This window comes from Salipaludibacillus sp. HK11, assembly GCF_047795645.1.
Taxonomy (GTDB): Bacteria; Bacillota; Bacilli; order Bacillales; family Salisediminibacteriaceae; genus Salipaludibacillus.
This window is the reverse complement of the sequence record NZ_CP181045.1, coordinates 2,710,560-2,825,902: the sequence shown is the minus strand read 5'-3', so window position 1 is coordinate 2,825,902 and position 115,343 is coordinate 2,710,560. Positions and strand designations below refer to the sequence as shown.

Genomic DNA, 115,343 nt, shown 5'->3' with positions numbered 1-115,343 from the left:
TTTATTTGGCCAGTCGGTAGTGAAGAAGATTATGAAATGTTCCAATCTGCACAAAGACGAGCAAAAGATGCAGAACTTGGCATATGGGATCCAGAGAATTTGTTACTGGAACAGCCATTTGTTTTCCGAGCTAGAGATCGTGGAGATACTGATTTAGCAAGATATGTAGGCCATTCAGATACGAAGAAATATGTTAATCCGAATGATTGGGAAGAAATTCCTGTTGATAAGCGGATATTCTTTGCAAGTGCGGAGGAAGCAGAAGAAAATGGATACACCGCTGTAGGGGAAGAAACAGATACAGACAAGGATGACTTGGTATCTGTTCAATTACTAAGTATGAATGACTTACACGGAAAAATTGATCAGACGTATGATTTAAGTGACGATTATGGTATTGCTGCTGCAGGACGTATGGATTATGTCTCAGCTTATTTAAAAGCACAATCTGCGTTAAATCCTAATACTTTTATTGTTCATGCAGGGGATATGATTGGCGGAAGTTCGCCAGTTGCAGCTTTATTCCAAGATGAACCAATTGTAGAAATTATGAATGAAATTGGCTTTGATTTTGGGACGGTTGGTAATCATGAATTTGATGAAGGAACAGAAGAATTAATGCGCATGATAAATGGGGGCGACCATCCTGAAGGTCTTGGAACAGAAAATTACACAGGGATGGACTTTCCAATTGTTTGTGCGAACTGCGTGGATAAGGCTTCTGGTGAAAATTTCTTGCCCCCTTATGAAATCGTAGAAGTCGAAGGAGAACAAATCGCCTTTATTGGGGTAAATACAGTACAAACATTAAACATGGTTATGCCAGAAGGTATTGAAGATATTACTTTCACAAATGAAGTAGACGCAGTAAATGATGCAGTTGAAGAGATTACAGATCAAGGTGTTGAATCGATTATTGTTCTGGCGCATATGCCAGCATCTCAATCAGGGACTTCTGCAACAGGACCTGCGGCAAATCTTGCAGAAAATGTTGATGAAGCAGTAGATATTATCTATGCAGGACATAATCATGAAATTGTCGATGCTGTAGTAAATGATATTTTAATTGTACAGGCTTTAGATTACGGAAAAGCTTTTTCAGCAGTAGATATTTACATTGATCCAGAAACTGGCGATATTGTTGATAAAGAGGCAGAAATTATTTTTGTGGATCAGAGTAAGATAGATCCAGATCCAGCGGTAACATCTATTCTAACGAAATACGAAGATTTAGTAGCGCCTATATTAAATGAAGTCGTAGGAGAAGCAGCGGTTGATATGATCGGTGACTACTCAAACGATGGGGATACACCGCTTGGCAACCTGATTGCTGATGGCATGATGTGGTCAATGGGCAGTGATTTTGCTTTAATGAATGGAGGCGGGATTCGAGATAACCTTTCTGCTGGATCAATTACTTACAATAACCTCTTCAATATCATGCCGTTTAATAATGTATTGGTAAAACTAGAGGTTACTGGTTCGGACTTAAAGGAGATAATGAATGCACAAATCTCTCCTAGTTATGGTCCAGATTATAGCATTGCAGGCTTTCACTATACGTGGAACCCTGGAACAGGAAAAGTAGTTGAAATGACACTTCCAGATGGTACGGAAATAGACGAAAACGAGACATACACACTTACGACAAATAATTTTATGGCTACGGCAACAGGTGCTAAATATTTGCCAATAAGTCAATTGGGAAAAAATATGGTAACAGGTTCTGAAGATTTAGAGGCGTTTGTAGCGTTTGTTAAAACGTTTGACGAACCTATCAACTATGTTTCAGAAGGACGAATTCTTGAAACAGATGCAGATACGCCTCCAGATGATGATGAATCAGAAGAATTATCAATTGAAGAAGTACGTTCTTCCACTATCGGTTCCGAAGTCATCGTTCGCGGTATTGTAACTTCTAATCCGGGAGCGTGGGGAAGTAAAGGTTTCTATATTCAAGATGAAACGGGAGGAACTTACGTTTACCAAGGTTCTGTAGATGTAGAACTTGGAAATGAGGTAGTTATTACAGCGACAACAGGAGAATTTAATGGTGAATTCCAGTTAACTAATCCAACAAGTATTGAAATTGTCGGTGAAGAGGAAGTTCCCGAGGCAAAAGTCGTGTCACCTTCTGAGATAAACAAAGCAAACGAAGGGCAATTAGTAGCACTTGAAGGAGTTACTATTTCTGAGTTAACGAGTGTTAACAACTTCGGGACTTTTGAATTTACAGCAACAAAAGATGGGGAGTCTGTTCTGATCCGAGTAGATAATCGCACAGGTTTAGATTATGATGGCTTCGCATTTGATAATGAAGATGTAGTTGACATTGTAGGCCTTTCTGGACAATTCAACGGTTCATTCCAATTGAAACCAAGAATGTCTGAAGATATCGCAGCAGCTAAAGTGATTATTACCAAGCCGGAAGTAACAGATCAGAAAGTGTCAGTATCAGATGAGATTGTAGGAAAAATAATAGCAGGTGGAACGTTAAAAGTAGATTTAATAGAATCTGAAGAAGCCACTGAGTTATTACTCACGAAAGAACAGATTCAATTATTAAAAGAGAAACAAGCAAACGTAGTAATTGAAAAATCGAACGTATCACTAAATATTCCGATTGCTAGTTTTGATGGTGACGAAGATTTCACGGTTGAATTCATTGAGCTTGATGCAAATGAGATTAGCGCAGAATACGAATTTAACATATACTCTGGTGAACATAAAATATCAACATTTAGTGAAGTTATCACGCTAACTTTTACAGTATCATTGGATAATGTCACTAATCCAGATGACTTGAGAGTCGTATACTACAATGAAGAAACAGAAGAATGGGAAGTAATTGGTGGTACTTATGAAGATGGTAAAGTGTCGGCTGAGACGACACACTTCAGTATCTTTACTGTCCAAGAAGTAACCACTGAAGAAGACGAAGAGCCAACAACACCAGGTGAACCAGGAGACGAAGGAACAGGAGATGGAACAGGAGATGGATCAGGAGATGGAGGAACAGGAGATGGATTAGGAGACGAAGGAACAGGAGATGGGTCTGGAGACGGAGGAACAGGAAACGGATCAGGAGACGGAGGAACAGGAGATGGGTCTGGAGACGGAGGAACAGGAGATGGGTCTGGAGACGGAGGAACAGGAGATGGGTCTGGAGACGGAGGAACAGGAGATGGATCTGAAGACGGAGGAACAGGAGATGGATCTGATAAATTGCCAGAGACAGCAACAAATATAATGACTTGGCTTTTGGTAGGTTTATTGATGACTGTATTTGCGGCATTTGTTTTAATCATTAGAAGAAAACAAAACAGATTACAACAATTGTAGCGATCAATAATTGACCGTGTTAGATCTAGTGAAACAAGTCTCTTAATTTAGTTAAATAGAGTGTTTATATTAAAAGGTCATCGTCTTTTTATACAAGAGGCGGTGACTTTTTTTACAATTTATATAGAAGACAAAGTAGCATTAAACGAGTCGATCGAAGTAACAGATATTTCGTTATAGATTCTAACGATATTATATTTTACCTTCATTCGCACTAAAAAAGACTCATTTATAATGGAAAGTGTTGATTTATAATTTCGTTTCGGTATATACTATGACTATAGTTCTAATTTTAAAGTTCTAATTTACATAATAAAGGCAATAGTTCTGAATAAATCACTAAAAATGGGTCTTATTAATTAATTTGTGCTAGTATAAAATAAATAACTGATTACAAAAAGTGTAAAGACTATTAAATACCTAATTAGCAAATGATGATATGTTATGACAGTGATAATTAATCTGACATTAAATTTTTTAAAGGCATCTGAAGAACTACTAAAAAGGAGAGTTTGTCGTATGAAGCTATGGAAAAATGGAAGCATTCGAATAAAATTATTGTCAACTTTCGGAATTGTTTTAGTTCTATTTATAGTAGGATTCGCAATAAGTTATAACCAATTACAAACAGTTGAAGAAGAAGTGAACACTTTGGAAAGGCGAGGGGAACGTGCTGCTGATGTGACTAATATTGCAGCTTTGTTTCGCGGGAAATTCATTCCAATAAGTGAATATGCTCGAACAGGTCAATTTGATGAAGAACTATTTTCTGAACAAGAGGGAAGAATGGTAGAAACGTTAAATAACTTGGAAAATAGGATGAACTCGGAACAACAGCAAGCACTCTATACTCAAATCGTAACTAATAATGACAGAGTGGATGAAATTAAAGACGAAATATTATCTACATCTACAACAAATGAGATTCTTATGAATGAATTAAATACGATTAGGGATGAATCAACTGCAGCGTCACTTGAATTATCTGAATTAGTACTTGACGACATGTATTTTGCTGGGGATCAAGCAAAAGGAGCTGTAGTTACAACAAGCTATATTTTTGTGATTTCTTTAGTTGTTGCTCTAGTTATAGGTTCAGCTTTATTTGTTTTATTCAGTAACTACCTCACTCGTGCTTTAAATCGTGTGATGGGCATGGCTGAAAATATTAGTAATGGGAATTTAAAAGTTGATAAATTAAAAGCTGACTCTACGGATGAAGTAGGTAAATTAAGTGGCTATATGAATGATATGTTAGAGAGTTTACGAGAGCTCTTATATAAAATATCGGATACGTCAGAGCAAGTTGCGGCATCTGCTGAACAGCTAACAGCAAGTGCAGAGGAAACAAGTAAAGCAACAGAAAGTATTTCCATGTCTGTGCAAGAAGTTGCCTCGGGTTCTGAACAACAAGTGGAAAGTTCAAAATACGCAACAAATACAGTCAATGAAATTTCGACTGGAATGACTGAAATTGCTAATAGTATGGAACAGGTAAATAATTCTGCTGTTACGACAAGCGGTAAGTCAGAAGAAGGTTCAAACGTGATAAATCAACTGATTACTCAAATGCAGCAAATAAATCAGAAGACAGCTTCGACTTCGAAAAGTATGGAAAAGCTAGGAGATAAGTCAAACGAGATTGGTAATATTATTTCACTTATTACAGATGTTGCAGAGCAAACAAATCTCCTTGCATTAAACGCAGCAATTGAAGCTGCAAGAGCCGGAGAACACGGCAAGGGATTTGCGGTTGTAGCCGATGAAGTTCGTAAACTAGCGGAACAATCTAGTCAATCCGCTGGGAAAATTGGTACACTCGTTGCAGATATTCAAACGGGAGTAAAGGAATCTGTTGCTTCTATGGATGATGGGAGAAAGTCGGTTGAAGAAGGACTTTCATATGGAGATAATGCTGGAGAAACATTCGCAGATATTTCCAAAGCTATTTACGAAGTAACAACGCAAGTACAAGAAGTTTCAGCGGCAGTGGAGCAAATTACTTCAAGTACAGAGTCGATGCTACATTCCGTGGAGGAGTCTGGTAAACTAGCTGAAAGTGCAGCAAGCAATACACAAACAGTTGCCGCTTCAGCTGAAGAACAAAATGCCTCAATGGAAGAAATATCAGCATCAGCAACAACGCTAAGTCAAATGGCAGAAGATCTACAAGAATCAGTCAAAAAATTTAAATTATAGAAAGTAGGAAGCTGAGGGACGGTTCTCCTGCTTCCTAATTCAGGGCGGAATTATCAGAAATAGAAGTATCATAAAAAAGTTATCGCATCGTTTTGCGGTAGCTTTATTTGGTTTTTAAAGAATGGATATGGATGTTGAAGTGTAAAGATGATTTTCAATCTTATTATTTATCTGTGTTTGCTATATATACCCAGACTGGTAGATATATACGGAATCTTCCCTTGTTAAATTAGATATATAGTGGTTTTTATAAATATACAGGTAATAGTAGAGTTATCTGTAGACTAACGTGACTTTTGTATCTGATTGCCTAAATTTATATTACAATATTGAATTTTTTGTGAACATTGTTTAATATGATATTAATTACCTAATTAGAAAGGACTATAGTTTGGTGATTACGTGGAATTTAATTTTTGAAAATTTGTAATTTTTAAACTATTTATACAGCCGACTTTTGTCCATAATTAATTGATATTTCTTTTTTATACATAATTGAATGATAGTGTATTTTGATGTTTCACTAGTCGCACATAAAATCATTTTAATATTACATAAAAGATAAATTCCTCAATCCTATAAGTGAAATGAGGAGAACTACATGAAAAATTATATTAATCGTTGGAAGTTTGGAACAAAAGTAAACTTATTAGTCATTGGAATCATACTTGGTTTTTCGATAATTATAGGATTTGTAGTACATAATGAAATTACGTCTGGAATAAAGGAAACGGCAGTCGATAAGGCACAATCAGACCTTTTATTAGGTTACCAATACGTTGATGAACGCTATCCTGGATCTTGGAATGTTCAAAACGGCTCTTTGTTTAAAGGTGATATTCAAATAAATGAGAATTATGAGATTGTTGATGACATTGGAGACATGACTGGCGGAACAGTCACAATCTTTTTAGATGATACACGTGTTACGACAAATGTTCTCATTGATGGGGAAAGAGCAATTGGAACACAAGTATCAGATGAAGTCGTTCAAAAGGTGCTAGAAAACGAAGAAGTATTTTTGGGTGAAGCAGATGTAGCAGGATCTATGTATCAAACGGCGTATCAACCGATTTATGACGATAATGGAGAAGTTATAGGTATGTGGTATGTGGGGGCTTCACAAGAGTTTATTGATTCTACGATTAGTCAGACGATGCAAAGTTTTCTCATTGTACTTGTCGTAGTACTTGTCATTTCTATTGGTATTGTTATGGTTTTCACGAATAGTGTGAAAAAAAGGCTAAATTCTGTTACAAATGCACTGGCACTTGCAGGTAAAGGGGATTTTACATCCACATTAAGTGATGCTTCTAAAGATGAAATTGGCCAATTATCTAATAGTTATAATGACATGAAAGATAACCTCGGATCGTTAATTCAAAAAGTAGCAGAAACGTCGGAGCATGTTGCGGCATCTTCTGAACAGTTATCCGCAAGTGCAGAGGAAACGAGTAAAGCGACAGAAAGCATAGCGTCGGCTATTCAAGAAGTGGCTTCTGGATCGGACAAACAAGTTGACAGTATAAATCAAGCGACTAATACGGTAAATGACATTTCTAGTGGAATGGAACAAATTGCAGGTAATATGGAGCAGGTAAACAGGTCTGCTGTTACGACAAGTGAAAAATCTTCCGAAGGTTCACTTGTCATTAATCAAGTTGCGAATCAAATGCAACTGATAAACGATAAGACAAATTCAACCGCGATAAGTGTGGAACAGCTAGGTGAAAAATCAAATGAGATTGGTAAAATTATTGGCCTAATTACAGATGTTGCAGAACAAACGAATCTCTTAGCTTTAAATGCTGCAATTGAAGCAGCTAGAGCAGGTGAATATGGTAAAGGATTTGCGGTTGTAGCGGATGAAGTAAGGAAATTAGCTGAACAATCTAGTCAGTCGGCAAGTCAAATTGGTTCACTTTTAGAGGATGTTCAAAAAAGTATTAAAGACTCTGTTTCCTTAATGGGTGAAGGTAGTAAGTCAGTAAAAGAAGGTATAATCTTTGTTGACAATGCGGGAAAAACATTTGAAGATATATCACAATCTGTTACTGGCGTGACAACACAAGTGCAAGAAGTGGCAGCGGCTGTTGAGGAAATCACTTCAAGTACAGAATCAATGTTAACCTCTGTTAAAGAATCTGAAAAAATAGCAGAAAGTGCTGCAAGTAATACACAAACCGTCGCCGCTTCTACGGAAGAGCAAAATGCATCAATGGAAGAAATATCATCTGCATCAGAAACGCTGAGTCAGATGGCAGAAGATCTGCAAAAATCAGTAGGGAAATTCAAAATATAGAAAATTTATAGCCGTTTTTTCAAAGGATTCAATCAAAATTTCCACCGAATTAAAATGACCTGAATATGAGCTATCGCTCACGTTCAGGTCGTTTTGTAGTATCAAGTGTTGTTCAGGAGTATAGGTCAACAAAGAAGGGATACTGCACTTTATAGTATATGGCCCTTATCGTATTTATGGAGTCTTGTGATAGATCGTTGACAACTCCTCGGTTTAGTAATGGAATTTTCATAACCCCCACTTTCCAAATCTCGGCAATGCATATGATATAATATAGAAAGAATATTGAATGGAGTGTTGCCGAATGATAAAGCGCACGAGGCTTAGGCACGCCAACCGCTTCCGGCAAATTATCAACGCATTGATTCGAAATGGCTTCGGTTTTTTCGTGCAAAAAATAGGGCTGATGAATGAAGTGCCTGGTCTACGTAAGTGGTGGGTGAGAGATAAGGAACGGATAAAGTCGACGGAGGAACGAATTCGTATTTTACTTGAAGAACTTGGTCCGACGTTCGTCAAACTCGGACAGATCGCAAGTACCCGTAACGATGTGTTTCCACAGTTGCTTATCGATGAATTAGAGAAATTGCAAGATCACGTGACTCCTTTTTCGTATGAAGAAGTTGAAAATGTTTTTGAAACAGAGATGGGTGAAACAATTTCGACGTATTTCGCAGAATTCGACGAAACCCCACTTGCTGCTGCCTCGATCGGACAAGTACATAAAGCAAAAACAAAAGATGGACGTGACGTCGCAGTGAAAGTGCAACGTCCTGGTATCCATCAAAAGATCGAAGCAGACCTTGACATTCTGCATGAGATTGCTGGTCTGGCCGATCGTCATATTGATGGTGTTGCCCGTTATCGGTTGCCGAAAATCGTTAAAGAATTTTCTAAACTAGTCCGTCGCGAGCTCGATTACACAATCGAAGGTCGAAACGCTGATCGTGTTAGGAAGCAAACCGCCGATAATCCATCTATTTATATTCCCGAAGTAGATTGGAGCTGCACGAGTCGTAAGGTCATGACAATGGAACTGATTGATGGAAAAAATGTCAATCAGATCGATACCACTTCGATGAGCAAAAAACGACGTCAGTACATATCAGAAACAATTGCTCATACGATTTGTCGACAAATCTTCATTGATGGATTCTACCATGCGGATCCACACCCGGGAAATGTCTATGTAATGGATGATGATGTCATTGGGCTACTCGACTTTGGAATGGTAGGGCGTCTTTCTCCTGAACTGCGTGAGAACCTTGCTTCTTTTGTGATTGGGATATTGCGGCAAAACACTGATGATATTGTCAAGGCAGTCGGGAAAATCGGGAAAGTCCCGATTGATTTGGAAGTGCAAGATTTAAAAAAAGATGTCGATGAGTTTCAAGACTTGTACCTTAGCGTACCACTTCAAGAGATACAATTCGGAGAGGTTGTAAATGATTTACTTGGTTTGATCGGTAGCTATGATATTGAAGTTCCGCACGATGTCACTCTCGTTGCGAAAGCACTTGTTACGATCGAATCTGTTGTCAGTGACCTTGATCCAGAACTTAGTATTATTGAAGTAGTTGAACCTCTTGGCGATGAATTGATGCACGAATTCATCAGTATGAGTCAAATTAAGCGGCGCATTAAAGGACAGGCGATCGAATACTTTGATATTTTCAGAGAAATGCCTGACACAATTAAAAAATCAATGACACTGATTGAACGTGGACGGCTTCGCCACGACATGCGTATGCCTGATATAGATTTGATGAGCTCGCGATTTGCACGAATTGGAAATCAGCTGACACTCAGCATCTTACTACTCGCAGTCAGTCTCGTTCTAGGATCACTCATTCTAGGTATCACATTAGGCGATCTCGACAACGCCGCAGGGTGGTTTAGGTTGCCAGTCTTAGAAGTTGGATTTCTCGTCTTTTTCTTCCTCTTCGCCTGGCTAACAATCTCAATCCTACGAACTAGAAAAAAATAAAAAAGGAAGCGCAGGGACGGTTCTTGCGCTTCCTTTTTTGTTGTAATGGAAGTGAGTCTCAATCTAGTGCTCGATTAATAAACTAGATCGTTCGTTAATATGCTGTATACTCACGGAAATCCCAGACAGCTTGTTGTAGTGGCGTTGCATAAATAGATTCTCCGCTAGAGTTATCGCTACTCTCACCTTGTTTTTCTTGCTCAAGTATCTCTTTCGTTTGCGTGCCATAGATACCATCATCCTCTGATAGTGAGTATTCAGATTGAAAGCTTTGTACAGCCTCTTGCATTTTTGGTCCATAAATCCCATCAACCGTTAAGCTGAAACCAACTAGATTTAATGCAGACTGAACTTGTTCAACAGCAGTTCCAGTCGATCCAACGGTCAATATCTCATCTGGTAAACTGTTTTCTTTTTCTACGAGGTTTCTTTGTGACGTAGACGTTTGAGTTTGAGAACTTCCATAAAATGACCATTGATTGTGAAAATTGTGAGCAGGTGTATCATTGTCTATCACACGTAACTCGTAATTTTTTTCTTGCAAATAATCAAGAATTTCTGGAAGAGCATCAACTGCTTGAGGCAAAACATCGTGAAATAAAACGACAGATGCTATATTGTTTCTCTCGTTTTCCACCAAACCATTCATCACATTCTCAACAATTTGTTCAGGGCTACTTTTATGTAACCAATCTCTACTGTCTACGTTCCAATCCCAAATTTTAAGTCCTTTATTTGTTAGAGCTTTTTTTGTAGAAGGCGTTAAATGGGGGACAGTTCCATATGGCACACGAATAAATTCAGAATAAAATCCAGTTATTTCTTGAATCGCTTTTTGTGCGGCTATCATTTCGGAAACTGCGTTATCTGATGATGCATAGAATTTCTCTCTCGAATGGGTAACGCCATGTGAGCCTAACGTATGACCTTGATCAATGATTTGCTGAGCGATTTTAGGATGATTACGGACATACGGCTCGAGAACAAAGAAAGTAGCTTGTTCATTATAGTTTTCCAAGATTGAGAGAATATCTGTTGTGTGATCACCAGGCCCGTCATCAAACGTTAAATAGACGACGTTCGGGTGATTATAATCTGCATCTTCTGCCTGGACACTTAACGGTAAAACGAAACTGATAAGTAATATCGTGCAAAGTGACAAAAAGCGATATTTCTCCATAGTACCCCTCCATAGACTTTATCGCAGACTCGTATTCCTATTTTATGAGATTCATTGAATTTCACCTTTATAATTACTGTAGGGAAAACAGTTTTATTCTAAGTAAATGATACTGAGTAAATTGGTACCTCGAGAGATGAGGGGACACAGGTGAATAAATTATTATAATAGATGGCAAGAATCTTGATAAACTTTGAAAAAAAGCTACCGCACTGCTATGCAAAAATTGAATTTTGAATTTCTATTTCTGACAATGAAGCTCTGAATTAGGAAGCAGGAGAACCGTCCCTGCGCTTCCTTTCGCTCTTCCGTCCTTGCTTCCTCGATTTAACTCCTAATTAATGTTAATATGAGTACATTATGTATATTGGAGGCTGGTGTGTGTGAAAAAATTGTTTAGTGGACCTAAAGGATTTGGTGAAATTCTCGATTTAACGTTTCAATTAAGTAAAAGTAGATTCAAAGATTTTGCTAAAATCTTCTTAATTATCATGGGACCAATTATTCTTCTTGAGGCGCTCGTTCAGTTTGCTTACGGGATGAGTTTCTTTAGAGAAACAGGTCCAGGCTCAAATTGGTTTGAACAAATTGTATCTAGTTTTGAGGGAAATGAAGCGGAGTTTTCGACCAATTTGGCGGCTGATTTAATGATTCTTTTCTTAGCTTTCATAAACATGCTTTTATTTCCGATAGCTATGGCTGCTGTCCTAATTGTTGTGAATCATCTGAGAAAAGGAGAAGAATACACGGTAGGTTCCGTAATAAAACAAGCATTCTCTCGTTTCTGGGCAATTCTAGGGAGTAACATTTTATTATTTCTGATTATTATGGGGTTGATTTTTGTTCCAGTCATGATGATTATTGTCGGGGCGTTTGTTGTTGATGGCTTTATTGCTGTAATAATCATAGGCTTATTAGCAGGATTAGCTTACGCGCTCGGTTTCAGTTTGTTCTTCACACGAATTAGTTTTTATTTTGGCTCTGTTGTTATTGATAAAGTTACACCAGGATTTATAAAAAGCTGGAAGTTATCACGAAGTCGCACATGGGTTTTATTTGGTTTGTACGTTGTTCTTTATTTAATCATCGGTTTAATCAATGTTGCCTCAGAAGCAACTTTCGGCATATTTTTAGGAAATAGTGTCTTGATGCTATTAATTAATAATTTCGTTTGGCTATTTACATCGATTATTTTATCAGTCGGTTATGCTGTGATGTTCTTTGACCTGAAAACAAGAAATCATGGAGACGATGTGAAAGATTTACTAGCTGATTATAATGAAGATAACCGATAAGAAAGTCTAGCAAGAAAGGGAGTAACTTCAACAAGAGTTACGGCTAAATGAACTAAACGAAGTTGCGAAAGTAGGTGATAAAACGATGGCCGATGATGCAAAAAAGAAGTTAGAAGAAATTATTAGCGAGCAAGAATATCAAGTTTATCAAGACGATTCAGAAGGGTTTCTCCAGTCGATCATAAACGATGTGCTTACATGGCTTGCCGACAGATTATCATTTTCTTTCGGTGGTTCAGAAGGGTTTACTGGAATTGTCTCGGTGATTGTCGTACTCCTGATCGTTATTCTACTGGGGTTTATCCTTATCAAAGTCGGACGAGTGGTGACTCGTAAAAAGATGAACCGTACCACGAAACCACTTGATCAGATGCTAGAAATAGATTGGTCATATCATGATCATTTAAAAGCCGCAGATGAACAAGAAAACGCAGGCGAATACACGATAGCTACACGGCATATGTTCCTAGCTTTGCTTCTTTATTTTCATGATCTTCGCTGGTTAGAAGCAAAGGTTTGGAAAACGAATTGGGAGTACTATGAAGAGTTACGTGGTGTCAATGCAAAAGCGGCTGATTTCTTTTATCACTTTGTGCTTTTCTTTGATCAAATCACATACGGCAAACGAATTGTAACGAAAGCAGAATTTACAGATTACCGAAGTGAAACAATGAAATGGCTAGCTTCGCGAGATCAGGATAAAGACACATCAGGGAAGGGGTGAGATCGTCTTGGCAACACAATTTTTTAAAAAACGGACGTGGCTTTGGGTCCTAGTGTTGTTGATATTTATCGGCATTAGCTATGTAAATGTCTCGCAACAACCGCAAGAATACCCACCTTATCTATCTGAATCACCATCGCCAACTGGTGTCAAGGCGATCTATACATATCTCGCTGATGAATATGCCTCGGTTAGCGAATGGACACATGAACCGTCATTTTTAGCAAAAAATGATGAACAACAACTATTAATTATGGTTGAACCGCAATATGTTCCTCCAGAACGAGAAATGGTGGAATATCGAGAATTTGTTGAGGCAGGAAATACGATTCTATTATTTAGCGAAAGTTCGGTGGAGATGTTCGGAGTCACGAGGGAAGAACAATTCTTTTTTGAAAACGAAGAAGGGACTATTCAATCGGAAGTTGGCGAAGAATATACGGGAATGATCTCGTCTGCGATTCGATTCCAGCCTGAAAACGAAGAAGATGTTTTACTTTCGGACGATCTAGGAGCTAAAGCAGTGAAACGGTCTTTGGGAGAAGGCGAAATTATCATAGCCAATTCGCCACAATGGCTTACGAACGGTGTCATTTTAGACAACGATCATGCAGCGCTTGTCTTATCGCTGATAGACGAAGGTTGGCAAGGTCAAGAAATTCTGTTTGATAATTATATCCATGGCGGAGAACCACCAACGGTTGCAACACTTTACCCACAATGGTTTTTAATCATTATATTACAAGGGGGACTGCTGACCCTCGTTTGGCTTTGGTTCAAAGGCAAACGGTTTGGTCCGATTGTCGTCCCGCGTGAGGAATCAGTTCGGTTCAGTGATGAAGGGATCAAGGCATTGGCAGCTTGGTATTTAAGAGCAAAGCACAGCCGATTTCACGAATCACTAGAGATCCAAATCGACTATGTTAAGTTGCTCATGCAAGAGCAATGGCGTATTCCTTACGATAAAAATTGGCATGAGATTGCTGAGCAAATTGAAAAAAAATCAACGATGTCGAAAACAGACATTGACGCTTTTTCAACAGGATTGACCAACGTGTTGCATCAAAAAATAATTACTAAAAAAGAGTATGTAGATTGGTCAAAAAGGATAGACCGACTGCGGAAAGAGGTGGAAGAGAGATGAATTCGGAATTAACGAGATTACTAGAAAAATATGAACAACGGATACTTGGTCAAAATACAAACCTTAGATTACTGCTAGCTGCTGTGTTGTCAGGAGGGCATGTATTGTTAGAGGGGGTGCCTGGAACGGGAAAAACACAAATGGTAAGAACGTTAGCCAACCTATTGGGTGGCACATTCCAACGGATTCAGTTTACACCAGACTTACTTCCTAGTGATATTACCGGAAGCGCAATTTTTAATATGAAAGAAAATACGTTTCAGACAGTGAAAGGCCCTATTTTTACAAATATTTTGTTGGCAGATGAAATTAACCGAACTCCTGCTAAAACGCAAGCGGCCTTATTAGAAGCGATGGAAGAAAAGCAAGTGACGATCCAAGGAAGTACGTTCCCATTAGAGGACGTTTTCTTTGTTGTAGCGACACAAAATTCGATCGAGTTTGAAGGGACGTATCCATTACCAGAAGCGCAACAAGATCGATTTCTGTTCAAGCTTTATATTGAATTCCCGTCGTTCGAAGAAGAACAACATATTTTAAAGGAAATGCTCGAAAATACGTTTTCGGTAGGTGAAGCTGATTCTGTTCTCGATATGGCATCATTTTTATCGATTCAAAAAGAGATCGAAGCAGTTACCGTTAGTGAGGATATACTAAACTATACGATGCAAATTGTTCGAAAAACGAGAGAAAGCGATGCGATTCGTTTTGGCGCAAGCACGAGAGCTGCGATCTCAATCGGAAAAGCGGCGAAAGCATGGGCGTATTTGGCCGAACGGAATTATGTGACACCAGATGATATCAAGATGGTGGCTCGACCAGCGTTAAGGCATCGTATCCAATTATCACCGCATGCAGAACTGGAGGGGGCTACCGTTGACCAAATTATCAATGAACTGGTGGGAGCGGTTACTGTTCCGCGATAGAGGAATCATTCCGACGAAACGATTGCTATTTTTTATGCTTCTTTTGTCAATTGCTTTATTCATAACGACGCTTTGGGGAGTTTCTTGGACATTTATTTTTGTGATGAATAGCGTAATGTTTCTTTTGAGTTTCATAGACTTATTGTTTTTGCCTAAAAGAAAGCAGTTAAGCTTCACCCGCACAATGCCGGTGAAGTTCGAAAGAGGGCTAACGTATCAAGTGGAAATTGAGGTTGAAAACAATTCACCGTACGCAGTTCACTGTCGAACAATTGATGGATTGCCACAATCGTTTGACCGACCGTTCCCTTTGAAAAATGCCATTTCTGAAAACTCAAAAACGGTCATTTCTTATCACACTCGCGCTCCGGTAAGAGGGAAATATACGATCGAGAAGTTGTATGTCCGCTACACGGGACGGTTCGGTTTATGGGAAAAGCAAACAAGCATCAGCAATGAGGATACAGTGAAAGTTATTCCTGATTTAACATCAACGAAGGATTATTTAGAAAATGCACAAAGGTATTTACTGTATGAAGGAGTTCAAATTCGTAAACAACAAAGTGCGGTTGGGGAATTCTCTAAAATCCGCAATTACGTCACTGGAGATGATCCACGGAAAATTAACTGGCGACAAACGGCAAAATTACAAGAAGTTATGACGAACGAATATGAACCAGAACACGGTAAGTATATGACGATATTAGTGGATTGCGGAAGAATGATGGGGGCTGAGCTTAGACAAGGGAATCGTCTGGAGCGGAGTCTAGAAGCGGCGCTAACGGTTACAGCTGCGGCTCTACAAAAGGGGGATTACGTATCACTGATTGCTTTTTCCAAGAATGTACAGGTCTATGTTCCGCCTGCTAAAGGGATGGCTCATTTGCAAACAATTATTAACGGTGTTTACGATCTACAGGCAGATGAATCAGAATCGAATTATGCCGAAGTATTGAATTATTTACAAACGGTGCAAAAAAAGCGAAGTTTCATTTTACTATTTAGTGATGTTCGCACCTTTCTTCATGAAGAAAGCGCGCTCGTTTATTTGAAACGTCTCCGGCAACGTCATTTGTTTTTTATGGTTGGCATCGAAGACGAAACGTTATTAAAGAAAGTGATCGATGCACCAGTGGATGCGCAATCCGCAATGGTGAAAAGTATGGCTCAAAACCAGCTTCTTACGAAAAAACGCGAAAAAAACAAATGGGAAAAGCAAGGCTTACAGATGGTAGAGGCGAAAGAAGAGAAACTAGCAAGTACCGCGGTCTCACACTATATTCAAATGATGAACCGCGGTTTGCTCTAATTTGAGGTGGTCTCGCTCTTTTTCAGCAAGGCGTGACCGATTGCGACGTAAAGGATCAATCCAACAACAGTGATGATCGCGACGGCATACTTAGCCTCTAGCGAGATCGCAGCAGGTGTGATGAACCCTTCAATAGCAGCTGCAATGACAAATAATGGGATCGTGCCGATCAAAAGCTGCACTGACCGTTTCGCCTGTGTTTTTAATTGGTACATGCGCGTGAATTCACCGGGAACAAACAGTTTATAACCCATCAGTAAGCCTGCTCCACCGGCAATGAAAATTGCAACTAATTCAATCATCCCATGGGGAACAATGTATGCCCAAAATTCATAGGTCATTCCATAATGCCAAAATAGTCCAGCAAGTGCACCGACAATGATGCCATTGTAAACCAATAAGTAAACTGTCAATATTCCGAAGGTCAACCCACCGGCGAAAGCTAGAATCGCTACTTGAATATTGTTTGTCATTATACTTGCCGACATGAGGGAAGCATCGATCATCCCGTCGGCTTCTCCAAGTTGCTCAGGGTCTACTGCTTGAGAGATTTCAGAGGGTAGAATAGAATACATGTGAAGCGGGTCGTTAAAGACGGAAATGAAGCTACCGATGACACCAATCATAAATAGGATCATAGCAGCAGCGACAAACCGCCATTGATTAACCAATAAACCGATAAAAGCGGTTGTAAAAAAATAGCGAAATTGTTTCATACTAGATAGTTGATCTTTATATAAAAGATTATGAGATTTCGCAACAAGGCCATTTAAGTAGGGAGTAACTTCTTCCTCTTTAAAGTAAGTTTGACTGTAAGACAAGTGTTGCGCTGTTTTTTGATAAAGTTTATGAAACAGTTCAATATCATTCCCAGTCAGTTTTTTCTTTTTTTTATGCATCATTGTCGTTAATTGTTCTAATTGTTTCCAATCATCACGATGCTGTTTAACAAATTGCGTAACTTTCATATGAACACCCTTTTCATAAATACATTTATTTCTAAGTTGAATCGATGGTATAAGTGTTGAGAAGCCATCCATCTACTCTTGAGATTACTAGATCTGAACTTTTATGCTAACTTTTATGATAAGTTCAACAACACGTCTATTCTATCGTACCATCTAAGTAAAAATTATCCAATAATAAATGAGGTGAACAAATGAGTATGAGTGGCGAAAAAATCAGCGTAAAAACCCCTGAATACGTCTCGTTGCAATTCGAATCAGCTGGTTTAGGTAGTCGATCCGTTGCATTTATCATTGATCAAGCGATCTTAATGGTAGTGAACATCCTTATAGTAGTGATGATATTTTTTAGTATGGAGCAAATGGAAGCTTTTTTTATGATGTTTGATTCGCCAATGGTGCCAATTGCGATTGCAATCGTCCTAATCTTTGTTATTAACAACGGCTATTTCTTCGTTCTTGAATATTTCACAGGCGGGAGAACGATTGGAAAAAAAGTAATAGGCATCCGCGTGATTCAAGAAAATGGCCACAGTATCACGCTTCTTTCAAGCTTTATCCGTAACTTCTTGCGGATTGTAGATTCGTTACCTGCAAGTCATTTATTAGGAATTATCATGATTTTTGCCTATCCTAAACATAAACGGCTAGGAGATCTCGCTGCGGGTTCGATCGTTGTCCATGAAAAAGGACGGTTAAAAGGTAAGAAACTATCAAAGCTTGAAAAGGAAATAGCAAACCGAAACATCACGAAGGATAATCTTTCGCTAGATGAATGGTCATTAAACGCACTTGGTAGCAAAGAATGGCAACTACTCAAAGCTTACAGTGAACGATTTACCCAATTGCCGATGGCTGAAAGCGAATCGTTAACAAGCGAAGTCGCCTCTGTCTTGCTTGTGAAAGTAGGAATCGAGCTAGAAGGAAGTACAGTCACTGATAAAGAAAACATGTTGCTAGCACTATATCTGCACATGAAAGACGAATGGGACTACCAATTATAAACCGAAGCGCAGGGACGGTTCTTTTGCTTCCGAAAAACGAGAACACTGATTCCGCTCTAAACGTTCTTAGTGTTATGTCGATAAAATAGATATATCGTTCGATCGCTGATTTAAGCGTAAAACGATAAGACTCTGTAAAGCATGTCGTTTCTGATTTTATTTTGAAGGAGGTGATACGATGGAAATTCCTTCCCTTTCCGTGGCGATTAGTCAAGCAGGTGTGAACCAACAGGGGTCTGTTTCAATGATGCAAAAATCGCTGGAACAAGCTGGTCAACAAGGTCAAGCACTAGACAAGCTGATGGAATCAGCGGAAGTTCAAAGAACGGAACATGCCTTGCAACCACATCTTGGTGGAAGCGTTGATGTGAAGGTTTAAGAAAGCAGTAGAACCGTCCCAAAAAAGCCCGGCACTTAATTTATAAGTGCTGGGCTTTTCCTGTTTATCTGTAGTTATTGAATTGAAAATCAATTGGGAATTTGGCTTCTTTGACTGCTACCATAATCGCTTGCAAGTCGTCGCGATTTTTGCCTGTTACACGGACTTGATCATCTTGAATTTGGCTTTTCACTTTAAGACCACTATTCTTTATAATTTTTGTGATCTCTTTTGCATGTTTTTGTTCAATACCTTGAATGAGCTTTGCACGTTGGCGAACCGTTCCACCGGACGCCGCTTCGATTTTGCCATAGTCGAAGTTCTTTGTTGGAATACCTCGCTTAACGAATTTGTTAGATAAGACATCTTTTAGCTGCTCCAACTTGTACTCGTCATCAGAAACGAGCACAATCTCTTCGTTTTCAAGCGAGACACTACTTTTACTCCCTTTAAAATCATAACGATTCTTAATTTCTTTTGTTGCGAGCGTAATTGCGTTTGTTACTTCAGGTAAATCAATTTCTGAAACAATATCAAATGAACTTTCTTTTGCCATGATAAACCTCCTCAGTTAATACTAGTATCATTCTAGTATAACAAAGAACCTAAATGTTTTTCATATTTTAGAACGTAAATTTATTTCTTCTCGTTTATGTCCTAGCGTTTTCTAGAATTAACGGTTTATCTGAAAAAATTTTTACAAAAGTATATCGAAAAAATTATAAGAATTGTAGAAAGTCATCATCAGAAGAAGCGGTTATTTCTCAACCGAATGGGAAGAATAACGAAAAAGTTTTTTACGAAGGGGTTGATTTGGACGATGAGAAAATCGTTGATAGGTGGCATGGCAATTGTTTTGTTAACTAGTCTTACCGCTTGTGAAACAGGTGGAGAAGAAACTAAAGAAAATAAGGGAGACGCCTCAGAAAATACGGAGTGGTATGAGGAATTAAACTTTGGGACGCTTAAACTCGCTGCTGAGTATGAAGATGGGGAATATGAAGTGGAGTACGAATATAATGAAGGTGAACCTGAAGCGGAGATTGAGGATACTCGTGATGATGAACAAGTAATAAATGAAGGGGAAGAAGCCTTAACAGAGCTTGAAGAGATATTACCAGAGCTTGAATTAACGAATGAGAGCACGGACGAGGAAATCATTACCGAAGTGGTCAATGTATTCGAATTAGAAGAAGATTATGAAGAACTTAAAGTAGAAATTGAATTTCTAGAAAAACAAGTAGAAGTTGAAGATGAGTAATATATTACTTTTCTATATTATCACCATATTTATCGAGGGCATGAATCGCTTTTGTTCCAACTCCTACGAATGTTTCGATAATTGACTGGGCTCCTGCGATAGCAAAAATGAAAATGGCAGGGAAAGCAATTGTGGGAAACCAAAGGTAGCCTATTCCAAAAAGGACCGAACTCCAAATACCTGCACACCAATAACAATTAAGCAAATAGCCAAAGTTATTTGCAGGTACCTTTTTCATTTTCGAACGCCCACCCTCATCGATAGTCGTTTCTTCTTTCATAAATGGATTTCGAACAAACTCCATTATTTTGTCAAAAACAATCAGATGTGTAAAACGGTAGCTAGCTAAAACAATCATAAGAAAAATAAGCCAAGGATGATCGGAAATAAAGATGACTATCACTCCAATTTGATCTGTAGGATGTACGATCATTATGTGTATAAATGCGAGAAAGTATTCTAAATGCGGATGCTATGCACAAAAGTGAGAGTAGTATGCTAAACTGCGGAAGCGGTATGCACAAAAGTGAGGATGGTATGCTGAAATGCGGGAGCGGTATGCACAAATATGAGCAAGGTATGCTGAAATCGTGTGTGGGCTATACACAAAAAAAGACTGTCACCAAAAGTTCATTTTTGGGACAGTCTCTCTAATGATTTATTTAGCCAGATGGTAAATTGCTAATACATCATCTTTCTTTAACTTAACAAAGTTACCAAGAGGTCCTCTTTCAGTCGCTTTTTCCGCCATTTCTGCAAAATATTCAACATCAATATCTACTTCATTTAGCGTAATTGGCATACCGATAGAATGGAAAAATTCCTCTGTTTTTTTAATGCCCGCTAACGCTGTTTTTTCCAAATCATTTAAGTCAATTTCTACATCCCAGACGCGATTTGCATATTGAACAAAACGATTAATATCATGCTTATACACATATTTCATCCATGCAGGGAAGATAATTGCAAGGCCTGCACCATGAGCAATATCATAAATTCCACTTACTTCATGTTCAATATCATGACTTGCCCAATCGCCGGTTCTGCCTGTATTCAAAGAATCATTATGCGCAATTGTTCCTGCCCACATGATCTCTGATCTTGCTGCATAGTCCGTAGGCTCATTGATGACTGTGTGCGCATTATTAATAATTGTTTTTAGTGTCGCCTCACATAATCGATCAGTTAGTTCAACATTTTTATCATTCGTAAAATACCGCTCCAAGATATGAGACATCATATCTGTCACTCCACAGGCCGTTTGATAGGAGGGCAGTGTATAGCTTAGCACAGGATTTAAAATCGCAAACGCAGGTCTCATATTACCGTGTCCAACAGCTCGTTTATAAGATCCTTCTTCGTTTGTAATGACAGTGCCACCACTCGTTTCACTACCTGCAGCAGGAATCGTTAACACAACACCAAGAGGTAAACAATCAGTTACTTGAGTTTTGCCCTCAAAGAAATCCCATACATCTCCGTCATAATGAGCTCCTATTGCAATTGCTTTTGCAGAATCAATCACACTTCCGCCACCAACAGCTAGAATCGAGTCAATGTTATGTTGCTTACATAGCTTGACACCTTCTCGAACAAGACTCACTCTAGGATTTGGCTGAACGCCACCAAGCTCGATAATTTCTATATTTTGCTCTTTTAACGATTTGATAACGTTATCATAGAGCCCGCTCTTTTTAATACTTCCTCCACCATAATGCAGCAGAAGTTTCTTACCGTATAAAGACGCCTCTTTACCTACTCTATGCTCTTCATCTTTACCAAAAATAATTTTAGTTTGATTTTGAAAAATAAAATTTTCCACTCTATCGCCTCCGTGAATTGATACTCTCATTACCCATATTAAACGAAAGCCTCTAATAGATAAAGCGTAGCCACCTAACAGTTTCTATTTTATTTTTTTGACACGAAGTATTCTCAAATTTGCATAGGCTGCTTTCATCGGAGACATTTGCCTGAAGCCTATCTTGCCACCTTCAAAAACAGGGCCATACGATTCCCCGTCATCTTCCCATTCTAAAACAGGCAAATCATTAATAGATAATTGAACAATTTTATCGTATTTAACAACTTTCATCGAATAAGGAGGCATCGCATCTGACACAGGAGGAAGAGGGTCAGCACCATGAGAAACGAGATGAAAGCCATAACTCTTTCGCAAATTACACGTTCGAAAGGCACGTTCCTCGGCATGTTTATGTCTGAAGTAAGACAAATGCAACGCGTTGATTGCACCAGAATGATATTGTGGATACCTCCCCGTTCGTTTCGGTAATGATGAGTCAAATAGATCTTGTCCACCTTTTCCTTGTGCAGCGAAGAAAATCATGCAAAGTCCAGGTTCTTCAATAGGATAGAAATCCCACTCAATCATGATTCGATCGGGAAAGTCAATCGGACACCACAAAACCCAATGCGAGTCATCGCCATGAATTGCTGGGTCTAATTCACTCTCTAAAACAAGACGTTTGTCATCAACTGTCATCCGTGCTTGACCTTCAAGCTTCCAATCATTAATATGTTCGACAGTCGACAAGTTATTTTCATAAATACACTCGACCGCTTCAAACGTATGATTGTTCATTGTATCCCATCCTCCCATAATAAATCCGGTCCGTTCCCCTGGATAACGCCATCCAGTAGCAAGGTCGATTGCAACTTAGAGCGACAATTTCTAGTCTTACTCAGGCAAATCATTACCAATAAACTCCAACGCCGTCATCGTATTCAAGCACCACTGTGAAACTGTATTAGTCGTAACCCACGGAATCTCTTGAAGTTTAGTCCAACTCTTTATTTCTTGAGACTTAATCGGTAATGGCGTATGGCTATATTCCTTATTTAATAGAAGCTCCCACGTTTTTCGAGCCAATTCCCGATCGTTATTTTTTGCCGCAGCATAGGCAGACATTCCTGCCGCAAACATCGGCCAATGAAATAAATTATCGTGAAGAATCCCATCGCTTCGCTTTCTTTTTTCAGCGTCAGATAACAAATAGAAAGCACCAAACTCCGCAAGCATATTTGACCAATCTTTATCCTGCATGACACGGTCCATTTCCATCCACACTTGCGGCGCACCAAACGCAATCACCATATGATACCCACCAGGATTGCCATCGCCTAAGTGATGAAGATGAGAAGTAGCGGGATCAAAGCCAAACGTCGGCCCAGACAAAAGCCGATGAGGTAACTTCTTCAAATCATTCATCCCAGTCACTAACTTGTCGCGGTATTCTCGATTCTCCGTTCGTTCCCATTCCGAAAACCAATTAGAACAAAAGGCTGACCAATCAGGACCGACCCTCGAATGCGTAGGAAATTCGTCTTTCTCATAAAACTCTCTCATCGGATCCAATGACAATGTTGCTTGCTCAGCGTCGCGAACACCAGTCAATAAATCCCGAGTTCGTTCATCAGTCGTTAAGAAATAATAATATTTATGAAGACCAGCCATGCTAATTCGCGCTTCCTTACACCCACAGCCCCAATGACTAACATTGTGCCGTGAACCTAATCCAGCATACTCACCAAGGTGGTATTGATCGACTTCACTAGTGTGTCGTGTCATCGCTTCCGCCATCCTAAAGACATCCTTATCACCCGTTCGGAAAAACGAGTACCATAACCAAAGATTGGGAACGAGTTCGGTATTTTGCCAAGCATACCCACCTAAGTCATAACACCATTGATGACGAACAGGATCATATGTATGCATCACATCGCCATAGTCCCAATAGCCATACCAGTTGCGTTGCTCAATTTCTTGTTTATAAAACGTAAAAGCAGCCGAAAGCTGTTTTTCTAAATTAGCCTTACGAGGATCTTTCATATCTGGCAAACTCCAAATCCCAGCCGCTTCACTTTGATAAAATTGCTCTGGTTCACACACAAGCAAAGGAGGAGCTTGCCAATCTTTCATTAAATGCTCGATCTCCCCATGAGACGGTGATTCCGCAAAATATTTAACATATGCTTCGCTTGTATTGGCAACTCCTTCAGGAGAAGCACGCAGGACGTCAAAGCCCTCATATGCACTCGTTACGTGCGTATTATTACTATAATGACGGAAATCCATCGCATCATGATCCGGAGACCAGAACCAAAGCATCATTGTCGACTGATCTGCCGATAATTGCTCTACTTCCAATGCCGTAGGATGCTTTTGCCAAAAATCTTTGATTCCAGCTGCAATCCCACCGTTTTCTCCGCCAGTATAAACAACCCCTTGTGACCTCATCCCATGGAGAGAATCCACCCACGAACAGCCTTTTTCCGTGCGTTTACTAATTTTATAGTGTGATGCAGAGTCTTGCACAAGTTTAAAATCATTCCAAACCGCATTGTCAACCACATTCGATTTCAATGTTTCATCTAACTTTTCCGAAGGTAGCATTTCACCAGCAATTTGCTGTTCATACAATCCATTTGCCTCTCTAAATTTCCGAGTATACAACAATTGACTAGGTTCAGAATAAACACCCGTATCCCCAGCAAAACGAACGTGGCGATTCCAAGCCTCGCCAGTAACCGGTGTTTTCAGAGAAATTCCCAATCCCTTGATGAAATGACTTTCACCATCACCGTCATAGATAAACGTATGAACGATTCGTACCGTATCTGTTTTCTTGTAAAAATACAATCGGACGATGAAAGGCAATTTCGCCGACATCAGATCAGACGTAATGTGCACACCTTCAATTTTTACTACCGTTCGCACAGAACCAACTTGTTCCACCTCAACATGATCAATAACTCCTTCATGCCGATCTGTGAATACACTCGTTTGATTGCCATCCTCCGAATGAGAACGAGTCTCTGTCACCGCAACTAACTTGCCATCCGTTCCTATTGCCTTCCCATTTGCAGCAAGTAGTTTAAAAAGCGTATCGCCCTTTTTAAAAATCACACACCGCAAACTTCCAGTATCCACTTCAAGCGTATCACTCGTTTCAGTGACGCTCATTTTCTCATCATCCAGCTTATAATCAGCGATATTTAAGCGATATGTCTCTTCAGCATCCCTATCTAACAAAGCGGCATGTCCTGTCCACTTGATGCTGCCATCAGGCCAAAAAGCCGTTGGCCACGATTGCACCTGCTTCTCAGCACCAGACTCTGTTTGCAACACAAGTCCGTCCTCACGCGTTAATGATCCTTTTTCCCAAGGCACCCCCCATGCAACACCACTGGGTTGTGCCGGCTTTTGATCTAACCAATGTAATAACATCCTATTCCTCCTCTATTCGTCTGTATTTCATGTTGAAGTTTCACGATTGATTTAAATCTGATACATAAGGGAATTTTGCATAACTCACAATATTTAAAGCGCTCTCAATAACTATCTTAGATTAAGTTTAAACGAATCGATTTTTCCATCAATGATACTTTTTTGCACAAAGACACGCCTAACTAGCAATAAAGTAACAACTAGCAAGGCGTGTCTTGTTTTAATTCAATCTCATTTTCTGTAACTTTTCGATCAACTTAATAAGAGATTGTTGCACACTATTCATTTCTTGCTGGTATTTCGAAGGGTGAACTCCTGACTGTGTCACTTTAGTTAAAGCCGTTTCGTATGCTTCCGTGAAAGGCAAAGTTACGATATCGTGCTCTTTAAAACGGACAAGTTCACGTTTTTTATTCTCTAAATAACGCTGATCTTCTTGATACTTTTCCAAAAACGCTTCGATCATTTCTGGAGGTGCCTGTGATTCCAATAGTTTCGCTTCCGTTTTTAGCCATTGCTGCTGTCTTCGTTGAAATTTTGGATCGATTTCATCTGTAACGGTGTCGATCCATTTTGTTAGATCTACCCGGAATCTAGCAACTTCTTGATTGGCATACGCATTTTTGATCCAACCAGACAATTTTCCACCTTGAGCAACACCAACAAAAGCACCCGTTCCTGACAGGATAACAACACCTGCCGGACCAAATAACATGGCACCAGCAGCAGAACCGACAAATTGGCCAATGTATCCTCCTGCGGATCGACTTGCTGTATCAGTGACGATGTTTGCAACTGTATGTTTGACATCACTTTCCTTTTTGTAAAAGTGATGTACATTGACTGCCGTGCTGACAAGAGCAGAAAAAAGTGGAACTTCAAAGTTTGTAAGTTCCTGTCCAAGGTGTAAGTTATCACTTGTCATCGCGACGATCTCTTGATGATGAATGTTGTCAGCGATATAGACATTTGAGTTACCTGCGAACGTCTCAGCCAAATCAGCATTTACGTACACCGGAATATCAGGGTAGGTTTGTAAATGATGATAGACACTACTTGGATCCCCGAGATTTTTCACTTGAAATTTCTCACCATCGACAAGCAGGTCCCAGCCTGCTTCATTTGAAATTTCGGGGAATTCCACTTCATGACCTTTCGCAGTCAGCTCCATCGCAAGAAGCATCTCAGCGACGTAGCCTTGCATTTGGGAAATGTCGCCGACAGAATCTAAATCAATCGTTTGTGCAAATTGTGAAAAGGCAAAGATCGAATCAAGATCATCCGAGCGTGCAAAGTTAATACCTTCTACCACAATTGGGTCAATTCGAATGTAATCATAAATAAAATCGCCAGCACTTAGACCAGAGACGGCTAGAGTTTGCGTGCGTTCTCTACTGTTTCCGAAAAACATCATCGATAAGCGCTCTGACTTTGATGTTGGCACATCAATCGGTTGAGCAAGAGCATCGCGATAACGGTGAGCTTTCCAGTACTGATAAAATGTTGGATTATTAATGAATGGCAAAACGTTCTCCACCTTCCTCAACATTGGCTTGGTCAATTCCTGGATAGCGCTCAAGCATATCGTCTGTATCGTTTTCTAGTCCATCGAGTTTTTTAGTCAGACGAGAACGTTGGTCTTTCAGATACTGAATGTTGCGGATCGTCGCAGTTAATTCCTGACCTGATTGCACATTTTCTTCTTTTAAGTCTTTAATTATCTGGCGTTCAGTATCAAACAATGGCACGTCATGGAGAACGATGAGCTTTGCAAGGTCTGTGAAAAGCGATTGTCGCTTCCATTCTCTTTCCTTTACTAATAACGCATTTTTACTATTTAACATGCCAGCTTTAATTTTATCGAATATGCCCTCACTACCGATGATTTTTCTTGATCGTGAATCGATGTCTTCTTCAATATTTTGTAGTTGTTGCACGATACCAACCAGCTGGAGATGCTCGTTTAATCTATCAAATTTAATGTTCTGCAGACTTGTTGCGATATGATCGTGTTTTGCTTCTATCGTTCCTTCAGCTGCTTGGATTTTTCTCTCGAGTGCTGATTTGTGTTCCGAAGAGCGGTTTAAATCATTTGTGATTCGCAAACGTTCAGAATTCTTGTTCTGTATTTCTGTTAATAGATGGTGATAATGATTGCATTTGCTTTTCCACCTTGTCATAAGTTGATTAAATGTACAGATTTGTTCCTCGCGGTTGTCATCTTGGCTGAAGAACAACTGCATGACTGATAGAAACGTCATCATATCTTGCATTTTTGAGCGTTGTTTTGAAACATAGAAGCCAGAAGCTGCGATGACAGCCAAGAAAAATATAGGATTTGCTAGCACGGCAATGAGTGACGTCATGCTCGTGTATGCAGCAAACGGAAGAGTTAAACCGAGTAAACTAACCCCACTTGCCAGAAGCGATGTTGCCCCCATATAAAAGGAGAAACCCATCGTGTTAACAAGGGCAGAAAATAACACAACTGTCCCGTTTGTCGCGATGATGCGGTTTATGACTTGTTGCGATAGCTCTGATACATCCAATTCTTTTTTTAGTTTCTCTTGCTGATGTTGTGGTAACTCCGAAATGAAAGATTGGAACTCATTTTCCAGTGTTTCTTTTTCCTTTTGTGAAACATCTTTATATTTTTTATCGATTTTTTCAAACATCTTATTGAAAAAATGTTGAACGACGTCTTCAAAAGTAGTGCCAGCAAACTTCTTGTTCATCGCAGAGTATGACTGTACAGCTTTATTTAACAGATTATCACCAAATTCGTTTAGTCCTTGCTGAGTATCAATCGAAGCGAGAGACGTCTCATATCGTTGTGCAAATAACGTAATGACTTCAAAGGTAAGGTCTTCTTTAAAGAGAGCGACACGTGCGACTTCTTCATCAATATAATGTTGATAACGATCATATTTGTCTTTTCGTAGAATAAAGTCGGACGTATCCATTAGTTTACTTGTGATCATCTTAGTCATCGATGTTTTCGTCATCAAGACGTATGCTTGCTTCAAGTTCTGATTTGAACTTGTTTGAATTGCTTCTAAGAATGCAGCTCCTTGCATCGAATCACCTCTAGTTTCGTTTATAATCGATACTATATATAATACTATTATACTACGACAATAGAAATAGATTTACTGCTTTTTTTATAAAGGGGATGTATAAGAAAGGCTACTCGAATGTTCTCGGCTCCACGAAAGTACGTAATAAATCCTCTATAGCGTTGACAGGTATGAAATGAGTGGAATCGTTGATAACGATAAAATTGTCGAGAAAGCGATCGTCATAACGGCAGTTTCCTCATCCTTCAAATAACGTGCAAATAAAATTGCTGACAATGTGAAAGTTGGCATAGCTGACAAGATAATAACGATATTTTTGACGAAGTCATCCAGTGGTGTGAAAGAAATAATCACCATCGTTAACAGCGGAATCGCGAATAGCCTAATACTAAGTGGAAACCAGATGTGTTTGTAAACACTGAACCCACTTTTTTTAAATAAATCTTGTAATAACATGCCGATATACAACATCGCCAAAGGAGCGGCAAGTCCAGCCAAGTAACCGGTTAATTGGTTGACAAACTCTGGTGGATTAAAGCCTATGAATGCTGAAGTTAAACCGACAATCACTGCCACGAGAGGAATGTTAATGAAAGACTTAAGCACTTGACGTAAAGGTAAGCCATTGCCAGATTGAAGCATATAAATCACAACACTAAACAAGATTAAGTCGAGACCCGCATCAAAAATAGCTGCCATCAGCCCACCGACCGGGCCGAAAATCGCCGCACATAATGGAATGCCGATAAAACCTGTGTTTCCGAAAGCCGCTAGTATCGCCATTTTCTTAGCAAAAACAGATTCGAAGCGAAATACTTTCGCAAACGTCCAAGCGAGAATAAGCGCAATCAAATGAAATATAATAGAAATAAGAAAAATGATAATAACTTGATTCAATAATTCATCGGTAACGTCTGTGTTGAATATCCCATTGAGAATAATAGACGGTACAGCAATATTTAAAATAATAAGAATAAGGGTTCTTTTGACTTCAGCGGTGATTGAAACTTTGTATGCAAAGAAAAATCCCAATGCAATAATAATTCCCATCACAGCAACAGAAGTCGCAACAAGGGTTACATCCATAAGCAAATCCTTTCAACAATAGTAGTAGTCTTTCATTAAGGATAGTGATTTTACACAACGCTGTAAATGATTTTCCGACTTGAAAAATAAATCTGTTCATATAGCGTTCATGTAGGCTTGGTATAATCGGTTTGTAATTCACCAAAAGGACGATAAGAAAGGATGAATTTCTATGAAAAAAATCACGTTATCGCTCGTTTCGTGGATATTGGCAATGGGAATTGTCTCACATGCAACAGATCAAACGGAAGCTTCGGAAGTAAAAAAGCATATAAATGAAGGAGAAAGCCTTTCATCTTCCTTGGAAGGAAAAAATACTGAAGAGAAAATTCTGCAAACTCACGATAAAAACGAATCAGAAAATCAAATAACTGTAGAATGGAATACAACACCTACTTATACATTTGAAGCTTATTTGCAGAAGAGTGAAGAAAATAACTCCGCAAGTGAACAGCATGAGAAGAAAATCGAATCGCCTCAGCAAGGTGAGGATGATGAAGGGATTTACTTGGAAGCTGCGTGGCACGAGCTAGATTTGATAGACTCTGATCAGGATGATTTGTGGAGCAGTGAAGAAAGCTTCTTTACAGTTCTTGATTCGTATGAATTAGCTGAAACAACTAGAAATTTATAATAAGAATTTAAAAACGAGACGTAAGGGATATATCCTCTTTCGTCTCGTTTTTAATGTGTTACATAATGATTTCCGTTAGCTAACGGAAAAAGTATGAGTTTAGTTGAAAACGTTTTTAAAATAAACTGAAGTTAACAAAAAATATATCTAATTTCTTAGGAGGAATTTAAAATGATTAAAATTATGTTAGCTTGTTCAGCTGGAATGTCTACTAGTTTATTGGTTTCTAAAATGGAAGAAGCCGCCGAGAAAAAAGGAATTGAGGCAACAATTTGGGCTGTGTCCCAGGATAAAGCGATTCCAGAGTTACCGAAAGCAGACGTTCTACTAATTGGACCCCAAATGCGTTTTATGAAGAAAAAATATGAAGTAGAAGCAAATAAAATTGGTGTGCCGGTAGATGTGATTGATCCAGTAGCTTACGGAAGAGTGAATGGTGAAGCAGTACTAGATAAAGCACTTGAACTAGCAGAAAAATAAAGATGAATGTTGTATAGGAGGGGAAAAAAGTGAATAAGTTTATGGAATTTTTAGAGAAAATCTTGATGCCGGTTGCAGAAAAATTGAACAACAACCGTTATTTAACGGCATTACGTGATGGTTTTATGGTGGCATTACCGTTGATTATCTTTGGGTCAATTTTTGTGGTTATTGCTAACTTACCGTTTCTAGATTTACTCATTGGGGAAGAGGCATATTCCACATATCAAGCAGCTTTAGGACCTGCTTCAGCAGGGACGTTAACGATTATGGGACTGTTCGTCATTATTGGAATTGGTTTCAAACTTACGGAGCAATTTGAAGGTGAAGGAATTTATGGTGGTGTTGTTGCACTGGCAGGTTTCTTGATTTTAACGCCTCAAGTACTAGAAGGTGTTTCAGGAGTAGTTCCAACAGCAAGTTTAGGTGCAGAAGGAATGTTTGTTGGAATATTTACCGCTTTTGTTGCAGCTAGATTATATCATTTTTTCACAAAAAAAGGTTGGACAATCAAAATGCCACCTGGAGTACCGAGTGCGGTATCCCGATCTTTTAGTGCATTGATACCAATAACGTTGACATTGACATTGTTTTTGGTCATAAGGATTATTTTTGATATTACACGATTTGACAGTGTGCAAGATTTTGTTTACACACTAGTTCAAGCTCCATTAATGGGACTTGGTTCTGGTTTACCTGCCACGATTGTTGCTGTAGTGTTAATTCAATTATTTTGGTTCTTTGGGTTACATGGACAAATTATTGTCAATTCAGTATTCGATCCAATCTGGTATGCGCTGGCGAATGAAAACTTACAAGCATTTCAGGCTGGAGAAGCATTACCTCACATTGTAAGTAAGCAGTTCATTGACTCATTTATCGTAGGTATGGGTGGATCAGGGATGACGTTAGCGGTCATTTTAGGTATATTCCTTATCGGTAAGAGTCGTCAGATGAAAGAAATGGGTAAATTAAGTGCTCCAGCAGGTATTTTTAACGTAAACGAACCAATCATCTTTGGGTTACCAATTATTATGAATCCGTTGGTTATCATCCCTTGGTTATTAGCGCCAGTAGTTGTTGCTATTTTTACTTATTTTACAATGGTAACAGGGATTGTTCCACCACCAACAGGTGTCATTGTTCCTTGGACGACACCAACCGTTTTAAATGGATTTTTGGCAACGAATTCGTGGGAAGGCGGCGTTCTTCAAGCGGTGAATATCGTTATCGTACTTGTGATATGGTGGCCGTTCCTTCGTCTTTTAGATAAACAATATTATGATACCGAGAAATCTGAAGAAGCAGCAAAGACTAAAGCAGACAACGAAAATAACGAAAAAAATGACTAAGATAAGTAAACAGGGGGAGTCAAACATGGAAGAACCAAGAGACATTACAGAAATATCTTTTCAAATCATTCTATATGCTGGGAACGGTAAAGGAAATGCGATGGAAGCGATTCAGGAAGCAAAAGCTGGAAATTTCCAAAGGGCTGATGAGCTACTCGTTGAAGCTGGCGAAGAATTGGTAAAGGCACATGAGTTTCAGACAAAATTGATTCAAAAAGAAGCAAAGGGAGAAGAGAACCCAGTTAATGTTTTATTAATTCATTCCCAAGACCATTTGATGACATCCATGACTGTAAGAGACTTAGCAGTAGAAATTGTTGAAATTTATAGGTTGAAGTAATTTGTTCCTTGGAAAATACGAATCATCAAAGTTAGATGGTAACGATGCTTAAATTCAATCAATATCGTATAATGTAAGGAGAGTTAAACCATGTCATTACAATACAAATTCCCGGAAGATTTTTGGTGGGGGAGTGCCACGTCTGCAACGCAAATCGAAGGTGCAGCATGTGAAGGCGGTAAAGGTGAAAATATTTGGGATTATTGGTATTCAAAAGAACCGAATCGTTTTTTTGATGAAGTAGGACCAGAAACAACATCTGACTTCTACCATCAATATAAAGAGGATATTATACGAATGAAGGACATCGGACATAATACATTCCGATTTTCGATCTCCTGGTCCAGGTTAATTCCAGGTGGCGAAGGGCAAGTAAACCAACATGCTGTAAACTTCTACAACGATATGATTAATGAATTGTTGAAAAATAATATTGAGCCTTTCCTAAATTTATTTCATTTTGACATGCCGAAAGAACTTCAAGACATCGGTGGATTTGAGAACCGCAAAGTTCTTGAACTATTTAAGGACTATGCAAAAAAATGTTATGAATTGTTTGGGGATCGCGTCAAAAAATGGTTTACATTTAATGAACCAATCGTTCCTGTTGAAGGAGGTTATCTCTACGACTTCCACTATCCGAATATTGTTGATGCAAGAAGAGCTTTTCAAGTTGGTTATAACACGATGATTGCCAATGCGTTGGCGATTCGTGAATTTCGCAACCATTCGATTGAAGGTGGCCAGATCGGAATCATCTTAAATTTAACGCCTTCATATCCAAGAAGTCAAAATCCTGCAGATTTGGAAGCTTCACAGATGGCAGATCTATTTTTTAACCGTAGTTTCTTAGATCCCGCAGTATTAGGAGAATTTCCTGAGGACTTGATTGAAGTGTTAAAAAAGCATGGTCAGTTGCCTACTTTTGAATTAGCGGACAAGGCGTTGTTAAAAGAAAATACGGTTGACTTATTGGGAATCAATTATTATCAACCACGTCGTGTAAAAGCGAAAGAGCATTTGCCAAATCCATATGGGCCGTTTATGCCTGACTGGTATTTTGATAATTATGAAATGCCTGGAAGAAAGATGAACAAATATCGCGGTTGGGAAATTTACGAAAAAGGTATTTACGATATATTGATCAATTTAAAGGACAATTATGGAAATATAGACTCGTTTATTTCTGAGAACGGTATGGGGGTTCAAGATGAAGGTCGATTTATCGAGAATGGTAAGATTCAAGATGATTATCGAATTTCCTTCATTGAAGGACACCTCAAATGGTTGCACCAAGCGATTGAGGAAGGCTGTAATTCGAAAGGGTATCACTTATGGTCGTTTATGGATAACTGGTCATGGTTGAATGCGTATAAAAACCGCTACGGCTTCTTTTCTGTTGATCTTAAAACGAAGAAACGAACAGCGAAGAAAAGTGCCTACTGGATTAAGGAAGTTTCAAAAAATAATGGTTTTTAAGAGATAAAAAGTGACACGCAAGTGAAAATAGCCTTGCGTGTTTTAGTTACTAACTAAATCTACGTCATCTTTCCATGTAAAGAAAAGAGGGAAAATTGTGTTAAACTCCCGGTTAATGATCACGTTAAGAGAATTAATGACGGTTGAATCGTTTGTGACAAGTGAATATTTAGCGAATGTGAATCAGGTGACTTCTCGGACGATCCAAGAAGATATTAAACATTTAGATCGTGTGCTTACAAATCATGGGGCTAATGTTATGTCTATTAGAGGAAAAGGTTATCGACTCGAGATTAGTAATAATGACGAGTTCCGTAAATTTTTGCAACAAGTGTTTGAAAAAGAGGAAACTGACAAGATAAATACCATCCCTGATTCACCTGAAGATCGAACGGTTTTCTTGATGAAAAGATTACTTCTGACGGAAGACTATTTGAAAATAGAAGAGCTAGCAGATGAAATTCTTGTTAGTAAATCAACGCTTCAAAATGATATAAAAGCTGTGAAAACAATCTTACAAAACTACGGATTAGAATTATCGAAAAGACCTAATCATGGTTTAAAGGTAACGGGGAGCGAAGTGAAAATAAGATTTTGTTTAGCTGAATATTTATTTGATCGAAGTAAAGAAGCGCAAACGAACATATTTAGTAAACAGATGGCTGATTTAATTGAAGAAGATTATTTTTCAGAAGTTTTGGACGTTATTCTTGATAGAATAAAAGAAAATGGAATTACGTTATCTGACATTGCAATAAATAACTTGTTTATTCATATTGCGATTGCCTATAAACGCATAAAGTCAGGACATAATGTGTCGATGGTTTCAACTGACATAAAAGAAATTTCTAGTCAAAAGGAATATTATGTTGCACGACAAATTGTTGCGGATGCAGAAAAGAAGTTGTATGTAACGTTTCCTGACGTTGAAGTCGCATATATTGCCCTACATTTAATGGGAACGAAAATGATTACACAGAACCAAATGAAAGTAGATGATTTGAAAGCCATTCTTGATGATGAACACTTTCAATTAACGATGGTTCTTCTTCAACAGATAGAAGAAAAAATGAAGTTGGGTATTTCGTCAGATGAAGAGTTGATGATGGCATTAAGCGTTCACTTAAAACCGGCAATTAATCGCTCCAGGTACGGAATGAATATACGAAATCCATTACTGGCAGATATTAAGAAAACTTATCCACTAGCGTTTGAAGCAGGAGTTATCGCTGGAATGACACTTGAGAAGCAGATTAATGTTTCGATTGACGAGAATGAAATCGGTTATATCGCTTTGCATATTGGTGCTGCGATTGAAAGACGAAACATGATATCAGATGTACCGAAGCGAGTGATGATTGTTTGTGCTTCAGGGGTGGGCAGTGCTCAATTAATTAAATATAAATTGAAATCTACGTTTACAGATAAAATCGAAGTAGTAGGAACAACGGAATATTATAAGCTTGGTCAACACTCTCTTGAAGGGGTTGATTTTCTAATTAGCTCCATACCGATTCATGATGAACTTCCGATACCTGTCGTCCACGTCAATACAATCTTGGCAGAGAATGATTTTGTGAAGATTGAAAGTTTTATAAAAGGCGATAGCACGTCGGTAGTAAAGTACCTTCATGAGGATTTAATGTTTTTCAATAAGAAAGTGAATTCAAAAGAGGAAGCGCTGCATTTTTTGACTCAGCAACTCGAAAAAAAAGAGTTAGTTGGAGGAACATTTTTAGACGGAGTCTATGAACGTGAGAAAATTGCCCCGACAGCATATGGAAATTTTGTTGCCATTCCCCATCCAATCACACCTAAATGGGATAGAACCTTTGTGTCTTTTTGTACGTTGGAAAAACCGATTACATGGGGTGGGGAACCTGTGCAACTTATTTGTTTATTGAATGTGAAAAAGGGGAGTACCGAAGATTTGGAAGTACTTTATAGTTTGTTAACAAGAATCGTTGAAAGTCATGCCAATGTGCAAGATTGCTTGAAATGTTCGACGAAAGAAGAATTAATGAAGGTGTTGCTCAATATTGTCGAACCTGCTGGAAAATAAAATTATAGTCGTCAAACTGGCTGCTGTGTTCATGGTGGTGATGTCTGCTAGTAAGGCACCTGATGCTAGAAAAGCAAGGTCATATGCGAGCGGGTTTTCTGCAGCAGCCCTTACACGGTGAATTTGAAGAATATGATGATTGACAATGCCTTCTACAAGGTTGAAAATCCCCACGCAGATTAAGCAATAACCAAACAATCTGCTAATCCCACGTGATAGATCAGTGCTTCTAATACAAGAGAATCCAACTTGAGAATGAACAATTAAAATCAAGATTTGTTCTTAGTTTGATAGAAACTAGTATTATGACCAAACAGAGATATGTTATACGTGCGCCAGTAGAAACTAAGCTTAAAATACCAGCATAGGATTGTTCATCCCCAGCTGGCAACTTGACATATTTTTAGTTATTAAGGATTTGCTCTTCGAAACCATTCAAGTCGGTTTCATTTTCTTTCGTTGTCTTCTTCTCTTGAGTTTCCCACTGATTGTTTCTCCTTTGGTTTTAGAGTCAGGCTTACTTTCTTGATTGAGTGCTTTTATTAATGAAAATGTCATTAGAAACAAGATGAAGGTCAATGGAAAAGCACTCACAATAATCGTTGTTTGAATCGCTTCTAGCCCTCCTGAAGCCATGAGGATGATAGCCGAGGCTGATAAAGTGATACCCCAACTATATTTCACGAAATTTGGTGGTTCAATATCCCCGTTAGTCGTTTGCATGGCAAGGACAAACGTAGCAGAATCTGCTGATGTAATAAAAAAGGTGCTAATTAATAACACAGTTAGAACAGATAAAATCCCAGCTAGAGGAAGCAGGTCATAAACAAAAAACAATGCTGTTTCAAGGGATTGACCAGACACATCAAATCCTAAATTATATTCGTAAAAAATACCTGTACCTCCAAAAATACAAAACCAAACTGTGCAAACGAGCGTCGGAATGATGAGAACGGCGATGACAAACTCTCGAACCGTTCTGCCTTTGGATACACGGGCAATAAACGTACCAACAAACGGAGACCATGAAATCCACCAAGCCCAGTAAAAAATCGTCCACCCTTGCAACCAAGTAGAACTTCCTGTATCAAATGGAGCCAACCTAAGTCCCATTTCTGGTAGGTTTTTTAAATAACTGCCGATCGTCGTCGTATATAAATCCAATAAAAAGATCGTTGGACCAACGATAAGTATCGCAATTAAAAGAGTAACTGCAAGCCCCATGTTCGCATTACTCAAATATTTAATCCCCTTTTTTATACCAGTACCAGTACTGATCATAAATAGCAATGTAACAGTAGAAATGATGATTAATTGAATGGTAAAGTTGTTAGGAATATTAATTAAATAACTGAGCCCTCCATTAATTTGTGCAGCGCCTAACCCTAATGAAGCGCATACACCAAAAACCGTCGCGAAAACAGCAATTATATCAATGACAGTTCCAGTACGTCCTTTTACTCTGTCTCCAAGTATGGGATAAAGCGTTGCACTCATTAATCCCGGTAAGCCTTTTCTAAACTTGAAGTAAGCAAGAGCAAGAGCGATAATCGCATAGATGGCCCATGCATGAAATCCCCAATGAAGGTATGTGTAGCGCAAACTCATGATTGCTGCTTCTCCCGTTCCTCCTTCGATAAAAGGAGGGGCGACAAAATGGGAGATTGGTTCAGATACGCCAAAGAATAGCAGACCAATTCCCATCCCCGCACTGAACAACATTGCAATCCAAGTGAGCCGGGTAAACTCTGGTTCTTCATCATCTTTACCGAGCTTGATTTGTCCATACTTGCTAAAAATTAGAAAAATAGCGACTACAAAAAAGAAAGTTGCTGCTATTTGATAAAACCAACCGAAATTATTCATGAAAAAACGAAGCGTTGGATCCATAACGCCTCCTAAATGCTCTGGTGAAATCACTCCCCAAAGTACAAATGCTAAAGCTAAACCAATCGAAATCCAATAAACAGGAGTCACCTTATGCATTCGATCATTCCTTCCTTTTCTTTCTAGTCTTAGGTAAGGAAGTGATTATTATGTATTGAAGTGAAATATCAGAGGTTTAAATTTGTCGTTTTTTTATTCATTAATTGTTGTCCATACGTCTTTAATCTAAATCGAGGGAATTATTCCTAAGAACCCAGCTTAGGATAAAACCTAGCTGGGTTGATTTAAATATTTTGGCTGTTTTCTAAGATATTCGTGCTTCTTGTATGGATATGACTCGCCCCAATATTTTTAACAGTTATTATGCATTTGCTCTTCGGAAACTAATTGTTGCAAGTAAGATTAGGACGACCGCAAAGACTGCGATAAAGATAATTTCCTCAAAAATGGTCACTTGTCTACCAAAAACGGATATATTTAATCCCATCGCTTCAATAACTGCAGGAGAAAGGCTGTCAACATCAATGATAATCTTTTTCATGACATCGACTCCGTATGTGACGGGATTAATTTTAACGATGACATCCATCCATGCAGGCATGTTGTTAATCGGAAACAAGGCACCGGAGAGGAAGATCATCGGCATTACTAGAATTTGCACCGTCATTTGGAATCCTTGCGTTGATTTGATGATACTAGCGAACAATAAGCCCAATCCTGATAAAGCACAGGCTAGTAAAAACATAAACGGAATCACCTGAAGAATTGCGACTAAATCATATGATAATCCAATAAATGGAATGAGAATAAACATAAGAATGCCTTGAATCGTTGCAACCGTTGCTGCACCAAGCATTTTCCCAACGGCAATACTCACTCGCGAAATCGGCGAAACGAGAATTTCTTTCATATACCCGAAATCCTTGTCTTCAATAATTGACATTGCTGAGAAAACAGATGTCATCAGTAATGTCATCGCAACTATTCCCGGAAAGATGAACTCGACATAGTTGAAATCAGATGAATCGCCCATACCGCCTGCCATCATACTTTCCATCGAACCACTCATTCCGCCCCCAAATATAAGCAGAAACAAGATCGGCATCGTAAATGAACCAAATAGCCTTGCCTTGTCTCGAAAAAACTTCGTTAAATCTCGTTGCCAAATTGCATAAATTGCTTCCATCTAATTAATCCTCCTATCCATCGACTTATTCATCTTCTGGCTCACCGATCTGTCTACCAGTAAACGCTAAAAACACATCATTTAGTGTTGGCTTGCGGATGTTTAATTTCGTTATTGGTATATTCAACGTTTTAATAAAAGAAGAAATGAAAGCATCACTACTTGCTACTTTCAAGTGAATGGTGTCGTCTTTTACTGATACTTCTGCACCTTCAATTTTCTCGTGAATTTCTTCCAATGCTTTCTCGTTATCTTCTGTCGACAATTCAATAATGTCGCCGCCAAGCTGGTCTTTTAAGGCAGTAGGATTATCGAGCGCAATGATTTCTCCCTTATCCATAATAGCGACGCGATCACTAATTTCCGCTTCATCCAAATAATGAGTCGTGAGGAACATCGTGATCCCTTCTTTTTCTTTCAGTTTTAAAATGTATTCCCATAAGTGCGCTCTCGTTTGTGGATCGAGGCCAACCGTTGGTTCATCAAGGAACAATACCTTAGGATAATGGAGCAGTCCACGAGCAATCTCCAAACGACGTTTCATACCACCTGAGAACGTTTCGACGCGATCTTTGCGTTTTTCGACGAGGTCAACGATTTCCAATACCTCTGTAATACGTGCTTGACGCTTTGATTTTGGAACTTTATAAAAACGACAATGTAACATAAGGTTTTCATTTGCGGTTAGTTTTTCATCTAATGTATTTTCTTGAAATATAATGCCGATACTTTCGCGTACACGGTTCTTTTGCTTATTTGCATCAAATCCATTAATCGTAATATCACCACTCGTTGCTTGAAGCATCGTGCAAATCATATTGATTGTCGTGCTTTTTCCTGCTCCATTGGGACCAAGAAAGCCAAATATTTCGCCTTCTTCGACTTCGAAGCTAATTCCTTTCACTGCATCAAGTTTTTTGTATGTTTTCGTTAAATTACGTACGGCAATGACTGGCTCCACAAATATTCCTCCCCTTCGTTAACTAGTTATGATATCATAACTATATAATATTATTAACGAAATTTAAAAATAAGTCAATGATAATAGATTCATAAGGTAGGCGATTTTATATGACACGAAACCCAATAAATACAAGTGAATTAGTAAAACAAACATTGTCCGTATTTCCGTTGATGTCGAAAAAATTATTTGGACCTGTCCACATATTGCATGATTCTGACTTACATCATACCCATTTTCATATACTTCACATTGTTGCGGATGTAGAATCAATCCGTACGACGGAGATAGCTAAAAAATTAGCAATAAGAAAATCAAATTTAACCCCGTTAATAAATAAACTGATGGATAAGGAATTCATTAGAAGAGTACGAGATGAGCAAGATCGCAGAGTTGTCTACATTAAGTTAACAGAACAAGGGAATAATTTTTTAGAAGAGAAAAAAGAAATTCTCGAAAAAGAGGTAAAAGAGCGGTTAGTCGAATTAAGCGAGGAGGACCAACAAAAACTCCAAGAAGCGATATTGAATCTTGATTCGGTATTATCGAAGTTATCTGAGTAGAAGACGAAAAGAACCAGAAAGGTTTTAAGGTCCTATTCTGATTCTTTTTAGTTCATTTTGATGTTGCAAAACATCATACTGCTAGTGTGAAGAAAGTCTATTTTAGTTTTTAAGAATATTTGTTGAAACCCGGACAATTGGTTGCAAATTACTTAAGTTGGTATTTGATTGCATTTCTTGTTTTTTTCTTGAAATGTAACGATCAGTTCTTTTTAAGCTCTCACTTATTTTCCGAGACATTTCGAGAACGAGATTTAATCGTGTATTTTGCAAGACAAAAAATTCCATCATCCCACCAACATTTACGATGCCAGCCATATGAATATCGCCGACACTTGGAAGGTTTTTGTTCAACGCCGCGCCAGGCTTTAGTGGTCCTTTACCGATAATAACAGAGCCAATCGACTTGGCGCGTCCGAGGCAGGCGTCGACGGCAATGACAAATGCACCAGGATGATTTGTATAAATGAGTCGTAAATAGCTCTCTAGATTTTTGCCATGCACTGGTTCTTCCAATGTTCCATAAACATGAATATTTTCCGGTCTTCTTTCTTTAAGTAATGTACCAGTTAATGGCCCGAGCGAATCACCAGTAGAACGATCAGTACCAATACATAGAACAACGATGGTCATAAATGGATCAGGAATAAGACGGATAATTTCATTGACCATTTTTCCTGATACGAAGGTTGAATTGATTGAAAATCGAGTTTGTTTATGGATGATATGTTCTTTATTTAGGTGCATATAAGTGAACCTCCATACGTTATATAGAACGATTTTTGTTCATTATAACGTATCGAGGTTCAATTGGAAAGTATTTTTATTATTAGGTTTGATTTTCTTATCCCAATCTTAGGGGGAAATGAAAAATATACCTGATTTCCTGTATACTGAAGTGAAATTGAAAGAGAAAAAAGGAGCTACTCACATGTCCGATGAACAAAAGGAATTTCTGATGGAACAGCTTGAGTGGATCAAAGAGCAAAGAAAAATATACGATACTATTGAAGTGAAACTTTATCAAATGAAAGAAATAGCAGAAGAAGCGACCAATGAAAATATGAGTGTTAGAGAAAGGCGTCATCTTCAAGAACAAATCGATGAATTGAAAAATGACGTCGATATTTTATTTAAAAAGCTCCACAAAATCCTTCATTAAACTCTTTTTGTCAAAAAAGTTTATCTTAAAACTAAACATCTTTGCTATGTGTCCGATATGATAGATAAGCAAAAGGCAGACTGAAAACAGAAAAAAGAGTGAGAGCGTCTCACGATTTTTTCTGTTTTTATTTTACTTTAAGAATATTTAACTTCGCTAAAGTATGAAAGTTTTTCAAATGATTCGACAAGTGCCTGTCATTTGTCGAAATATTACTAAAAAAGGGTGATTAGATGGATTCGATGAGAATGACAGGTTTTGCTTCAGGCATGGATATTAATCAAATGGTCAGTGACTTAATGCGGGCTGAACGACAGCCAATGCAAAAGATGCAACAAGACCAGAATGAATTAATTTTAAAAATGGACCAATACAGAGAAGTAAACAGAGAGTTTATGTCGTTTAGAGATAACACATTCGATACTGTAATTCGTCGTTCTAACATGGATGCGAAAGAAGTAACGAGTTCAAATGAAGGTGCAGTTAGTGCTACGGCAAATGCAGGGGCTGCCAATGGAGCGTATACTATAGAGGATGTGACGCGTGCTCAATCGGCTTCTAACCATAGTACAGGTTCGATAGTTAATGAAGATGCAGAGTTTGACCCAAGTGCGAGCTTTCTTGAACAAAAAGGTAACCTGAGTGGAAATGACCCTGATGTGTTGAACGGAGATGAATTTTCATTTGGGATGACGACATTTGATGAAAACGGTGAGCCAGTGCCAGTTAGCTTTACGTTTGATGAAGATGATAGTTTAAATGATATCTTAGGAGAAATTAATAATTCAGAACTTGGTGTCCAAGCATTTTATGATGATAATACAGGTAGTGTTTCAATATCACGAACAGAGACAGGTGTTTTAAATCCTGACGGTCAAGAAATGATTTTTGGAACTGTTGATGAAGATGGAAATGTCACAGAAGATGAATTTTTGACAAATATTTTTAAATTGGATGGAGAAGAACAAGCAGCGCAAAATGCGACGTTTACGTTTAACGGTTTAGAAATGGAACGCCAAAGCAATAATTTTGAAGTCAATGGAGTGAACTTTTCTCTTAATAATGAATTTACTGAAGCGGTTACACTCAATGTTTCTAATAATACGGACGAGATTTTTGACACGGTCATGGGGTTTGTTGACGAATACAATGGATTGATTGAGATGGTTGGTGGAAAAGTTTCCGAAGAGTATCACCGTGACTATGCTCCTTTGACGGATGAGCAGCGGCGTGACATGTCGGATAGTGAGATTGAGATGTGGGAGGAACGTGCCCATAGCGGATTGGTTCGTAATGACAGGATGCTTACTGGAGCATTGAATCAAATGCGACAAGATTTTTATACTCCCGTCAATGCGGATGACCCTAATCAGACTTTCACGCAAATTACTGAGATTGGTATTTCAACTACAAGTAACTATCAGGACCGTGGTCGTTTAGAAGTAGATGAAGCGCAACTTCGCGCAGCAATTGAACAGGATCCTGAGTCGGTCTTTCAAATGTTTGCTGCTGATGGTGAAGAAACGGGAGAGCAAGGCGTAGCAAGAAGAATTCGCGAGTCATTAAGTGGTAGTATCGAACAATTATCAAATCGCGCAGGACGATCCGAAATGGCTACAAATCAACAATTCACGCTGGGGCGAGAAATCGATCAAGCGAGTGAGCAGATTTCAAATTTTGAGCGTCGTATGCAGCAAGTTGAACAACGTTATTGGTCGCAATTTAACGCGATGGAGCAGGCAATTGCTCAATCGAATGCCCAAGCTGAATCTCTGATGTCAGCTTTAGGCGGTATGAATGGTGGACAACAAATGTAAATAGGATAAACTGCGTTAGAAGGAGAGTCTTTCTTTTAACGCAGTTTTTTTGTACTTTAAGAATGTTTAACTTCGCTAAAGGGTTAAAGTATAAGATAAACTAAGACTTTCACCATGAAGGACTTGGCGACAAGCCGAGTTTTTCTAATGTGATTGCACAAACTTCCCTCCTCTTTGCTTTTTATTAAATTAATTCTATTAACAAACCCTTCCAACTAACCGATATATCTATTAGATGAAACCTAACTGTATTTTTTGACAGATAGATCGGAAATTGAATAGACAACAGAATAATGGATGAGGAGTGGTTTAGATGAGACTTACAGGCTTTGCCACGGGAATGGATATTAATCAAATGGTTACCGATTTGATGCGTGCTGAACGGATGCCGATGGAAAGTATGAAGAAGGATCAGCAGCAGTTGGAATGGAAGATGGATCAGTTTAGAGAAATTAATCTAAAGTTAGATACGTTTCGAACAAGTATTTTCGATACGATTCTTCGGCGCTCGAACATGATGGCTAAATCGGCGACAAGTTCTAATGAGCAACTTATTAAAGCAACAGCGACAGCAGCTGCTGGAAACGGAACGTTTACAATTAATTCAGTGGATTCATTAGCTACGGCGACAACAAATGCTAGTAGTAAAAAGTTGTCGAATGAAAATGAGGCTAAAATTGATCGAACAAAGGCGTTAGCGACTCAGAACTTTGATGGCGAGTTCGGTTGGAGTGATACTGGAATTGTGAATAGAGAGGTTATTACAGTTGATCAAAGACACACGGATATGGATTTAAATACAGAACTAGGAAATCCTGATTCTGTCGTTGTAAAGGTAAATGGTGTATCTTACAAAGTTGTTGAGGAATTTGGGGAAGGAAACATCCGTGCTACTCAAGTGATGATTAACAAAAACGGTGGCGCTGATGGAAAAGACCAGCTAGTTTTTGGTGCTGAATTAGCTAAAGGTGCGAAAGTTGAAGTGTCATCTTTTACTCAAACTGAGGATGGAACACAACGATTTGCCACTTCTGAAATTACCACTTTTAATGAGCAAGGCGATGAGGTTATAACTAAATTTGTGTTTACTGACGACCAATCGTTAAATAATGTGATGAAACAAATGAATGATTCAAGTGCAGGTATCAGTGTTTTTTACGATGAGTTTTCGGATAAAATCTCTGTGAGTAGAACGGAAACAGGTCGTTTTAATACGACTGAAGGCGGCAAGGAAATGACTTTTACTGGTGATTTCTTTACTGCTGGCTTGCAGTTAGATAATGATGCTGAAAAAAGTGGGACCAATGCGTCTTTTACTGTAAACGGTTTGGCGACGGAACGTCATTCCAATACGTTTACGATGGACGGCGTGACGATGACATTTCAAGAGAAATTCGCAGCGGGTACGAACTCTGTATCGATTGGTACATCAACGAATGTAGACACAGTGATGGATACGATCAAGACATTTGTAGAAGAGTACAATGAACTTGTAGACTTCGTCAATGGAAAAACAGGAGAAGAATACCATCGTGACTTCCGACCTCTGTCGGATGATGAGAGAAATGCGATGTCTGAACGTGAAATTGAGCGTTGGGAAGAAAAAGCGATGAGTGGTTTGCTTCGAAATGACCGAACACTTAGAGGCGGGTTTAGTACGTTTAGAATGGATATGTATTCACCTGTTAATGGTTTGGATTCGGCGACACTTAATCAAATAGCGCAAATCGGTATCACGACGACAAACAATTTTCGTGATGGTGGTAAACTTGAGATTAATGAAGATAAACTTCGAGCTGCAATTGAAAATGATCCCGAGGCAGTGTATCAGTTGTTTGCTGCAGATGGTCCAACACATGCAGATAAAGGACTTGCTCGCCGTGTACGTGCAAGCGCGGACGGATTAATTGAGCAAATCTCTCGTCAAGCTGGTGGAAATCGTGGACGAAACATGAATCATCAATTTGCATTAGGCAGACAGATGGCTAATTTCGAAGATCGTATTTCTAATTTTGAGCGTCGCATGCAGCAAGTGGAAAGTCGATATTGGTCTCAGTTCAATGCGATGGAAAAAGCAGTTGCTCAATCCAATGCACAAGCGGAATCACTGTTTGCGCAGCTTTCAAGTTGGTAAGAAATTTCAATTGTAAAAGCAAAGCGATTGCTTTGCTTTTACACATAAATAACATCTTAGCCCAACGTAAGATTAGCTTGGAGGTATATAATGTCGACATTAAGTAGTTTGTATCAATTAACAAAAGAATTAAACGATCATTTAACGAAACCGTTACCGAAAGACGAAGGTCGCGAAGAATATATTGAAACGATTGAAGCCTATTTATCGAAGAGGCAAACCTTAATGTCTGATTTGACAAGACCTGCTGGTGAACAAGAGACCACATTGGCTAACGAACTGATAGAAATGAATCAAGTAGTTAATCAACGAATGAAGGCGGTTCAGGGCCTGATCCGCGTCGATATCAATCAATTGAAAAAGCGAAAAACTACGGGAAAAAAGTATGAAAACCCTTATGATGGACCGACGGCCGATGGGGTGTTTTTTGATTCGAAAAAATAAGTGTTTATGGACGATTAAGTGGGTAGTGTCAAAAATAACATGAGAATTACATGATTTTTCATAAAATAGGTGTAAGGTTGGATTTTTTAGCCGATATAAATAGAGAAATTGGACAAAAGTAGGAGTTGATACACATGGAAGTGAAGTCAATGGGTTCAATGTCTGTGAATGATTTGTTTCAGCAGGTGAAGTCGGAGCGCAGTTCGACGCAGAACCGCGAGAGTGATGGATCACAGGGAAGTGTGGATACGTCGTCAAGACAAGCGGAGCAGGAGTCTCGTGTGCAGGGGAAAGAGTGGTCCGTAGAAGATTTGGATCATGCGATGGAGGCGATGAATGATTTGAGTTCGTTTAGGTCGACATCGTTGCAGTTTGAGCAGCATGAGACTTTAAATCGGACGATGGTTAAGGTGGTTGATCGGCAAACAGATGAGATTGTGAAGGAAATTCCGCCTGAGGAGTTTCTCGATATGATTTCGTCAATGCTTGAGTTTGCAGGGATTATCATTGATGAGAAGGTGTAGTTTTATTTTTCGGGGGAGGACTCGATGATTTATTCGAGTTCTTTTTTATTTTTTGTTAAAAATGGATGTGGAATTGCCGATAATATGGTTAAGTAACTATGACAAATCACCTAGGACGTTGATATGTTCTGTTTGGTGATATTTATTTAAATAAGTTGTTAGAATTGAAGGGGTGTCGATGGCATGGCAGTGAATAATCCATATGCTAAGTATAAGCAGTCTTCGGTGGAAACGAAGTCGGCGGGTGAACTGACGTTAATGCTTTATGAGGGGTGCTTGAAATTTATTAAGCGTGCTGAAAAAGGAATTGAAGAGAAGGATATTGAGACAAAAAATACAAATTTAATAAAAGCACAAAATATCATTCGTGAATTGATGGTAACGTTAAATACCGACGTAGCTGTGAGTGGGAACATGATGCAGATGTATGACTTTATTATGACGAAGCTTGTTGATGCGAATACTGGAAATGACCTTGACGCGTTAAAGGATGCTGAGCGTTTTGTGATTGATTTTCGCAATACGTGGCGTGAAGTAATTAAGGTCGATCGTCAGCAACGTCACGGAACAGGCGCTAGTGCATCTGTTCCGTCGAATGAAGGGTCAAGTTCGACAGGAAACGATTCGGGAAATACTTCTGTTAGTGCAAGTTCAGAAGGACAAGCAATCGGTCGGATTATTCCGGAGAAGAAGGCAGTGGAAAGGACGCGGTTGGAATCTGATGGGGGGATTAAACCTGAGGAAAGTTCTTCTGCTGCAAGTGGAGTGGAGCGGAAAAAAATTGCGACTCCACAGAACCCTTCGAATCCGTATGCGAAAGCAGCGTCTAACAATCCATATGCAGCTGCAAAACGAGCTGCGGCTGTTGCTGGATCAGGAAGCACCGGCTTTCGAAATTAAACAGCGTGTTATAATGTGAAAAAACGTGAGTGACAATTTTCTGTCTACTTGCGTTTTTTGCTGTAAGTTCTTTCTAGTAGTATGTGATTTGTGTGGAATTGGTGAGATAAAGCATAAGAGGGAGTCGCTTGAGTAGCATGTGTTACGCCGCGATATAATAATTACTCTTCCTTTTATACAAAAGAATCTGATAAAATAATTAGAAGAATTATTGCGACGGAGGTGGAGTAGTTATTTCACAACAATTAACAACTGCACAACAGACGTTTTTGTTAAATTACCGAGATTTTCTTATGGAAGTGGAGCGTGCGGTTCAGTTTGTAAGTGAATGTTACATTAAAGGCGATTATGATATTGGAGATCGCCTTTTGAAAAGTGTAATGTTAGGTTTAGTCCCATACAATGAGGAGAATATAACGATTCAGTCAATCTTGGCTAACAACGAATTAGCAGTCAAAACATTGATACGTTTTCAAGATTCAATTCGTATGGCGATCCGAGTAGATGAAGCATTTCCGGATGAGCAGCAGCGGATACGATTTTTACATGAAACGTTATTGCCGCGTAAGCAGAAGTGGAAAAGTGTTGTTGAAAACTATTTGACCATAAATTAAAAGAGGAGCAAAATCATGCCAACAATTGATATGTCATTAGATGAACTTAAAAAGTATCAAGGAACAAATCCAAAACCAAGTGATTTTGAAAATTATTGGGAGCGTGCGTTAGGCGAAATGCTAGCAGTCGATCCAGAGGTGCAGATGGTTCCAAGTGATTTCCAAGTGCCGTTTGCAGAGTGTTATGATATGTATTTTACAGGAGTTCGTGGGGCGAGGATTCATGTAAAATACGTGAAACCAAAAGCAAATAAGTCTGCCGATACCTCATTGCCAATAGAAAAGATGCCGGCAATGCTTCAGTTTCATGGGTATAGCATGAATGCTGGCGATTGGAGTAGTAAACTTCATTATGCAGCTTTAGGTTATGCTGTATTTGCAATGGATGTTCGTGGGCAAGGTGGTCAATCAGAGGATGTTGGCGGTGTGGTAGGGAACACACTTCAAGGGCATATTATCCGTGGATTGGATGATCATGAAGACAATTTACTATTCAGACACATCTTTCTTGATACTGCTCAACTTGCTCGCATCGTTATCGGAATGGCAGAGGTAGACGAAGATAATGTTGTGGCAACAGGCTGGTCGCAGGGTGGTGCGTTAACTCTTGCTTGTGCTGCGTTAGAGCCGCGGATCAAAAAGGCGGCGGCAGTTTATCCATTTTTAAGTGATTATAAGAGAGTCTGGGACTTGGATTTAGCTATTGATGCGTATTCTGATATTCGGCAGTATTTCCGCAGATTTGATCCACAACACAAACGAGAGCAAGAAGTCTTTACAAAATTAGGATATATTGATATTCAACATTTAGTCGATCGAATTCGAGGAGATGTATTAGTAGGAATTGGTCTAATGGATGGCATCTGTCCACCATCATCACAATTTGCTGCATATAATAAGATTACCTCGCCTAAAAGGTTGGAAGTTTATCCTGACTTCGGTCATGAAGATTTGCCAGGTTTGCACGATACGATTTTGCAGTATTTTAAAGAAGTATAAAAGAGATATCTAAAATTGAACAGGGGGAAGAATAACTTTTACCCGTGAATAAATATAGAAGACGTCCGGCGAATTTCGCATCCGGGCGTTTTTTGAATTGCAGGTATTATTGGAAGAGAATGGTCACAAGAGTAAGCGAGTAGTGACCTATGTAAGCACTATTATGGAAAAGAAGGGTAACAAGTGGAAGCGGCTTGTGACCCATGAGAGGTAGAAAAAGAAAAGAAGGGTAACAAACAATAGAAAGCACCTTTCGCCCCCCCTAATTAGAAATAACCTAGAAATCTTGCATTTTTTTCATAAGATAAAATTCACCCTGCTTTGCCATTAGTTCTTCGTACGTACCTATTTCTACGCATGCTCCTTGTTTCATGACTACGATTCTATCTGCATTACGAATTGTTGATAATCGATGGGCAACCATAAATGTTGTTCTACCTTCGATTAGCTTGAGCATTGCTTCTTGGATATTATGCTCAGATACATTATCTAATGCTGAGGTTGCTTCATCAAGGATGATTACTTTTGGATCGCGTATGATCGCTCGAGCAATCGAGATTCGTTGCCTTTGTCCGCCAGATAATTTCCCACCGTGTTCGCCTATTTTTGTATCTAAGCCTTCAGGCAAGTCATTAATGACATCATTTAAGTTGGCCATATCGACAACTTGTTGGATCTTTTCTTCTGATACAGCGACGAGGCCGTACGTAATATTTTCTCGGATCGAACCAGAAAATAAAATCGTATTTTGAGGTACGACAGCGATGTGTTGGCGGTAGCTTTGAATATCCATGCCATCCATTGGATTACCGTCAACGATCAAGCCGCCATTTGAAGGGCGATAAAACCCAGTTACTAAGTTTAAAACTGTTGATTTACCTGCTCCTGATTCTCCAACAAAAGCAATTGATTCACCAGCTTTGATAGTTAAGTTTAAATTTTGCAGCACGTGTTTTTCTGAATTTCGATACCCGAAATCAACATTCTCAAATTGAAAATCACCATCGACATGATCTATTTTCTTTTTCCCTTGGTATTCTTCTAATTCGCGAGAAAGCAATACTTCTGATACCGAATAAATCGACTCTAATCCTTTTGCGATTTGAGGGTACACAGTAATGATGTGTGTGATCGACATCAGTATTGTCATAAAATACGTTTGGTATAAAGCGATGTCGCCTACAGGGATTTGCCCGTTAAAAGCCAAGTAAGCTGTAAACATCAAACAAAAAGCAGCGAATATTTGGAATACGACCCAGTTCGACGCTCCAAAAAATGCTTCTACCATATCTAATTTGTACCCTTTTCCTCTTAAATTGTGCAACTCTGAATCGATTTTAGTGATTTCTACATTTTCTAACCCGTGAGCACGAGTGACAGGAATCATTTCAACAGTCTCAGCTACTTTTCCAGACATGGTTTCTACTTGTTGGCGAAATACACGATTCCGGTACTTTATTTTTCCCCTAAAGAAGATAACTAGGGCGGTAGCGATTGGAATTGTTAATAGGAAAAAACTAGAAACTAGTAAACTTCTTGACGTTGTGACTGCAAGAGCGACAATGACATTCATTAATGCAGGTAAAATAGCAATAATCATTTGTTTTGATAACGTTTCTATCATTTCCACATCGCGAAGAACTTTCGCCTGCAATTTCCCGGATTGCAATTCTCCGTGATAAGAGATTGATAAATGTTGCAATTTTCTTATTAATGCACTGCGTAGGCCTGCTTCTACGTGACGAATCGCTTGACTCATATAGCTAACATGCAACACTTGAGTAGGTAAATTTTGAATGATTACTGCTAAGAGGATGATAATATTGAGCCACATATCATTGATTGTGTGGGTCTCTGGTTCCATTGCAATGTTTATCATATTAGCAATAACTATCGGCATGACCCAGACAGGGGAATGTTTAAACATAAAAAATACAAATGATAAAAATAATTTCTTTTTGTGGTCTCTATATAACAAACCTAATATTCTAAGTGGATGACCTTTACTTAAGTTTTTATTGTCAAAGTGGCTTTCATAATCAATATTTTGCTCTTTTTCTCGTTCTTGCTCTTTAGTCATAGATGCACGCTCCCGTTGTATATTAAAGTAATTGATATATTGCCTTCAAGAACAATTAAAGTGATAATATCTAGTAGAAAGTATAAAGCAGAAGGATAAACTTATAAATAACCATTGCGGTCTATTATAGAAAATAAAATGAACCAAATGAGACATTTTGTCTGTGGAGGGTTGAAAACATGAAACATCTAGATGAATTATCAACTTATAAACGATTTCCTAATATTAGATATGAAGTGTATCTCCATGGGGCGCATACTGATCGTGTCGATAAAGGTTGGATTTCCTATAAGCACGTTCACCATACAACATTTGAAATGAATCTAGTCTTCAATGGATGCCAAACTGCAAGAATCGGGTCGGAAGAATACAATCAGTGCCCCGGCGATTTATTAATCGTACCGCCTATGCATATGCATGAGTATCAAGTGATACACTCTGATACAATGCAGTATTTCGTTGTCCATGTACAAGTCAATGATCCAGATTTTCTTCAATTAATGGACGAACAAAATAGTTGGTTTTATCCGAAAGAGGAGCTGCTTAATAAACAAATAACTCCGTTGTTAGATGAATTTTATTATCTATTGCAACAATCGACTTCCAAATTAGCTGCTTTTTCTAAATTTTTTGAGATGATGAATATTTTGGAGAAATTTTTCCGTGACGCTCAGGAGGAATTCATTCCTGATCCTAATGCGACGTTGGCATATGAAATTGCCAGATCGATAGATAAGATGATTCATCCAGTAGATTTTCAAGAAAACACATCTAATTGGTTAGAATTGATTTCTAAAGAGAAGGGAATTAGTCGAAGGCATTGTCACCGGATTTTCCAACAAACTTACAACATGTCCCCACGAGAATACTTAATGGTTCTACGACAGCAAGAAGCTATGAAGATGTTAACTAATACGACAGATTCAATTGAACAAATAGCTCACAAAATTGGATATGAGAATATTCAAAGCTTTATTCGCCAGTTTGCTAAATGGACTGGTAAAACTCCGGGAGCGTTTCGAAAAAAATATAAAGAGACGTTCAAGGACTACGGAAGAGCACTAAAGTATTTAACATGAAATATGATTAAACTTCACTGTGAAAATTTTTTTGGGACCTCCAGTCACTTAAGGCAGATGCTTTTACTTGAACATCAACTAATTTAGTATTTCTTACACTGATTGAATACTTCGTTCTGAGGGCTGGTTTGGTCTTACCTACATTTTATTACTTCTTACATAAGCTCGATTTGCTTCTTTTCCCGATGAATTCCTCACCTTGCACAACTTTTCACAAAACAACAAAGTTTAAGAAACTGACCATACATTGGGCTTGTTTCCTCTTGCTCATATGTTCTGTTTAGGTGCATATTTTATTTCGGTTGTGTTAAGCTTTATAAATATTTAAAACAGAATTATCGATAACTTTATTAAGGTGAAAGGAGTGGTTGTTATAATGAAGGATAATCCAAGCCAAAAAGAAAAAAGTAACATACAAAAGAAACAATTTGTAAAATCAAAAGGTTATAAATGCTTCTTAATTTTTACTTATCTTATTACATTACCTTTTTTAGGCATGGTTGTTGCTGGTAACATTGGTTGGATGATTGCTAGTGTGATTGGTTTTACAGGAGCTTTCATTGTCTGGAAAAAATAAAATATCTCGTTTTACTTCACTTTAAAATAATACATAAATGTATTGCTCGGTATTTCATGAGTTCATGTCTGATCAGGAGAATACTACGACTAATGGAAGGTTTATAATAAATGTTAACTACTTATGAAATCGAAGAAGGAAGAACTGTTAAAGTGCCTCTATACTAGGATTTACATGTGAAAAGTAAATGCCGATTTAAACGGTTTTGTGAGCGACTATTTTCTATTGACAGGTAAGCGTTATCAAGGTATGATTATTTTGTAACCTTAACGATAAACTTCATTGTTAATCATTTAACGCTAGTATATACAAAAAACATATATACGAATTAATTTTTCAAGAGGACTAGCAGTAAAAGGGGCGTAATTCATGACAGTGAAAAATTCAGTGTTATTTGAAGAAATATTGCACGAACTAGAGAAAAACATTTTACCTTTTTGGATCAAGCGCACAGTTGATGAAAAAAATGGTGGTTTTTATGGTTATATGACTCATGAGGGGCAAGTGGAAGTAACCGCAGAAAAGGGTGGCATCTTAAACTCTAGAATTCTCTGGACCTATTCCAAAGCATACTGCCAAACGGGAGACCCACAGCATTTAAAGACTGCAACCCACGCATTTGATTTTTTGAAAAACAACTTTTTGGACGATCAATATGGGGGCATATATTGGATGCTAGATTATCATGGACATCCAACGGAGCCAAAAAAGCATATTTATAACCAGTCTTTTGCTATTTATGGTTTATCAGAATATTATCAAGCGACAAAAAAAGAAGAAAGTCTTGAAATAGCAATAGAATTGTTCCATCTCATTGAGAAATATGCTTATGACAACAAGAATAAAGGGTATTTTGAAGCTTTTACAAAAGAGTGGAAAGAAGTAGAAGATCAGAGTTTAAGTGGAAAAGATATGAATGCCGCTAAATCGATGAATACTCATTTACATATCTTAGAAGCTTATACGAATCTCTACAGAGTTTGGAAAGATGAATTATTAAAAGAAAAATTGGATGAGTTAATTCAAATTACGATAGAACATATTATCAACCCTGAAACAAATCAATTTAAATTGTACTTTAATGAAGCGTGGCATTCGCTTTCAGATGTTGTGTCTTATGGTCATGATATAGAAGGAAGTTGGCTCCTTCATGAGGCCGCAGAAGTTCTAGGAGATAGTGAAATTCTAACTCAAGTGGAAACAATCGCAATTAAAATGGCTGATAAAGTTCTTCAAGATGGATTTGATCAACATGGAGGCTTAATGAATGAATTAGAAGATGGTGAATTTGATCGCGATAAAGTGTGGTGGGTCCAAGCTGAAGGCATGGTAGGGTTTTTAAATGCCTATCAGTTAACGAAACAAGAAAAATATTTGGATGCTACGAAAGCATTATGGGATTTTACATCTAGCTACATCATTGATAAGCAAAATGGTGAATGGTTTTGGAAAGTAGATGGAGACGGAAACGTGGCTAAAGATATGCCGAAAGTAGAACCTTGGAAATGCTCTTATCATAATTCTCGTTTTTGTTTTGAAGTGTTAGAAAGGTTAGAAAGAATTTGAATCGAATGTTCTAGGGGGCTATCATCATGGATTACATTAAAGGAATGACTTGGGGGTGGGTTGGAAAACGCGGAGATTGGAATACCAATTCGGCGACTGACTCAATGGAAAAAATGAAAGAATTAGGTGTTAATTGGACTGCAATTGCTTTTGCAGGATTACAAGATACTGCTCAGTCAACAGAAATCAATTTCACAGAAAATCCCGTTGTCACAGATAAAGAGGTATATTGGGCGATTGCAAAAGCGAAAGAATTAAAATTGAAAGTTGTATTAAAACCCGTTGTCAATGTGAAAGACGGTACGTGGAGAGCTCATATTAATTTCTTTGATCTCGATGTTCCGTGTGAACCGAAGTGGTCAGACTGGTTTAAAAACTACGAGTTGTTTATCTTACATTATGCAAAAATTGCTGAAGAAACAAACTGCGAAATGTTTTGTATTGGTTGTGAAATGGTACAAACGGATCGAAGAGAAAAGGAATGGAGAGAATTGGTAAGAAAAGTCCGTGAGGTTTACTCTGGGCCGATTACTTACAACTGTGATAAATATCAAGAAGATCAAGTCAAGTGGTGGGATGCTGTTGATATTATTTCATCAAGTGGATATTATCCTGATGACTCATGGGATTATCATGAAGAGAGGATCGAAAAAATCGTCAAAAAATGGAACAAACCATTTTTCTTTATGGAAACCGGATGTCCAAGCCGAAAGGGCTCTTCAAAGGTGCCGAATGATTGGGATTTAAACAAAGGACAGATTGATCTCGATGAACAAGATCATTTTTACAAACAGATGTTTAAAGTATTTAATCGACAAGATTGGTTTTATGGATTTATGCTATGGGATTGGCCCGCGCGGTTATATCAAAAAGAAGATGCTTATAAAAATGATGATTATTGTGTGTATGGAAAACCTGCGGCAAAGACAATTGAATCTTTTTTTTTCACAAAATAATTTAGGTTTAAAGAGATGAGAACGAAGAAAATTATTTCTTAGTGGTAGTATTGCAAGAGTTTTAACTTTAAAGAATTAAAGTAGGGGAAAGATTGAAGACTATGTTTGGAGGGATTAACATGGCTGAGGCATATAGGAAGGTTTCGAGTTTTCTATCGCTTAATAACCTCAATTATAAGCATCAAAAAGTACTAATTATTTTACTGTTTTCTACGATTCCACTTGCGTTATTACTAACCTTTTCATATTTACCGCTAATGAATATGGTGATTTATAGTTTTCATGATTGGAATGGAATTAGCCCAGATATGGACTGGACAGGTATTAGTAATTATGTGCTAATGTTTACAAGGCCAGAATACTTTACGGTTTTTGTAGTTAGTTTGTATTATTTCTTTGCGACATTTGTACAAATGGCATTAGCTTTGTATTTTGCGTCAGTATTGAGTTTTAAGGTTAGGTTTAAGAACTTTTTCAAAGGAGTTATCTTTTTTCCGTTTTTGTTAAATGGGGTAGCAATCGGATTTATTTTCCTGTTTTTCTTTCGACCAGAAGGGACATTAGATGCACTCCTTGCCATGCTAGGATTGGGAGAATACTCACAACTGTGGTTAGGGAATCCTGACATAATTAATATTTCTTTGGCGGGAACTTCAATTTGGAGGTATATGGGCTTTAACTTCATTATTTTCCTCGGGGCAATCTCATCTATCTCGGGTGATATATATGAAGCGGCAGATATAGATGGCGCAAATGGTTGGCAAAAATTCCGTTTTATCATTCTTCCAAGTATTCGTAGAATCGTAGAGTTGAATGTTATTCTTGCCATTAGTGGTGCAATTGGTGTATTTGAAATTCCGTTTATCATGACGGGTGGAGCAAATGGAAGTACAACGTTTGTTATTCAAACCCTTAATACTGCGTTTGAATATAATCGTGTTGGCTTAGGTTCGGCAATGGGTATCGTGTTACTCATAATCGTCATAACAGTAACGATGATACAACGAATTTTATTCGGCGAAAAGGAGGCGTAAAATATGAGATTATTTTGGAGTATTGCTAAATATGTATCTTTATTAGCAGGTTTATTAATGACAACGATTCCGATTATCGTCGTATTTTTTGCCTCTTTCAAAACAACAGAGGAATATGCGCAAACTGGTCCATTGGACCCGCCGGAAAATTGGTTAAACATAGAGAATTATGTTCGGGCATTTACAGAAGGGAATATGTTATTAGGGTTTGCCAATACAGCATTTATGGTTATAATATCCGTATCTTTTGCTATTTTATTTGGCACAATGATTGCTTATGTGTTGAGTCGATTTAAATTCAGAGGGAGCAAGACAATACTTTTGCTATTTTTATTTGCGACGCTCATCCCTGCTGTAACTACACAAGTAGCAACATTTCAAATTATAAATGATCTTGGCTTATTTAATACAAGGTGGGCCGCTATCGTATTGTTTGCGAGCACAGACATCATTGCAGTGTATATCTTTTTGCAATTCCTTGACCGTGTTCCAATTTCGTTGGATGAATCGGCGATGTTAGATGGAGCTTCTTATTGGAAGATCTTTTGGAAGATTATCTTACCACAGTTAAAGCCGGCAATGGCTACAGTACTAATTATTCGCGGTGTAACGATATATAATGATTTTTATATTCCGTTTTTATACATGCCTAAACCAGATCTACAAGTTGTTTCGACGGCATTATTTAGGTTCCAAGGCCCCTATGGCTCACAATGGGAAATTATTTGTGCGGGCGTTATCATCGTGTTGATCCCAACATTAATTATCTTCGTCGCCTTGCAAAAGTATATTTATAACGGCTTTGCACAATCGCAAGAAAAATAAATAACGACTAAAAATAACATACAAAGAAGAAAAGCAACGGATGCGAAAGCAAAACTTGCTTTTTTTTCTTAAGGTCATTAGCACAAACGTGAATGGAGGACATAGATGGAGGTTTTGATAACTGGAGCAAACCGTGGACTCGGGTTGGCTTTAACGAAAACACTGATAACATCCGGTCATAAAGTAATAGCAATTGTGAGATCTGAGCAATCGAACTGTGATAATCTGAGGTGCTTATTAGATAAACATGCTGAGCGTTTACTAGTATTCTACTTAGATGTAACAAATGAGACGGAAGTTCAAGAATTAGCTTTCCGATTAAAAGAGAAAGATGTTCAATTGGATGGGTTAATTAACAATGCTGGTATCTTGCTTGGTAGAAACGAAAGTATAGAGAACCTTGTTATGAATAAAGTAAGAGACTCGTTTGCAATCAATGTCTATGGATCAATGAATATCATCAAACACACTTTGCCGCTTATGAATTCTAATTCGGAACAACAAAAGATCATTTTGACTATTTCATCTGAAGCGGGGAGTATCACTAATGCCTATGATGGCGATTACCCGTATGCGATTAGTAAAGCGGCCGTAAACATGTTTACGAAACAGATAAAAGAACATGTTAAAGGTGGAAACACTCGAGTATTTGTAATTCATCCAGGCTGGATGCGAACAGATATGGGGGGAGAAAATGCATTGGTTTCTCCTAACACCACAGCTGAGGAATTGATGAAAATTATCGAAGGCAGAATAGATATATCAGATGATTATTTCTTCATTAATTATCTTGGAGAACCGATGGATTTATAGAAAAACCGACGGAGGTTAAAATAAATGCCAATAAGTTATTATTCAGAATCATGTATTTTTCACTTACAAACCGAAAATTCCAGTTATGTTCTACAACTAGTAAAAAAGAAATACCTTGGTCATTTGTATTGGGGAAACAAGGTAAATCATTATTCTGGATCAAATGAACTTAGGTTTCGAGATCGATCATTTTCTCCCAACCCTGATACACCTGATCCGTATTTTTCTTTGGATACATTACCGCAAGAGTACCCGACCTTTGGAAACACAGATTTTCGTTTGCCTGCTTTTCAAGTTCAGCATGAAAATGGAAGCACAGTTATAGATTTGCAATATGAAAGCCATCAGATTTTTCAAGGAAAGCGAGGATTAGAGGGCTTACCTGCAACGTACGTAGAAAGTGAAAAAGAAGCAGAAACGTTGGAAATCACTCTTTACGATAAGGTTTCGACATTAAGAGTGATATTAGTTTATTCCGTTTTTAACGAGTATGATGCGATCGCTCGTTCTGTTAGATTTGAAAACGAAGGTGCGAAATCATTAAGTCTATTAAAAGCATCTTCTGCAAACGTTGATTTTCGAGATGGTGATTTTCAACTTATTACTCTTCCAGGGGCTTGGGCGCGGGAAAGAGATATACAAAAAGTTGATCTGCATCGAGGGGTGCAATCAATTGAAAGTAGGCGAGGAACGAGTAGTCACCAGCAAAATCCGTTTATGGCTTTAGCTAGAAAAGATGTGACGGAGACAAATGGTGAGGTGTATGGACTTAATTTAGTTTATAGCGGCAATTTCCAAGGATCGGTGGAGGTTGATCAATTTAACTACGCAAGAATAAATATCGGGATCAATCCATTTGATTTTTCGTGGTTGCTTGAAGCAGGCGAGTCGTTTCAAACGCCTGAGGTTGTGATGGTTTATTCTGGTGAAGGACTTGGAAAAATGTCGCGAATATTTCATGATTTGTATCGTGAAAGACTTTGCCGTGGGGAATTTCGAGATAAAGTTCGCCCTGTGCTAATCAATAACTGGGAAGCGACGTATTTTGATTTTAATGAAGAAAAGATTAAAGATATCGCATCTGTAGGTAAAGAGCTGGGAATGGAGCTTTTTGTGTTGGATGACGGTTGGTTTGGTAAACGGAACAGTGATAAAGGCTCTCTCGGAGACTGGTTTGTTGATAAAAACAAGCTGCCTAAAGGGATCGAACATCTTGGAAAAGAAGTAACGGAGTTGGATATGGAATTTGGGCTTTGGTTTGAACCAGAGATGATTTCAAAAAACAGTGATTTATATAGAGAACACCCTGATTGGTGTATTCACGTGCCGGATCGATACCGTTCAGAAGGGCGTAATCAATTAATTCTTGATTTGACGAGAAAAGAAGTGCGAGATGAGATTGCCTCAAGATTAATTTCCATATTGGAGAGCGCTCCGATTACGTATGTGAAGTGGGACATGAATCGTCATATGACGGAAACGGGTTCGGCAACTCTACCGAAGGAACGACAAAGGGAAACGGCACATCGTTATATGCTTGGAGTTTACGAGCTAATGGAGAAGATTACCAAGAAGTTTCCACATATTTTATTTGAAAGTTGTTCTGGTGGTGGAGGTAGATTTGATCCAGGAATTCTCTATTATATGCCGCAAACGTGGACCAGTGATAATACGGATGCTATTTCTAGATTAAGAATACAATATGGGACGAGTCTTGTGTATCCAATGAGTGCGATGGGGTCTCACGTCTCAGATGTTCCTAATCACCAGGTGCAAAGAATGACTTCGCTTGATATTAGAGGCCATGTGGCGATGTCCGGAAATTTAGGTTATGAACTAGACGTAACGAAGTTTTCTGCTGAAGATAAATTTGTTATTTCAGATCAAGTAAAGCAATACAAAAAGATTCGCGAAGTGATTCAATTTGGAGATTTCCACCGATTGTTAAGTCCTTTCGAAAATGATGATACTGCATGGATGTATGTTTCTAAAGATCGTTCGGAAGCAGTTGTCGCTTATTTCCAAATGTTTGGCGAAGCGAATGCTGCTTATAAAAAAATAAGATTTAGAGGTCTCAATAAGAATGAACTGTATAAAATTACGGAACTAAATAAGCATTATTATGGTGATGAATTGATGAATATTGGTGTGAATCTTCCTTTCTTAGAAGGAGACTTTCAAAGCGTGATGTGGACGATAAAACAAGTATAACTGCTGAATATAAAAAGGGGATAGTTAGATGAAGGAGATATTTGTAAAAGGCATGACATATGGCTGGAATACAACACGAGGTGCTTATCGAACGGAGGAAGCAGTAGAGTCAATGAAAAAGTTAAAAGCAACGGGAAGTGAATGGATTGCTTTGTCGTTCTTCACATTTCAGGAAACGTTCTCGTCTACGGAAATTATATTTGACTATGGTCATACAATGACAGACCGTGATATTGAATTTGCGGTACTAAAAGCAAAGGAACTAGGGTTAAAAGTTTGTTTAAAGCCTGTTGTAAATACAAGAGATGGACTTTGGCGGGCTAGGATTGGGTTTCCAGCGGATGCTTCAGTTTACTGGGAAAAATGGTTCTCTTCTTACACCAATTTTCTCTTACATTATGCAGAACTAGCCGAAGAGTTGGGATGTGAAATGTTCTGTGTTGGTTGCGAGATGATCAATACAGAATCAAGAATAGCAGAATGGGAAGAAGTGATTTATGTAGTTAGAAATGTTTATCATGGACCTCTGATTTACAATGCAAACCACGGGAAAGAAGATGGCGTCGCTTGGTTTGATAAAGTAGATATTATTGGGACGAGTGCTTATTTCCCGGTGGCAGAAGATGGCGATGCTAGCGAAGAAACCATGATTAAAAACTGGCGAAAAGTAAGAGACAAAATGTACTTGTTACACAAGAAATTTAATAAACCAATACTTTTTGTGGAAATAGGTTGTAGAAGTGCTAAAGGTTGTGCAGAAATGCCTTGGGATTTCCTTCACACGGAACTTCCATTTGATGAGGAGGAACAAGCGAATTTTTATTCGTCTGTATTAAAAGTCTTTTGGGATGAACCGTGGTTCGCTGGTTTTTTCTGGTGGGATTGGAAAACTAAATTATATCCAACGGAAGATGCGAAATTAGATGTAGACTTTAATATTCATGGAAAAAAAGCAGAGCTTGTTTTACAAGAATGGTATAAAAAAGATGTTAAGGTATTCTCTTAATAAAAAAGCTCGGAATAGGATTATCCGTCGAGGGTTAGGTGTGAGTATCGCAAGCACGTTTAGCTTGTGGTGGTTATCTGAATCTTACTTAGATCAGGACGCTGGATGAGTTAAAGAAAGAAGGAGATTAAACGTCTGCTTCTTTTTTATGTGTTCAGTAAATGAAGTTAATGAGATTCTCAGATTAATCAGGAGTAATAAACTAAGTGAATGTAAATTGCGGATAATATCTGCTTATGCTGAAATACTAAAAAAAGATGTATAAAAAAAATATAAAAAATAATTGACAACGATTACAAAAACATATAATATTATAATTAACTTAAACGATTACTTTAATCGAATAAGGGAGTTGAATCTATTTATTAATAGATTCGTAATATGTTCTGCAATATTAATATGAATAGCCTTTATAAGAGATTTATATGAACTTTTATTCATGTGATTTAACGAGGTGATTAATTATTAATATTTGTAGAATGCAATTAGGGCATAAACAAGTAAGCGATTTCATATTATTTTTTACTTGTTATTGCTTTACCGATTAACTTAAAATGAGGGGGAAGAAAAATGAGAAGGAAATATTTTTTGGCTTTAATTTTAGCGGCATTGATGCTTGTTGTTGTTGCCTGTGGAGATAACACCAATAATAACAACGGTGGAAACGAAGGGAACGATAACAATAATAATGATAATGGTGAAAACGGTGAAGAGGCTGCAGAAGATGTCAGTGGAGATATCACTGTACTGATTCACCGTACAGACATTGTTGATACATCTTTTGAAAGGTACAGAGAAAGTTTCAATGAAATTTATCCAGATGTTGAAATTAGTTTTGAAGCAATTACTGATTATGAAGGTCAGGTTAATACAAGAATGAATACCGAAGACTATGGTGACGTTCTTATGATTCCGGACGCTGTACCAATTGAAGATGCTCCATATTTCTTTGAGTCACTTGGAAGCACAGCAGAGTTAAGTGAAACTTATTTGTTTGCAGATGATTTTGCTTATGAAGGAGAAACTTACGGGCTACCAATAACAATTAATTCAGATGGTGTTATTTATAACATGTCCGTTTTTGAAGAAGCTGGTGTAGATGAGATTCCATCGACTCCGGAAGAATTTATAGCTGCTTTGCAAATGATAAATGATAATACTGATGCGATTCCATTGTACACAAACTATGGGGATGGTTGGCCGCTAGATCAGTGGGAGCCGATGCGTTTAGCAATTGCCGGTGACCCTGACTTTGCGAATGACTTACCTCATAATGAAACACCATTTGCTGAAGGTGAGCCACATTACATTTTATATAATATGATGTATGAAGCTGCGGCTAATGGATTAATTGAAGGAGATCCACTAACAACTGATTGGGAGTCTTCTAAACAAATGTTAGCTGATGGAGATATTGCTACGATGGTGTTAGGATCTTGGTCTTATGCTCAAATTACAGAGCTAGCAGCTAACCCTGAGGATATCGGATTTATGCCTTTCCCATATACTCAAGAAGATGGATCTGTTTATGCAACGGTAGGACCTGACTTTAATATTGGTGTGAATGCTCATACTGACAACTCAGCTGCAGCACATGCATGGTTAGAGTTCTTCATAAATGATTCAGGTTATTGGGAAGACGAAGGTGGAATTTCACCTCAAACAGATGATGAGTTCCCTGAATTCTTGCAAGCGTATGATGAGTTAGGTGTTGAGTTTATTTCTGAAAATCCAGCTTACGAAGGTGAAGAAGGTTTGCCGGATCGTGTAGATAATGCAGGAGAAGTAGGGTTATGGCAGCCGCGTTTCAAGCAAGAAATTATTGAAGCTGGAATTGGTAACCGTGATGACACTTTTGATGAAATTATGGAAGGTCTAAATCAAAGATGGCAAGAAGGCCGTGAAATTGAAGGCTTAGAGTAACTTAAAAGGTGATTAAAACAAAATGATCGTTTGATTCGATGACCTTCAAGAGAAATGACTTTTTCTAACCTTTATAAAGGTTAGAGAGGTTGCAATTTTCTTTTGGAGGTCATCTTTTTTTATAATCATGTGCGGGCTAAATCACATTTTACTTTAAGAGTTTGTTTTATTGCTTGTGAGTTGGTTTATGTTAGAATCACTTTCTTTTGGGGATAAATAGTAAGAAATAATGTATTTATAAAAAATACAATTTTTTATACGATTTAAGTTAAGTTGACACAACCACTTTGAGTCGGTATAATTAATTTTATTAAGTTATCGATAAATTAACTGTCATATCAGCAGTTATCTATATATTTTTACTTTTTATTAAGCGTAAAATAGTTAATAATTATAATCGAAAAGGTGTGAATCAAATGAGTATACATGAAAAATATTATGAATTATTAAAAAATCAAGAAAAGTTACTAGCAAAGAAAAATGAAGTGAAAAGCGATTTTTATAATGGAATCTATGAGCGGTATAATAATCCTGTATTAACAAGACATCATGTTCCACTTCATTGGAGATTTGATTTAGATAAAGAGGCTAATCCTCATTTCATGGAGCGATTAGGAATTAATGCAACGTTCAATCCGGGAGCTATCTACTTTAATGAGAAGTTTTATTTGCTTGTTCGCACAGAAGGGGTAGATCGAAAATCTTTCTTTACCCTTGCAGAAAGTGATAATGGGATTGACCAGTTTCGTTTTGTTGGTAAACCTATTACGTGGGAGAATAAGTATAAAGAGGAAACAAACATGTATGATATGAGACTTGTTAAGCATGAAGATGGCTGGGTTTATGGTATCTATTGCTCTGAAGGGAAAGATCCTCAAGCAGATGAATTTGATACGTCTAGTGCCATCGCTCAAGCTGGTCTTGTAAGAACGAAAGACTTAATAGAGTGGGAGCGTCTACCTAATATTACAACACCTTCTCCACAGCAACGAAATGTTGTGCTACACCCTGAGTTTGTTGATGGGAAATATGCTTTTTATACTAGACCACAAGATGGATTTATCTCGACCGGAGCTGGTGGAGGGATTGCGTTTGGTATTTGTCATAATATAGAAAATCCTGTCATTGATGAAGAAACTGTTATTGACGGTAAAGAATATCACACTGTTTATGAAGTGAAAAATGGTCAAGGACCTGCGCCAATTAAGACGGATCGAGGTTGGATTCACATTGCTCATGGTGTGAGAAACACTGCCGCTGGGTTAAGGTACGTCCTTTATACGTTTGCAACGAGCCTTGAACAGCCGCAAAAATTGATTGCTAAACCAGGTGGACACTTTCTTGCACCATATGACGAAGAGCGGGTTGGGGATGTATCAAATGTTATTTTTTGTAATGGGGCGATTGTTGATAAAGAAGGTAAATTGTTCATTTATTACGCATCTAGTGATACAAGAGTCCATGTTGCTACCACAACAGTAGAAAAGCTGATTGATTACACGTTTAATACGCCGCAAGATCCGCTTCATTCCTTGGATTGCGCACGGCAGAGAAAAAAACTTGTCGAAAAAAATCTACACTTATTAGGTGTGAAGTAGTAACATACTTAATAGACAGGGATTAATTAGTTAGCTGAAGGAGGTGTTTTCGTTGCGAAATAACGTAACCATGAGAGATATTGCAAATAAAATTGGTGTAAGTAGCGTGACTGTATCAAAAGCATTAAATGATAAGGAAGGCGTTAGTGAAGAACTGCGTCTTAAAATACAGGGCATTGCTAGTGAGTTAGGCTATAGGTTTAATTCGACAGCTAAGTCAATGAAAGAAGGATTAGCTTACAATATAGGTGTGATTATCCCTGAACATTTTATCGGTGAAACACAATCATTTTATTTAAGTTTTTATCAGGAAATTACTAAGCATTTACAAAGGTACAATTATTATGGCATTTTACAGACGTTAAGTTCTCATGATGAAAAAAATCTCGTTTTGCCTGGTACTTATTACGAAAATAAAGTAGATGGCTTTATTATATTGGGGCAAATTGGAAATGAGTACCTTAACGTGTTAAAAGAAAAGGAAATTCCAGTTATTTGTCTGGATTTCTATACGGATCAAACAGAAGTGGATTGTGTAATCACAGATAATTTTTATGGAATGTATGAAATTACAAATCATCTAGTGAAGCAAGGCCACAAGGATATTGCTTTTGTAGGTAACATTTATTTTACTAGTAGTATTCAAGATAGGTATTTAGGGTATTATAAATCTCTCTTGGAACACCGCATTTCTTTAAAAGATCAATTTATTATCAATGATCGTGATGATAAAGGTGCTTTTGTCGATATTGAATTACCAGATACGCTACCAACAGCTTTTGTTTGTAACTGTGATCAAGTGGCTTATAACGTAATAACTAAATTACAAAGTCAAGGACACAGAGTTCCAGAAGATTTTTCTGTCGTTGGGTTTGATAATGATATATATTCTAGAATTTCTTCCCCTCAACTAACGACCGTTCAAGTTGATATGGCAGAAATGTCGAAAGCTGCAGTGAAGTTTGTTGTTGAGAAGGTAAAGAATCCACTTAAAACATATGGAAGAGTTTTAGTTAGAGGGAATATCATTCATAGAGACTCGGTAAAAAAAAATGATCAAAAACAGCTGGTTTCAGACAAAACTTAGAAATTTTAGCGCGTTGTTTTCTCTTTAAACGGCTAAAACTTTTTGTTTGTTGCTAAAAAATATGTTTGATAAAACAGTGCCTAATATAATGGCGCTGTTTTTATTTATACTTTAAGAATGTTTAACTTCGCTAAAGGATGAAAGTATAAGATAAACGAAGGCTTTCGCCATAATGGATTTGGCGACAAGCGAATTTTTCTAATGGGAACTAGTAAAGGATACTTTTTAACACAGCGCCTTACAGCCTGTGTGATTAAAATACAGAAAAAGTAACAAATAAATCGCTTTGAATATTGACATGCAAGCGCTTTTAAGATAATCTGTTAATGTAACTTAAACGATAAACTAAATAATTAGTTTAAAAAGCTAACTATTATACTTAGAAATGGAGATGGGAAGATGACTGTAAAGATCAAAGGTGGTAATTTAAAAAATATTCCATGGCAAGAGAAGCCAAAAGGACTAGATGCGCCAGTATGGAGACATTCTGAAAATCCGGTTATTATGAGAAATCCGGTTAAAGGTGTTGCGAGAATATTTAATAGTGCAGTGCTTGCATTTGAGGGTAAATTTATTGGAGTTTTCAGAGCGGAAACAACCAACGGTAGACCTCATCTTCATTTAGGTTATAGTGAGGATGCATTAGATTGGAAGATTGAAGAAGATCGAATTCCTTTCGTTGATGAAGATGGTAATAATTATCAACCAAATTATGCGTATGATCCGAGATTGGTAAAAGTTGAAGACACGTATTACATTATGTGGTGTACTGACTTTTATGGTGCATCGATTGGTATGGCTAAAACAAAAGATTTTAAATCATTTGTACGACTAGAAAATCCGTTTCTACCATTTAACCGAAATGGTGTATTGTTTCCGCGTAAAATAAATGGGAATTATCAATTGTTATCTCGACCGAGTGATAGTGGTCATACACCATTTGGTGATATATTCTTAAGTGAGAGTCCAGATATGACGTTTTGGGGAAAACATCGTCAAGTCATGAGTAAAGGTGGGGAAGGCTGGTGGCAGGCCGTTAAAATTGGTGGGGGGCCTGCGCCTATCGAAACATCTGAAGGTTGGTTAGTGTTCTATCATGGTGTGACGGGGACTTGTAACGGGTTTGTCTATAGCATGGGAGCGGCAATTCTAGATATTGATGAGCCGTCGAAAGTGAAGTACCGTTGCAAGACGTTTGTATTAACTCCTGAAGAATGGTACGAAGAACGTGGATTTGTTAATAATGTTATTTTTCCTTGTGCAACGTTAACGGATGACGAAACTGGAAGAATTGCTATTTATTATGGTTCAGCTGACACTTATGTTGGACTCGCTTATACTCAAGTTGATGAGATTGTTGACTTTATAAAAGAAAACCACGAAGATGTTGCGGATGATAAAGATTTAGGCAAAATGTAATAAATGGACTAACAAGATAATCTTTTCACATCTCAAAAATTTTAGAGTGAGATTTCTTATTAAGGTAGGTAGAGGGAAATGGACAGTAATTTTTTAATCACTATATATAAATATATTAAAGCTAGTATGCTGTATTGGCTTTACTTACTAAGAGGTTTGGTGGTTTATAGTTTAATTCCTTCATCCTGTGCCATTTTGCTGTTGATTAAAGATATTGAAAAGAAAAATGATGAGACAGATGATGGCGAAGAGATCTCGATCAAACAGTTATTTAAAAGCCATTACGAAAGATATACTCATCTGAAATTTCCGTCATTTATATTTACGAACGTATTATTGGTTATGTTTGCGTGCTTGTATTTAGTGAACTTGAGCGAAGGGTCCTGGGCATTGTTAATTTCAATTATTTTAATTTATTTGATCGCATTGACCCTTGCTGTTTTGACGTATACGATTCATTTTCTCGTTAAAGTGAAGGAACCGTTTATGCGAATAATAGCTTACTCTTTTACAGCAAGTGTAAAAAACATTATTATTTCGCTCGGATTGCTTGTCGTATTAGCCGTGCTATATTATGTCGGTACGATAAACCTGGTTCTTTTCATTGTAACCTTCCCATTTATATACGCATACGCAATTAAAAGTTTACTTAATAACGTAGGGATTCCGAATTTGCCCAAAACCGAATAGTGATACTAAACCAATCTGAAGTAATTACTTTAGATTGGTTTCATTTGTATGCTCTCGGCATTCTTAGTGTCAAATAGTAGAATAATCTGTTATCGAATATTACATTCTTTTCGAATTAATGTTATTATATAAATAACTAAAATAATAACAAAAATAATAAAAGATTGCTAAGAGATATTATTACAGAAAAATCTGAATAAAGGAGGAGATCAACGTGCGATTAGGTGGACCATTGTTTGGAGATACCTCAACACCAGAGAATTGGATAAAAGAACTAAATAGACAAGGTTATACTGCTGCTTTATGCCCTTTAGATCTTTAGATGCAAATGATCATGATGATACGGTCGCGTCTTATAAGCAAGCGGCTGACGATAATAATATTATCGTTGCAGAGGTTGGCGCTTGGAGTAATCCAATTAGCCCTGACAATAAGGTCCGTGCTAAAGCATTGGAACATTGTAAATCTCAGTTGGATTTAGCTGAAAGAATGGGTGCTGCCTGTTGTGTGAATATTGCAGGAGGAAGAGGGTCGCAATGGGATGGTCCCCATGAAGAGAACTTTTCGTCTGAAACATTCAATATGATTGTCGATTCAGTCAGAGAGATTCATGATGCTATCAAACCGAAATGGACGACGTACGCGTTGGAAATGATGCCATGGATTTTCCCTGATTCAGCTGAAACATATCAAGCGTTAATTAAGGCGATTGATAGAAAGGGCTTTTCAGTCCATTTTGACCCAGTCAATATGATTAACTCCCCAAGAGATTATTACAGAAACTCAGAAATTATTGGAGATTTCGTGAAAAAATTAGGTCCTTGGATAAACAATGTTCATGCAAAAGATATAAAACTTCATGGAAATCTAACTGTACATTTAGATGAAGTAATTCCTGGTCAAGGGGCGTTGAACTATCGGCGTTTGCTTACTGAACTAAACATGCTCAATAAAGATATTTCAATCATTATTGAACATTTAGGTACAGAAGCTGAGTACAATCAAGCAAGAAAATATATTCGTCATACGTCAGCGGCGTGCGGGATTAACTTATAAGGAGGTTAGTAGTTTGGCAAGAAAAAAAGTAACTATGGAACAAATAGCTAATAGTGCAGGCGTTTCCAAATATGTCGTCTCTAAAACACTCAATGGAAAACCAGGAGTAAGTGAGAAGACAAGAAAGAAAATTCTATATATTGCGCAACAACTTGGCTATGACAACTTTACGATTGAATATGAAAATAAACGACCCTCTCAAGCAACAAAAGAGACACAGTTTATGTTATGCGTCATACCAAATCGACAATATCAAGATGAGGCGATGTATTGGGCGAAAGTATTAGAAGGCATTTCACAAGGCAGTGACGAAAATGACATCGGGTTAGTTATTGTTACTGAGAAACAGCCTTATAGAGAGATGGTAAATGTAGAGAGTATTTATGGGATCATTGGTGTCGGTAAGTTATCTGAAGAGGTATTGATCAATTTAAAACAGTTGGCTGTTCCGATGGTCCTCGTTGATCACGATGATCCGCTTATCTCGGTTGACTGTATTTTTAAAGATAATTTTGAGGGTGTAAATAAACTTACGAAACACCTTATTACGCTTGAACACAAACACTTTGCGTTTGTGGGAGACTTAAACCATTCTCAAAGTTTTTATGATCGTTGGCTTGGATTTCGCACTGCTATTGAACAACATGGAAATTTGATGTTGAAAGAACCATTATCTTTTTCTTATAGCGATAGCATGAAAGAAGAGATTCATCAGTGGATCAAAAACGAAGGAGAAAAAAGTTCAGAACATTTCCCGACAGCCTTTGTATGTGCGAATGATGACATTGCGTCTGTTCTTATGAGTGAATTAAAAGCATTTGGTTATCAGGTACCAGAAGATTGTTCAGTGACCGGGTTTGACAATGTTGATTTCAGCTTGTATACCAATCCTCCATTAGCAACGATCCAAGTATTAAAAGAAGCGATTGGTAAAAGGTCTGTAACAAAACTTATATGGAGGAAAAATAACCCTGACGCCCCTAAAGAAAAGTTATTATTACGAGGTGAAATGATTATTAGGGGATCTGTCGACGTTAGTCCTGACACTAAAGGTGAGGAAAAAGCAGATGGGAAAACTAAGTAAACCAATGAGTCTGATGTAGTTTTTGTTTTTGATACAAAATTAGACAATAAATAAAACGTGTTAATATTTCAAAAAAGGAAGTGACATAATTGGAAAAGTTATTACTTAATGGTGTCTGGAATTTACGATGTACGACAGAAGAGGAATGGTTCGAGGGGAATGTTCCAGGATCAGTGTATCATGATTTGTTAACGAAAAATAAAATCGAAGACCCTTTTTATCGCGATAATGAAGATAAAATAAAAATGTTATCCGAGAATGACTATGAGTATCATCGAACGTTTCAAGTGACTGACGATTTGCTAAAAAATGATGAATTGGAGTTAGTATTTGAAGGGGTTGATACACTATCGGAAATTTATCTGAATGATACGTTGATTGCCAAGACGAATAATATGCACAGGACATATAAATTAAGTGTAAAAGAGCATCTGCTCGTTGGGATAAATCAAATCCGAATCTTATTGTTGTCACCGCTTAAATTTGTAGAAAAAATGCACAAAGAAACTCCGATTTGGGGTGTTGACGATGCGGTGGAAGGGTACCCACATTTACGTAAAGGGCACAGCATGTTCGGTTGGGATTGGGGGCCGCAACTACCAGATTTGGGTGTGTGGCGCGATGTGTATGTTCAAGGGCGATCGAAAGCTGAGTTAGAGGACATCTACATATCACAAAATCATCTTAATGACGAGAGGGTCGATTTATCAGTTAAGGTTCAATCTCGGAAGTGGTGCGACGAGAACCTTTTGTTATCCACACAACTTTATGACCCCCGTGGAAAACTTATTGCGGAAGACAAACGGGGTATTGTTGAATTAGATGGGGAAGAAACAATCACTTTCACAGTCGAACAACCAGAGAAATGGTTTCCTGTTCAGTACGGAGAGCAACCTCTTTATAAGGTACACGTACAATTAGTTTCTGGAAATGCCACAGTAGATAAAGCAGATTATAAGATTGGTTTAAGAACGATGGAGCTCGTTCAAGAAGAAGATAAATGGGGAGAATCGTTTTTCTTTAGAGTGAATGGAGTCCCGGTTTTTTCAAAAGGTGCTAACTACATTCCAGAGGATAATTTACTGCCAAGAGCAACGATTGATAAGACGGAAAGATTGATTCAAGATTGTGTAGCAGCTAATTTTAATATGATTCGAATTTGGGGTGGTGGCCATTATCCATCAGATGAGTTTTATCAGTTATGCGACCAATATGGTCTTCTCGTTTGGCAGGATTTCATGTTCGCCTGCGCTGTATACGATTTAAATGATAACTTTGCTGAAACTGTAGAAGCAGAGGTTCGTGATAATGTGAAACGGATTCGTCATCACGCATCTTTAAGTGTGTGGTGTGGAAACAACGAAATGGAAGAAGCTTGGCTTTCTTGGGATTTCCCAAAGACAGAGAAGCATAAACAAGATTATTTGACTCTCTTTGAAAAAATGATTCCTGATATCGTAGAAGAGCTAGACCCAGCTACTGCATATTGGCCTTCTTCCCCATCTTCAGGTGGCAATTTCAACGAACCAAGCGATGAAAACAAAGGAGATGTCCATTACTGGGATGTTTGGCATGGCCTGAAACCTTTTACAGATTATCGTAAATTCAATTTTAGATTCGTTTCTGAGTTTGGTTTTCAATCGTTCCCATCATTAAAAACGGTTGAAACATTTACGGAGCCAGACGACAGGAATATATTCAGTCATGTGATGGAACAACATCAAAAAAATGGCGATGCAAATGGCAAGATTCTTTATTATCTAGCGGAAAACTTCCAGTATCCTAAAGATTTTGATTCCTTGCTTTACACATCACAACTGCTGCAAGGAGAAGCAATTAAATATGGAGTAGAACATTGGCGTAGAAATATGGGAAGATCAATGGGAGCAATTTATTGGCAGTTGAATGATTGTTGGCCGGTGGCATCCTGGGCGAGCGTAGACTATTACGGAAGATGGAAAGCACTACACTACTTTGCAAAGCGATTTTTCTCGATGCTGTTAGTTTCTGCAGAGGAACACTCGCAAGGTGCTAAGATTGTGGTGACGAACGATCACATGACGTCATTTAAAGGGAAAGTTCTATGGTCACTGAGAGATGCGGATAGTGGCATCGTTGAAGAAGGGACCATGGATGCGATCGTCGAACCGGCATCAGCGCAACAAGTAATTGAGCTAGATTTTTCAGAAAAGCTTATAACCTATCAAGATCAACGAGACCATTATTTAGAATTTTCCTTAGTCAACGATGAGGAACAAATAGCAAGTCAAGGAAAAGTTCTTTTTGTTCCGGCAAAACATTTCAACTTTGTGAAACCAATACTGTCGGTAACGACGTCGGAATCTGACGTGGCGTATCACATTCACGTGACTTCAGATTTTTTTGCGAGGTATGTTGAATTGTCATGCAAAAAGATGGATGTTGTTTTTTCCGATAATTATTTTGATATTAACAAAAACGAAACGGTCACTGTCACCGTTAAAAAAGATAATACAGAAAATGGGGTCTCGCGAGAAGAATTAGCAAAAGAAATTGTTGTTAGATCTCTTGCTGACAGTTATAAATAACAATAGGGGTAGAAAGAACAGGTATAAAAACAAGTGAAATAAAAATCCCTCTCCTGTACTAAGGGGTTAAAGTAAGGTGAGGGCAAATAAATATATCAAATATAGAAGGGGATATCCTATTATTGGTTTAGTATAGCCAAATCGAAAGAAGCCTATTCAGTATTTGTTGAAATCTTCAATAGAATTTGTAGAGTCTAAGTCGCTAGTCAATTCAGAGTTTACTAAATCACCATGATGAATGACTCCCTAATGAATAAAAAGAATGCTTTTGCCAAGGTAGAGGCATCCACACCCTTATAAACACTTAGCTAATTTTCATAGGTATGACTTGTTCAGTGTAAATCTTACATTTCTTTTAAAATGACAGCGCTCAACGGCTCTAAATCGAGCGAGAGCTGCTGATCTTTCACTTCGTGTCTTCCTGTACCGTTTGCTTTACGGAACGTACCTTGAGGAATATCAGTAAGTGTAACTGTTTGTTTTTTATCGCTGCTATTTATCGCAATAATGAACCGATTAATATCATCGGTGCGTTCGAATGCAATATATTTATTTCCCTTTTCAGCTGATAGGAATCGAAATGTACCATCTTGCAGAGCTGGATGGTCTTTGCGTAACTTGATTAAGTGTTGATAGAACTCAAACATTTCACGATCTTGATGCTCTTCTTCCCAGATCATCGGTTGGCGGCAACCAGGGTCTCCGCCGCCTGTCATGCCTATTTCATCGCCGTAATAAATACACGGTGCACCCATGTAAGTGAGTTGAAATAAAGCAGCTAACTTCATGCGTGCTTTGTTGCCATCGGCGATATGAAGAAGACGTGGTGTGTCATGCGAATCCAATAGGTTAAAAGCAACTTCATTTGCTTGCTTTGGATAAGCAATTTGCATCGCATCTAACCGACTCATGAACGTCTCAGCATCAATTTCATCTTTGACAAAAAAGTCTAGAATGCTGTTTGTCACTGGATAATTCATAACGGCATCAAATTGATCACCATCAAGCCAAGCCATTGAATTATGCCAAATTTCACCTAAGATATACGCTTCTGGATTTGCTTGTTTGACCGTATCGCGGAATTCACGCCAGAAACGATGATCGACTTCATTTGCTACGTCCAAGCGCCAACCGTCGACACCGATGTCCTCTACCCAATAACGAGCGACTTCTAATAAGTACGCTTTTACTTCGGGATGTTCGGTATCAAGTTTAGGCATTTCTGGAACAAAGCCGAATGTGTCGTAGTTTAGCGGATCAGTAGACAGAGGTAGTTCTTTAATATGGAACCATTCTTTAAATCGAGATTTGTTTCCGTTCTTTAAGACATCTTGAAAAGGTGGGAAGTAGAAGCCAGAATGATTAAATACGGCATCTAACATAATGCGAATCCCTTTTTTATGAGCTTCTTTTACTAATTTTTTGGCTGTTTTATTGTCACCGAATTGAGGGTCAACTTTTAAATAATCGATCGTATCATATTTATGGTTTGAGAAAGCTTCGAAAAATGGTGTGAAATAAATACAAGTTATTCCAAGATCTTTTAAATAATCAAGGTTATCAATCACGCCTTGAAGGTCACCACCAAAGAAATTATCCCGAGTTGGAACAGATTCGTGGGTCCACGCTTCGACATTTTCAGGGTTTAAAGAAGCATCGCCGTTGGCAAAGCGTTCTGGGAAGATTTGATAAAAGACGGCATTTTTAACCCATTCCGGGGGTGTATGTACATCAATTGGATTGAGGAATGGGAATTCGAACATCCCTGAAGGTGACCAAAGCATGCCGACACCTGATGAACTTAATTCATTTTCGGTGAAACCGATCTCGTTCCAAAAAACAGTCCGGTCACCTTTTTGAAATTTAAATGCATAGGCAAAGCGGCGGAATGGTGGTTTGATTGCTACTTGATAATAGTCAAATAAACTATCTTGTGCAAAAACTTTCATCTTTATTGTTATCAATTTTTCGGGAACAAAATCGTACTTGTCTCCCCCTACCAGTGAGACCTGGTCCATATCATTACGTTTTGTTCGGACTCGAATGTGCAATGTTTCATTGTCATAGGCGTAGGCGTACTGAGATTTAGGTTGATGATAAATTGCTTCTAATAACATGAAAATCCTCCTAATGGGGGATGCCCCCGATTTTTTTCCAAAATACGTTGACCCCTTATTGAAAATGAACGCAAATAGGGCTAGAATTGAAGACAGAACAAGTAGTAATCCCAATGAATGCAATCGTTTGCGCCGAAAGGCATAAAACAACTTCATATTTATTTGTAGTATAGCATTGCGATGAAAGGGTGTCCAATGTAGATGAAGAAAACGACAGACAACATTTAAGTTAATATTGTTATAAACATCAACTAATAAAAGAAACGGGGAAGTTATATATTATGAATGATATTTTGCTATTAAACCCAGTGTTAAAAGAAAAAATATGGGGCGGGAGCAAGTTAAAAGAACATTTCGGGTATGAGATTAGTAGTGATCAAACCGGAGAGTGTTGGGGTATTTCCGGCCATGGTAATGGAACGAATACAGTAGTAAACGGACAATTTAAAGGAAAGTCTGTTCGACAATTATGGGAAAATCATCGCGAGCTTTTTGACAATGAAGAAGGCGATGAATTTCCACTTCTCGTGAAAATTATCGATGCTCAAGATGATTTGTCTGTGCAAGTTCACCCCGATGACCAGTATGCGAAAGAGCACGAAGGGTATGCATTTGGAAAAACGGAATGTTGGTACATTCTTGATAGTGAACCTGGAGCGGAACTTGTTCTTGGTCACAGTGCTAACTCTCGAGAAGAGCTAAAACAACAAGTTAATGAAAAAAAGTGGGATGAATTATTTCGACGTGTATCGGTCAAAGCTGGAGATTTTGTTTATGTTCCAAGTGGAACGGTCCATGCAATTGGCAGCGGTGTGCTACTTCTTGAAATTCAACAAAGCTCCGACATTACTTACCGTTTTTATGATTATGATCGTCCGGGACAAGATGGGAAGATGCGTGAACTTCATATTGATGATTCCATTGCTTGTTCCATGGTTCCTCATGAAGATGCGAAACTAGATCGCCCTTTGTGGAAAGAAGAAGGGTTAGTTGTCGAGCAACTCATTAAAGAAGATTACTTTACGGTTCATAAATGGACGTTGGAAAAGAATTTGGGATCACTAAAACGTTCTAATACATCTTACCAACTTGTTAGTGTTATCGACGGTGCTGGTCAAATTCAAACGGAGGAATCCGTTCATCTAGTAAAAAAAGGAGATCATTTTATCATTCCATCTGGCGTCAATCACTATGAATTAACTGGAGACTTGGTTTTAGTAGTGTCTGAAACAACTAAAAATTAGTTAGCATAAAGTCAACATAATACGAAAAATACCAAAAAGTCCTCTTAGCTGGTTAGGAGGGCTTTTTAGTATTTAGATTTACTACGTTCATTTATACTGAATTTCTTTATTTTCGAGAATAGAGCGAAGTAGAATATCGTCAGAGTTCATGTTTTCAATATGTTTTATTTCCATCATTACTTTTATTTCCTTTAAATTATCTTGAATAGTTTTGAGGTTTGACTCTTGTTCAAACAGGTGTTCGTTTATCTCTTCTAGATCCTCTTGCTTTATCATTGTTTTTTCAATCACGGACAGTTTATGCATTATCACCTTGATTAAATCTAATTCATTCATTATACTCCTCCTGATAAATTGACTATCAAACCAGAATTGTCATTGGGTAGTAGGGAGACCGGCTATGGTTGTTGATGTAGCCACAGGATCTTTCGTAGATACTTGATTTTGCTGAGGTGGATTCGAATCGTTGGATGAAGAATCAGGAGAAGATTCCGGTTTAGCTGGAATATGAACACGTTGTTCTTGGTCCTTCATTTTTTTCATTTGTAAAAAGGTGACATTTTCAGCGATTGCGTCAGGTACAGTCAAACGTTTTTGATTGTCAACATCAAATGACCTCATCTGCAGTCTACCAGTGACAGAGATGAGCGACCCTTTAGTACAGAAATCTGCGACAGTTTCCGCTAGTTTATTCCACGATACTAATTGAATGAAGTCAGTGTCATAGTCCCCAGATTGATTTTTAAATGGTCTTCTTACTGCTAATGTAAAGCGAGTGTAATTTGATCCTTCTCTTGTTGTTTGTAATTGCGGAGTTTTCGTCATACGGCCGATTAAAGTAAATTGATTAAACATAATATTTTTCACTCCTTAGGGTAGTTGTATAGTTTCGAGGGTAATATGAAGCGCGGTTGTACGAAAGTTTAAAATTGAGGAAGGGACAGTTACCAAGTCAATAAAAGTAATGAAGCTATTGTGGGAATAAGAATTGTTAACAAATAAGGTTTAACACCTCCTTTAGGCATTAGGTAGATGAGGAGAGGGAACATGAGATGAATTTTATGAAAGTTTTTCCCTCATGAAAAGAGTTTAGTGTTTAACTTTTAGAATGCGCTCGTCTCAATGGTGCAATAAGTTATGAGTGATTTCTGCTGAGATAAGTGTAGGAAGCTCTTAGAGGATAAGAGTTAAGTTAACCACAATGGCCTTGGAGAATTATGTATTATTAGGCCAAGAGATGTATTATTAAAACGAAGCTAAGGTGAAAAAAATCTAAGTTGAGGATCGTTTAACAAACGGGGATATATTCATATGAAAAGGGTAGAATAGTTTGGATCTCATTTCTATAGTTGTATCTTATTGGATATAAATACAATATGCAATGGATCTTTAGGACTATTATCTAGAATCAAAATGTTACAATTTTGTGAAGGATAATTGTTTAAATTAGAATATAAGGAAGCGTTATCATCACTGCGGTGTATAAGATCTTATTTGTCGAAATAATCAGATTAAAAGGAATTGACGAATGATTCATCGGTTGTTATATTAAAAATGTAGGCTTAACCTACAGATTTTTAACGAAGGGATTGTGTTAAGAATATGCATGGGAAAGTAAAATGGTTTAATGCCGAAAAAGGATTTGGATTTATTGAACGCGAAGATGGTGATGATGTTTTCGTTCATTATTCAGCGATTGATCAAGATGGTTTTAAAACATTAGAAGAAGGTCAAGATGTTCAGTTTGAAATTGTTGAAGGTACTCGAGGACCACAAGCTTCAAATGTAGTTAAGATATAAACGTGCAACGCTGAAGTTAAAGATTGTTTTTATAATAGTTAAGCAATGTACAGTTTTTGTCAGGAGTAATTTATGTGCACTCGTTTTACTCAACTAGTAAACCAATTATATACTGAAAAAGTATTTAGCAGAAGCAATTGATTAAAACCTATATGTGTTAAAAATTTATAATGAGAAAACCCGTCTTCCATAAGTTTACTGGAAAACGGGTTTTCGTCTCCATTGTCTCTTTAAAATTAAAATTCAATCAAAAGTATGTTAAGATGATATAAACCACAAAGCCTCCAAATTATCGTCTGCTAGAATAAACTCTAAATTTTATAAATAATTTCGACAAAAAATTTAATTTTTATTTATGTTTAAGCAGGAATATAATGAGGGAATGTGGAATATTAGATACATAACCGAAAGGAGGAATTTGCTTATGAATTTTAATATTCGTGGCGAAAACCTAGATATTACTCCAGCATTGAGAGAGTATGTCGAGAAAAAGGTAGGTAAGATTGAAAAGTATTTCGATACGGTTCCTTCATCTGATGTACATGTTAAAATGAGTGTATTAAACAAGAATCAAAAAGTAGAAATTACGATTCCTATGCCGAAACTATTGTTACGTGCTGAGGAAAAGCATTCTGACATGTATGCTGCCATTGATCTTGTAATAGAAAAATTAGAACGACAAATTCGAAAACATAAAACAAAAGTAAATCGCAAGTATCGCGGTGAAGATAGTTTAAAGTATATGTTTAAAAATGAGCTAGAGCCATTAGCAGACGAAGAACCAGAGGATGACGATGATTTCGAAGTAGTTCGTACAAAACGATTTGATCTGAAACCGATGGACGCGGAAGAAGCTATTTTGCAAATGGACATGCTAGGCCATAACTTCTTTGTATTCTCAAATGCCGTTAGTGGATTTACAAACGTTGTATATAAAAGAAAAGATGGACGTTACGGTTTAATTGAACCTGAATAAAACGATTATAAAAAAGTGCTTCCCATTGGGAGGCACTTTTTTTGGTGGTAATTTGTGTTAAGAGGAAATGGTTGGAATTGTGACGTTCAGAGCGCGAGGGTGAGATGAAGGGCAGTAAAACGAGCGATTAGATAAGTGACATTCAGTTGGAGTGAACACAGATGATCAAAAAAACCCGTCGGAAAATATTCCGACGGGAAAAAATAAACTTTCAGAACTTAAGATTTCCTTTCAATTACTTCACGATACGAACGCGGTCCGTTTCGCCTCTTTCTGTATGGCCAGCTTTTTCAATCTTCACGGACTGTTCTTCACTTAAATTCGTAAAGATGATTGGAGTAATAACAGATGGCGCTTTTTCACGAATGCTATCAATGTCAAAAGTGAGAAGCGGCTGACCAATTGTTACGTTATCCCCTTGTTCTACATGAGCAGTGAAACCTTCACCTTTCAAGTTGACAGTATCGATTCCAACATGAATGAGAATTTCTGTACCATCTGCTGCTTCGATGCCAATCGCGTGCTTCGTTGCGAATAAGTTTACGATTTTTCCATCTACAGGAGATACAACCTCACCATCTGCAGGTTCAATAGCAAAACCGTCACCCATCATTTTTTCGGCAAACATTTGATCTGGTACTTCAGAAAGCTCTTTAATCTCACCTTTTAAAGGCATGGATAACGCGACATTACTTACAACAGATGCTGGAGATTCATTCGAAACCTCTTCTTCAGGTACTGGTGTCTTTCCACTAATAATGTCTTCCATTTGACTTTTGATTGTTTCAGAACGTGGGCCAAAAATGGCTTGCATATTATCATTTACTTGCATGACACCTGAAGCGCCAAGTTTTTTCAATCTATCTTTATCGACTTGCTCAACATCTTTTACGCTTATACGAAGACGAGTAATACAAGCATCTAAGTGAGTTAAGTTGTCCTTGCCGCCAAAGGCTTTAAGGATTTCATGAGGAAGTTCTGTATTTCCTGTTTTTTTAGCTGGTCCTGAACCATTGTCTTCTTCGGGCTTTTCACGACCAGGAGTCATTAAGTTGAATTTCTTGATCATGAATGTGAATAGCACATAGTAAATCACCGCAAAGATGATACCGACTATGATGACGATCCACCATGGCTCTCGACCTGGAACTACACCGAATAGTAAGAAGTCAATCGCACCACCTGAGAAGGTGTAACCTAAATTGACGTTCAGCCAGTATAATATCACGAAGGAGAGGCCGTCTAATGCAGCGTGAATTACAAATAGTACTGGTGATAAAAACAAGAAAGAAAATTCAATTGGTTCTGTTATCCCTGTTAAGAAAGAAGTTAAAGCGGCAGAACCTAAAAGTCCACCAACGACTTTTTTATTTTCTGGACGAGCTTGATGATACATAGCAAGTGCAGCAGCTGGGAGACCAAACATCATAATCGGGAATTCCCCAGCCATAAAGTGACCAGCTGTAATATCAACACCGTCACTCAACTGTGCGAAGAAGATGTTTAAATCCCCGCGGACGATATCACCTGCAACATTCGTATATTGGCCAAATTCAAACCAAAATGGAGCATGGAAAATATGGTGAAGACCAAATGGAATCAATAAACGTTTAATGAAACCAAAGAAGAACACGGCAACTGTCATCGCTTCTTCCATTAAGAAGATTGATGCAGCGTTCATACCGTCTTGAATGGGAGGCCAAATAAAGAATAAAGCGACCCCGACAAAGAATGACGCAAAAGCTGTAACAATAGGAACAAATCGTTTCCCCGAGAAGAAACCTAAGAATGCAGGCAATTCGATTGTGAAATACCTGTTATAAGCCCACGCAGCAAGAGCACCAATAAGAATACCACCGAATACCCCTGTTTGAAGTGTTGGAATACCTAAGACAAGTGCGTGTGCAGGGTCTTCGCCAGCAATAACGCTATCGACAGTTAACCCACCAATAACACCCATTGTCATATTCATTACTAGAAAACCAACTAAAGCGGCGAGAGCGGCAACACCAGCCCCATTTGTTAACCCAACGGCAACACCGAGAGCAAAGATAATTGCTAGGTTATCAAAGACAATTCCCCCAGCTTGTTCCATCATATTACCTAGAGAAGCAAAAAAATCATTCGCTAAAAAAGGTAAGAGGTTAATCATGTTTTCGTTGCCCATTGCATTACCAAATGCAAGTAATAAACCGGCAGCTGGTAAGATTGCTACTGGTAACATTAGTGATTTACCAATACGCTGCAATTGCCCAAAAAGTTTCTTGAACATTTTAATATCCTCCTTTTAAATTTAATGAAATGTTTTGGAATGGAAGTGATAGTAATCAAAACAACAAAAAAGGCATGAACGAAAAAGAATGTAGGTGACCCTAGAAGAGAATAGACTTCTCTCATAGGCTTTCCACTACAATCCTTTTTCACTCATGCCTGCATAATTAAACCAGTAACACGGAAAAAGAGTCGTTTTTAAACGGAATTCCGATTTATTATTCATTTTTCAATCGCTGTAAATGCAAGGTTAAGTAAACGGCCTCCGCGTCAGGAACTGTCAATTGTAAACGTTGTTGCATGATTTTCATCAACTTCCAGGACAAAGTATAGCATAATGGATATTCAGCTTGCAATACCTTTTTTAAATTATCCTGATTTTCGATGTAGGACTCTGTCTGAATACGTTCAATAGCGTGATGTAAATGACGAACAAGTCTGAGATAATTCATATCTTTACGGCTGATTTTCAATTTAAAATAATCCTCAATAATCGTCACCAATTCACTTACAAGTTGTGTATGGCGATTAATTTCAGCTAAGTTTCTGTTCGTTAAAGCGCTATGAATATGGAGTGTAATAAATCCGATTTCACCTTTGGGGATAATAATGTTTAATTTTTTATTTAACCACTCAATTAATTCAGTAGCAGCAGCGAATTCTTGAGGGTATGCCAGTTCCGTTTCCTGTAAAAAAGGATTAGTAATCCCATGACCTTTGCGAATTCGCTTGATTGCAAAGTAAAGGTGATCAGTCAATCCAACATGAATGTGTTCATGCAACTTTGCGCCAAAACGACTCTCTAACTTCTCAGTAAATTCATTCATTAAACCAATAAAATCTTCGTCAATGTATTCAAGTAAACTCTTAAACTGTTTTTGTTCTTCAGCATCTTTTAAAACGAAAAACTTTTCAGCGTGTTCTCCAGCAACTTCTTGCCCTGGGTGCTTTCCGAAGCCTAATCCTTTTCCGATCAAAACGACTTCACCGTATTGACGATGCTCGGCGATAATGACGTTGTTATTTAATATTTTCTTTACGGACAGCATAGCATCATCTCCGAAAAACATAGTCAAACGTATTAGAAATCCTTAAAACGCCTGCGAACTTTTATTACTAAATATTATGTAAGGTAACTAACTTTCTTGAATGGAAAGAAAGTTAACAGTAGTATTATTATAGATAATAGTCACCTTCAGTTCAATGTAAATTTCACTAAGTATTATACAGACTACTTTTACAGCCGTAAAAAAGTGTTCAATGCTCTTGTCTGCTTGTAAGCTTTAAGGCAAACTGATAAAATAACTAGTAGCCTGAAGTCAGTGGATTTACTTGAAAATTTATTAAGTGAAGGGTGAGTAAGTATTTTAAGTGGTTCGTCTTTTAACTTTTTAGTACTTTAGGAATGTTTAACTTTGCTATAGGATTAAAGTATAAGATAAACTAAGGCTTTCGCCATGAAGGATTTGGCGAGAATCCAAGTTTTTCTAGTATGCTAAAAGAAACGGATCGTTACACCCATTACAAGTAAGACTATCATATAACTATAGAAAAAACGAAAAGGGAGCAATGTCCGATGTTAGGTTTATTAAGAAAGGTCATTGGAGATACGGATGCACGCCATTTAAAGAAGTTGCAAAAATATATTGATGATATCGAAGCTCAAGGCGAAGATATTAAGAAACTTAGTGATGATGGACTTCGCAAAAAAACTGATGGTTTTAAACAACGGTACCAAGATGGCGAGAAACTAGAAGCTCTCCTTCCAGAAGCGTTTGCGGTTGTTCGAGAAGGAGCAACAAGGTCACTTGGGATGACGCATTATCCTGTACAATTATTGGGTGGTATTGTCCTGCATCGCGGTGATATTTCAGAAATGAAAACCGGAGAAGGTAAAACGCTCGTAGCGACACTTGCTGTATATTTAAATGCAATTACAGGTAAAGGCGTCCACGTTGTTACTGTTAATGAATATTTAGCTCGGCGTGATGCTGCAGACATGGGAGAATTGTATAACTTCCTAGGATTAACTGTAGGGCTTAATTTAAGTGGAATGACTAAGGAAGAAAAACATGAAGCGTATTTAGCGGATGTAACTTATGGTACAAACAACGAATTCGGGTTTGATTATTTGCGTGACAACATGGTGACTTATAAAGAGCAGATGGTTCAGCGACCATTGCACTTTGCAATTGTCGATGAAGTGGATTCCATTTTAGTTGATGAAGCGAGAACACCATTAATCATTTCTGGTTCAGCTCAACGAACGACTGAACTGTATACGGCAGCAAACTCTTTCGTGCGTATGTTAACAGAGGAGGAGGATTATACGTACGACGAAAAAGCTAAAAATGTGCAGATGACCGATGCTGGAGTAAGTAAAGCAGAACGTGCTTTTAATATTGATAACCTCTTCGACTCTGAGCATGTGCAGTTAAATCACCATATTAACCAAGCATTGAAAGCACATAAAGTGATGATTCGAGATGAAGACTATGTTGTTGATGATAGTGAAGTAGCGATTGTAGACACGTTCACAGGGCGTTTAATGAAAGGGCGACGTTATAGTGATGGACTTCATCAAGCCATAGAAGCAAAAGAAGGATTAGAGATCAAACGTGAGAGTATGACACTCGCTTCGATTACTTTTCAAAACTATTTCAGAATGTACGAAAAACTTGCTGGAATGACTGGAACAGCTAAAACGGAAGAAGAAGAATTCCGTAACATTTATGGGATGAATGTATATTCTGTTCCGACAAATGAACCTGTCGTTCGAGAAGATAAGCCGGACTTAGTCTTTAAATCAATGAATGGAAAATTTAAAGCAATCATCGAAGAAATTCATGAGTTGCACGACAAAGGTCAACCTGTCCTTGTTGGTACCGTGAGTGTTGATACATCTGAGTTGATTTCAAACATGTTAAAAAAGAAGAAAGTGCCACATAATGTTTTGAATGCGAAAAATCATGAACATGAAGCTGAAATTATTGAAAATGCTGGTCAGCCTAAAGCGGTTACGATTGCTACAAACATGGCTGGTCGTGGAACGGATATTAAGTTAGGTAAAGGTGTGACAGAACTAGGAGGTTTATTTGTTTTAGGTACCGAACGGCATGAAAGTCGTCGAATTGATAATCAACTTCGTGGTCGTTCAGGTCGTCAAGGTGATCCCGGTCAGTCTCGTTTTTTCCTATCACTTGAAGACACTTTGATGCGCAGATTTGGCTCAGAAAATATGGGTAAAATGATGGAACGTATGGGAATGGATGAAGATCAGCCGATTGAAAGTAAACTCGTCTCACGTGCAGTAGAACAGGCACAAAAACGAGTCGAAGGAAATAACTTCGATGCTCGTAAACAATTACTTCAATACGACGATGTCATGAGAGAGCAACGTGACGTGATCTATGAACAACGAATGGAAGTACTTGAGTCAGAAAATTTACGCCCAGTAGTTGAAAAAATGCTGGAGTCTACTGTAGAAAGAAACGTGTCACTTTATACTCCACCGGATGAAGTTCCGGAAGACTGGAACCTTCAAGGCATTGTCGACGTCATTAATGCAACAGTTTTAAATGAACAAGAAGTGACGTTAAGTGAGATTGAAGGACTTGAGTCAGAAGAAATGGTCGAGTTGATTAACGAAAAAGTTCAAGATGAATACAATCGACGTGAGGAAGAATTCACTTCTGAAACGATGCGTGAATTCGAACGAGTCATTCTTTTGCGTACGGTTGACTCAAAGTGGACCAGCCACATTGACCAAATGGATCAGTTACGACAAGGGATTCATTTACGCGCTTACGGTCAAAACGATCCACTTCGTGAATATAAATTCGAAGGTTTTGAAATGTTTGAAGCGATGATCGCAAGTATTGAAGAAGAAGTTTCTCGATATATTATGAAGGCACAAATTCAATCAAACTTGGAACGTAAGCAAGTAGCTGAAGGCAAAGCTGTTCATCGAAGTACGACAGATAACAGTAAAGAAGCAAAGTCGAAAACCCCTTTCCGTAAGGGAGAAACGATCGGTAGAAACGATATTTGTCCGTGCGGATCAGGAAAAAAATATAAACAGTGTCATGGGAAATAAATCAAACTTGAAAATGTAGGAAGGTGCTTTGGTCAAAGCGCCTTCTCCTTTTTGATAGTTGACAAACAAGTATAGAATGTTTTAACCAGGTGTGATCAAAAAATCAGTTAGAGGTGAATAATCATGGAAATATCTGAAATGAACCATGAATTAACAGCGATGGCTAAGCGATTAGCGGACTTTAGGGGGTCTCTTTGACTTAGAAAACAAAGAGACTCGAATTGCTGAATTAGAAAATGACATGTCAGAGCCATCATTTTGGGAAGACCAGTCCAAAGCACAAAAGGTGATCTCTGAAAATAATGCACTGAAGTCGATGGTTGATACGTATCGTAAAATGGAAGCTGAACTTGAAGATCTAGAAGTTTCCTATGAATTAGGCAAAGAAGAGAATGACCATGAGTTATTAACAGAGCTCAATACAGGAATTATTGAATTAATTTCAAAGATTAACGATTTTGAGTTGCAATTACTCTTGAGTGGTCCTTATGATCAAAACAATGCGATTTTAGAATTACACCCTGGTGCAGGAGGGACGGAATCACAAGATTGGGCACTCATGTTGTTAAGGATGTACACTCGATGGGCGGAGTCAAAGAATTACAAAGTGGAAACAATGGATTATTTGCCGGGTGATGAAGCGGGTCTGAAAAGTGTTACTCTCTTTATCCAAGGCCACAATGCATTTGGAAATTTAAAGTCAGAAAAAGGGGTTCACCGCCTCGTACGCATTTCGCCATTTGATTCATCTGGCAGACGCCATACATCATTTGCTTCGTGTGATGTAATGCCAGAATTAGATGATACGGTAGAAATAACCGTGTCACCGGATGATTTACGGATAGATACATTTCGATCTAGTGGAGCCGGAGGACAACACGTAAATACGACGGATTCGGCAGTTCGAATGACACATTTACCGACAAACACTGTTGTAAGTTGTCAAGCTGAACGCTCACAAATTAAAAATCGTGAGCAAGCGATGAAGATGTTAAAAGCAAAATTATTTCAACAAGAAATGGATCGGCAGAAAGAGGAAGCATTAAAAATCCGAGGAGAACAATCTGAAATTGGTTGGGGAAGTCAAATTCGCTCATATGTTTTTCATCCATATAACATGGTGAAAGATCACCGGACTGATATGGAAACGGGAAATACCCAAGCAGTGATGGATGGAGAGCTTGCCCCCTTTATTGATGCTTACTTACGATCACAAATCGATTAAATATTTGTAATAAAAGTCAATAAATTATCTGTTTAATACGAAACCTAGAAACAAATTGGTTCACAAACCAGTTAGTTTCTAGGTTTTTTTATGGTGTATTTCTAAAGAATGTATCATTTAATCACCACAATATTAAATCACCTTGTTAAAGCGTTAGCTTGATGGCGTATACAGGCCAAAGAAGCGATGATATACTACAAAAGGATTAATTTAGGTAAGACATTTTTATTGAATAGATTTATCATACATAACTAATGGAAATTAAGGTGATAATAATGATGAAAAAACTGCAAAGAAAAAGGGATTTAGAGCCATTAACACCGATGCAGAGGATAATATTTGATTTTGCTCATGTCTTTCTCGGCTCAGCATTTGTTGCTGTTACGTTTAATCTATTCCTTTTACCGAATCAAATCGCTTCAGGTGGCGTTGCTGGGATTTCAACTATTGTTTATAGCATTTCACAATTTGAACCAGCGTACACACAATGGGCACTCAATATTCCATTATTCATAGCCGGGGTATTACTCCTTGGAGGAAGTATTTCTGGAAGTATTCTATATGGTTCAAAAACATTAGCAGGAACACTATTTCTTCCTTTTATTGTTTATATAACAAGAGATTTAGAGCCGGCCACGTCCGATCCACTTCTTGCAGCGATTTTTGGTGGGGTTGGAGTTGGCTTAGGTTTAGGAATTGTTTTTCGATCGCAGTCTTCCACAGGAGGTACTGATTTAGCAGCACAGATTGTTAATAAATTCACTGGACTAAGCCTAGGCGTCTGTGTGTTTATGATGGATGGCCTTGTTGTGGCATCTTCTGCTGCAGTGTTTGGGTTTGAATATGCGCTTTATGCTTTAATCAGTCTATTTACAACCGGTAAAACAATTGATTTAGTTCAAGTAGGTTTTGGTTATTCGAAAATGGTAATGGTTATTTCAGAAAATGATGAAGAAGTGAAACAAGGTCTACTAACTCAAGTAGACAGAGGAGTAACGAAGCTATCTGGTTTTGGGGGCTATACAAACCACGAAAGACCTGTTCTAATGTGTGTTGTAGGTAGGAATGAGGTCACGAAATTAAAACGAATTGTGAAGGCAATTGATCCGTCTGCATTTGTCATCGTAAGTAACGCATCAGAAGTTTTAGGTGAAGGATTCAAAAAAAAATAGTAAGATAATAATTAAGGGAGTAGAAATACTTACCAATATTATTTATTGAAATTATTATGAGGAGGTTAAATGATGAGAAAAATTCTAACTTTGATGTTGGGGGCGGGCATTCTCCTAGGAGCGTGCGGAGGAAATAATGCCACAGACAATGAAGCAGCACCGACAGACGACACAAACAATAATGTTGAAGAAACAAATAATGCTGGAAATGAAGGTACAGAGGGGACGTATGATCTCGCAAATGGTGAAGACCTTTATGGAGGGGCTGGAAGTTGTTCCTCTTGCCACGGTGGAAATCTAGAAGGATTGTCAGGGCCCGCAATTACTGGATATGATTATGAAGAAGTACTAGATGCAATTCACGAAGGACGAACAGGAATGCCAGCAGATCTTGTTGAGGGTGAGGACGCAGAAGATGTTGCCGCATGGGTTGCAGAACAATAAGAATTTAGACTTAAATTAGTAATTTTTCATGAGCTTTAAAGCATTTGCTTTAAGGTTCTTTTTTTCTTGCCAAAAAATGATAGATTTTCAAGTTGTGAATAAGTTTTGATTTTGAGTACATCGTCATAAATGGAACGAGTGGTTAAGTTATGATTTCTATCAAATTTTTATATGTCGGAATGGAGTCGCTACTGTGAAGGAATTAATTATTAATGTGTTGTAAGGATTAATATAAATGTTGGAATTGTCTGTATATATATACAAATGTGACGTTTATCTGTCAGAATCAAAAAACTTGTTACGAAAATATTCTTTGTCTAATATTTCACTTTTGTTACATTTTAGTTTAAAAAATAGGAATGATATACCAATGTGAAGTGGTGAAAAGTCATGCTATTATAGTCATAGTGTTATTTTTTTGCAATGATTTGCAATCAAATTGTAAAAAACTTTAACTTTTAATGGCGAATAATGATGATATAATGTGGTTGTGGGAATAGACTGTCAAAAAAACAATATTTGTTCTATTTTAAATAAAAGTAATTTTATAGATCTATATAACTATATCTACATTCGTCATGTCTGTAGTTTACTTCATGTGAAGACAGCATAGACAGACAACAAATGAGGAAGTGATCGGGTTGATTCAAATGCAGGATGTATGGAAAACCTATCCAAACGGTGTGATGGCTGTAAATGGAATTTCCATATATATTAAAAAGGGAGAATTTGTTTATGTGGTAGGCTCTAGTGGAGCAGGAAAATCCACCTTCATTAAAATGATGTATCGTGAAGAAAAACCTACACGTGGTGAAATTTCAATTGATGGAGATAGTTTGAGTGATATGAAAGAGAAACAAATTCCGTTTTTGCGACGTAAAATTGGAGTTGTATTTCAAGATTTCAAACTATTACCGAGTTTATCAGTTTTTGAGAATGTGGCATTTGCGATGGAAGTTATCGAAGAAAGCAAAGCAAATATTCGCAGAAGAGTCATGAATGTGTTAGATATCGTGCGGTTAAAAAATAAAGCGAGGTTTTTACCTCATGAGTTATCTGGTGGCGAACAGCAACGAGTGGCGATTGCTCGTGCAATTGTCAATAGTCCGTCTGTGCTGATAGCAGACGAGCCTACAGGAAACCTCGATCCAGATACATCTTGGGAAATTATGCACATTTTAGAAGAAATTAACGATCGAGGGACAACGATCGTAATGGCTACACACAATCGAGATATTGTAGATAGTATGCGTAAGCGTCTGATTGCAATTGAAGGTGGACGTATCTCCCGAGACGAAGTAAGGGGGACTTACAAATATGAGAGCTAGAACGTTTGGTAGACATATCAAAGAAGGTGGAAAAAACATTGTCAGAAATGGATGGATGACATTTGCGTCTGTCAGTGCTGTAACTGTTACATTGTTGGTCGTTGGAGCGTTTCTTTTGATGATTATGAATGTAAATCATTTTGCGAACTCACTGGAAGAAGATGTTGAGATTCGAGTATTTGTTGAGTTAAATGCAACAGAATCAGACCAAGATGAATTAAGAGATGATTTAAATGAAGTTTCTGAAATAGGCTCGTTAGATTTTGTGCCAAAAGACGAAGGATTAGAAGCTTTTATTGATAGTTTAGGTGAACAAGGAGACTATTTTGAAGGACTTCGTGATGAAAACCCATTGAATGATACTTTCGTCGTTCGTGCCGAAGATCCTCAACAAACAGAGAATATTGCAGTAGAGATCGAAGACATGGACCATGTAGAGGGTGTTGAGTATGGGAGAGATATTTTTGAACAACTTTTCTCAGCAACTGATTTTATCCGTGTGGTAGGAGTTGTACTAGTACTTGGTTTATTGTTCACGGCAGTCTTTCTAATTGCCAATACAATTAAACTTACAATTCTTGCAAGAAAAACAGAGATTCAAATTATGAAACTTGTGGGTGCAACAAATGCCTTTATTCGTTGGCCATTCTTTATTGAGGGCCTCTTGTTAGGGACATTTGGCGCTATCATACCAGTCAGTGTGTTAACCTTTGGATATCATCGATTCTATGAAACGATGGGAGAAAATACAGGATTAGAATTTTTTGATTTTTTACCTACTTTTCCATTGGTTATTCAAACAGCAATATTACTTTTAAGTATTGGAGCAATTGTCGGCGTATGGGGAAGCCTCATGAGTGTTAGGAAGTTCTTAAGAGTTTAAGAGCTTCCTAAGATTTTCCCGTTTATTTCCTAGGGAATAAACATATAAAAAAGGAGGTTAGTTAATGGCTAAAATATATATGAAGGTCTTTTTTGCGTCGTTCTTATTGTTCACTATATTGAATGGATTTATTACTACTCCTTCTACTTCTGCGAATGAAGGCGAAGAAATCGAAGAGAAAATTAATTCTTTCCGCGAAGAACAACAAGAAAAGGAAATAGAAGCGGATAGAACTGAGGAAGAGCTAGAAGAAATTGAAGAAGAACTCAACGTAGCCGAAAGCGAAATTAGGCAGTTAGATGAGGCTATGGCTGACACAAATCAGCAAATTGATGCGAAACAAACGGAACTTGATGAAACAACGGAACGTGTTGAAAAATTACGTGAAGATATTATAGAACTCGAAGAACGAATTGCTGAACGAGATGAATTATTAAAAGAACGAGTCAAATCTATGTACCAAAGTGGCGGTAATGTTAATTACATAGAAGTTATTTTAGGTTCACAAAGTTTTGGTGATCTAATTGAACGAGTGTCAGCTCTACATTCCATTGCTAAGAGTGATCGAAGTATTTTGGAACAACATGTTGAAGATATGGAAGCTTTGGAAATAGCGAAACAGTCGCTAGAAAATGAGCTTGCTAGTCTTGAAGAGCAAATGGCAGAGTTAGAGAATTTGCGTACACAATTAGAAGGTCAAGTTGAGGAAAAAAATGATCTAATGGAAGAACTGCAAGGAAAAGGTTATATTCTTGAAGGAAATTTAATGTCGCTTGAAGAGGAACAATCCTTATTAAAAGCGCAAGAAGAAGCCGCAGAAAAAGAACTAGCTGAGTGGGAAGAGGAACAACGAAGAATCGAAGAAGAACGACGTAAAAAAGAAGAAGAAGAACGTCGCCAGCGTGAAGAAGAAGAAAGAAAACAAAGAGAACAAGAGCAAAGGCAGCAAGAGCAAGAGCAGCAGCAACAGCAGCAACAACAACAAGAACAAAGAGAACAAGAACAAGCTAGCCAATCAAGTCCTTCACCTAGCACGAGTTCGGGTGAATCAGCGCAAACTTCAAGTGGAGGTTCAGCAATATTCCACCGACCTTCTGACGGTAGGGTAACGTCAAGTTTTAATCCTAGTCGAGTGCATCCAGTACGAGGAACAGTTAGTCCTCACAATGGCACTGACTTCGGCGGACGTAATGGTCGAAACATCTATGCTGCTGAAGCAGGAACAGTGATTTCTGCAGGATGGATGGGTGGATATGGGAATACGATATTGATCTCACACGTTGTTGATGGAAAATCGATAACAACGCTTTATGCCCATTTATCTTCTTTTAATGTATCCGCTGGTAATCGCGTTAGTCGTGGAGAAAATATTGCAACGATGGGGACTACAGGTGTTTCAACTGGAATACACTTACATTTCGAAGTTCATCCTGGAGGATATTCAGGAGGATCTTCAGCTGTAAATCCTTCGTCTTACTTGCCATAATCATTGTCAATCGCTAAATTTTTTAATAATTAGAATGAAGAAGAGAGTCCTACAGTATACTAACTGGACCTCTTCTTTTTTTATGACGTAAATAACAGACCAACAGTAATTTTACATAAAATTGAACAACGCACTCTGGACAGGTTTAATTTAGTATCCATGTTTTTCTAAGTAGCTTGAATTGTTTCAAATATTTCTATTTGTCTGTTATGATAGAACAAATGATAAACGAATTTGAATAGTTGTTAGGCAAGCAAGTATTTAATGTATTGATAAAGAGATAGAATGAGGTGGAAGCATGAAAAAAAATAAAATTCTCGTCCCTCTAGTAGTCTTTTTATCCCTGCTGCTAGGGGCTGGAGGAATGTACGTTACCATGGCTGCTATGGATGATAATGATCCGACAATGGTGTTAGAGGAAGAGGAAATTGAACAGCTGATTGAGGGTAATAGCGATGAAGTGGAAGAAGCTTCCACTGAAATAGAAACAGATGAAGAGTGGATAGGAAAAGTTGAACAGGCTTTCGAAACAATATCTGAACGATATGTAAATGAAGTGGATGAAGCAAAATTAATAGAAGGTGCGATTTCAGGGATGCTTGAGTCACTGGATGATCCATATTCGGTTTATATGGATCAAAGCACTGCAGAAGAATTTATGGAGTCACTTGGCTCATCGTTTGAAGGAATTGGAGCCCAAGTTATGATGAAAGATAACAAAGTAACGATTGAAGCACCGCTTCGAGATTCTCCTGCAGAAGAAGCAGGGTTAAGACCTAACGATCAAATTATTGGAATTGATGGAGATAATATCGATGGATTATCACTAAATGAAGCGGTATTAGAGATTCGTGGCGAAAAAGGAACAACGGTAACATTAACAATCGAGCGTCCAGGTATGAATGATTCAATTGATATAGATGTAGTTAGAGACGAAATACCAATCGAGTCCGTTCATAGTGAAGTCGTTGAAAAAAATGGAAAAAATATTGGCATCCTAGATATTCTCTCGTTCTCAGAGGACACAGGGGAGAGATTTGAAGAAGAATTGATTGAATTGGAGAATCAAGGCATTGATGGATTGGTCATTGATGTTCGTGGAAATCCAGGTGGCTACTTGAATGTTGTGGAAGATATTGGAGACTTAATTATCCCAGGAGGAGAACCTGTCGTACAAATTGAACACCGAGATGGCGAACGATTGAGACACATTTCTAACTTAGAAGACGAGAAAGAATATCAAATTGTCACGTTAATTGATGAAGGTAGTGCCTCAGCTTCAGAAATTCTTGCAGCAGCGCTGAAAGAAGCTGGAGGATATGATGTAGTTGGAAAAAGTTCATTTGGGAAAGGTACCGTTCAACAAACGATTGAGATGGAGGACGGAAGTCAGATTAAACTAACACTATACAGATGGCTGACATCGGATGGAAATGATATTAACGAGGAAGGTGTTCAGCCGACGGTAGAAGTCGATCAACCAGACTTTTTCTTTGCAACCCCACTTGATTTTGATGAGTCTATTACTTTCGATACTTCAAGTGACCACGTAAAAAGTGCGCAAATGATGCTAGAAGCGATCGGGGAAGAGCCAGGTCGAACCGACGGATATTTTGATCGTCAAACAGAAGATGCGGTTTCTTCATTCCAAGAAAATCAAGGGATAGAAGTTACTGGAGAAATAAACGAAGAAACAGGAGATCGTTTACAAGAATTATTAATTGAAGTAATTCAAGACCGTGATTCAGATCTTCAATTCCAAAAAGCGATTGAATTGTTGACAGCTGAATAAGAGAATGAGTAGTTGACGATGATAGGTATTTCCCTGCATCGTCAACTTTTTTTGAAAAAATTGTAATACGAACTTTCAGCTGTTTCCTAAAACATAATGATCACGAATTAGTTAATCGTTTCGTTTAATAGCTACCTAGTCATGGCAAGGTGTGTTTTATCGATTTTCATCTTTTGAAGAATATCTTCTAAAAACTAAAAAAATCACTTTTCTTTTCTAATAATTCATTTACAATGAAAGAAAGAGGTATCATATTGAACGTGGTTGTTATAACAGAGGAGAAATATATCAAGATAATTTATTTTCTAAAAAGTGTATGGGATATAGGGATTAAAATAACGAGTAATATTAATAGAAACTGTTTATAAATCGTAAGATGACGTTAGTTAAATTTCCTACGATTGGTTTTCTTGGTATTTTATGTCCTCTAACAAATTAAAATATTATGAATAATGGGTTGAGGAGGAATTTGCTTGGATATGATTGGATTGGAAATACTTAAATCATTAGGAAGGTTCTTTTTACACCCTCTTACATATGTATTTTTATTAGCCGCTTTTTGGCTAGGTTTTCAGAGGGTGAAGCGAGAAAGGAAAGACTTTCATACTCGCGTATTTGATGTAATACAACAAGTTACATCACCTTTATTCATCGCTTTAATAGTTGCTGGAATCGTTTCGGTATTTACGATATTTTTGGGGATAGAGTTACCTTTAGGGATGCTTGTGTTACTAATGGCGGTTTGGTTACTATTATTGCCACTTCGACATGCTCGTTGGATGAGTGTAACTGTAATTGGTTCACTGGCAATGATCATTGCCCCTTTTTTACCACAAGGTGGGACGGATTGGCCATTACTGAATCAGTGGTTACTAGGTCTTAACCAAATGGACCTTATTAATATTGCTTGGCTATTAACTATTTTATTTGTTGCAGAGTCATTTTTAATACTAGCTGATGGATGGAAACAACCATCACCTGCGATCGTTAAAAGTAAGCGAGGTAAATTGGTTGGCGAACATATTACCTCAAGACTTTGGTACCTTCCAATTTTCCTGATATTCCCCGTTGGAAGCTTAAGTGGAACCGATTGGTGGCCGCTTTTTGATTTATCAATTGGAGGAACATTTGGAATAGCTCTCGTTCCGTTTATGTTAGGGTTCCAAGCCAAAATAAAAAGTGAGTATGCGATTGACGGTGTAAAAAAGATTGGCAAGCGATTATTATTAGTCAATTTAATCGTGATCGTTTTGGCTGTAGGTGCTTATTTTTATCCAGTACTTCTCTTATTAATACCAGCTGTCATTTTAATTGGAAGAGAACTTATTTACTTTACCTATAAGGCGGAAGATAAGAATAAAATAAGTCTTTTTACTCGTCAAGAAGTGGGTATGAAAATTCTTGGAGTTCTCCCTCATTCGACTGCAGATAGAATGGGGCTTGAAGTTGGTGAGATTATTGTGAAGGCAAATGGCTTTGAAGTGAGTTCACAACGAGTATTTTACGAAGCGCTTCAGCATAACTCTGCGTATTGCAAGCTTGAAGTACTTGATCATAATAATGAGATGCGTTTTGCATCATCATCGATTTTTCAAGGAGATCATTATCAGATTGGCTGTTTATTCGTTCCTGATGATGAAATGGGTAACCTTTCTTATCGAGGACTACGCTCTTCTGTGGTTATTCATCAAGACAGAACGAGCACAGAAAAAAGTAATCAAACTTCAGATGAGGCACCTTTCCTAGATTTGAAACCAGAATCAGAAAGAAATTCTCAATCTGAATCTTTAGATTTACCGGAGTCAATTGATGTTGTAGAAAGAAACGATGATCCTGAATCGTCCGAGGAAAGCCAAAAAGAGCTAGCAGTAGCTGAAGAAAAAGATAGAGTAGAGGAAGAAGAAAATAATGAAGGAACTGTAGACTCTAATTTTGTAGAAATTGAAAAGGCAACAGGAGATCCAGAGATGGAAAACGAATTAGACGCTGATGAAAGTAACGAGGAAGTTGAGGACAATTTAGACAAGCGTGCTTACGATTCTGGTGCGCCCTATGGTCAAGCCTCCGGACTTTCAAACTTTTATGATGAATTCAGGCAAACTAAAACAAATAGAAACAAATGGTCTCCTACATTAGATAGTAAAGAGAAAAACCAAGACGAACCAGACGATAAATAATAATATGATGCTTTTGAACACTTGCATGAATTTCGCAAGTGTTCTTTTGTATCTACTCCTCTAAAAATAACTTCGGAATCAGTAAGCATCGTTTTGCTTTGATGGGGACGATCAGAGTTGGAACAACTGCTCCTGATTTTTAGGGTAATCATCTATATATTTAGTTTAAGAAAAATAGAATATATGTTCGTGTATATCAAAAGTTGTGATATAATGATAAACAAATGTCAAGAATGGGTATAGAGCAAAGGAAGTGCAGTTAATTTGCTTTTCTTAATCGGAACAGATACGATTTTTGCATACTTCTTTTAGCAGATTGTAAAAAATGATAAATTACTCACAAAAGAAGAAGATACTACCGAGTGTAGCGAAGTTATAAATTATTTTGGTTATAGAAGTAAAACAACAATTAACGTACAAGATGATTTAAAAGGAGGAAGAGGACGTGCTTGAGAAGCAACCGATTGAATTTGACCTTCATTCAAAATATCAACCAGCTGGAGACCAACCAAATGCAATAAAAGAACTAGTGAGCAGGGTCAATAGAGGGGATAAATTTCAAACACTCTTGGGAGCAACAGGAACTGGGAAAACATTTACGATCTCAAATGTTATAACAGAAGTGAAAAAACCGACGTTAGTGATTGCTCACAATAAAACGTTAGCTGGACAACTTTACAGTGAGTTCAAAGAGTTTTTTCCGAATAATCGTGTTGAGTATTTTGTCAGTTACTATGATTATTATCAACCTGAAGCATATATTCCCCAATCCGATACTTATATTGAAAAAGATGCAAGTATCAATGATGAAATTGATAAACTTCGTCACTCGGCAACTAGTGCTTTGTTTGAGCGAGACGACGTAATTATAGTTTCTAGTGTATCGTGTATTTATGGTCTAGGTTCGCCTGATGAATACCGTGACCTTGTCGTTTCGTTGCGTAAGGGAATGGAACGTGATCGTAATGGGCTTCTTCGTCAATTGGTTGATGTTCAGTATGAACGAAATGATATTAATTTTACGCGCGGAACATTTCGTGTCAGAGGAGATGTCGTCGAAATATTCCCAGCTTCTCGTGATGAACATTGTTTGAGGGTTGAATTTTTTGGCGACGAAATTGATCGAATAACGGAAGTAGATGCTCTAACGGGCGAAGTGTTAGGAGAACGTGACCACGTCGCGATTTTTCCGGCATCTCACTTTGTTACTCGTGAAGATAAACTCGAAAAAGCGATAATAAACATAGAAAAAGAATTGGAAGAGACTTTGAAAGACATGAACGACAGAGGGAAACTTTTAGAAGCGCAGCGATTAGAACAACGAACACGATATGATATCGAAATGATGCAAGAAATGGGCTATTGTTCAGGGATTGAAAACTATTCTAGGCATATCACCTTCCGAGAACCTGGAGCAACGCCTTACACATTGATAGACTTTTTTCCAAAAGACTTTTTGCTTGTTGTCGATGAGTCTCATGTAACGTTGCCACAAGTAAGAGGCATGTATAACGGAGACCAAGCGAGAAAAGGGATGCTCGTCGAACATGGATTTCGTCTACCATCGGCAAAAGATAATCGCCCATTGAGATTTGAAGAATTTGAGAAGCACATTTCACAGTCTATCTTTGTATCGGCTACTCCAGGTCCGTATGAGTTGGAGCATTGTCCCGATATGATTGAGCAAATCATTCGACCAACTGGCCTTTTAGATCCAACTATCGATGTTCGACCAATTAAAGGCCAAATTGACGATATGATTGAGGAAATTAGAATACGCCAAGAACGAAATGAAAGAGTACTCGTAACGACGTTAACGAAAAAAATGTCTGAAGATTTGACTGACTATTTAAAAGAAGTCGGAATTAAGGTGAAATATCTTCACTCTGATATTAAAACGTTGGAACGGATTCAAATTATTCGTGAACTTAGACAAGGCCATTTTGATGTACTAGTCGGTATTAACTTACTTAGGGAAGGGCTAGATCTACCGGAAGTTTCTCTTGTTACTATACTAGATGCAGATAAAGAAGGATTCCTTCGTGCTGAACGACCATTAATCCAAACGATGGGACGCGCCGCTCGTAATTCGAATGGGCATGTAATTATGTATGCTGATCGAATGACAAATTCAATGAACGTAGCGATTGAAGAAACGACCCGTCGTCGCGTGATTCAAAAAGCGTATAACGAAAAACATGGTATCACACCAACGACGATTGTGAAGGCAATTCCAAGTTTGATTCAAGCAACGTATGCTTCAGAGGAAGTGGAATCATACGAAGCGTTCACGAAAGCACCATCGGAAAAATTGAGCAAGAAAGATCGTGAAAAAGTCATTGAACGAATGGAAAAAGAAATGAAAGATGCGGCAAAAAATCTTGATTTCGAGCGTGCAGCCGAATTGCGGGATGTTATTTTAGAATTGAAAGCGGAAGGGTGAACTAACGAATGGCTTTAGATAATATAGTTGTAAAGGGTGCACGTTCTCATAACTTAAAAAATATAGACGTGACGATCCCCAGAAATAAATTGGTTGTAATGACTGGACTTTCAGGATCTGGAAAATCTTCGATTGCGTTTGATACGATTTATGCAGAAGGCCAGAGACGATATGTTGAATCACTTTCAGCATATGCTAGGCAGTTCTTAGGACAAATGGACAAGCCGGATGTAGATGCAATTGAAGGACTTTCACCAGCAATTTCGATTGACCAGAAAACGACAAGTAAAAATCCACGATCTACCGTTGGTACTGTAACTGAAATTTATGACTATCTTCGCCTTCTTTATGCGCGAGTTGGCCGACCGGTTTGTCCAAATCATGGTATTGAAATTAGTTCGCAAACAGTTCAACAGATGGTTGATAGGTTAGTTGAATTTCCAGTAAAAACAAAGATGCAAATCCTAGCTCCTCTTGTTTCAGGTCGAAAAGGAACGCATTCCAAAACGCTAGAAGATATCAAAAAGCAAGGATATGTTCGTGTTCGGGTGGACGGAGAAATGCGGGAGGCGTCGGAAGAGATCTTGTTGGAAAAAAATAAAAAACACGACATTGAAGTCATTATTGACCGAATAGTGATTAAAGAAGGAATTGAAACACGCTTGGCTGATTCAATGGAAACTGCTTTGAACCTAGCCGATGGTCGAGTGATGGTGGATGTGATTGACGGCGAAGATTTACTGTTCAGTCAAAAGCACGCGTGTCCTCACTGTGGGTTTTCAATTGGCGAGTTAGAACCACGTATGTTTTCGTTTAACAGTCCGTTTGGAGCATGTTCTTCTTGTGATGGATTAGGTCACAAGCTAGAAGTTGACTTGGATCTGGTTATCCCAGACCCATCTCTTTCATTAAACGAGAATGCGATCGCTCCTTGGAAACCGACGAGTTCACAATATTACCCGTCCTTGTTAGCTAGCGTGTGTGATCACTTTGGCATTGAAATGGATATTCCACTGGAAAAATTGCCAAAGCACCAGGTGGAAATAATCTTGAACGGTAGTGGAAATGAACAAGTTTACTTTAAATATGAAAATGAGTTTGGTCGAGTTCGTGAGAAAGAAATCTATTTCGAAGGCGTTTTGAAAAACGTTTCACGACGATATCATGAAACTAGTTCAGACTATATTCGCGAACAAATGGAAGGGTATATGGCACAGAAACCTTGTCCAACGTGTAAAGGGAATCGTTTAACGCAGGAAGCACTATCTGTTAAAGTAGCTACTCTTCACATTGGTGTTATTACGGATCTGTCGATTAAGGAAGCGAAAACATTTTTTGAAGAGTTAACATTGACTGATAAAGAAATGACGATCGCCCGGATGATTTTACGTGAAATTGACGAACGGCTTGGTTTCCTAATGAATGTAGGCTTAGAATATTTAACGTTATCTAGAGCTGCTGGGACGCTGTCTGGTGGTGAAGCCCAACGAATAAGGTTGGCTACTCAGATTGGTTCTTCTCTTATGGGTGTTCTCTATATTTTAGACGAACCCTCAATTGGATTACATCAACGTGATAACCATCGATTGATTCAAACTTTGGAGCGGATGCGTGACCTAGGTAATACGCTCATCGTTGTCGAACACGATGAAGATACGATGTTGGCGGCTGATCATTTGATTGATGTCGGTCCAGGTGCCGGTGTGCATGGTGGTGAAATATGCTCTACAGGTACGCCTGAAGAAGTGAAGAATGATCCGGACTCTTTGACAGGGCAATACTTGTCTGGAAAAAAATTCATCCCACTTCCTGCAGAGCGACGTAAACCTGATGGACGAAAGCTGACGATTCGCGGTGCAGAAGAGAACAACTTACAAAAAACGAATGTCGATATTCCACTTGGTGTATTATTAGCAGTTACCGGTGTTTCGGGATCGGGAAAAAGCACATTGATTAACGATATCTTATTCAAATCATTGGCACAAAAACTAACGGTTTCTAAAGCAAAACCAGGGAAAGTGAAGAGCGTTGGAGGCATGGAACAACTTGAAAAAGTTGTTGATATAGATCAGTCACCAATTGGTCGAACCCCACGGTCTAATCCAGCGACATATACTGGTGTATTTGATAATATTCGTGACGTTTTTGCAATGACTAACGAAGCGAAAGTTCGGGGCTATAAAAAAGGCCGATTTAGTTTCAACGTCAAAGGTGGACGTTGTGAAGCTTGCCGTGGAGATGGAATTATTAAAATTGAAATGCACTTTCTTCCAGATGTGTACGTTCCTTGTGAAGAATGCGATGGAAAGAGATACAACCGTGAAACGATGGAAGTGAAGTATAAAGGAAAGAGTATTTCTGATGTATTGGCGATGACGATCGAAGAATCACTCACTTTCTTTGAGAATATTCCAAGAATCAAGCGGAAAGTCGAAACGCTGTATGATGTCGGCCTCGGGTATATGAAATTAGGACAACCAGCGACTACCCTCTCTGGTGGAGAGGCGCAACGCGTGAAACTAGCTTCTCAGCTACACCGGCGCTTGACAGGTAAGACGATTTATATTCTCGATGAACCGACAACAGGACTGCACGTTCATGACATTGATCGATTGTTGAAAGTGCTGCAGCGACTCGTCGAAAATGGTGATACAGTTCTAGTCATAGAGCACAACCTTGATGTAATTAAAACAATGGATTACGTCATCGATCTCGGACCAGAAGGTGGTGACAAAGGCGGTCGTCTCGTTGCCAAAGGAACTCCAGAACAAGTCGCTAAAGTTAAAGAATCATACACTGGACAGTATCTGAAACCGATCTTGGAACGAGAACGATTGCGAATGAAGGAACGGATGAAACAAAAGGAAAAAGCAGGTACAGCATCAGGTTAATATGGGAAGTGAAGGCGGACGCTCATTTATGAGTCGTCCGTTTATTCATGCTGCTGTTTGGTCGTTAGCTAATAATGTTCAATTACAAAGGTTCTTAGAAGTAAAAGAAGATTATACTGTAAGAAGATTACTTAAACTTTTAAATGTAAAGAAATCGGGGAATACAGTAAATACAAGATTTGATTTGTTTTCTTCAGAATTTATCAAAACCAAATAGAAAGTAAAAAATAGAATATAATTAAAGTACTGAAAAGTAAAATAAAGTGTGTCGAAATTTGTTATACGTAGGAAACACCGATCTATCTTTCGGAACCCACAACCCAGCTATAAATAAAAATTATTTTGAAACCAGATTCGTGTCATATACGTAATACTTATTAAATAAAGGAGGCGTTTATCCATGCAAGAAGAAAGAATAATGATTTTGAAGATGATTGAAGATGGAAAAGTTTCAGCAGATGAGGGCCTACAGTTACTAAATGCTTTGAAAGATGATAAGGATAGTGAGCAACAACAGATGAAAGGTTCTCATAGTGAGGCTCAGTCATCCGCATCTTCATCGCAGGCGCAATCACGGTCAACCCAACAGGAGACAGACAGATATGTTTCACGAAATGTGAATTGGGATGGGGGCGGAAATCAACGAACTGAAGATAGGATACACTCATTTGCGTCAAGGTTTTCAGAATATATAGAAGAGGCAGTACACAAGATTAAAGAATTTGATCTCGACTTTAATTTTGGTTCATCTATCGAGGTAGAACACATTTTCCAACATAGAAATGCTGAAGTGAAAGATGTGGATATTCACGTGGAGAATGGGAGTATTTCTTTTCTGCCTTGGGAAGAAGACGATATTCGTGTTGAATGTAATGTGAAAGTGTATAAAGTTCGAGATTCAGATGAAGCGCGACGAGTATTTTTAGATGATGTTCATTTTAGTTTTAAGGATGAGAAAGTTCGATTCAAAGCAAAGAAAAAATCAATGAAAGTGAACACAGTCGTTTATGTCCCGAAAAAGCAGTTAGAGAAAGTGAAGCTCTATGCGTTTAACGGCAAACTAACCGGGGAAAATGTGAAAGTGAACAGTATTGAAGCAAAGACAGTCAATGGCCGAATTGACTTTGCAGAAATAATAGCAAAATATGTGAACTTGGAAACAGTAAATGGAACGATTTCTGTTCCTCGTTTACAAGCTGAGAAGTCTGATGTGAAAACGATCAATGGGACTGTTTCGGTGAAAACAATAAACGGAGATTTAGATGTTGAAACTTTGAATGGTACGATTCACTATACGTTGTTGGATCGGTCAAGTGCGCGAGCCTATTTGAAAACGACAACTGGAAGTGTCAGTGTTCAAGTTCCCGATCATGTAAAAACAGAAGGTGAATTGAAGACAACTGTCGGTGCGATTCAGTGCGACTTACCGAAAATGACAATTATTGACGAACAAAAAGATTTTGCAAGCAAGAAAATATCTTTTTTAGCAAACAAGCAAGAAGAGGCACATTTTTATGTCGAAGCAGAAGCGACAACAGGAACGATTTCAGTGAAAAACTAATAGATTACGTTTTGAAGGAGAGTGTTTTGGATGAATCGATTGTACCGGTCAACAAAAGATCGTAAAATAGCAGGTGTCTGTGGTGGAATAGGTGAATATTTCAATATTGATGTAACGATTGTAAGGCTAGTGATGCTATTTTTACTTTTTCCATTTACTATTGGAACGGTAGTTCTTGCTTATATTGTTGGAATATTTGTGATTCCGAATGATTCGGAAGTACACAGCTAATGAATTGGCTCATCCAACTTCTTGTTCATGCGGTTGTATTACTGATTATTGCAAACTTTTTTCAAGGTTTTGAAATAGATGGTTTTACAACTGCTTTGTTAGCAAGCTTTATTTTATCCGTTGTTAATTTAATTGTGAAACCAATTATTATTGTGCTTACATTACCAGTAACTGTAATTACATTAGGCTTGTTCCTATTTGTGATTAACGCTTTGACATTATTAATAACTTCAGTGGTGATGGGGAGTAGTTTTGTGATTGACGGTGTAGGAATGGCGATCGTAGCGGCCATTATCTTTGCTATCCTAAGTGCCTTGATTCACTCATTTATCGTTGATCCAATTACAAAAAAATAAATACATAAAAAAAACTAAAAACCGTTTTCAAAGGTTTTTAGTTTTTTTTGCAGGAAATGCAGAATTGCTTACTAATAATTCAATTAACAAAATATCAGCGACCATCGATGGGGTATGCTAAAATATAACTATTAATACAAGCTTATCTATGAGCTAAGAGATAAAAGGGAGGTCTACATACATGAGTGAAGTAACAGCGAAAGATTTAATGAAAGAATTTAACCTTGATTTGGTTAATGATGAAGAGTCAGTGACGTATCGTTCGATTCCAACTAGTGATATATCTCGCCCAGGGATGGAAATGGCAGGTTATTTCACGTACTACCCGGCTGAAAGAATTCAGTTGTTAGGAAAAACGGAAATGTCTTTCTATGATAAGTTGTCAGAAGCTGACAAAAAAGATCGGATGGAAAGGCTTTGTACTTATGACACTCCAGCAATTGTTATATCAAGAGGAATGGAACCACCAAAGGACTTGATTGAATCAGCGAATAGAACAGGTGTCCCTGTTCTAGCAGGGAATTTAAAAACGACGAGGATGAGTAGTCAACTGACAACGTTCTTAGAAAGTCGATTGGCTCCAATGACCGCGATTCATGGAGTGTTAATTGATATATACGGGATCGGTGTGATGATTACGGGATCAAGTGGTGTAGGGAAAAGCGAAACAGCTCTTGACCTTGTTAGAAGGGGACACCGATTAGTGGCTGATGACTCTGTAGAAATTCGACAAGAACATGACGGAGTGCTCGTAGGACAAGCACCAGATCTTATTAGACACTTGCTTGAAATAAGGGGAATAGGTATTATCAATGTTATGACTCTCTTTGGGGCTGGGGCAGTTCGCAACTTCAAGCGAATTGGATTAACAATTGACTTGGAGACTTGGGATCAGAAAAAGCAATATGATCGACTTGGCTTGGACGAAGAAACAATTAAAATCTTTGATACGGATTTAACAAAAATTACATTGCCAGTTCGTCCCGGACGAAACTTAGCAGTAATTATTGAGGTTGCTGCGATGAATTTCAGGCTAAAACGAATGGGCATTAATGCTGCTGAACAGTTCTCTGAGAGATTGAACACTGTGATTGAAGATGGGGAACAAGAGGATTTTTAATTCAACAAAGGTTTAATCATTTGTCATGTAAACTCATTGTGTTTTCCAAAAAAAAGTCTATTTATTCATCAAATCTTCATATTTATCAATAATAGGCGAGAAAACTCCCTCTTCAAGCGTGTGAAGGGCCTAGCCCAACGGTAAGGGGGAGATGAATCGCCGTCGGACAAGGGATGGCTTTTGTCATCTCAATTGCCCTAAAAATTAATCAAACAAACGTTCGTGAATCTCTTTGTCTTTTGGTAAAATAGACATGGGGAGGTGAGAGTAAATGGTAGTGAAAAAAGCCTTGAAATTCAGAATATATCCCAACCAAAAACAAGCAGAGCTTATCGATAAAACATTGGGCTGTTACCGTTTTGTCTATAACTTTTTTGTTGGGAAACAAAAAGAGCAAGACGCTTATTGGTATATCGTAAACGAAATGGTGCAAAATGGACAACTTCCTCGGAACAATTGGAAAGGGGAATGTTTTAATAAATAAAGTTCTATAAAAAAGTTGCCAGAATTGAAACGACATTATCCGTTCCTAAAAGAAGTGGATAGTATTGCCCTACAAAAGTCTGTGGAAAATGTGAATGATTCTTACACTCGTTATTACAAGAAACAAAACAGGGCACCCGAATTTAAATCAAAAAAGAATCCTCTTCAATCGTACACAACGAAATGTGTGAACGGAAATATTCAAGTACTGGATAAATACATTACATTGCCGAAACTTGGGAATGTTCGTTTTGCTAAAAGTCGAGAGGTAGTTGGTCGTATCATAAATGCAACGATTCGACGGAACCCTGTAGGTAAATACTTCATTTCCATTTTAACGGACACAGAAATACAACACTACGAAAAGACAGATTCCGCTATTGGTATCGACGTGGGATTAAAAGATTTTGCCACATTGTCAGACGGTACCATCTTTCAAAACCCAAAATTTTTTCGTACATTAGAAGAGAAAGTAGCGGAAGCCCAACGTGTTCTTTCGAGACGACAACTAGGTTCTTCTAATTGGAATAAACAAAAAAGAAAAGTTGCTCGCATTCATGAAAAAATAACGAATGCAAGAAAAGATATGTTAGATAAAATCTCCACCGAGATAGTCAAAAACCACGACATCATCGGAATAAAAGATTTGTCAGTAAAAAACATGTTAAAGAATCACAGCCTAGCCAAAGCGATAAGTGAAGTATCCTGGTAAGAAGTTCGTAATACTTATATTGATAATTTATCATTTTAAGGAATGGCTTGTTTTATCACGATAAGTAAAAAATAAGGCGTTGAAAAAATATGATCATAGATCTGTCATTGATATTTGCGTTTATATGAAGTTCACGGGACGGATTTATTTAGTCTTCATGTTTTGGAATAACGCCAAGACAAAAGAGGTGTACATATGATAGTTGGAGCAATTGAACCATTAAATCCGATAGCTTTTGAATTTGGATTTTTGTCGATTTACTGGTACGGGATTCTGATAGGTTTTGGTGCCCTTTTAGGGTACTTACTTGTGAACCGAGAAATGAAAAAACGTGGACTACCTGATGACTTACTCGCTGATATACTCTTGTTTGCTTTGCCGGCGGCTATTGTTGGTGCAAGAATTTATTATGTTATTTTTCGATGGGAGCAATTTGCTCATGATCCGATCCGTGTTTTTTATATATGGGAGGGTGGTATAGCGATTCATGGTGGTCTTATCGGGGCAGCGATCGTTGTTGCGATTTTTGCAAAAAAACGAGGGATATCATTTTGGAAAATGCTCGATATTGCCGCACCTGGTATATTACTTGGCCAAGCTATTGGTCGGTGGGGAAATTTCATGAATCAGGAAGTGTTTGGTGAAGTAGTAGATAGGGTTGTCTTAGAATCTTATATGTTACCTACTTTCATCATTGATCAAATGTATATTGACGGAGCGTATCGTCACCCGACATTTTTATATGAATCGATTTGGAATTTGGCTGGTGTCGTGCTGCTAATCTTATTAAGACGGGTAAATTTACGTCGTGGTGAAATGATCTTGACGTATGCTATTTGGTATTCAGTAGGAAGATTTTTCATTGAAGGATGGCGAACCGATAATTTATTAATGTTTGGGCTTCCAACAGCACAAGTAGTTTCGATTATCACAGTTCTTGGTGGAATCTTCTTGATTATTTATCGTCGCAATAAAGGTTTGGCTGAAGAACGTTATTTAGATGAAGAAAAGCCAAAAAAACCTTTATCAACTAGTTCGATAAAACCGGGTGTCAAAAACACACCGAAAACTACTCAAAAAAAATCGCCAAAAAATGGCCCAAAAAAGAATCAAGGTAGTAAAAAGAAAAAGAAAAGATAAATAGCTATTAGGTTCGCGTTTTGAAAGGAGGCTGTAAAATGAATACACTTAAGCAAGGGTTGAAAGTCGGTCTCCTGACAACGTGGAAATTAGGGAAAATTATTTTTCCAATTACACTGATCGTTACGATGCTAAGCCAGACAGTCGTGATGGAGTGGCTAACACAAGTGTTATCTCCATTGATGGGATTTATTGGTTTGTCAGGTGAAGCGGCGATCCCTGTTGTGCTAGGAAATATGTTGAATTTGTATGCTGCAATTGGTGCGATGCTTACGATGGATTTAACGGTGAAGGAAGTATTTATTTTAGCCGTGATGCTATCGTTTTCCCACAATTTATTTGTAGAGTCGGCAGTTGCTAAACAAGTTGGATTGAAAATATAGGTTGTTTTACTCGTCCGGATCGGTTTAGCATTATTATCTGCCTGGGTGATTCATCTTGTCTGGCAAGGCGGGTCAGAAAAAGCTAGTTACGGATTTGTACCTTCTAGTGGAACGGAGAGTATCGAAGGATACGGAGCAATAGCGCTATATGGTGTTGAGAGCGCAGTGATTGGTATTTTACAGCTAGCTGTCATCGTTATTCCAATCATGGTTTTTATCCAAATTATGAAAGATATGCGGTGGTTACCGATTTTTTCAAAATGGATGACTCCTTTTACGAAAGTATTGGGAATTCATCCTAATACATCGACGACTTTAGCGGCTGGACTTACATTTGGACTTGCCTACGGGGCAGGAGTGATGATTCAGGCCGTAAAAGATGATGGTGTGAAGAAGAAGGACCTATATTTGGTGTTCATTTTCCTCGTCGCATGTCATGCGGTTGTGGAAGATACGCTTATTTTTGCTCCGTTAGGAATTCCCCTTTGGCCGTTATTACTTGTACGTTTGGTTACGGCAATAGTATTAACGATTGCTGTTGCATTGGTGTGGAATCGTCTGGAAAAAAAACAAGGGGAAAGTGAGTCAACTGTGGCTAAATCATTTGAAGCATGACAATCTGTTATAGAAAAAATGTACTGAATAAATGGAGGAATTGATGGATGACTAAAAAAATTAATACGATACTATTTGATTTAGATGGAACGTTAATAAACACGATTGATTTAATTGTTGCTTCTTTTTTGTACACAATGGAGAAATATTATCCGGGCGAATACAAGCGTGAAGATGTGGTGTCATTTATTGGTCCTCCGTTAGCTGAAACGTTTAAGAATCTTGATCCATTGAGAATGGAGGAGATGATGACGACTTACCGGACGTTTAATCATCAATACCATGATGAGCTAGTGAAAGAGTATGAAGGAGTCAAAGAAACATTGGAAGAGTTATCAAGTCAAGGGTATAAAATGGCGATAGTAACAACAAAACGTCGTGAAACAGCGGTAAAAGGACTCGAATTAATGGGATTGGAACACTTTTTTCCAGTAGTGATATCGATTGATGAGGTGACGAAATATAAGCCAGACCCACAACCGTTAAATATGGCATTAGAAAAACTAGGTTCCTCTTCTGATGAAGCGATAATGATTGGAGATAGTGAACACGACATTCTCGGTGGAATAAATACTGGAACGAAAACAGCTGGTGTCGCATGGAGTGTGAAAGGTCGAGATTATTTAGAATCGTACAATCCAGATGTTATGTTAGATAACATGATGGACTTAGTCGAGTACTTAGCTAAAACGAACGGTGTCTTAGAAGATTCATAAAAGTAAGTGGAGGTAGGTGCCGAAGATGAGCCGAAAGACAGATCGTTATCTGGTAACTGAAGCGAATTCATTATGGCAAGTATATAAGACGGTTCCTTTTACAAAAGTCATCAAAAATTTTATTGTCATTCAGTTGGCTCGGTATACTCCGTTTTTATCGATGAAAAACTGGTTGTACCGTACGTTTTTGCGGATGAAGGTAGGGGATGAAGCAGCAGTAGCTTTGATGGTGATGATGGATGTGATGTTCCCAGAAAAAATATCGATTGGTAAAAACTCTGTGATTGGATATAATACAACGATTTTAGCGCATGAGTATTTAATTAAGGAATACCGACTTGGTAATGTGCTTATTGGAGATAATGTGATGATCGGCGCAAATGCAACAATTTTACCAGGAGTAACGATTGGTGACGAAGCGATCGTTTCAGCGGGGACGCTAGTTCATAAAGATGTACCGGCAGGATTTTTTGTCGGAGGTAACCCGATGCAAGTTATTCGTACGAAAGATCAATTAAATGAGGACGAGCGCTAGTAGTATGGGATTTCTGCTAGCGTTTTTGTTCGTCCTAGCTATTTTTATTCATAGTATCTTTGGGCTGAGGGGAGAGTTGTGAGGGAAGAGCTTGCTAGAACGAACGTATTTGTCGCATCCGAGGTCTTTCCTTTCCAGCATATTTAGTTATTGACTCGAACGGTATTCCCTTGTAAACTACTACTTAAGAACTTTATCGCTCTATCATATTAGCGAACTAAAGTGAAATGAGGCTTATCGGCTTAAATTGGCGCGAAGAAATTTGCAGTTATCTGGCAAATAAAGCTATTATTTAGAGTATGACATACTAAAACACAGCGATTATGAAGGTAAAGATAGATGAAAACGGAAGGAGATAGGGTCATGACTAAATTGTTTATGTTTGAGAAACCACTTGGAATGCGTGATACATTGCCCGAGCTCTATCAATTAAAGAAACAAGTGAAGCAGGCGATTTCTACTGAAGTCTCACAATGGGGATATGAACCAATTGAAACACCGACATTAGAATTTCATGAAACAGTCGGAACGGCATCTGCGATTCTTGATCAACAGCTGTTTAAATTATTGGATCAACAAGGGAATACGCTCGTGTTAAGACCGGATATGACAGCACCGATTGCGCGAATTGCAGCTTCGACTTTAAATAAAGAAAATCGACCGCTCCGATTAACGTATGATGCGCCCGTGTTTAGAGCGCAACAGCGAGAAGGCGGCAGACCTGCTGAGTTTGAACAAGTTGGCGTCGAGTTAATCGGAGATCAGTCCAACAGTGCCGATGCGGAAGTGATTTCGCTAATGATGGCTTCTCTTGAACGATCTGGAATTAAATCTTATCAGATTGCGATTGGTCATATTGGCTTTGTTAATGCGCTTTTAAAAGAAGTACTTGGCAATGAAGAACGTGCGGATCATTTTCGGCGCTATTTATATGAAAAAAATTATGTAGGTTTTCGTAAAGAAGTTGAGCATTTGCCTCTTTCTTCGATTGATAAACGAAGACTCTATGACTTGCTTCGTTTAAAAGGTGGCCCTGAAGTGGTCGATAAAGCTCGCAACCTTGTAGACAGCAAGGAAGGGAAAGCGGCTTTGAAACAATTGGAGCAACTGATTTCCGTGCTAGATACGTATGAACTTGCTGATCAGATGATGATTGACTTAAATTTGGTGATGCATATGAGTTATTACACAGGAACCGTATTTGAAGCTTATAGTGAAGGTTTAGGATATCCGGTTGGAAGTGGTGGACGTTATGATTCATTGCTCGATCAATTTGATCATCACGAACCTGCGACTGGGTTTGGGCTACGACTTGACCGTTTAACGGAGGCAATTGGCAAAAGTGAAGAAACAGCCAACAGGAAAGATATCTGTTTAATTTTCAGCCATGATCACCGAAAAGAAGCGATGCAAAAAACACAACAACTTCGTCATGAAGGTCGATCCGTTGTCATGCAGGAACTAACAGGTGTTGAAAATGTTGATGCTTATTCTGCTCAATTTAAAGAAGTCATGTATTTCATTGGCACGAACGGAAATGGAGGTGCGTCCAAATGAGTGAAGATATAATCACGGTAGCAATGCCAAAAGGCAGGATTTTTGAAGAGGCGGTAGAGTTGCTTAAAAAAGCTAATTATCCAATCCCACCGGAATTTGAAGAATCACGTAAACTTATTCTTGAGGTTCCTGAAGCGGGAATGCGTTTTATTCTTGCCAAACCGACGGATGTGCCTACGTATGTTGAGCATGGTGTAGCTGATGTTGGTGTAGCTGGAAAAGATGTGATGATTGAAGAGAAACGGGATATTTATGAAGTGTTAGACTTGAAAATCAGTGCCTGCTATATGGCGGTTGCAGCACTCCCATCATATAATCCCAAGTCCGAGGTAGCTCCTAAAATCGCCTCAAAATATCCGAATTTGACGAGTGAATATTTTCGCGAGCAAGGAGAACAAGTGGAGATAATCAAGTTGAACGGTTCAATTGAGTTAGCACCGATAATCGGCTTAGCAGATAGGATTGTTGACATTGTTTCTACAGGACAGACGTTGAAAGAAAATGGTCTTGTCGAAATCGAAACGATGATGCCAATTACGTCGCGGTTTATCGTCAATCCAGTCAGCTATCGCACGAAATCAGCAAGAATTGATGACATGGTTGATCGCTTAGCTGAAGTGGTTGCAAAAGGAGAGGTGTACGAATGAAAATCATCCCTGTAACAGTTGACCTTTCGCTGAAGCGCTCGATTGATCAAGGAACAACAACACAACGACAATCAGTCGAGACGATTTTGCAAGATGTCCGCGCAAAAGGTGACGAGGCATTGCGTAGCTATACGAATCAGTTTGATGGCGTTGATATTGCAACGACACTCGTATCTGAATCGGATCGAAAAGCTGCTTATGCATCGGTCACAGATGAAACACTTCTGATCATCCGTGAAGCGATTGTGAATATTCGTGATTTTCATGAGCGTCAAGTACAGCAATCTTGGATGACAACAAAAGAAGATGGCACGATTCTTGGCCAGAAAGTGACTGCGCTTGATGCCGTTGGTGTCTACGTTCCTGGTGGGCGCGCAGCTTATCCATCATCGATCATCATGAATGTGGTACCTGCACAAGTAGCTGGAGTGAAACGAATCGTGATGACATCACCGCCACAAAAAGACGGAAATCTATCAGACATTGTTCTCGTGACAGCTCATGAACTTGGTGTCGAAGAAATCTATAAAGTAGGTGGAGCACAAGCGATCGGTGCGTTGGCATATGGAACGAAGACAATTCAAGCCGTTGATAAAATTGTTGGGCCGGGGAACATTTACGTCGCATTAGCAAAACAACTAGTGTTTGGTACCGTCGCGATTGACATGATTGCTGGACCGAGTGAGGTGGCGGTTCTAGCTGATCATACCGCGAGGGCCCCGTATATTGCGGCAGACCTTTTGTCTCAAGCAGAACACGATCCGATGTCATCCGCGGTACTTGTCACAAATGACCCCGCGTTGGCTGAAAACGTTGCTAAGGAAGTAGATAGACAACTTCAAACGCTCCCGAAAAAAGAGATTGCGCAAGCGTCAATCAATGATTTTGGAGCCATCTACGTTGCGAAAACTTTCGAAGACGCAATTGAAGCAGTCAATGAATTGGCAGCCGAACACTTGGAAATTCACGTAGAAAACCCATGGGATGTGTTAGCAAATATCCGTCACGCGGGCGCAATTTTTCTTGGAGAATATAGTTCAGAGCCAGTGGGTGATTACTTTGCAGGACCGAATCATGTGCTGCCAACGAACGGTACTGCACGTTTTTCAAGCCCACTAAATGTAGAAGATTTCACGAAAAAATCTAGCATTATTTCCTATAGCAAAAAAGCGATTGAAAAAAATGGGCAAAAAATTGCTGCATTCGCTAGACTAGAAAATTTAGAGGCACATGCGAGAGCTGTGGAAATTCGATTGGAGGCAGACAATGGAAAAGAGACAAGCGTCAAAAACACGTCAAACAAATGAAACAAATATTGACTTAACGTTTACGATTGATGGAAAGGGTAAGGCAGACTTAACGACAGATGTGCCGTTTATGAGTCATATGCTCGACTTATTTACGCGCCACGGTTTGTTTGATCTGACATTATCGGGCAAAGGTGATATCGAAATTGATGATCATCATACAACGGAGGATATCGGTATCGTGCTAGGAGATGCTCTTAAAGATGCACTCGGTGATAAACGAGGAATTCGTCGTTATGGTAATGCGTTTGTACCGATGGATGATGCACTTGCACAGGTTGTAATTGATTTAAGCAATCGTCCCCATTTTGAATTTCGTGGCGAAATGCCAGCAGCGAAAGTAGGCACGTTTGACACGGAGCTTGTTGAAGAGTTCTTGTGGAAATTCGCTTTGGAAGCGCGGATGAATTTGCATGTAATTGTTCATTACGGAACGAATACGCACCACATCATTGAAGCAATCTTTAAAGCTTTGGGGCGTGCACTTGATGAAGCAACCCAAGTGGATCCAAGAGTAGATGGGGTTCCCTCGACGAAAGGAAGCTTATCATGATTGGTATTATAGATTATGGTATGGGGAATCTTCATAGTGTTACGAAAGCACTGGAACGACTCGGTCATACGCCATTTTTGTCAGAAAAACCAGACGAGTTGGCAAAAGCATCGATGCTCATTCTCCCCGGAGTTGGATCTTTTAAAGACGGGATGACGGAATTGAAAGTTCGTGGTTTGGACACGTTTGTGCAACAATGGGCAAACGATAACAAGCCTCTGCTCGGAATTTGTCTCGGGATGCAACTGCTATTTGATGAAAGTGAAGAGAACGGCATAACAACAGGCTTGGAAATCCTTCCAGGTAAGGTCCGTCGCTTCAAAATTGGCGATTATAAAGTGCCGCATATGGGATGGAATAGCCTTGTTTTTGAAAAACAAGACCACACGATTTTAAATGATGTGCCAAAAGGGCACGTATACTTTGTTCATTCTTATTTTGTTCAAGCAGGAACGCCAGATGTTCTTATTGCCACGTCAGATTATGGCGGGGAACGTGTGCCAGCGGTTGTTGCAAAAAATTCCGTTTGGGCAACTCAGTTTCATCCGGAAAAGAGCAGTACGCTTGGGATGAGAATGTTGAAGAACTTTTTAGAGCAAAAGGGGGAGACTGCTGATGAGTGATTTCACAATTTATCCAGCCATCGATATTCGTGGAGGGAAATGCGTTCGCCTCTTACAAGGGGATTATAATCAAGAGACGATTTACGGTGATTCTCCGTTTGATATGGCGTCAAGTTTTGAAAAAAAAGGTGCAAAGTGGATTCACATGGTTGACTTAGATGGAGCGAAAAAAGGTGAACCTGTCAATCATCAAGAAGTTTTGCGAGCTGCGAAAGAACTGTCTGCTCATGTTCAAATTGGTGGAGGAATTCGGACAGCAAAAGATGTTGAAACGTATTTGAATGCTGGTGTTTCACGTGTGATTCTAGGAAGTTCAGCTATCTCAGACCCTTCTTTTGTAAAACGAATGTTAAAGGAATATGGCGGCGAGCGAATTGCGATCGGTATTGATGCACGAGACGGTTATGTGGCTACTCACGGATGGCTACAGACGTCAGAAGTGAAAGCGGAACAGTTAGGTCAAGAATTGGCTGATCAAGGGGCGGAAACGTTTATTATGACAGACATTTCACGTGATGGTATGCTATCAGGGCCAAACGTGAAAGAAATTGCTAGTTTAGGTCAAGCAACTGGCAAGCAAGTGATTGCTTCCGGTGGCGTCAGTACGATGGATGATTTACGTGAACTATTATCGCACCGTGATAAAGGAATTTCCGGAGCGATTATCGGAAAAGCCCTGTATACCGACCGAATCTCGTTAGAACAAGCGATCGCGGAGGTGCAATAACGATGTTAACGAAACGAATTGTACCTTGTCTTGATGTGAAAGAAGGTCGTGTTGTAAAAGGGATTCAGTTTGTAAACTTAAAGGACGCGGGAGATCCCGTCGAGATGTCTACTTTTTATGATCAACAAGGAGCAGATGAACTCGTGTTTCTAGATATCTCTGCTTCCCATGAAGGCCGTGAAACGATGGTCGATGTCGTCGAAGAAGTCGCGGGTACTCTAGCTATTCCATTTACAGTCGGCGGAGGGATAAATACGTTAGATGACATGAAACGGATTCTCCGTGCTGGTGCTGATAAAGTCTCGGTAAACACAGCGGCGGTGAAACGTCCAGAATTGATTCGTGAAGGTGCCGATTTCTTTGGTTCGCAATGCATCGTTGTTGCAATTGACGCAAAGTGGGATGATGAAATATCGTCTTGGCGCGTGTACACACATGGTGGACGAAATGCGACGGATTGGGAAATCGTTGCTTGGGTGCAAGAAGCAGTCAAACAAGGAGCAGGTGAAATCTTGCTTACGAGCATGGATGAAGATGGAGAGAAAAAAGGATTTGCTATTGCCTTAACAAAAACGGTAAGCGAAGCAGTATCGGTGCCAGTCATTGCTTCTGGTGGCGCAGGAAAACAAGAGGATTTCTACGATGTGTTTACGGAAGGGAAAGCTGATGCTGCTCTTGCCGCGTCAATTTTTCACTACCGCGAAACATCTGTAGCAGAAGTGAAATCATACTTAAAAGAAAAGGGGCTGGAAATACGATGAATATCAATCAGTTATCCTTCGACGAACGAGGATTAATTCCAGCGATCGTGCAGGATCAACAATCGAAACAGGTGCTCACGCTTGCCTATATGAATGAAGAGTCTTTAAAGAAAACAATTGAAACAGGAGAAACGTGGTTTTACAGCCGCTCTCGTCAAGAACTGTGGCATAAAGGGGAAACCTCAGGAAACATCCAGAAAGTAGAAAACATTCGCTATGACTGTGATCAAGATGCCCTCGTCGTTTTAGTGGATCCTCAAGGTCCTGGATGTCACAAAGGGGATTTCACTTGCTTCTCTGATGTTTTGTGGAGTCGAGGTGAGCAGTCAGCAACTGATGCTGGCGTAATCGAGCAAGGGAATCGGTTTGCGATTATCGAGGAGCTTGAGGAAGTCATTGCAACTCGGGAAGCGGAACGTCCTGAAGGTGCTTAT

Annotated in this window: 93 protein-coding genes and 4 pseudogenes (2 of these 97 cut by a window edge); 76 read left to right on the top strand and 21 right to left on the bottom strand. The window is 38.3% G+C overall.

Features of this window, described 5'->3' with window-relative positions:
* From ACM26V_RS13655 to ACM26V_RS13640, 4 genes and pseudogenes are all read left to right on the top strand, one after another.
* Positions 1 to 2,397 (top strand): annotated as a pseudogene (locus tag ACM26V_RS13655) (5'-nucleotidase C-terminal domain-containing protein) (its annotated part extends 1,302 nt beyond the left edge of the window); the annotation flags it as partial.
* A 1,464-nt stretch (positions 2,398 to 3,861) separates the two neighbouring features.
* Complete coding sequence (locus ACM26V_RS13650; RefSeq protein WP_416147264.1) at positions 3,862 to 5,541, top strand: methyl-accepting chemotaxis protein; 1,680 nt, start codon at positions 3,862 to 3,864, stop codon at positions 5,539 to 5,541.
* Between the two features lie 601 nt (positions 5,542 to 6,142).
* On the top strand, positions 6,143 to 7,843 hold the full coding sequence (locus ACM26V_RS13645) for a methyl-accepting chemotaxis protein (protein WP_416147263.1): 1,701 nt from the start codon (positions 6,143 to 6,145) through the stop codon (positions 7,841 to 7,843).
* A 304-nt stretch (positions 7,844 to 8,147) separates the two neighbouring features.
* Entirely contained in the window at positions 8,148 to 9,830 is a 1,683-nt protein-coding gene (locus tag ACM26V_RS13640; RefSeq protein ID WP_416147262.1) for an ABC1 kinase family protein, read from the top strand.
* A gap of 94 nt (positions 9,831 to 9,924) precedes the next feature.
* Here ACM26V_RS13640 and ACM26V_RS13635 read toward each other — a convergent pair whose 3' ends face one another.
* Positions 9,925 to 11,010, bottom strand: a complete 1,086-nt coding sequence (locus tag ACM26V_RS13635) for a polysaccharide deacetylase family protein (protein ID WP_416147261.1) — start codon at positions 11,008 to 11,010, stop codon at positions 9,925 to 9,927.
* Positions 11,011 to 11,393: 383 nt separating this feature from the next.
* Between ACM26V_RS13635 and ACM26V_RS13630 the strand changes: the two genes are divergently transcribed.
* From ACM26V_RS13630 to ACM26V_RS13610, 5 genes are all read left to right on the top strand, one after another.
* Positions 11,394 to 12,305 (top strand): hypothetical protein, encoded by a 912-nt coding sequence (locus ACM26V_RS13630; protein ID WP_416147260.1) that lies wholly within the window; start codon positions 11,394 to 11,396, stop codon positions 12,303 to 12,305.
* 85 nt (positions 12,306 to 12,390) lie between these two features.
* On the top strand, positions 12,391 to 13,029 hold the full coding sequence (locus tag ACM26V_RS13625) for a DUF4129 domain-containing protein (RefSeq protein WP_416147259.1): 639 nt from the start codon (positions 12,391 to 12,393) through the stop codon (positions 13,027 to 13,029).
* A 7-nt stretch (positions 13,030 to 13,036) separates the two neighbouring features.
* The gene (locus tag ACM26V_RS13620; protein ID WP_416147258.1) at positions 13,037 to 14,173 is read left to right on the top strand and encodes a DUF4350 domain-containing protein; all 1,137 of its coding nucleotides are present in this window, start codon (positions 13,037 to 13,039) and stop codon (positions 14,171 to 14,173) included.
* On the top strand, positions 14,170 to 15,099 hold the full coding sequence (locus ACM26V_RS13615; RefSeq protein ID WP_416147257.1) for an AAA family ATPase: 930 nt from the start codon (positions 14,170 to 14,172) through the stop codon (positions 15,097 to 15,099). The genes ACM26V_RS13620 and ACM26V_RS13615 overlap by 4 nt, the downstream gene beginning before the upstream one ends.
* A complete protein-coding gene (locus ACM26V_RS13610) occupies positions 15,050 to 16,408 on the top strand; it encodes a DUF58 domain-containing protein (RefSeq protein ID WP_416147256.1) in 1,359 nt (452 codons plus the stop codon). Before ACM26V_RS13615 ends, ACM26V_RS13610 begins: the two co-directional genes overlap by 50 nt.
* Here the strand turns inward: ACM26V_RS13610 and ACM26V_RS13605 are convergent.
* A complete protein-coding gene (locus ACM26V_RS13605) occupies positions 16,405 to 17,376 on the bottom strand; it encodes a stage II sporulation protein M (protein WP_416147255.1) in 972 nt (323 codons plus the stop codon). The two genes, ACM26V_RS13610 and ACM26V_RS13605, sit on opposite strands and share 4 nt — an antisense overlap.
* A 191-nt stretch (positions 17,377 to 17,567) precedes the next feature.
* Between ACM26V_RS13605 and ACM26V_RS13600 the strand changes: the two genes are divergently transcribed.
* Positions 17,568 to 18,377, top strand: a complete 810-nt coding sequence (locus ACM26V_RS13600) for an RDD family protein (RefSeq protein ID WP_416147254.1) — start codon at positions 17,568 to 17,570, stop codon at positions 18,375 to 18,377.
* A gap of 178 nt (positions 18,378 to 18,555) precedes the next feature.
* Positions 18,556 to 18,756: a YjfB family protein gene (locus ACM26V_RS13595; protein WP_416147253.1), complete on the top strand. Its 201-nt coding sequence runs from the start codon at positions 18,556 to 18,558 to the stop codon at positions 18,754 to 18,756.
* Positions 18,757 to 18,820: 64 nt separating this feature from the next.
* Here ACM26V_RS13595 and ACM26V_RS13590 read toward each other — a convergent pair whose 3' ends face one another.
* Positions 18,821 to 19,312, bottom strand: coding sequence for a YajQ family cyclic di-GMP-binding protein (locus ACM26V_RS13590; RefSeq protein WP_416147252.1), 492 nt, complete (start codon positions 19,310 to 19,312; stop codon positions 18,821 to 18,823).
* Positions 19,313 to 19,528: 216 nt separating this feature from the next.
* On the opposite strand from ACM26V_RS13590, the gene ACM26V_RS13585 reads away from it, so the two are divergent.
* Positions 19,529 to 20,017, top strand: a complete 489-nt coding sequence (locus ACM26V_RS13585; RefSeq protein ID WP_416147251.1) for a YusW family protein — start codon at positions 19,529 to 19,531, stop codon at positions 20,015 to 20,017.
* Between the two features lie 4 nt (positions 20,018 to 20,021).
* On the opposite strand, the gene ACM26V_RS13580 is transcribed toward ACM26V_RS13585, so the two are convergent.
* From ACM26V_RS13580 to ACM26V_RS13550, 7 genes are all read right to left on the bottom strand, one after another.
* Complete coding sequence (locus tag ACM26V_RS13580) at positions 20,022 to 20,450, bottom strand: DUF1360 domain-containing protein (RefSeq protein WP_416147250.1); 429 nt, start codon at positions 20,448 to 20,450, stop codon at positions 20,022 to 20,024.
* 225 nt (positions 20,451 to 20,675) lie between these two features.
* Positions 20,676 to 21,839: an iron-containing alcohol dehydrogenase gene (locus ACM26V_RS13575; RefSeq protein ID WP_416147249.1), complete on the bottom strand. Its 1,164-nt coding sequence runs from the start codon at positions 21,837 to 21,839 to the stop codon at positions 20,676 to 20,678.
* Positions 21,840 to 21,923: 84 nt separating this feature from the next.
* Positions 21,924 to 22,619 carry a DUF1961 family protein gene (locus ACM26V_RS13570; RefSeq protein ID WP_416147248.1) on the bottom strand — a complete coding sequence of 232 codons (696 nt, stop codon included), beginning with the start codon at positions 22,617 to 22,619 and terminating at the stop codon, positions 21,924 to 21,926.
* Between the two features lie 96 nt (positions 22,620 to 22,715).
* Positions 22,716 to 25,265, bottom strand: a complete 2,550-nt coding sequence (locus tag ACM26V_RS13565) for a hypothetical protein (protein ID WP_416147247.1) — start codon at positions 25,263 to 25,265, stop codon at positions 22,716 to 22,718.
* Positions 25,266 to 25,485: 220 nt separating this feature from the next.
* Entirely contained in the window at positions 25,486 to 26,790 is a 1,305-nt protein-coding gene (locus tag ACM26V_RS13560) for a hypothetical protein (RefSeq protein ID WP_416147246.1), read from the bottom strand.
* Positions 26,777 to 28,342, bottom strand: a complete 1,566-nt coding sequence (locus tag ACM26V_RS13555; protein ID WP_416147245.1) for a hypothetical protein — start codon at positions 28,340 to 28,342, stop codon at positions 26,777 to 26,779. The genes ACM26V_RS13560 and ACM26V_RS13555 overlap by 14 nt, the downstream gene beginning before the upstream one ends.
* Positions 28,343 to 28,495: 153 nt before the next feature.
* Positions 28,496 to 29,428, bottom strand: a complete 933-nt coding sequence (locus tag ACM26V_RS13550) for an AEC family transporter (RefSeq protein WP_416147244.1) — start codon at positions 29,426 to 29,428, stop codon at positions 28,496 to 28,498.
* A gap of 172 nt (positions 29,429 to 29,600) precedes the next feature.
* Between ACM26V_RS13550 and ACM26V_RS13545 the strand changes: the two genes are divergently transcribed.
* The 6 genes from ACM26V_RS13545 to ACM26V_RS13520 all read left to right on the top strand — a co-directional run bounded on the left by ACM26V_RS13545 (position 29,601) and on the right by ACM26V_RS13520 (position 35,775).
* Positions 29,601 to 30,062 (top strand): hypothetical protein, encoded by a 462-nt coding sequence (locus ACM26V_RS13545; RefSeq protein WP_416147243.1) that lies wholly within the window; start codon positions 29,601 to 29,603, stop codon positions 30,060 to 30,062.
* A gap of 171 nt (positions 30,063 to 30,233) precedes the next feature.
* Positions 30,234 to 30,542 (top strand): PTS sugar transporter subunit IIB, encoded by a 309-nt coding sequence (locus tag ACM26V_RS13540; protein WP_416147242.1) that lies wholly within the window; start codon positions 30,234 to 30,236, stop codon positions 30,540 to 30,542.
* 29 nt (positions 30,543 to 30,571) lie between these two features.
* Entirely contained in the window at positions 30,572 to 31,894 is a 1,323-nt protein-coding gene (gene celB, locus ACM26V_RS13535) for a PTS cellobiose transporter subunit IIC (RefSeq protein WP_416147241.1), read from the top strand.
* Between the two features lie 25 nt (positions 31,895 to 31,919).
* Complete coding sequence (locus tag ACM26V_RS13530) at positions 31,920 to 32,234, top strand: PTS lactose/cellobiose transporter subunit IIA (protein ID WP_416147240.1); 315 nt, start codon at positions 31,920 to 31,922, stop codon at positions 32,232 to 32,234.
* A 90-nt stretch (positions 32,235 to 32,324) separates the two neighbouring features.
* Positions 32,325 to 33,713, top strand: a complete 1,389-nt coding sequence (locus ACM26V_RS13525; protein ID WP_416147239.1) for a glycoside hydrolase family 1 protein — start codon at positions 32,325 to 32,327, stop codon at positions 33,711 to 33,713.
* 115 nt (positions 33,714 to 33,828) lie between these two features.
* Entirely contained in the window at positions 33,829 to 35,775 is a 1,947-nt protein-coding gene (locus ACM26V_RS13520) for a BglG family transcription antiterminator (RefSeq protein ID WP_416147238.1), read from the top strand.
* Here ACM26V_RS13520 and ACM26V_RS13515 read toward each other — a convergent pair.
* The 4 genes from ACM26V_RS13515 to ACM26V_RS13500 form a co-directional block, all read right to left on the bottom strand.
* Positions 35,731 to 35,949 carry a DUF2243 domain-containing protein gene (locus ACM26V_RS13515; RefSeq protein WP_416147237.1) on the bottom strand — a complete coding sequence of 73 codons (219 nt, stop codon included), beginning with the start codon at positions 35,947 to 35,949 and terminating at the stop codon, positions 35,731 to 35,733. The two genes, ACM26V_RS13520 and ACM26V_RS13515, sit on opposite strands and share 45 nt — an antisense overlap.
* A 261-nt stretch (positions 35,950 to 36,210) precedes the next feature.
* Positions 36,211 to 37,761, bottom strand: a complete 1,551-nt coding sequence (locus ACM26V_RS13510; protein WP_416147235.1) for a glycine betaine uptake BCCT transporter — start codon at positions 37,759 to 37,761, stop codon at positions 36,211 to 36,213.
* Between the two features lie 262 nt (positions 37,762 to 38,023).
* The gene (locus tag ACM26V_RS13505) at positions 38,024 to 38,848 is read right to left on the bottom strand and encodes an ABC transporter permease (protein WP_416147234.1); all 825 of its coding nucleotides are present in this window, start codon (positions 38,846 to 38,848) and stop codon (positions 38,024 to 38,026) included.
* A gap of 25 nt (positions 38,849 to 38,873) precedes the next feature.
* The gene (locus ACM26V_RS13500) at positions 38,874 to 39,809 is read right to left on the bottom strand and encodes an ATP-binding cassette domain-containing protein (protein ID WP_416147233.1); all 936 of its coding nucleotides are present in this window, start codon (positions 39,807 to 39,809) and stop codon (positions 38,874 to 38,876) included.
* A 110-nt stretch (positions 39,810 to 39,919) separates the two neighbouring features.
* Between ACM26V_RS13500 and ACM26V_RS13495 the strand changes: the two genes are divergently transcribed.
* Positions 39,920 to 40,372 (top strand): MarR family winged helix-turn-helix transcriptional regulator, encoded by a 453-nt coding sequence (locus ACM26V_RS13495; protein ID WP_416147232.1) that lies wholly within the window; start codon positions 39,920 to 39,922, stop codon positions 40,370 to 40,372.
* A gap of 102 nt (positions 40,373 to 40,474) precedes the next feature.
* Here the strand turns inward: ACM26V_RS13495 and yyaC are convergent, their stop codons facing one another.
* Positions 40,475 to 41,119: a spore protease YyaC gene (gene yyaC / locus ACM26V_RS13490; protein WP_416147231.1), complete on the bottom strand. Its 645-nt coding sequence runs from the start codon at positions 41,117 to 41,119 to the stop codon at positions 40,475 to 40,477.
* Positions 41,120 to 41,237: 118 nt separating this feature from the next.
* Between yyaC and ACM26V_RS13485 the strand changes: the two genes are divergently transcribed.
* From ACM26V_RS13485 to ACM26V_RS13450, 8 genes and pseudogenes are all read left to right on the top strand, one after another.
* Positions 41,238 to 41,534, top strand: a complete 297-nt coding sequence (locus ACM26V_RS13485; protein WP_416147230.1) for a hypothetical protein — start codon at positions 41,238 to 41,240, stop codon at positions 41,532 to 41,534.
* 233 nt (positions 41,535 to 41,767) lie between these two features.
* Positions 41,768 to 43,351 (top strand): flagellar hook-associated protein 2, encoded by a 1,584-nt coding sequence (locus ACM26V_RS13480; protein WP_416147229.1) that lies wholly within the window; start codon positions 41,768 to 41,770, stop codon positions 43,349 to 43,351.
* Positions 43,352 to 43,664: 313 nt separating this feature from the next.
* Positions 43,665 to 45,485 (top strand): flagellar filament capping protein FliD, encoded by a 1,821-nt coding sequence (gene fliD, locus ACM26V_RS13475; RefSeq protein ID WP_416147228.1) that lies wholly within the window; start codon positions 43,665 to 43,667, stop codon positions 45,483 to 45,485.
* A gap of 90 nt (positions 45,486 to 45,575) precedes the next feature.
* Positions 45,576 to 45,929, top strand: a complete 354-nt coding sequence (locus ACM26V_RS13470) for a flagellar protein (RefSeq protein ID WP_416147227.1) — start codon at positions 45,576 to 45,578, stop codon at positions 45,927 to 45,929.
* Positions 45,930 to 46,063: 134 nt separating this feature from the next.
* Entirely contained in the window at positions 46,064 to 46,453 is a 390-nt protein-coding gene (locus ACM26V_RS13465; protein WP_416147226.1) for a flagellar protein FlaG, read from the top strand.
* A 183-nt stretch (positions 46,454 to 46,636) separates the two neighbouring features.
* Positions 46,637 to 47,026 (top strand): annotated as a pseudogene (gene fliS / locus ACM26V_RS13460) (flagellar export chaperone FliS); the annotation flags it as partial.
* A gap of 620 nt (positions 47,027 to 47,646) precedes the next feature.
* Entirely contained in the window at positions 47,647 to 47,967 is a 321-nt protein-coding gene (locus ACM26V_RS13455) for a hypothetical protein (RefSeq protein WP_416147225.1), read from the top strand.
* A 15-nt stretch (positions 47,968 to 47,982) separates the two neighbouring features.
* Entirely contained in the window at positions 47,983 to 48,966 is a 984-nt protein-coding gene (locus ACM26V_RS13450) for an alpha/beta fold hydrolase (RefSeq protein WP_416147224.1), read from the top strand.
* A 277-nt stretch (positions 48,967 to 49,243) separates the two neighbouring features.
* Here the strand turns inward: ACM26V_RS13450 and ACM26V_RS13445 are convergent, their stop codons facing one another.
* The gene (locus tag ACM26V_RS13445) at positions 49,244 to 51,046 is read right to left on the bottom strand and encodes an ABC transporter ATP-binding protein (RefSeq protein WP_416147223.1); all 1,803 of its coding nucleotides are present in this window, start codon (positions 51,044 to 51,046) and stop codon (positions 49,244 to 49,246) included.
* A 179-nt stretch (positions 51,047 to 51,225) separates the two neighbouring features.
* Here ACM26V_RS13445 and ACM26V_RS13440 point away from each other — a divergent pair, with 179 nt between their 5' ends.
* The 17 genes from ACM26V_RS13440 (at position 51,226) to ACM26V_RS13360 (ending at position 72,537) form a co-directional block, all read left to right on the top strand.
* Entirely contained in the window at positions 51,226 to 52,125 is a 900-nt protein-coding gene (locus ACM26V_RS13440) for an AraC family transcriptional regulator (protein WP_416147222.1), read from the top strand.
* A gap of 376 nt (positions 52,126 to 52,501) precedes the next feature.
* A complete protein-coding gene (locus ACM26V_RS13435; protein WP_416147221.1) occupies positions 52,502 to 52,702 on the top strand; it encodes a hypothetical protein in 201 nt (66 codons plus the stop codon).
* A gap of 369 nt (positions 52,703 to 53,071) precedes the next feature.
* Positions 53,072 to 54,268: an AGE family epimerase/isomerase gene (locus ACM26V_RS13430; RefSeq protein ID WP_416147220.1), complete on the top strand. Its 1,197-nt coding sequence runs from the start codon at positions 53,072 to 53,074 to the stop codon at positions 54,266 to 54,268.
* Between the two features lie 26 nt (positions 54,269 to 54,294).
* Positions 54,295 to 55,224, top strand: a complete 930-nt coding sequence (locus ACM26V_RS13425; protein WP_416147219.1) for a glycoside hydrolase family 113 — start codon at positions 54,295 to 54,297, stop codon at positions 55,222 to 55,224.
* A gap of 119 nt (positions 55,225 to 55,343) precedes the next feature.
* Positions 55,344 to 56,258 (top strand): carbohydrate ABC transporter permease, encoded by a 915-nt coding sequence (locus tag ACM26V_RS13420; RefSeq protein ID WP_416147218.1) that lies wholly within the window; start codon positions 55,344 to 55,346, stop codon positions 56,256 to 56,258.
* 3 nt (positions 56,259 to 56,261) lie between these two features.
* Entirely contained in the window at positions 56,262 to 57,083 is an 822-nt protein-coding gene (locus ACM26V_RS13415; protein ID WP_416147217.1) for a carbohydrate ABC transporter permease, read from the top strand.
* Positions 57,084 to 57,188: 105 nt separating this feature from the next.
* Positions 57,189 to 57,896, top strand: a complete 708-nt coding sequence (locus ACM26V_RS13410; RefSeq protein WP_416147216.1) for an SDR family NAD(P)-dependent oxidoreductase — start codon at positions 57,189 to 57,191, stop codon at positions 57,894 to 57,896.
* 24 nt (positions 57,897 to 57,920) lie between these two features.
* Entirely contained in the window at positions 57,921 to 60,107 is a 2,187-nt protein-coding gene (locus ACM26V_RS13405; RefSeq protein ID WP_416147215.1) for an alpha-galactosidase, read from the top strand.
* A gap of 28 nt (positions 60,108 to 60,135) precedes the next feature.
* The gene (locus tag ACM26V_RS13400) at positions 60,136 to 61,113 is read left to right on the top strand and encodes a glycoside hydrolase family 113 (RefSeq protein ID WP_416147214.1); all 978 of its coding nucleotides are present in this window, start codon (positions 60,136 to 60,138) and stop codon (positions 61,111 to 61,113) included.
* A 570-nt stretch (positions 61,114 to 61,683) separates the two neighbouring features.
* Entirely contained in the window at positions 61,684 to 63,036 is a 1,353-nt protein-coding gene (locus tag ACM26V_RS13395) for an ABC transporter substrate-binding protein (protein ID WP_416147213.1), read from the top strand.
* Between the two features lie 416 nt (positions 63,037 to 63,452).
* Complete coding sequence (locus ACM26V_RS13390) at positions 63,453 to 64,634, top strand: glycosidase (protein ID WP_416147212.1); 1,182 nt, start codon at positions 63,453 to 63,455, stop codon at positions 64,632 to 64,634.
* A gap of 52 nt (positions 64,635 to 64,686) precedes the next feature.
* Positions 64,687 to 65,721 carry a substrate-binding domain-containing protein gene (locus tag ACM26V_RS13385; RefSeq protein WP_416147210.1) on the top strand — a complete coding sequence of 345 codons (1,035 nt, stop codon included), beginning with the start codon at positions 64,687 to 64,689 and terminating at the stop codon, positions 65,719 to 65,721.
* 399 nt (positions 65,722 to 66,120) lie between these two features.
* Positions 66,121 to 67,140, top strand: coding sequence for a glycosylase (locus ACM26V_RS13380; RefSeq protein ID WP_416147209.1), 1,020 nt, complete (start codon positions 66,121 to 66,123; stop codon positions 67,138 to 67,140).
* Between the two features lie 78 nt (positions 67,141 to 67,218).
* Positions 67,219 to 67,830 (top strand): hypothetical protein, encoded by a 612-nt coding sequence (locus ACM26V_RS13375; RefSeq protein ID WP_416147208.1) that lies wholly within the window; start codon positions 67,219 to 67,221, stop codon positions 67,828 to 67,830.
* A 303-nt stretch (positions 67,831 to 68,133) separates the two neighbouring features.
* A complete protein-coding gene (locus ACM26V_RS13370) occupies positions 68,134 to 68,886 on the top strand; it encodes a sugar phosphate isomerase/epimerase family protein (RefSeq protein ID WP_416147207.1) in 753 nt (250 codons plus the stop codon).
* 13 nt (positions 68,887 to 68,899) lie between these two features.
* The gene (locus ACM26V_RS13365) at positions 68,900 to 69,970 is read left to right on the top strand and encodes a LacI family DNA-binding transcriptional regulator (RefSeq protein ID WP_416147206.1); all 1,071 of its coding nucleotides are present in this window, start codon (positions 68,900 to 68,902) and stop codon (positions 69,968 to 69,970) included.
* An 89-nt stretch (positions 69,971 to 70,059) separates the two neighbouring features.
* On the top strand, positions 70,060 to 72,537 hold the full coding sequence (locus ACM26V_RS13360; protein WP_416147205.1) for a beta-mannosidase: 2,478 nt from the start codon (positions 70,060 to 70,062) through the stop codon (positions 72,535 to 72,537).
* A gap of 344 nt (positions 72,538 to 72,881) precedes the next feature.
* On the opposite strand, the gene ACM26V_RS13355 is transcribed toward ACM26V_RS13360, so the two are convergent.
* Complete coding sequence (locus tag ACM26V_RS13355) at positions 72,882 to 74,654, bottom strand: alpha-glycosidase (RefSeq protein WP_416147204.1); 1,773 nt, start codon at positions 74,652 to 74,654, stop codon at positions 72,882 to 72,884.
* A 281-nt stretch (positions 74,655 to 74,935) separates the two neighbouring features.
* Here ACM26V_RS13355 and manA point away from each other — a divergent pair, with 281 nt between their 5' ends.
* On the top strand, positions 74,936 to 75,898 hold the full coding sequence (gene manA / locus ACM26V_RS13350; RefSeq protein ID WP_416147203.1) for a mannose-6-phosphate isomerase, class I: 963 nt from the start codon (positions 74,936 to 74,938) through the stop codon (positions 75,896 to 75,898).
* Positions 75,899 to 75,985: 87 nt separating this feature from the next.
* On the opposite strand, the gene ACM26V_RS13345 is transcribed toward manA, so the two are convergent.
* Together ACM26V_RS13345 and ACM26V_RS13340 are read right to left on the bottom strand one after the other, a co-directional pair.
* The gene (locus ACM26V_RS13345; RefSeq protein WP_416147202.1) at positions 75,986 to 76,234 is read right to left on the bottom strand and encodes a hypothetical protein; all 249 of its coding nucleotides are present in this window, start codon (positions 76,232 to 76,234) and stop codon (positions 75,986 to 75,988) included.
* A 39-nt stretch (positions 76,235 to 76,273) separates the two neighbouring features.
* Positions 76,274 to 76,753, bottom strand: a complete 480-nt coding sequence (locus ACM26V_RS13340) for a single-stranded DNA-binding protein (RefSeq protein ID WP_416147201.1) — start codon at positions 76,751 to 76,753, stop codon at positions 76,274 to 76,276.
* Between the two features lie 747 nt (positions 76,754 to 77,500).
* Here ACM26V_RS13340 and ACM26V_RS13335 point away from each other — a divergent pair.
* Together ACM26V_RS13335 and hpf are read left to right on the top strand one after the other, a co-directional pair.
* Positions 77,501 to 77,698 (top strand): cold shock domain-containing protein, encoded by a 198-nt coding sequence (locus ACM26V_RS13335; protein WP_416147200.1) that lies wholly within the window; start codon positions 77,501 to 77,503, stop codon positions 77,696 to 77,698.
* Between the two features lie 424 nt (positions 77,699 to 78,122).
* A complete protein-coding gene (gene hpf, locus ACM26V_RS13330; RefSeq protein ID WP_416147199.1) occupies positions 78,123 to 78,674 on the top strand; it encodes a ribosome hibernation-promoting factor, HPF/YfiA family in 552 nt (183 codons plus the stop codon).
* Positions 78,675 to 78,909: 235 nt separating this feature from the next.
* Here the strand turns inward: hpf and ptsG are convergent, their stop codons facing one another.
* Both ptsG and glcT read right to left on the bottom strand, forming a co-directional pair.
* Positions 78,910 to 80,946, bottom strand: a complete 2,037-nt coding sequence (gene ptsG / locus ACM26V_RS13325) for a glucose-specific PTS transporter subunit IIBC (RefSeq protein WP_416147197.1) — start codon at positions 80,944 to 80,946, stop codon at positions 78,910 to 78,912.
* A gap of 217 nt (positions 80,947 to 81,163) precedes the next feature.
* On the bottom strand, positions 81,164 to 81,994 hold the full coding sequence (glcT, locus tag ACM26V_RS13320; protein ID WP_416151881.1) for a glucose PTS transporter transcription antiterminator GlcT: 831 nt from the start codon (positions 81,992 to 81,994) through the stop codon (positions 81,164 to 81,166).
* A gap of 527 nt (positions 81,995 to 82,521) precedes the next feature.
* Between glcT and secA the strand changes: the two genes are divergently transcribed.
* The 29 genes and pseudogenes from secA to hisIE all read left to right on the top strand — a co-directional run.
* The gene (gene secA / locus ACM26V_RS13315) at positions 82,522 to 85,041 is read left to right on the top strand and encodes a preprotein translocase subunit SecA (protein ID WP_416147196.1); all 2,520 of its coding nucleotides are present in this window, start codon (positions 82,522 to 82,524) and stop codon (positions 85,039 to 85,041) included.
* A 123-nt stretch (positions 85,042 to 85,164) separates the two neighbouring features.
* A protein-coding gene (gene prfB / locus ACM26V_RS13310) for a peptide chain release factor 2 (RefSeq protein WP_416147195.1) occupies positions 85,165 to 86,266 on the top strand; the annotation gives its coding sequence in 2 pieces (ribosomal slippage) (positions 85,165 to 85,236 and positions 85,238 to 86,266; 1,101 coding nt in all).
* A gap of 275 nt (positions 86,267 to 86,541) precedes the next feature.
* Positions 86,542 to 87,438 (top strand): YitT family protein, encoded by an 897-nt coding sequence (locus ACM26V_RS13305; protein ID WP_416147194.1) that lies wholly within the window; start codon positions 86,542 to 86,544, stop codon positions 87,436 to 87,438.
* A 69-nt stretch (positions 87,439 to 87,507) separates the two neighbouring features.
* Positions 87,508 to 87,882 carry a c-type cytochrome gene (locus tag ACM26V_RS13300; RefSeq protein WP_416147193.1) on the top strand — a complete coding sequence of 125 codons (375 nt, stop codon included), beginning with the start codon at positions 87,508 to 87,510 and terminating at the stop codon, positions 87,880 to 87,882.
* 641 nt (positions 87,883 to 88,523) lie between these two features.
* Positions 88,524 to 89,210, top strand: a complete 687-nt coding sequence (gene ftsE / locus ACM26V_RS13295; protein WP_416147191.1) for a cell division ATP-binding protein FtsE — start codon at positions 88,524 to 88,526, stop codon at positions 89,208 to 89,210.
* Complete coding sequence (ftsX, locus tag ACM26V_RS13290) at positions 89,200 to 90,093, top strand: permease-like cell division protein FtsX (protein WP_416147190.1); 894 nt, start codon at positions 89,200 to 89,202, stop codon at positions 90,091 to 90,093. The genes ftsE and ftsX overlap by 11 nt, the downstream gene beginning before the upstream one ends.
* A 64-nt stretch (positions 90,094 to 90,157) precedes the next feature.
* A complete protein-coding gene (locus ACM26V_RS13285) occupies positions 90,158 to 91,579 on the top strand; it encodes a murein hydrolase activator EnvC family protein (RefSeq protein ID WP_416147189.1) in 1,422 nt (473 codons plus the stop codon).
* A gap of 298 nt (positions 91,580 to 91,877) precedes the next feature.
* Entirely contained in the window at positions 91,878 to 93,371 is a 1,494-nt protein-coding gene (locus tag ACM26V_RS13280) for a S41 family peptidase (RefSeq protein WP_416147188.1), read from the top strand.
* A 473-nt stretch (positions 93,372 to 93,844) separates the two neighbouring features.
* Positions 93,845 to 95,548: a hypothetical protein gene (locus ACM26V_RS13275; protein WP_416147186.1), complete on the top strand. Its 1,704-nt coding sequence runs from the start codon at positions 93,845 to 93,847 to the stop codon at positions 95,546 to 95,548.
* 445 nt (positions 95,549 to 95,993) lie between these two features.
* Positions 95,994 to 97,991: an excinuclease ABC subunit UvrB gene (uvrB, locus tag ACM26V_RS13270; protein ID WP_416147185.1), complete on the top strand. Its 1,998-nt coding sequence runs from the start codon at positions 95,994 to 95,996 to the stop codon at positions 97,989 to 97,991.
* Positions 97,992 to 97,999: 8 nt separating this feature from the next.
* On the top strand, positions 98,000 to 100,882 hold the full coding sequence (uvrA, locus tag ACM26V_RS13265; protein ID WP_416147184.1) for an excinuclease ABC subunit UvrA: 2,883 nt from the start codon (positions 98,000 to 98,002) through the stop codon (positions 100,880 to 100,882).
* Between the two features lie 28 nt (positions 100,883 to 100,910).
* On the top strand, positions 100,911 to 101,099 hold the full coding sequence (locus ACM26V_RS13260) for a hypothetical protein (RefSeq protein WP_416147183.1): 189 nt from the start codon (positions 100,911 to 100,913) through the stop codon (positions 101,097 to 101,099).
* Between the two features lie 183 nt (positions 101,100 to 101,282).
* Positions 101,283 to 102,443 (top strand): DUF4097 family beta strand repeat-containing protein, encoded by a 1,161-nt coding sequence (locus tag ACM26V_RS13255; RefSeq protein WP_416147182.1) that lies wholly within the window; start codon positions 101,283 to 101,285, stop codon positions 102,441 to 102,443.
* Between the two features lie 30 nt (positions 102,444 to 102,473).
* The gene (locus ACM26V_RS13250) at positions 102,474 to 102,674 is read left to right on the top strand and encodes a PspC domain-containing protein (RefSeq protein WP_416147181.1); all 201 of its coding nucleotides are present in this window, start codon (positions 102,474 to 102,476) and stop codon (positions 102,672 to 102,674) included.
* The gene (locus ACM26V_RS13245; protein ID WP_416147180.1) at positions 102,674 to 103,030 is read left to right on the top strand and encodes a phage holin family protein; all 357 of its coding nucleotides are present in this window, start codon (positions 102,674 to 102,676) and stop codon (positions 103,028 to 103,030) included. The genes ACM26V_RS13250 and ACM26V_RS13245 overlap by 1 nt, the downstream gene beginning before the upstream one ends.
* Positions 103,031 to 103,211: 181 nt before the next feature.
* Entirely contained in the window at positions 103,212 to 104,150 is a 939-nt protein-coding gene (gene hprK / locus ACM26V_RS13240) for an HPr(Ser) kinase/phosphatase (protein WP_416147179.1), read from the top strand.
* Between the two features lie 271 nt (positions 104,151 to 104,421).
* Positions 104,422 to 105,342: pseudogene (locus ACM26V_RS13235) on the top strand (RNA-guided endonuclease TnpB family protein); the annotation flags it as partial.
* A gap of 198 nt (positions 105,343 to 105,540) precedes the next feature.
* Positions 105,541 to 106,485 (top strand): prolipoprotein diacylglyceryl transferase, encoded by a 945-nt coding sequence (gene lgt, locus ACM26V_RS13230; RefSeq protein WP_416147178.1) that lies wholly within the window; start codon positions 105,541 to 105,543, stop codon positions 106,483 to 106,485.
* A 38-nt stretch (positions 106,486 to 106,523) separates the two neighbouring features.
* Positions 106,524 to 107,483, top strand: a pseudogene (locus ACM26V_RS13225) (nucleoside recognition domain-containing protein).
* Between the two features lie 47 nt (positions 107,484 to 107,530).
* Positions 107,531 to 108,199 (top strand): pyrophosphatase PpaX, encoded by a 669-nt coding sequence (gene ppaX / locus ACM26V_RS13220; RefSeq protein ID WP_416147176.1) that lies wholly within the window; start codon positions 107,531 to 107,533, stop codon positions 108,197 to 108,199.
* A 25-nt stretch (positions 108,200 to 108,224) separates the two neighbouring features.
* On the top strand, positions 108,225 to 108,734 hold the full coding sequence (locus ACM26V_RS13215) for an acyltransferase (protein WP_416147175.1): 510 nt from the start codon (positions 108,225 to 108,227) through the stop codon (positions 108,732 to 108,734).
* A 363-nt stretch (positions 108,735 to 109,097) separates the two neighbouring features.
* Complete coding sequence (locus ACM26V_RS13210; RefSeq protein WP_416147174.1) at positions 109,098 to 110,291, top strand: ATP phosphoribosyltransferase regulatory subunit; 1,194 nt, start codon at positions 109,098 to 109,100, stop codon at positions 110,289 to 110,291.
* Positions 110,288 to 110,938, top strand: coding sequence for an ATP phosphoribosyltransferase (gene hisG, locus ACM26V_RS13205; protein ID WP_416147173.1), 651 nt, complete (start codon positions 110,288 to 110,290; stop codon positions 110,936 to 110,938). The genes ACM26V_RS13210 and hisG overlap by 4 nt, the downstream gene beginning before the upstream one ends.
* A complete protein-coding gene (hisD, locus tag ACM26V_RS13200) occupies positions 110,935 to 112,245 on the top strand; it encodes a histidinol dehydrogenase (protein ID WP_416147172.1) in 1,311 nt (436 codons plus the stop codon). The genes hisG and hisD overlap by 4 nt, the downstream gene beginning before the upstream one ends.
* Positions 112,205 to 112,798 carry an imidazoleglycerol-phosphate dehydratase HisB gene (gene hisB / locus ACM26V_RS13195; RefSeq protein WP_416147171.1) on the top strand — a complete coding sequence of 198 codons (594 nt, stop codon included), beginning with the start codon at positions 112,205 to 112,207 and terminating at the stop codon, positions 112,796 to 112,798. The genes hisD and hisB overlap by 41 nt, the downstream gene beginning before the upstream one ends.
* Entirely contained in the window at positions 112,795 to 113,421 is a 627-nt protein-coding gene (gene hisH, locus ACM26V_RS13190; RefSeq protein WP_416147170.1) for an imidazole glycerol phosphate synthase subunit HisH, read from the top strand. Before hisB ends, hisH begins: the two co-directional genes overlap by 4 nt.
* Positions 113,414 to 114,148, top strand: coding sequence for a 1-(5-phosphoribosyl)-5-[(5-phosphoribosylamino)methylideneamino]imidazole-4-carboxamide isomerase (hisA, locus tag ACM26V_RS13185; RefSeq protein WP_416147169.1), 735 nt, complete (start codon positions 113,414 to 113,416; stop codon positions 114,146 to 114,148). Before hisH ends, hisA begins: the two co-directional genes overlap by 8 nt.
* A gap of 2 nt (positions 114,149 to 114,150) precedes the next feature.
* The gene (gene hisF, locus ACM26V_RS13180) at positions 114,151 to 114,909 is read left to right on the top strand and encodes an imidazole glycerol phosphate synthase subunit HisF (RefSeq protein ID WP_416147168.1); all 759 of its coding nucleotides are present in this window, start codon (positions 114,151 to 114,153) and stop codon (positions 114,907 to 114,909) included.
* Positions 114,906 to 115,343 carry the 5' portion of a bifunctional phosphoribosyl-AMP cyclohydrolase/phosphoribosyl-ATP diphosphatase HisIE gene (hisIE, locus tag ACM26V_RS13175; protein ID WP_416147167.1) on the top strand. It continues 216 nt past the right edge of the window, so the window shows 438 of its 654 coding nt (coding positions 1-438); its start codon is at positions 114,906 to 114,908; its stop codon lies off the right edge, out of view. Before hisF ends, hisIE begins: the two co-directional genes overlap by 4 nt.

Excerpts from the sequence above, each read along its gene's own strand:
- ACM26V_RS13650 (WP_416147264.1), top strand. The coding sequence starts at position 3,862 with ATGAAGCTATGGAAAAATGGAAGCATTCGAATAAAATTATTGTCAACT.
- ACM26V_RS13645 (WP_416147263.1), top strand. The coding sequence starts at position 6,143 with ATGAAAAATTATATTAATCGTTGGAAGTTTGGAACAAAAGTAAACTTA.
- ACM26V_RS13640 (WP_416147262.1), top strand. The coding sequence starts at position 8,148 with ATGATAAAGCGCACGAGGCTTAGGCACGCCAACCGCTTCCGGCAAATT.
- ACM26V_RS13635 (WP_416147261.1), bottom strand. The coding sequence starts at position 11,010 with ATGGAGAAATATCGCTTTTTGTCACTTTGCACGATATTACTTATCAGT.
- ACM26V_RS13625 (WP_416147259.1), top strand. The coding sequence starts at position 12,391 with ATGGCCGATGATGCAAAAAAGAAGTTAGAAGAAATTATTAGCGAGCAA.
- ACM26V_RS13615 (WP_416147257.1), top strand. The coding sequence starts at position 14,170 with ATGAATTCGGAATTAACGAGATTACTAGAAAAATATGAACAACGGATA.
- ACM26V_RS13605 (WP_416147255.1), bottom strand. The coding sequence starts at position 17,376 with ATGAAAGTTACGCAATTTGTTAAACAGCATCGTGATGATTGGAAACAA.
- ACM26V_RS13600 (WP_416147254.1), top strand. The coding sequence starts at position 17,568 with ATGAGTATGAGTGGCGAAAAAATCAGCGTAAAAACCCCTGAATACGTC.
- ACM26V_RS13595 (WP_416147253.1), top strand. The coding sequence starts at position 18,556 with ATGGAAATTCCTTCCCTTTCCGTGGCGATTAGTCAAGCAGGTGTGAAC.
- ACM26V_RS13590 (WP_416147252.1), bottom strand. The coding sequence starts at position 19,312 with ATGGCAAAAGAAAGTTCATTTGATATTGTTTCAGAAATTGATTTACCT.
- ACM26V_RS13585 (WP_416147251.1), top strand. The coding sequence starts at position 19,529 with ATGGGAAGAATAACGAAAAAGTTTTTTACGAAGGGGTTGATTTGGACG.
- ACM26V_RS13580 (WP_416147250.1), bottom strand. The coding sequence starts at position 20,450 with ATGATCGTACATCCTACAGATCAAATTGGAGTGATAGTCATCTTTATT.
- ACM26V_RS13570 (WP_416147248.1), bottom strand. The coding sequence starts at position 22,619 with ATGAACAATCATACGTTTGAAGCGGTCGAGTGTATTTATGAAAATAAC.
- ACM26V_RS13565 (WP_416147247.1), bottom strand. The coding sequence starts at position 25,265 with ATGTTATTACATTGGTTAGATCAAAAGCCGGCACAACCCAGTGGTGTT.
- ACM26V_RS13555 (WP_416147245.1), bottom strand. The coding sequence starts at position 28,342 with ATGCAAGGAGCTGCATTCTTAGAAGCAATTCAAACAAGTTCAAATCAG.
- ACM26V_RS13550 (WP_416147244.1), bottom strand. The coding sequence starts at position 29,428 with ATGGATGTAACCCTTGTTGCGACTTCTGTTGCTGTGATGGGAATTATT.
- ACM26V_RS13545 (WP_416147243.1), top strand. The coding sequence starts at position 29,601 with ATGAAAAAAATCACGTTATCGCTCGTTTCGTGGATATTGGCAATGGGA.
- ACM26V_RS13540 (WP_416147242.1), top strand. The coding sequence starts at position 30,234 with ATGATTAAAATTATGTTAGCTTGTTCAGCTGGAATGTCTACTAGTTTA.
- ACM26V_RS13530 (WP_416147240.1), top strand. The coding sequence starts at position 31,920 with ATGGAAGAACCAAGAGACATTACAGAAATATCTTTTCAAATCATTCTA.
- ACM26V_RS13525 (WP_416147239.1), top strand. The coding sequence starts at position 32,325 with ATGTCATTACAATACAAATTCCCGGAAGATTTTTGGTGGGGGAGTGCC.
- ACM26V_RS13520 (WP_416147238.1), top strand. The coding sequence starts at position 33,829 with ATGATCACGTTAAGAGAATTAATGACGGTTGAATCGTTTGTGACAAGT.
- ACM26V_RS13510 (WP_416147235.1), bottom strand. The coding sequence starts at position 37,761 with ATGCATAAGGTGACTCCTGTTTATTGGATTTCGATTGGTTTAGCTTTA.
- ACM26V_RS13505 (WP_416147234.1), bottom strand. The coding sequence starts at position 38,848 with ATGGAAGCAATTTATGCAATTTGGCAACGAGATTTAACGAAGTTTTTT.
- ACM26V_RS13495 (WP_416147232.1), top strand. The coding sequence starts at position 39,920 with ATGACACGAAACCCAATAAATACAAGTGAATTAGTAAAACAAACATTG.
- yyaC (WP_416147231.1), bottom strand. The coding sequence starts at position 41,119 with ATGCACCTAAATAAAGAACATATCATCCATAAACAAACTCGATTTTCA.
- ACM26V_RS13485 (WP_416147230.1), top strand. The coding sequence starts at position 41,238 with ATGAAAAATATACCTGATTTCCTGTATACTGAAGTGAAATTGAAAGAG.
- ACM26V_RS13480 (WP_416147229.1), top strand. The coding sequence starts at position 41,768 with ATGGATTCGATGAGAATGACAGGTTTTGCTTCAGGCATGGATATTAAT.
- fliD (WP_416147228.1), top strand. The coding sequence starts at position 43,665 with ATGAGACTTACAGGCTTTGCCACGGGAATGGATATTAATCAAATGGTT.
- ACM26V_RS13470 (WP_416147227.1), top strand. The coding sequence starts at position 45,576 with ATGTCGACATTAAGTAGTTTGTATCAATTAACAAAAGAATTAAACGAT.
- ACM26V_RS13465 (WP_416147226.1), top strand. The coding sequence starts at position 46,064 with ATGGAAGTGAAGTCAATGGGTTCAATGTCTGTGAATGATTTGTTTCAG.
- ACM26V_RS13455 (WP_416147225.1), top strand. The coding sequence starts at position 47,647 with ATGGAAGTGGAGCGTGCGGTTCAGTTTGTAAGTGAATGTTACATTAAA.
- ACM26V_RS13450 (WP_416147224.1), top strand. The coding sequence starts at position 47,983 with ATGCCAACAATTGATATGTCATTAGATGAACTTAAAAAGTATCAAGGA.
- ACM26V_RS13445 (WP_416147223.1), bottom strand. The coding sequence starts at position 51,046 with ATGACTAAAGAGCAAGAACGAGAAAAAGAGCAAAATATTGATTATGAA.
- ACM26V_RS13440 (WP_416147222.1), top strand. The coding sequence starts at position 51,226 with ATGAAACATCTAGATGAATTATCAACTTATAAACGATTTCCTAATATT.
- ACM26V_RS13435 (WP_416147221.1), top strand. The coding sequence starts at position 52,502 with ATGAAGGATAATCCAAGCCAAAAAGAAAAAAGTAACATACAAAAGAAA.
- ACM26V_RS13430 (WP_416147220.1), top strand. The coding sequence starts at position 53,072 with ATGACAGTGAAAAATTCAGTGTTATTTGAAGAAATATTGCACGAACTA.
- ACM26V_RS13425 (WP_416147219.1), top strand. The coding sequence starts at position 54,295 with ATGGATTACATTAAAGGAATGACTTGGGGGTGGGTTGGAAAACGCGGA.
- ACM26V_RS13420 (WP_416147218.1), top strand. The coding sequence starts at position 55,344 with ATGGCTGAGGCATATAGGAAGGTTTCGAGTTTTCTATCGCTTAATAAC.
- ACM26V_RS13415 (WP_416147217.1), top strand. The coding sequence starts at position 56,262 with ATGAGATTATTTTGGAGTATTGCTAAATATGTATCTTTATTAGCAGGT.
- ACM26V_RS13410 (WP_416147216.1), top strand. The coding sequence starts at position 57,189 with ATGGAGGTTTTGATAACTGGAGCAAACCGTGGACTCGGGTTGGCTTTA.
- ACM26V_RS13405 (WP_416147215.1), top strand. The coding sequence starts at position 57,921 with ATGCCAATAAGTTATTATTCAGAATCATGTATTTTTCACTTACAAACC.
- ACM26V_RS13400 (WP_416147214.1), top strand. The coding sequence starts at position 60,136 with ATGAAGGAGATATTTGTAAAAGGCATGACATATGGCTGGAATACAACA.
- ACM26V_RS13395 (WP_416147213.1), top strand. The coding sequence starts at position 61,684 with ATGAGAAGGAAATATTTTTTGGCTTTAATTTTAGCGGCATTGATGCTT.
- ACM26V_RS13390 (WP_416147212.1), top strand. The coding sequence starts at position 63,453 with ATGAGTATACATGAAAAATATTATGAATTATTAAAAAATCAAGAAAAG.
- ACM26V_RS13380 (WP_416147209.1), top strand. The coding sequence starts at position 66,121 with ATGACTGTAAAGATCAAAGGTGGTAATTTAAAAAATATTCCATGGCAA.
- ACM26V_RS13375 (WP_416147208.1), top strand. The coding sequence starts at position 67,219 with ATGGACAGTAATTTTTTAATCACTATATATAAATATATTAAAGCTAGT.
- ACM26V_RS13370 (WP_416147207.1), top strand. The coding sequence starts at position 68,134 with ATGCCCTTTAGATCTTTAGATGCAAATGATCATGATGATACGGTCGCG.
- ACM26V_RS13355 (WP_416147204.1), bottom strand. The coding sequence starts at position 74,654 with ATGTTATTAGAAGCAATTTATCATCAACCTAAATCTCAGTACGCCTAC.
- manA (WP_416147203.1), top strand. The coding sequence starts at position 74,936 with ATGAATGATATTTTGCTATTAAACCCAGTGTTAAAAGAAAAAATATGG.
- ACM26V_RS13345 (WP_416147202.1), bottom strand. The coding sequence starts at position 76,234 with ATGAATGAATTAGATTTAATCAAGGTGATAATGCATAAACTGTCCGTG.
- ACM26V_RS13340 (WP_416147201.1), bottom strand. The coding sequence starts at position 76,753 with ATGTTTAATCAATTTACTTTAATCGGCCGTATGACGAAAACTCCGCAA.
- ACM26V_RS13335 (WP_416147200.1), top strand. The coding sequence starts at position 77,501 with ATGCATGGGAAAGTAAAATGGTTTAATGCCGAAAAAGGATTTGGATTT.
- hpf (WP_416147199.1), top strand. The coding sequence starts at position 78,123 with ATGAATTTTAATATTCGTGGCGAAAACCTAGATATTACTCCAGCATTG.
- ptsG (WP_416147197.1), bottom strand. The coding sequence starts at position 80,946 with ATGTTCAAGAAACTTTTTGGGCAATTGCAGCGTATTGGTAAATCACTA.
- glcT (WP_416151881.1), bottom strand. The coding sequence starts at position 81,994 with ATGCTGTCCGTAAAGAAAATATTAAATAACAACGTCATTATCGCCGAG.
- secA (WP_416147196.1), top strand. The coding sequence starts at position 82,522 with ATGTTAGGTTTATTAAGAAAGGTCATTGGAGATACGGATGCACGCCAT.
- ACM26V_RS13305 (WP_416147194.1), top strand. The coding sequence starts at position 86,542 with ATGATGAAAAAACTGCAAAGAAAAAGGGATTTAGAGCCATTAACACCG.
- ACM26V_RS13300 (WP_416147193.1), top strand. The coding sequence starts at position 87,508 with ATGATGAGAAAAATTCTAACTTTGATGTTGGGGGCGGGCATTCTCCTA.
- ftsX (WP_416147190.1), top strand. The coding sequence starts at position 89,200 with ATGAGAGCTAGAACGTTTGGTAGACATATCAAAGAAGGTGGAAAAAAC.
- ACM26V_RS13285 (WP_416147189.1), top strand. The coding sequence starts at position 90,158 with ATGGCTAAAATATATATGAAGGTCTTTTTTGCGTCGTTCTTATTGTTC.
- ACM26V_RS13280 (WP_416147188.1), top strand. The coding sequence starts at position 91,878 with ATGAAAAAAAATAAAATTCTCGTCCCTCTAGTAGTCTTTTTATCCCTG.
- uvrA (WP_416147184.1), top strand. The coding sequence starts at position 98,000 with ATGGCTTTAGATAATATAGTTGTAAAGGGTGCACGTTCTCATAACTTA.
- ACM26V_RS13260 (WP_416147183.1), top strand. The coding sequence starts at position 100,911 with ATGAGTCGTCCGTTTATTCATGCTGCTGTTTGGTCGTTAGCTAATAAT.
- ACM26V_RS13255 (WP_416147182.1), top strand. The coding sequence starts at position 101,283 with ATGCAAGAAGAAAGAATAATGATTTTGAAGATGATTGAAGATGGAAAA.
- ACM26V_RS13250 (WP_416147181.1), top strand. The coding sequence starts at position 102,474 with ATGAATCGATTGTACCGGTCAACAAAAGATCGTAAAATAGCAGGTGTC.
- ACM26V_RS13245 (WP_416147180.1), top strand. The coding sequence starts at position 102,674 with ATGAATTGGCTCATCCAACTTCTTGTTCATGCGGTTGTATTACTGATT.
- hprK (WP_416147179.1), top strand. The coding sequence starts at position 103,212 with ATGAGTGAAGTAACAGCGAAAGATTTAATGAAAGAATTTAACCTTGAT.
- lgt (WP_416147178.1), top strand. The coding sequence starts at position 105,541 with ATGATAGTTGGAGCAATTGAACCATTAAATCCGATAGCTTTTGAATTT.
- ppaX (WP_416147176.1), top strand. The coding sequence starts at position 107,531 with ATGACTAAAAAAATTAATACGATACTATTTGATTTAGATGGAACGTTA.
- ACM26V_RS13215 (WP_416147175.1), top strand. The coding sequence starts at position 108,225 with ATGAGCCGAAAGACAGATCGTTATCTGGTAACTGAAGCGAATTCATTA.
- ACM26V_RS13210 (WP_416147174.1), top strand. The coding sequence starts at position 109,098 with ATGACTAAATTGTTTATGTTTGAGAAACCACTTGGAATGCGTGATACA.
- hisG (WP_416147173.1), top strand. The coding sequence starts at position 110,288 with ATGAGTGAAGATATAATCACGGTAGCAATGCCAAAAGGCAGGATTTTT.
- hisD (WP_416147172.1), top strand. The coding sequence starts at position 110,935 with ATGAAAATCATCCCTGTAACAGTTGACCTTTCGCTGAAGCGCTCGATT.
- hisB (WP_416147171.1), top strand. The coding sequence starts at position 112,205 with ATGGAAAAGAGACAAGCGTCAAAAACACGTCAAACAAATGAAACAAAT.
- hisH (WP_416147170.1), top strand. The coding sequence starts at position 112,795 with ATGATTGGTATTATAGATTATGGTATGGGGAATCTTCATAGTGTTACG.
- hisA (WP_416147169.1), top strand. The coding sequence starts at position 113,414 with ATGAGTGATTTCACAATTTATCCAGCCATCGATATTCGTGGAGGGAAA.
- hisF (WP_416147168.1), top strand. The coding sequence starts at position 114,151 with ATGTTAACGAAACGAATTGTACCTTGTCTTGATGTGAAAGAAGGTCGT.